Below are 114,058 nucleotides of genomic sequence, written 5' to 3'. Positions count from 1 at the left end.
GGTATGGCGGCGCCAGCCTGCGCTCGGCGCGGTGGGCCGGCGAGCACGGGATGAACTTCCTCACCAGCAGTGTGGTCAAGGCCGAGGACTCCGCCGGCTTCGCCGAGATCCAGCTCTCGCACATCCGCGCCTTCCGCGCCGCCCACCCTGACGGCGACCGCGCGCGGGTTTCGCAGGGGCTGGTGGTGATCCCCACCGACAGCGCCACCCCGGCCCAGCGCGCCAAGTACGAGGAGTACGTGGCGAAACGGACCCCGCGCACGGCCGAACCGCAGGGCCCGGCGCGGATGCTGTTCGCGAAGGACATCATCGGCACGTCCGCCGAGATAGCCGGACAGCTGTACGCGCACGCCGCGTTCCGTGAGATCGACGAGGTCGCGTTCGCGCTGCCGTTCACCTTCGAGCACGAGGATTACGTGCAGATCCTCACCGACATCGCGACGAAGCTCGCCCCGGCGCTGGGCTGGAAAGGGTAGCTTCCGGCCCAGCGTGATCGGACTCCGGCCGGACGACCACCCGCTCGGCCTGCGTGGCCACGAGGGCCTGCCCGGAACCGGCCGGCGGCGCCGGTCGTTGGGTGAGGCATGGTGGTGACGGTTCTCGAATGGAGCATCCCGGGCGGGATGATCCTGGTGGTGCTCGCCGGCCTCTTCGAACTGGGCCGGCACAAACGGCGCAAGCGCAGGGGGACGCCGATCACGGCCACCTACCTCAACGAAGTCACCGCGATGTTCTACGGCACGAAGCGAATGGAGCTCGACCACCGCGACGCGGTCGAGATGCTGCGCGAAGAGGACGCACAGGGCGCCCCACCGCACTCCCGCGTCGACCTGGACAAGGGAGTCGCCGTCCTGCGCGCGCGGCCGCTCACGGAGTGACGATCACGTGCAGCGTCCGGGGGCCGTGGACGCCCTCGACGCGATCCAGTTCGATGTCGCTGGTGGCGCTGGGGCCGCTGATCCACGTCTGCGGGCGGGCCGGGTCCAGCCGGGCGATCGCCTGTGGCACACCGGACACGATCTGATCTTCCGACAGCACGCACACATGCCTGTCCGGCACCAGGGTCAGCGCGCGGCGGCCCTGGCCGGGCCCGTGGTCGAGCACGATCGTGCCGGTGGTGGCGATACCGAGCGCGGCGGTGGTGACCACGGCGTCGCAGGAGCCGAGATCCGCCGCGTCGGGCACGCCCTCGACCGGCACCGGAAAGCCTTCCGGCACAAGCACTTTCCGCGCCGGGCCGAGCGCTTCGCGGATTACCGCGGGCAACTCCTCGCGGCTGCACCGGGTCAGCCCGGCGCGGTAGTCGACGACCCGCCGCGCGAACAAATCGATCACGTCACCGGCCGCCACCACCGAGCGATATCCGCGTGGCACCGGTGTTTCCGCCTTGTCCGCGCCGTGCAGCGCACCGCGGACGGCGGCCAGGATCTCGTCACGAGCGCTCACGGCCGGCCTCCCTTGCGCCACCACGACCGGAACGACTCCGGCGGCGGCGCCGGCACGTCACGGGCGCTGGTCCACAGCGAACCCGGCCACGGCAGCCTGCCCAGCGCCCGCCGCCCGCCCGGCAGCACGCGGCGCCCGAACCGCGTGAGCATCTTGTTCGCCACGCCCAGCCCGCGCTCGGCCAACCCCAGCCGGCGCGCGTCCGCCAGTAGCCAGGACGCGGATTTCATCGCCACCGCTTCGGGTTTCGGCGCCCCCGCACGGTGCGCGTCCACCACCTTCGAACGCAGGTGCACCAGCACTTCGGGGATGTCGATACGCACCGGGCAGGCGTCGAAACACGCGCCGCACAGGCTTGAGGCGTAGGGCAGCGAATCGGTCTGCTCATCCACGCCGACGCCCTTGAGCAACGGGTTCAGGATCGCGCCGATCGGCCCGGGATAGACCGAACCGTAGGCGTGCCCGCCGGTGCGCTCGTACACCGGGCAGACGTTCAGGCAGGCCGAACAGCGGATGCAGCGCAGTGCCTGGCGGCCCACTTCGTCGGCGAGTGCCCGGGTGCGGCCGTTGTCCAGCAGCACCACGTGTGTCTCTTGTGGACCGTCACCGGGCGTGCTGCCTGCCCAGGCCGAGGTGTACGGGTTCATCCGCTCGCCGGTGCTCGACCGCGGCAGCAGCTGCAGGAACACGTCGAGATCGGACCACGTCGGCACGAGCTTTTCGATGCCCACCACCGAAACCAGCACCTCGGGCAGGGTCAGGCACATCCGCCCGTTGCCCTCGGACTCGACCACCACCAGTGTGCCGCTCTCGGCGACCGCGAAGTTCGCCCCGGACACGGCCATCCTGGCGCGCAGGAACTTCTCGCGCAGGTGCAGCCGGGCGGCCCCGGCGAGCTCGGCCGGTTCGTCGGACAGGTTCTCCGGCGCCGGGCGCCCCGCCGCGGCCATCCGGTGCCGGAAGATCTCCCGGATCTCCGCGCGGTTGCGGTGGATCGCGGGTACCAGGATGTGGCTGGGCAGGTCGTCGCCCAGCTGGACGATCAGCTCGGCCAGATCCGTCTCCCACGCCGTCACGCCGTGCTCGGCGAGCGCCTCGTTGAGCCCGATCTCCTGGGTGGCCATGGATTTGACCTTGACCACCTCGTCGACCCGGTGGTCCTTGGCGATCTTCGCGACGATCTCGCACGCCTCGCGCGCGTCCCGCGCCCAGTGCACGGTCGCGCCACGTCCGGTCAAGGCCGCTTCGAGGGTGAGCAGGTGTTCGTCGAGGTGGCGGAGCACGTTGTCCTTGATCGCGGCGCCCGCCAGGCGCAGCTCGTCCCACTCGTCCACCTCGCCGACGACCGTGGCCCGCTTCGCGCGGATGGTGCCGGTGGCGTGCGCGAGGTTGCGGCGCAGCTGCGTGTTCGCCAGCGCGTCCCGCGCCGCCTCCGGAAAGGCAGGCATACCCACGAAAGTGGCGGTCATGCTGTCTCCTGTGCCTCGCGGGACACCCGCACCCGATCGGTCCTCCTGAACGCGCGCTCCTGCGTCGCGCCCGCATCGTCCGGTGCCTCCTCCGTCGTCGCCAGCACGTCCGCCAGGTGCATTACCCGCACCCCGGCGCGCTGCCGCGAAAGCAGCCCGCCGATGTGCAGCAGGCAGGAGTTGTCACCCGCGATCACCACCTCGGCCCCGGTGTCACGGACATGGCGAGCCTTGTCCGAGCCCATCGCCGTGGAGGTTTCCGCGTTCTTCACCGCGAAGGTGCCGCCGAAACCGCAGCACTCCTGGGCCGCGGGCAGCTCGCGCAGATCCAGCCCGCGCACCGCTTTCAGCAGCCGCAACGGCTTGTCCCCGACACGCAGCATCCGCAGCGAGTGGCAGGTCGGGTGATAGGTGACGCGATGCGGGAAGTACGCGCCCACGTCGGTCACGCCGAGCACGTCCACCAGGAACTCGCTCAGCTCGTACACCTTCGGCGCGGCCTCGGCAAGGCGCTCGTCCCCGGCGCGGCGCGCGATCAGGGAATGCTGGTGGCGCACCGAACCCGCGCACGAACCGGACGGGGTGACGATCGCGTCGTAGCCCGCGAAGGCATCGACGAAGGGGCGCACCACCGGCACGGCTTCGTCGAGGTAGCCGGTGTTCACCATCGGCTGCGCGCAGCACGTCTGCGCCTGCGGGAAATCCGCGTCCACACCGAGCCTGGACAGCAGCCGGAACACGGATTTTCCGGTTTCCGGGAACATCGAGTCGTTGATACAGGTCACCAGTACCGCGACTTTCACGCCACCCACCCCGCCGTCAACCGGCCCTCCGCGGCCGCCCAATCCGTCTGCGGCCCCGAAGGCTCGAACCGCCGGAGCGCATGGGTCTTCCGGATCAGGGCCCGCATGGCGGCGAGATCGGGAAGATCCGCGCCCAGAGTACGCGCTTGCACCAGGACGTTGCCGAGCGCGGCCGCCTCCACCGGGCCGGCGAGTACCGGTACCCCGCAGGCGTCCGCGGTCAGCTGGCACAACAACTCGTTGCGTGCGCCACCGCCGACGACGTGCACCACGTCGACCGGGCGTCCGGCCAGTTCCGCGGCCTGACGCACGGTGCGCCGGTACGCCAGGGCCAGGCTGTCGATGATGCAGCGGACCATCGTGGCAGGCCCCTCCGGCGGCCGTTGCCCGGTCTCGCGGCAGGCCGCCACGATCCGCGCGGGCATATCCCCCGGCGGGAGGAAGGCGGGCGCATCTATGTCGACCACGGCCGCCAAGGGCGGCGCCTGCGCGGCCCCGGCCAGCGCGTCGGCCACGTCGATGCGCTCGCCGCGCGCGGCCCACACCCGCAAGGTTTCGCTGAGCACCCACAGGCCCATGACGTTGCGCAGGAAGCGAATCCTGCCGTCGACCCCGCCTTCGTTGGTGAAGTTCGCGGCCAGTGCGGCGTCGCCCAGCTCCGGCTCGTCGAGCTCCAGGCCGACCAGCGACCAGGTGCCCGACGAGATGTACGCGAAGTTCGTGCCGGGTTCGGCGGGCACCGCGACGACCGCCGACGCGGTGTCGTGGGAGCCGACCGCGATCACCGGCAGCTCGGGCAGCGCCAGCTCGGCGGCCAGCTCCGGCACCAGGGTGCCGATCCGCTCCCCCGGCTCCCGCAGCGCGGGCAGCAGCCGGGCCGGGATGCCGGCCCGTCCGGCCAGTCCGGCCGACCAGCGGCGGGCCCGCACGTCGTAGAGTTGCGTGGTGGAGGCGTTGGTGTGCTCGGCGCCGATCTCGCCGGTGAGCCAGTACGCCAGCAGATCGGGAATCAGCAGCATCCGCCCGGCCTGCTCCAGTCTGTCCTTTTCGGACAACAGCTGGTAGAGCGTGTTGAACGGCAGCCGCTGCAGGCCGGTGATGGCGAACAGTTCCCGCTCCGGCACCGACTTCACGAACCGTTCGAGCACGCCGTCGGTGCGCGAATCGCGGTAGTGCACCGGGTTGCCCAGCAGGCGGCCCGCGTGGTCGAGCAGCCCGTAGTCCACCGCCCACGAGTCGATGCCGACGCCGTCCAGCTCGCCCGCGTCCCGCAGCCCGGCCAGGAGTTCGCGGTGGATGCCCAGCACGTCCCAGTACAGCGTGGAACCGGCGCGGACCCCGCCGTTGGGAAACCGCCGGACCTCCTCGACTTCGAGGGTGCCCGGCCCGACCGTCCCGGCCATCACCCGGCCGCTGGAGGCGCCGAGATCGACCGCCGCCAGCCGCATCACATCCGCACCACGGTGAGTCCGAGGCCGAGCAGATCCGCGACCGCGCCCAGCTCGGCGGCCCGGTGGCCGGTGCCCAGCGCCCAGTGGTGATCGACCCCGGTGGCCGACCAGGCGTCGGTCCACTCGCCCGGGTCACCGCCGAAGTCCACCCGCGAGGTGGTGTTGCCGATCTTGAGCAGCGGCCCCGGCACGACCTCGCCCTCGGACGCGACGAGCCTGAATGTGCCGTCCCGCAGCTGGCCGAGCCCGAGCAGGGTGACCGGGCCGTGTTTGACGTCGAACTCGACGGAGACGCCCCAGCCGCGTTTGCCGTGGTACACGCCCAACCCGCGCAGCAACGGTTTCCGTGCGCTGATCGCGAGATGCGCGGGGCCGTCGTGGCCCATCTCGACGACGTTGTCGCGGAAGTTCAGCGCCTGCAGTTCGGTGAACGAACCGCCGGCGCCGAGCCGGTCCATGATCAGCATCGCCAGCGAGTTGCGCAGCTCGTACTCGCCCGCCGCCGGGACCCCCCGCGCGGTGAGCAGCGAGGCGCCCAGGATGAACCCGGCGCCGACCCGCTCGTGTGTCTCACCGTCCAGGCCACGGTGGTAGTACGCCAGCGAATCCAGCGAGAAGTCCTCGACCAGCCTGTCCAGCGCCACGGAAACCCTGGCGCCCCAGGCGAAATCCTCCTCCACCACGGAATCGTCCAAAGTGAACACTTCGCGCGCCAGCGCCATCCGGGCGCTCGTCTCGGCGTCGGTGACCTTCTCGACCCGCACCCGCAGGTCGTCGATCTCCAGGATTTCCACGTGCCCGCCCAGCTGCGCGGACACCAGGGCCGGATCGGTCGAGACGTCCAGCATGCCCGGGTAGAGGTGCCCGAGCAGGCCGTGCCTGCCGTGCCGCAGCGCGGCACGCACCCCGGCCGCCTTGATCCAGCGGCCGATCTTCACCCAGGCCCGCTCGTCCTCCAGAAAGCCCGACACAGAGCGGAAATCCACCCCGGCGCGACGGAACGCATTGGCCATCTCCGGCAGCGGGCACGCCCCGCAGTAGGCGAGCCACGCGCCCGTGTCGAACGTTTCGTGGTCCATCGCCTCGGTGGGCTGCAGGTTGATCAGCAGCACCGGGGCGCCGCTGCGCTGGGCGATCGGCACCAGCATGCTGGAGGTGAGGTAGGTGGTGAGGAAGCCGATGATCAGGTCGCAGTCGGCCACCCGGAGCTGTTCCGCGGCTTCGGCGCCTTCCTGCGGGTCGGAGACGAACCCGGCGTCCACCACCTCACAGTCCATTCCGGACAGTCGCTCGGCGACCCGGCGCGCCGAGGCCCGCAGCCGCGGCAGCAGGTCCGGGAACTGCGGCCAGTACGCGCCCAGCCCGCCCGCCACCAGGCCGATCCGGGTCCGGCGCGGGGTGATGCGGTCCATGGTTGTTCTCCCTTCCTCAGCGAAGGAACGCGGCCGCGACTCCTGCGTCGACAGGCACGTGCAGTCCGGTGGTGTGGGTCAGGTCGCCGGCCGTCAGCGCGAACACCGCGGCGGCCACGTGTTCGGGGAGCACCTCGCGCTTGAGGATGGTGCGCTTCGCGTAGAACGCGCCCAGTTCCTCTTCCGGCACACCGTAAACCGCGGCCCGCTGCGCTCCCCAGCCGCCGGCGAAGATGCCGGAGCCACGTACCACGCCGTCGGGGTTGACGCCGTTGACGCGGATCGCGTGCTCGCCGAGTTCGGCCGCGAGCAGCCGCACCTGGTGCGCCTGATCGGCCTTCGCCGCACCGTAGGCAACGTTGTCGGGGCCCGCGAACACCGAGTTCTTCGAGGAGATGTAGACGATGTCGCCGCCGATCCCCTGCGCGATCATCGCCTTCGCGGCGGCCCGCGAGACCAGGAAGGAGCCCTTGGCCATCACGTCGTGCTGCAGGTCCCAATCCTGCTCGGTGGTCTCCAGCAAGGGTTTCGAGATCGACAGTCCGGCGTTGTTGACCACGAGGTCGATCCCGCCGAACGCGAGCACGGTGGCGTCCACGGCGGCGGCGACGGCCTCGGCGTCGGTCACGTTCGCGGTGACCGCCACGGCCTTGTCCGCCGTGCCGATGCCGTGCGCGACCTCTTGCGCGGCCTCGGTGTCGAGGTCGGCGATGGCCACGCACGCACCCTCGGCGGCGAGCCGTTCGGCGATCGCCTTGCCGATACCCGAGCCGGCGCCGGTGACCAGGGCGATCCGGCCGGCCAGCGGTTTCGGCTTCGGCATCCGCCTGAGCTTCGCCTCTTCCAGCGCCCAGTACTCGATCCGGAACTTCTCGCTTTCCGGGATCGGGGCATAGCTCGACACCGCCTCGGCGCCGCGCATCACGTTGATCGCGTTGACGTAGAACTCGCCGGCGACGCGGGCGGTCTGCTTGTCCTTGCCGAACGAGAACATGCCGACCCCGGGCACGAGCACGATCGCCGGGTCCGCGCCGCGCATGGCCGGGCTGTCCGCGCTCGCGTGCCGCTCGTAGTAAGCGGCGTACTCGCTGCGGTACTCGGCATGCAGCTCCTTCAACCGCGCGACGACGTCCTCCAGTGGCGCCGTCGCGGGCAGGTCCACGACGAGCGGGCGGACCTTCGTGCGCAGGAAGTGATCCGGGCAGGACGTGCCCAGCGCCGCCAGCGGGGCGAGCTTCTCGCGCGACAGGAAATCCAGCACGACGTCGCTGCCGGTGTAATGCCCGACCTGGCGCTGGTCGGTGGACGCGAGCCCGCGCACGACCGGGGCGAGCGCGGCGGCGCGGGCGTGGCGCTCCGTTTCGGGCAACGGCTCGAAGCCCGGCACCACGGCGCCGAAGGGCTCGGCCTTGCCGCGGTCGGCGAGGAACCGCTGCGCGGTGTGGATGATCTCGAGCGAATTCCGCTGGCATTCCTCGGAAGTAGCGCCCCACGCGGTGATCCCGTGGCCACCCAGGAGCACGCCGATGGCCTGCGGGTTGGCCTTCTTCGTCGCCGCGATGTCCAGGCCGAGCTGGAAACCGGGACGGCGCCAGTCCACCCACACCACGCGGTCGCCGAAGCATTCCTTGGTCAGCGCGGGACCGTCGGCGGCGGTCGCCAGCGCGATCCCCGAGTCCGGGTGCAGGTGGTCGACGTGCGGAGCGTCGACGAGCCCGTGCATCGCGGTGTCGATCGAGGGGGCGGCACCGCCGCGGCCGTGCAGGCAGTAGTCGAACGCGGCGACCATCTCGTCCTCGCGCTCCACGCCCGGGTACACGCCGGCCAGCGCGCGCAGCCTGTCCAGCCGGAGCACGGCCAGCCCGGCCTCGGTCAGCGTGCCGAGATCGCCGCCGGAACCCTTGACCCACAACAGTTCCGTGGGTTTCGCGGTGACCGGGTCGACTACCTCGCCCTTGGCCGAGGTGTTGCCGCCGGCGTAGTTGGTGTTGCGCGGGTCGGCGCCCAGCGCGTTGCTGCGCGCTACGAGCTCTCCGGGCACGCTCATCCTCAAGCTCCCCATCCGGCCTGCCGCCCACCGGCACGTTCGGCCACGATCTTCTCCTGGTAACCGCTGCGGTGATAGGCCGCTATCGGGTCCGGATCCAGCCCGTCCTCCGCGCGCAGTTCGGCGAGGAGCGGCCGGACGTCGGTGTTGTAGGCGTCCATCAGGACCGCGTTGGCCTCCAGTACGTTCCCCGCCTGCTGCGCGGCGCGCAAGGCCGCGCGGTCGACCAGCAGGGCCTTCGCGGTGGCCTCCTGCACGTTGAGCACCGAACGGATGATCGCCGGGATCTTCGCCTCGATGTTGTGGCACTGGTCGAGCATGAAGTTGATCCCGTACGCCGGATCCAGCGCGTCGCCGCGGACGATCTCGTACATGATGCGGAACAGCTGGAACGGGTCCGCCGCCCCGGCCATCAGGTCGTCGTCGGCGTAGAAGCGGGAGTTGAAGTCGAACGCGCCCAGTTTCCCGGCCCGCAGCAGGAAAGCCACGATGAACTCGATGTTGGTGCCGGGCGCGTGATGCCCGGTGTCGATGCACACGGCCGCCTTCGGGCCGAGCTCGGCGCAGTGCGCGTAGGAGGTGCCCCAGTCCGGTACGTCGGTGGCGTAGAAGGCGGGCTCGAACAGCTTGTACTCCAGCAGCATCCGCTGGTCGTCCCCGAGCCGGTCGTACGCCTCGCGCAGCGCTTCGGCGAGGCGGTCCTGCCGGTCGCGCAGATCGTCCTGGCCCGGGTAGTTCAGCCCGTCGGAGAACCACAGCTTCAGATCGCGCGAACCGGTGGCATCCATGATCGAGATCGCTTCGAGCAGGTGATCGGTGGCCTTGCGGCGGATGCCCGGGTCCGGGTTGGTCACCGAGCCCAGCTTGTAGTCCTCGTCCTGGAAGACGTTGGTATTGATGGCGCCGATGGCGACACCGAGATCCTCGGCGTAGGCGCGCAGCGCGCGGAAGTCTTCGACCCGGTCCCACGGGATGTGCAGCGCGACGCTCGGGGCGGCGCCGGTGAACCGGTGCACGGTCGCCGCGTCGGCGATCTTCTCCTCGGGCGTGCGCGGGACCCCCGGCTGGGGGAACACCTTGAAGCGGGTACCGGAGTTGGCGAAGGCCCACGAGGGAGTCTCGATCCGCTGGGCCCGCAGGGCGGATTTCACGGCCGTAAGGTCGGACAAGTCGATCACGTCTTTCCTCGTCAGGCGCTTTCGCGCGCGTCTTCCAGGTCCGCGGCCCGAAGCGGGGTCGCCGCGCGACGGCGGGGCACGAGTGGCGACCGGGACCGGTCACCTCCTGGTGGTCCGGTGACGGCGCGGACCTCCGGCGACGGGAGCGTGCCCGGGTCCTGCCGCCTCATCGCGACCTCCGATTGAAAGGTTTCACAAGCCTGGCGCCGTGACGCTACTATGCAGTGGATCGTCAAGTCAATGACGGCGAAAATATCCAGTTCAGCGGCGGTATTTGGCCGCTGACGATACTGTTCGATCTGAGTATTACGTTTCAAGAACGAAGGGTGGGGCCGAATGGCGGCGCAGGACTGTCCGGAGGCCGGGTCCGGGGTCAGCGCCGCGGGCGTGAAGGAGGTCGCGGCGGCGGCCGGCGTCTCGCTGGGCACGGTGTCCAATGTGCTCAACCGGCCCGGCCGGGTCAGCGCCCGCACCCGCGCGCGTGTCGAGGCGGCGATGGCCGAGCTGAAGTTTCGTGCGCAACGAGTCCGCGCGGCAGCTGCGCGCCGGGCGCAGCCGGACACTGGCCTACGTGATGCTCGACGGCAGCAACCCGTTCTTCGCCGATGTCGCCGCCGGGATGGCGGACGCGGCCGAGGACGGTGACCTGTCGCTGTTCCTGTGCGACAGCGACAACCGCGCGGATCGGGAAAGCGCTTACCTGAGCAGCCTGGAACAGCAGCGGGTGCAGGGCATCTTCATCACCCCGATCGACCCCGGATCGTCCACTTTGGACGACGTGGTGACGCCGCTGGTGATCGTCGACCGCACCCGGGACGCCGCCACACACTGTTCGGTGGCGGTGGACGATGTGTACGGCGGGCACCTCGCCGCCCAGCACCTGTTGGAGGCGGGGCACGAGCGGATCGGCTTCATCGGCGGCCCCGTGAGCCTCGGCCAGGTCCGCGACCGCCGCGAGGGTGCCCTTCGCGCGCTGCGGGAGGCAGGCCGTGGTCAGCTCGTCGACCTGCCCACGACGAGCCTGACCGTGGCCGACGGGCGCAACGCGGGGCAGCGGCTGGCCGGGCTGCCGGAGGCCGCCCGGCCCACCGCCGCGTTCTGCGTGAACGATCTGCTGGCGCTGGGTTTGCTGCAGACGTGCGTGAGCCTCGGCCTGCGTGTGCCGGAGGACCTGGCGATCGTCGGCTACGACGATATCGAGTTCGCGGCCGCCGCGGCCGTGCCGCTCACCTCCGTGCGGCAGCCGCGGCGCCGGCTGGGCCGCACCGCCGCCGGGCTGCTGGCCCAGGAGACGACCGATCCCGCGCACGAACACCGGCAGGTCGTGTTCACCCCGGAAGTGGTCGTGCGGGCTTCGACGCACCACGCGGGGTGAGCGGACAGCGGCGGGCGGGCGCCACTGTCCGCGGTGGACGGATCAGTAACAGACGACCTGGGTGTCACCGGTGGCGCTGGGCCGGGCGAGGTAGCCGCGCTGCTGGAAGTCGCTGCGGCGGCCGCCGGTGATGCCGTACTCGCCGCTGACGGGATACCCGGGCCTGCTTCGTTTGGCCCACGTGTCGCGGATGGTGCCGCCGACGGAGTGCGCCCCGGTGGCGGCCCACTTCTTCCGGATCTCGCCCTGCACCTCGTGCGCTCCGGTCGCCGATGTCCAGTAGACCGAGGCGGCCGAGCGGATCACCGGCCCGGAGATCGCGGAGCTGCGTGAACTCGGGCGGCGCATGGCGGAAGTGGTGCGCGGTGGCGAGGTGATGGCCTGTTCACAGCTCAGCGGCGCGCTGCACGACCGGGTCCAGGACATCGGCGCGCGGCCGGTGGCGGGCGAAGTGCTGGTGAACCGGCGGGCGCGCAACGTCCGGCACGCCCTTCGCCCTGGGTGGCCGCAGGTTTCGCTGCCCGAGCCCCTGGCGATCGTCGACGGGCTGCACGCACGCAGCCCGTCGGGCGCCAGCGTGGTCGCCGCACTGCGGGAGACGTCGTAACCCGGTCCACGCGGCTACGCTGCACAGCATGTGCCGGAACATCACTGTGCTGCGCGGACTGGAGCCCTCGGCGACGACCGAGGAGATCGAGGCCGCCGCGCGGCAGTACGTACGCAAGGTGACCGGGGTGCAGACCCTCTCGGATGCCACGCGCGCACCCTTCGAGGTGGCGGTGGCGGAGATCGCGACGATCACCGCCCGGCTGCTCGGCGAACTGCCCGCGCGCAAGCAACCGCCGACGACGGTGCCCCCGCTGCGCCGCCCGGAAGTCCGTGCCCGGATGGCGAAACAACAGGGCTGACTGTCCACAGGCGAGGGTCAGCGCGCGGCGTAGGCCCAGAAGTCGCGCAGGATCTTGTCCGGGGTCGGGCTCGCCACGCCGACCTGGGTGAACAGGATGCTGACCGTGCCGGTGCCCGGCACGAGGTGCGCCGACGTGCCCGTGCCGCCCACCCAGCCGTAGCGCCCGACCACGTTGCCGGGCTCGGTTTCGGCGATGTCGACCGAGCCGCCGAAACCCCAGCCGTGGCCTTCCAGGAACAGCGCCGCGCCCTCGCGGTCAGCCGGTTCGAGCTGGTTGGTGAGCATCTGCCGCACCGACTCCGCCGACAGCAGCCGTCGTCCATCCACGGTGCCCTCCGCGAGCAGCATCCGCGCGAAGCGGTACCAGTCGTCCACGGTGCCTGCCAGTCCGCCTGCCCCGGAGAGGAACGCGGGCATGGTGCTCCACTGGCCGTCCGGCGTGTCGGCCAGCTCGAGTTCGCCGTCTTCGGCCCGGTAATAGCTGGTGAACCGGCCGCGCTGGGCCTCGGGGACGACGAAACCGCTGTCGGTCATGCCCAGCGGCTCGAAGATCCGTTCCGCCAGCAGATCCGCCAGCGACTTCCCGGAGGCGCGGGCGAGCAGTACGCCGAGTACGTCGTAGGAAGTGTTGTACAGCCACGCTTCGCCCGGCTGGTACAGCATCGGGATGCGGGCGAGCTTCGCCAGCCACTCGCCGGTGGGCGGGAAATGCTGTGGGTTGCGACCGTCGGCCTGCACCTCCTCGAACAGCGGCTGCACCGCGGGCAGGGAAAAGTCCGACGGGAAGCCCCAGCCCATCCGGGAGGTCAGGACGTCGAGCACGGTGATCGGCCGGTTCGCCGGGACGACGTCACCGACCGGGCTCCGCGGCGTGCGGACCACGTTCGGCGCGGCCAGCTCGGGAAGCCACCGCGCGATCGGGTCCGTCAGCGCGAAGGTGCCGTCCTCGACCAGCATCAGTGCCGCGGCGGACACGATCGGCTTGGTGATCGAGGCGAGGCGGAAGATCGAGTCCCTGGTCATCGGCGCCGTGCCCTCGACATCGACCGAGCCCACCGCCGCCACCTCGATGTCGTCGCCACGCGCCACCAGAGCCACCGCCCCTGGCACGGTTCCGTCGGCGACGTGGCTCTCCAGTAGCGCCCGCAGATCGGTCATGGTTCCCGCCCTTCGTATTCGGTCCGTCGCCAGGATGGACCACGGCCGCGCCGGAAACTCATCGAAGGCTCACGAAACGCCCGCGGGTAGGCTCACGCGGTGCGAAAACCGGCGATGGCCGCGACCATGACACTGCTCCTGGCGTCACTGGCCGCCTGCGGGCAGCACCTCGACCAGGGGCCGGTGCTGATCACCACAACGATGCCCGCGCCGTCCAGCCCCACCGATTCACCGGAACCGGACGCCTGCCCGGCGGACGGGCTGCGCTACACCGCCGGCGCGGTCGAAGCCGCGCTCGGGCACCGGGCGTTCGTGGTCACGCTGCTCAACTGCGGCACCGGCACGCGGCAGGTCGCCGGTTACCCGGACGTGCAGGTGCTCGACGCGACCGGCAGGCCGCTCGACGTGCGGATCGACCACAGCACGTCCTACATGGCGATCGACCCCGGCCCGGGCAGCTTCGCGCTCGCACCGGGCAAAACGTTGCTGACGGTGTTGTCGTGGTCCGCGACCGTGACCGACGGGGATGCGCAGACGGGGGCGGCGGTGACCATCGCCGCCGCGGGCGAAGAGCCGCGAAGACTGGCGGCGCGGACCGATCTCGGGACCACCGCGGAACTTTCGGTCACCGCGTGGAACCCCGGACTCGTTCAGTAGGAGTCCACAGTGGACAGCAACCGCAGCGCCCGCTGCGAACCCGGCCGGGCCGTGTAGAGCAACACCCGGTGCTCACCGCCCGGCACGGCGAGGATTTCGCAGTCCAGTTCCAGCTCGCCGGCCACCGGGTGCACGGTCCGCTTGGTCAGCGTCCGCCGCACCTCGATCTCGCGTTCCGCCCACATCGCGGCGAAGGCGGGGCGCCCGGCGAGCAGTTCGTCCACCAGCGCCAGCACGCCCGGATCGCCCGGGTAGCGCCCGCTCGCCCGCAGATCGGCGACACACTGGCGGGCGAGTTCGCCGTTCGCACCCGGATTGTCCGGATCGAACAGCCAGCGCAGCCGGTTTCGCCGCCGCGGCGGCATTTCCGCGGGATCGCCGATCAGCGCGACCAGCATCCGGTTCCACGCCACCATCTCGTAGCGGGCGTCGAGCACCATCGCCGGGACGTCGAGACGTTCCAGCAGCCGCAGCACGTTCTCCGGGACCGTGCGCACGGGCTCGGGGGACCCCTGGGCGCGAGCGAGCCGCAGCAGGTACTCGCGTTCGTCCTCGGACAGGCGCAGCGCGCGGGCGAGCGCGCGCAGCACCTGCTCGGAGGGGTGCGGTCCGCGGCCCTGCTCCAGCCGCACGTAGTAGTCCACCGAGATTCCGGCCAGCAGAGCGACTTCCTCGCGGCGCAGTCCCGGGGTCTGACGGCGGCCGCCGGGCTCCAGGCCCACGTCGGCGGGCGTCAGCCGCGCGCGCCGGTCCCGCAGGAAACCGCTCAGTTCCGCTCTGTCCACTCCTCCATGATGGCCCTCCGGCGGGGTGGGATCACCAGTCCTACCCCGCGCGTGTGGCGCGCGACGAGATTGGATGGCATGACGATTCTGGTTACCGGGGCGCGCGGAGGCGTCTCCCGGGCATTGGTCGGGCAGCTTCTCGACGCGGGACAGGAAGTACGGGCAGGGGGCCGCGCGCCCGACGCGGTGGATCTGCCTGATGTGGTGGAGCTGGACCTGGCGCGAGCCGAGACCTTCGACAAGGCGCTCGCAGGCGTCACCGCGGTGTTCCTCTACGCGGAATTGGGTGGCCTGGGCGCTTTCCTCGACGCCGCAACGAAAGCCGGGGTAGAGCACGTCGTGCTGCTGTCGGCGCGCGGCGCCGATCCGGCGGCGCCGGACGCGATCATGCGCGTGCACGGCGAAGCCGAGGCAGCAGTCCACGCCTCGGGTATCGCCTGGACTTTCCTTCGCCCGGGCGGGTTCGCGACGAACCGGCTGTGGTGGGCCGCTGCCGTGCGGGAGCAGGGCCCGGTGCGGGAACCGTTCCCGGACTCGGAGTCGGCGTTGATCCACGAGGCCGACCTCGCCGCCGTCGCCCGCCACGCGCTCACCGAGCCCGGACACGACGGCGCGGCCTACACGATCACCGGGCCGGAGTCGCTCACCGCGCGGCGCCACGCCGAGCTGATCGGCGAGGTGATCGGCCGGACGGTGACCGTCGAACGGCAGGACCTGGACGAGTACCGCGAAAGCCTGCGGCACCTGCCTGCCGAACTGCTGGAGACGAGGATCCGGCGCCTCGCCGCGCTCGTCGGCAAGCCCGACCCGACGACCACGACGGTCGAGGAGGTGACCGGAACGCCCGCGCGCACGTTCGCGCGGTGGGCGGCCGATCACGCCGCCGACTTCCGGTGACGCGGGCGGGAACGCGGTCTACCGGCGCAGGCTGGAGAACTCCCGGTGGAGCCGCTCGAATTCCGTGATGTACGCCGCCGCCGCGGTCCAGCCCCGCGCGGCGGCGACCCGGAGATTGTCCAGTCCCACGGTGAGCAGGCCACACGCCCGCGGCCGGTCCAGGCGCTTGAGCTCGGCCGTGATCGTCAACGCGGTCCGGTGTGCCTCGTCCTGCTCGCCCAGTCCGAGCAGGGCCGGTACCAGGTCGAACAGCGTGCCCGGCCGTAGTTCCGGGTCGTCCACGGCACGCTGCAGGCAGTCGACCGCCTCCCAGTGCCGTCCCAAGCGATACAGGCACCAGCCACGCAACGCGTTCGCATAGGAATCCCGCGGCGACGCGCCGCGAAGCAGGCTCAGCACACGCTCGTACTCCCGCTCGGCCTCATCGTCGGAGCGGAGTTCGTACAGCGCGTTCGCCAGTCCCTTGTGCACCCACGGATCTTCGTCGGCCAGCCCCGCCGCGTGGACGTAGATCTCCTTGGCCTGCGTGGGATTCTTCGACGGCCCATGCTGGAGAGCCCAGCCGAGCACGAGGTGCGCCGACGGATCGGAACCGTCCAGCCGGACGGCCTCGGTACCCGCGTCACGAGCATCCGCCCAGCGATCCACCTCCGCCAGCAGGTACGCGCGCATGGTATGCACCTCGACGGTTGCCTCGGCCGCGGCCAAAGTGCCGAGCGCGCCGTCGAAATCGCCGGCCCGCGCCTGCTCGTAGGCCAGCCGGACCGGCACCGACGAATCCTCCGGCGACAGTTCCCGCACCCGGGCGTAGGCCGAGACGGCTTCGCTGTGCCGTCCCGCCGCCGAAAGCGCCTCGGCCATCAGGCCCCAGCCGTCGGGCTCGTCCGGCGAACGCCACAACAGCTCGTCCAGCGCGCGCAACGCCTCCCGGTGATCCCCGGCCGCGAGCAGGACGCGGACGTACGCGGTCAGCAGCTCCACATCGGCGGGCGCTCGCCGGGTGACGGTGGCCAGCAAGTCCACCGCCTCCTCCCGGCGGCCCGAGTCGCTGAGCAACTGCCCCAGCAGGAGCGTCGCGCGCCGGTTGACCGGATCGTGGTCGAGCGCGGTCCGCAGATCGGATTCCGCCGCGGAGTGCTCATTTCGCTCCAGGTGCACCGCGCCGCGCACGGTCAGCGCGAGCACGTTCCCCGGCGAGCCGGCCAGCGCCTTCTCCGCGTCGGCGAGCGCTTCGCCCGGTCTGCCGCCGGCCCGTTCCGCCTCGGCCCGGAGCGCGAGCGCGTCCACCTGGTCCCCGGCGTCGCGCAGGTCGTCGACCGCCTCGGCCGGACGATTGAGCTGCAGCCTTGCCTTGGCACGCAACAGGTGGGTCTCGGGGCCGTCCGCTCGCTCCAGCGCGGCGACGGCCGCACGCGGATCGCCCGCCAGCAGGTACGCCTCGCCGAGCAGCCGCCAGGCCAGTGGGTCCACTGTGGACTGATCGGTGACCGGACGCAGACAGTCCAGCGCGTCGTCGAGCAGCGTGCGGTCACCGATCTCGTGATAGCGGTCCAGGTAGGCCCTGCCGAGCCGGAGCCGGAGCCAACCGACCTCGGGCGTGAGCCGCACGGCGCGCGCCAGCGCCGCGATCCCGTCCGCGCTCCGGCCCATCCCCAGCAGCACCTCTCCCCTGGCACCCTCGGCGTAGGCGTAGTCGGGCAGCAGCTCCAGCGCCCTTTCCAGGCAGGCCAAGGCCTCGGGCAGGTGCCCCTGACGGCGCAGGATCTCGCCCCGCATCGCGTTCGCGTCGGCCCGGTCCGGCTTGAGCTCCAGCGCGCGCCGGATCACCTGCTCCGCGCGCGGCAACGCGTCTTCGCCGTCGGAGTTCAACAGCACGTTCGCCAGACCGGTCAGCGCGGGCACGTTGTCCTCGTCCAGCCGCAGCGCCGCTTCGAACGACTCCCGCGCTTCCGACCGCCGCCCGCGCCTGGTGAGGTGATCGCCCCGGACCCGCCAGGCACGCCCGAGCGTCGGCGCCAGGTCGACCGCGCGATCCAGATGCCGCAAGGCTTCCTCTGCCCGCCCGGCCCGGCCGGCCAGTTCACCGGCGAGCCAGTGCGCCTCCCCCGAATCCGGATCCAGCCGCAGCGCCGCATGGGCGTCGGCCTCGGCGTCCGCTGTCCGGCCGAGCTGGAGCAGGGCCCGGCCACGTGCCAGCAGGGCCCACGTGTCGTCCGGGTTCGCGCGCAGCGACCGGTCCAGCAGCGGCACGGCCGACTGGACGTCCCCGGCCTGCGCCAGCGCGGCGCCGAGCTGCGCGAGCACGACGGGATGCCCGGGTTTCAGCTCGTCCGCGTGCCGGAACGCGGCGATGGCGGCCTCCGTGGCACCGGTGTTCAACGCGACGACTCCGCGCAGCAGGAAGGCGCGCGGATCCTCCGTGCCGCCCTCGGTGAGCCGTTCCACGATCGGCCGCGCCTCCCCGGCCCGGCCCTGGTTCACCAGTAGCTGCGCCAGCAGCATCAGTGCTTCGGGGTTGTCGGGATCGGCCGCACGGGCCGACTCCACCGCCTGCCCGGCTTCGTCGAGCGCGCCGAGTTCGGCGAGCATCTCGGCGGCCGACAGCAACTGGTTCCCGGTCCGTGCGGTGTCCTTCGCGGCGGTGAGCCGGGTGCGCGCCTCCTCGGTCCGGCCGCTGGAGATCAGGGCCGCCGACCAGGTCAGTTCCGCCTCCGGAGCCAGTTCCGGCGCCAGTTCCGGCACCCGCGCCGACGCGTCCGCGGCGGCTTCGGGCCGGTTCGCATGCAGCAGCGCTTTCGCCGCAGCCAGCCAGCTTTCCGCCTCGACGCCGGCATCACTGTCCATTTCGGACAGCAGCTCGGCCCGTTCCAGCTGCGCCCGCCAATCCTGCGGCGCACGTTCGACGGCGGTCGTGTACGCACGCAGCGCCGCCTCGGGTTCGCCGAGCGCACGCAGCACTCCGGCCAGCACCCGCCGGACATCCGGCGCGTCCTCACCGAGTTCGATCGCGGTCTCCAGGATCCGGCGCCCCGCTTCGAGTTCACCGGAGAGCGTGAGCGCGATGCCGTAGTCCCCGGCGAAATCCCCGCGCTGCCGCACGAAATCGCCGGCGCGGCCGAAGCTGCGCACCGCATCGGCGAGCCGCTCGTGCTCGTCGAGCGCCAACGCGAGGATCGTGCGCGCCGAGCCGTCGATCGCCGACCGGAGCGGGTAATCCGGCTGCTGTGGCACCAGATCGGTGTTCACATCGGCGATCAGCTCCCGGGCGGCGGCGACGGTGTCCCCGGTCCGGCCCGTCCGGTAGGAAGCACGCAACCGGTTCAACCGCTCCTGCAGTCCGGCCGTGCCCGCCGAGCGCAGCGGCGACCGGGACGGGCGGAACCTGCCCGCGCCCCAGCTGCCGGTGTAGGGCTCCGCGGCCGTGGGTTTACGGTCGACCACGGTTGCCTCCCTCCGGGGCGCGGGACATGGATTTCCAGACCGTCTTGACGTTCCTGGTCACGTCGAGCGCCCAGTCCTTCGAGCCCGGCCGTTCCAGCCTGGTGACCCACGCGGCGTTCAGCAGTGCCAGCGCGCCGAGGTCGTTCGGTGCCCGGTGCGGGCCGTCGCCCGCACCCAGCATTTCGGCCGTCCGCCGCACCGAAGCCCAGTCGTCCGGCCCGAACGCGTTGACCTCATAGGACCGCAGCCCCGCGCACACCGCGGCGGCGAACTCGTCCAGCTGACCGGTCACGGCCGCCGCGTTCTTCAGCTTGGACACCGCCTCCAGCCAGTACTCCTCGATCCGGTCCACGACCTCACCGATCTCCGGAGAGTCATCGGCGACGATACGCAGCACACGCAGGATCACCGCCGCGCGCTGGATGTCCGACGGCACCGCGTCGCCGGGTTCGTCGTGGTGTGGCTGGAATTTCAGCAACGTGGCCGCACAGCCGTAGGCCGGGCCGACGGTGTACGCCGCGTACGCCTCGGCGAACAGCGCACGCCGCACCGGCTGCGGCAGCTCGCAGGCGGCCTGGCCCAGCACCCAGTCACCGAGCGGTTTGAGCGCCTGCGCGGCCCCGATCTCCGAACCCACCAGCGGGATGTTCCAGATCGTCCAGCCGGGGAAGCCGAGCTTGACCAGTTCGTTGAAAGCGCTGCGCAAAGTGGGCCGCCGCGCGGGCAGCGTCAGCCGCTTGAGCTGGCCGGGTATCTCCCACAGCAGCTCGTCAGTGATCGCGCAGACCTCGTCGTCGAGCGCGTGATCGCGCAGCGTGAGCCCGCCGAGGAAGTCGACGTAGTCGGCGAACAGGTCCTGGCACTCGTTCTCCAGCTTGCGCTCGTAACAGGCCCACACCTCGCGCGGCGGCTCGCCCTCGCGCAGCTTCGCGAGCAGGCCCTCCACCTCGGCACCCAGTTTCTGGCAGCGCTCGGTGAGGCTGGTGGTCAGCGCGGTGTGCAGGTCGACGTCCACCATGTAGTTGTCCATATCGGACAGTTCGGTGCGCGCCTCGATGAGGTTGCCACGCGCCTTTTCCAGCCGTTGCTCCATATCCGCGGCGCGGTCGAGCAGATCGTGGGTGCGCAGCGCCTCTTTCAGCCGCGGATCCCCGTTCATCGCGTCGACGAGCATGCCGACGAGCGCCTTCGACTCGCGCAGCTGCACCCAGATCGAATCGCCGTCGAACCGGCAGATCAGCGCCTCCAGGTGATCGTGGCTCGCCCGGCGGCGCCGCGCGTCGTCGGCCACCTGTTTGACCTTGTCGATGTCCTGGCACAGCGCCACCAGCCGCATCTCCAGCAGCTCCTGCGGTTCGGCCACCTGCATCGGCTCACTCCTTGACCAGTGCGCACAGCAGCAGCGCGTGCCGGCTGACCCGGTCGGCCAGCCAGTTCTCGCGGTCGCGCCGCATCCGCCAGCGCCACGCCGCGTTGACCACGTCGACCACGGTGGTCGCCGGATCCGGCAGCTCCACCGGCTCCCGCGCGTCGACCGGGACGCCGCGCATCCGGCCCGGGATCCCGTACCGCGCCTGCGGAAGCGCGTGCTCGGCGAGCAACTGCACCATCGCGCGCGCCTGCATCGCGGCCAGTTCCCGGCCTTCGGGCGGAAGCGGGTCCGCCGCCTCGCCCGCGAGCTTGCGGATCTCCGCCACCAGCGCGCGGTACCCGGCCGCGGCGGTGTCGTGACCCTCGCCCAGCGCACAGAACGCGGCTTCGATCGTCCACACCCGGCGGCTCCACGACGGATGCGTCCGGCTCGGCGCGGCGACCCGGTCCGGCCGGGCGGCCAGCGTCATGAAGCAGTAGGGATACGCCGGGCCCATCACATAGGTGGCGTAGACGTCGGCGAACAGTTCGTGCAGGTAAGCCAGTTCCTCGTCGCGTGACTCGGCGACATCCGCTTCGTCGCGCAGGTAGTCCAGCACCGGCACCGTTTCCGCCCGCCATTGCGGATCGCTGTGCCGCAGCACCTGCGCGACGTGGTGGCCGAGCTCGTGCGCCAGCACCGGCAGGTTCCACACCCCGACGTCCGGGAACCGGCCACGGACCATCCCGACGGTGTGCGAGATGAACTGGCTTTCGGCAAGGGAGAACAACACTCCCCGGTCCAGCCCGGTCTGCCGCGCGAGGTGCTCCAGCAGCCGCTCCGCGACTTCGCCGATCCCGTCGTCCAGCCCGCTTTCGCGCAGCAATACCCCTTGGGTGAACGCAAGCGCCTCCCGCTCGATCTCCAAAGTGGACGGACGGAGCCGCTCCAGGGTGGCCCAGCCGTCCGCCGCGCCCTTGATCCGTTCGAGCTCCGCGTGCTGCCTGGAGATCAGCAGCGCGAACCGGTCCAGCACCGCGCGGCTGAGCCCGTGCGCGGTGACGACCGAGGACAACGTCTTCGAAACCTGCCGCAGATCGGCGAGTTCCTGGTCCACCTGTGCGGCGAGCAACCCGCCCTGTCCCGTCATGCCACCGCCCCTTCGACGATCGCGCCGGCATCGCCGGTGCAGTCCCGGCCGATCACCACGACCGCGGCGATCAGCAGCACCTGCCCGCCCAGCACGAACAGCGGCAGGTGCGGCACCGCCAGTGCGAACTTCCCGGCGAGTGCGATCGCGACGGCTATCCCGTCGCACAGTTCCATCGCGCGGCCGTGCCTGGTGGTCACCGCGCCGAGATCGAGCACGCACTTGCCGAGCCGGTCCTGGTCCAGATCTTCCTTGCGCAGCAGCGAATCCGATCGCCGCGCCGCTTCGTCCACGCCCAGTGCCGCGCCGGTCAGCGCGGTCGCCGGCGAACCACGGTCCACCGCCGCGATCAGCCGCTCCACCCGCTCCCGCAAGGACTCCGTCCGTTCGGCGGGGATCAGCCGGGACAGCAGCCGGAGCACGCCGAGCAGCGCGCGCAGGCCGAGTTTGACCAGCCTGCCCCCGATCTTGTCGAGTTCGAGTTTTTCCTTGGCCCACGACCAGGCGCCGCGGATCGCCTCCGGACCGCGATCCCGGATTCCGGAGATCGAGGTGGCGATCGTTTTCGCCGAACGGCTCGCGAAACCGGCGTAGGCCTCGGCCACCAGCTTGCGGAAATCGCCGGGAACCGGTGCGGGACCGGACTGAAAACCGCGTGCCGCCACGTTTTCCGTCGCGTCGATCAAGGGAACGACCGCGTCGAACTCGGCGAGTGTTCCGGCCAGCACCGCGCGGTCGGGGTCGCTGTCCTCGTCCAGCACGCGGCCGGCGGCGAAGACCGTGTTGACCACCTGGACCTGGCGCAACGCGGCGGCCAGGACCTCGTCGGTCTGGGCCGCGGGCAGCACGGCCGCCACGGCACCGGCACCGGCACCGGCACCGGCACCGGCGAACGCCTGCGTGACCGCATTGTCGAATTGCGCGATACTGCGTTCGGCCGCGACGACGAGCCTGGTGGCGGCCATTTCCCTGGCCACGTCGTCCGGCGCGTCGCGCAGTTGTTTCCCGGCGCGAAGCACCGACAGTGTGATCGAATGCGACGGATTACCCGGCATCGGCGCCTCCCCCTGGTGGGCTACCGATAAGTCGCATCCGGCCGCGACGCTATTTCACCCCTTTGTGACGAAGCGGCCGCGATCGGGCAACAACAGGGAAAAGATCAGATCGCGTCGCTGCCGCGCTCCCCGGTGCGCACCCGCACCACGGTGTCCACCGGCGTCACCCAGACCTTGCCGTCACCGATGCGGCCGGTGCGGCAGGCCTCGACGACCGCGTCGAGCGCGCGGTCCACCAGCGCATCGTCGAGCAGCACCTCGACGCGCACCTTCGACACGAAGTCCACCTGGTACTCCGCGCCACGGTAGACCTCGACGTGCCCCTTCTGCCGGCCGTAGCCCTGCGCCTCGGTGACCGTCATTCCGAGCACGGCGAGCCGCTCCATCGCTTCCCGGATGTCGTCCACGACGAACGGGCGTACGACTGCGGTCAGCAGCTTCACTGCCTGCCTCCTTCGGCGAAGCCGGGCGCCAGGCCGCGGCGGCTGGGATGTGTCGCGAGATCGTAAGCGCTTTCCGCGTGCTCGGATTCGTCGATCCCGTCGAGTTCGGCCTCCTTGTCCGCACGCAGGCCGAACAGCTTGTGGATCACGAGCGCGACGATGAAAGTGACCACCAGCGAATAACCCAGCGCGGCGAACGTGGCCGCCGCCTGGCGCCACAACTGGTCGAGCCCGCCGCCGTAGAACAGCCCGTCCGCGCCGGCCGGATTGGCCCCGGTGCTGGCGAACAGGCCGATCAGCAACATCCCGGTGAACCCGCCGATCCCGTGCACCGCCAGCACATCCAGCGAATCGTCCAGGCCCAGCCGGTACTTCAGGCCGATCGCGAGCGAGCAGATCACCCCGGCGAGCGCCCCGATCGCCGCCGCGCCGAGTGGTTCGACGTACCCGCACCCCGGCGTGATCCCGACGAGGCCCGCCACCGCGCCCGACGCGGCGCCGAGCGTGGTGGGCTTGCCGTCGCGGACCTGCTCGACCACCAGCCAGCCGACGACGGCCGTCGCCGCGGCGATCGTGGTGTTGACGAACGAGGTCGCCGCGACCCCGGAGGCGCCCAGCGCGGACCCGGCGTTGAACCCGAACCAGCCGAACCACAACAGCCCCGCGCCGAACATCACGAACGGGAGGTTGTGCGGCCGGGTCGCCTGCTTCGGCCAGCCGTGCCGGCGCCCGATCACCAGCGCCAGCGCGATCGCCGCGGCGCCGGAGTTGACCTCCACCGCGGTGCCGCCCGCGAAGTCCAGCGCGTGCAGCTTGTTCACCAGCCAGCCACCGGTGCTGCCGGGGCCGGCGAACCCGTCGAACGAGAAGACCCAGTGCGCCAGCGGCAGGTACACCACCGTCGTCCACACGACCACGAACAGCAGCCACGGCCAGAACCGGGCGCGTTCGGCGACCGCGCCGACCAGCAGCGCCACGGTGATCACCGCGAACATCAGCTGGAACCCGGCGAAGGCCAGCAACGGCACCTGATGCCCCGGCGGCCCGACGGTCACGCTGCCCAGCCCGTGCAGGCCCACGTACTGGAAATTGCCGATCAGCCCGGCGAAACCGTCGTTGCCGAAGGCCAGCGAGTAGCCGAACAGCAGCCATACGACGCCGACGGCGGCGAGGCACACGAAGGTCAGCATCATGACGTTCAGGACGCTCCTCGAGCGCACCATCCCGCCATAGAACAGGGCCAGCCCGGGCGTCATCAGCATCACCAGCGCCGCCGAGCCCAGCAACCAGGCCGTGTCCCCGGTGTCGATCACCAGCCACCTCCTCGTGTTACGGGCATGTTGCCCGACGAGGGGTGTTTATTACTCCCTGGTTGTGCCCTCGGTCACCGATCGGGCGACCGCGACAAGGATCACGGCCAGCAGCACCGCGAACCCGAGCAGCGCCACCCGCACCGGCACGAACTGGGTCGCGAACCCGAGCGCGAGCACCGGCACCGTGAGCCCGACGTACGCGGCGAGGAACAGCCCGGCCAGCGCTTCGCCCCGGCTTTCCGGCGCCGCGATGGACAACACGATGCTGATCCCGCCCTTGAACGCGGCGCCCGCGCCACCGCCCGCGAGCACTCCGCCGAGCAGGAACAGCCACAGGCTGGGCGCCCACACCGCGACCGTCACCACCACGATCCCGGTCAGCAGCAAGGCGAAACCGGCACGCAGCTGCGTCCGCAGCGGAACCCTGGCGAGCAGGATCTGCGCGAGTGCCGCCGAGCCGAACACCGCGAACGAGACGAACCCGGCCAGCGCGTGCGAACTCTGGTGCAGGGTGCCCGAGACGAACCCCGGCGCCAATGACGTGAAGAGCCCGAACACCGCGAACTCGGCGAGCGCGGCGGCCCCGGCGGCGAAGAACCGGCCCCGCGCCGCGCGTGGCACGGTCACTCGCTGCGGGCGGTAGCGCACCCGTTCGACCGGTTCGACGGTCTCGGGCACCAGGCTCACCGCGAGTGCGCCGAACAGCATCAGCGCCTGGAACACCAGGTAGGGCACGTGCAACGGGTCGCCGGCGTACTGCGCGAGCAGGCCCGCGATCAACGGGCCGAGCCCGATCCCGCCGAGGTTGGCGGCCGTGGCCACGAGGTCGGCCTTCGTCCGGGACGCGCCGGGCCGCGCGGCGAGGTGCAGTTCGGTCAGGTGCGCGGTGGCGGTCGCGGTGAGCATGCCGACGCTGATCCCGGACACGAACCGCGCCACCAGCAGCGCGGGCACCGAGGTCCAGGACAGGAACAGCACCGCGGCCAGCACGTTGACGAGCACCGCCGGGACCAGCACGCGGCGCCGCCCGGCCCAGTCGGAGATGTGGCCGGCGAGGAAAAGGCTGACCAGTACGCCGACCGCGTAAGCGGCGAAGACGAGCGTCACGGTGAACGGGCCGAAGCCCTCTTTCGCCTGGTACAGCACGTAAAGCGGGGCGGGCGCGGCGGAAAACGCCATCGTCACGGCGAAGGTGTAGGCCACGAGCCAGAAACCCACGCCGTGCCGCCTCGAAACCCTGGGCACAGTTGTCGTCACCCCTCTTACTGTGCGCTCGCGGGGCCATCTGGTCCAACGAATGTTTGTGCTCGCAGCCATCACCAGCTTAGATAGCCGGATGGAACTGCGGCAGCTCGGCTACTTCGTCGCGGTGGCCGAGGAACTCAGCTTCACGAAGGCGGCGCGACGGCTGCGGGTGGTGCAGTCGGGCGTGTCCACCGCGATCCGGGCGCTGGAACGGGAGGTCGGCTCGCCGCTGTTCGAACGGGACAGCAGGCACGTCCGGCTCACCGACGCCGGGCTGGCGATGCTCCCCGAGGCGCGGGCCACCCTCGCGGCCGCGAGAAGCGCGCACGACGCGGTGCGCGAAAGCCGCGGGGAGCTGCACGGATCGGTCGCGATGGGCACGCTGGTGTCCGCAGCCGGCATCGACGTCGCCCGGCTGCTCGGCCGGTTCCACCACGCGCATCCCAAGGTGCGGATCCGCCTCCTGCGTTCCACCACCGGTTCGGCCGGGCACATCACCTCGCTGCTGGCCGGGACGCTGGACCTCGCGCTGGTGGCGTTCCCGCGCCGCCCGCCCGCCGGGCTGATCAGCGAAGACCTCGGCGAGGACGCGCTGGCACTGGTCTGCGCGCAGGACCATCCGCTCGCCCGCGCGCGGGACGTCACGCCGGAGGAGCTGGCCACGACGGGTTTCGTGGAATTCCCCCGGGGCTGGGGCAGCCGCGAAATGGTGGACCTGGCCTTCGAGCGGGCCGGCCTGGACCGGGTGGTGCAGCTGGAAGTGCCGGACTACGACACGCTTTCCTGGCTGGTGCGGGAAAAACACGGCGTCGCGTTCATCCCGGAATCCGTCGCCCGCAGCCTGCCCGGGCTGACGATCGTGCCGGTCGCCATGGAACCGTTGCGCTGGAAGGTGTCCGTCGCGATCTCGGCCACCCGTCCGCTCTCACGCGCCGCGCATGCCCTGCTGGCGGCGATCCGGGCGGCCGCTCACTGAGTCCGCAGCGCGGGCCAGATTTCCTGCCATGGCTTGGTTTTTCCGGTGTAGAGCCACATCACCCCGTCCACCAGTGGAGTGGTCCCGGTGAAGTAGGGCCGCAGCGGGCCGGGATCGAAGCCGGCGAACAGCACGGTGTCCGCGGATTCCGGTGGCGGGCCGAAGTACCAGTACCCTCGGTGTCCACTGTAGACATAGAAACTCCCGTAGTATTCGGCCGCGGCGGCAAACGGGTAGATCTCCGCGTAGACGGCGGTGTGCGCCCGTTGCTCCGGAGGCAGTGCCGCGTAGGCGCCCGCGATCATCTCCCCCAGCTGCCGCACCTCCAGCTCACCCTTGCCGAAGGCGGAGCCGAGGGGCACGACGCCCCAGCTGCTCGGCATCTTGTCCACAATGGACGCCGGATACACCGGCAGCGCGGCAAGCGAGATGACGGCCGACAGCGCGAAGGCCGGCCAGACGAACTTCCAGCGGGCCCAGCGGAAGGCCGCCAGCTCCACGGACGCCGCGGCGAACGGCACCGCGAGCAGGCAGAGCAGGTAGTAGGAACGCCCGTGCAGCACCAGGAACGCGGCGATCACGACGAGCGTCGCCAGCCCGAGGAAGCGGTACGCCCGCAGCCGCGGCGAACGGAACAACACCCACAGTCCGAACAGGAACGCGAGCACGCCCACCCCGACACCGGCGCTGAGCGCGGAGTCCCGCAGGAACGGCCATACCCCGGGGAATTCGGCCGCGACGACGTCGTTCATGCGCAGGTACGCCCAGCCGTGCGCCGCCTGCCAGGCCAGCGCGGGAATCGTGACCACCGCGGCGATCAGGGCGCCGGCCCACAGGGCGGGCCGCCGCACCAGGCCACGCGGCCCCAGGATCAGGGCGCTCAGTATCAGCGCGGCCCACAGCGCGGGCACGAGGAACTTCACTTCGAGCGAGACCGCCGTGGCCACGCCCGCCCAGATCAACAGCCTGTCCCGCCGCGTGCGGACCCAGCGCACCACCAGCCAGAGGATCAGCGTCCACAGCACCGGATCGAGGGTGTAGGTGCCGAGCCAGTGGCTGATGGTGATCGCGCTCGACATCGCGTAGAACGCGGCCGCCATCGCCTGCGCGCCACGGCGCCCGCCGAACTCCCTGGCGATCAGCGCGGTCAGCACGATCCCGCCGACCGCCGCCAGCGTGACCGGCAGGCGCACCGCGATCAGCGAGCCCGGGAACAGCGAGCCCAGCCCGCCGGCCAGCAATGGCACCAGTGGTGGCTGGTCGAAATACCCCCAGTCCAGATGATCCCGACCAGCCACCAGGAAGTACAGCTCGTCGAAGCCGAGGCCGTACCGGCCGCTGGTCCACAGCAGCAGCACGCCCGCAACGGCCGCGATCAGCGGTACCGCCACCTTCGCGAACGCGGGCACCTCGCGCACCGGCGTGGTTTTCTCGTCCACAATGGTCATGTCCCGACCATCCCGGACCGGCCGGTGCCCGCGGCAGGGGTGTTCGTCGATGACCGGATCCACGAAGGTGGTGCCCGCCCGCAACTTTCGTCGATTTCCCGGCCGGGCCCCGCTGGCCTAGCGTGACGCGGGTGAGCTTGCGCGACAAGGTGATGCTGGGTGTGGTCGCGGTGCTGTTCGCCGCGCTCGATCTGGCCCTGTTCGCCGCCGGCCCGCACACCACCGGCTGGGCCGGCCCGTACGCCGGAATCACCCTGCTGCTGATCGGCGACTTCTCGCTCCTGCTGCTGCCGCGGCTGCCACGGGCGGTGACCTGGTACTTCATCGCGGTCTCGGGCGCGATCCTGGTGTCGGACAAGCTTTCGCCAGGATTGCTGTCCCCGGAACACCCGCTCACCCTGATGACCGTGCCGATCGCCAGCACGATCGTCTGCGGCAACCTCGTCCGGCTGCTGCCGCGGCGGGAAGCGCTCACGCTCGCCGGGATCCTCGCAGTGCTGGCGTCGCGACCGTGGGAGCCGCGCTGGGACACGCTGCCGTTCGGGCTGCTCGCCACTGTGACCCCGGTGGCGATCAGTCTCTACGTCCAGGCCCGCGCGCAGCTGGTGCAGTCCCTGCGAGACCGGGCCGAACGCGCAGAGCGGGAACGGGAGCTTCTCGCCGAGCGGGCACGCGCGGAGGAACGGCGGCGGCTCGCGGGTGAGATGCACGACGTGGTGACGCACCGGCTGAGCCTGATGGTGCTGCACGCCGGCGCGCTTGGTGTGTCCACAAAGGACTCCAAGGTGGCCGAGTCCGCCGAGGAGATCCGCACCGCGGGGCGGGAAGCGTTGCAGGAGCTACGAGATCTCGTCGGCGTGCTCCGGGGCGAAGGCGAACTGCCCGGACGCCGCGCCGAGGCCGACGCGCCCGATCCGGCGCGGCTGATCGCCGAGTCGCGGGCCGCCGGCATGCAGGTCGAGTACTTCGTGGACGGACCAGCGGACCGGATTTCCCCGACGGTCGGGCGGACCGCATACCGCGTGGTGCAGGAAGCGCTGACCAACATCCGCAAACACGCGCCGGGCGCGCGGGTGCGGATCGAGCTGCACTACGGCGAAGACGGGCTGCGGCTGCGCGTGCACAACGGCGCCCCCACCGCACGGCCGGACCCCGCGTTGGCGGGCACCGGTTCCGGCTCGGGGCTGCTCGGGTTGCGGCAACGGGTGGACCTGATCGGCGGTTCGCTGGCGGCGGGCCCGGAGGACGGCGGCGGCTACCGGGTTGATGCGATACTGCCCGCGTACGTTCCGACGGCAGAGGGTGCACGGCATGATTCCGGTGGTCGTCGTCGATGACGAGCCGATGGTCTGCGCCCACCTGCGCACGATTCTCGGCTCGGCGGAAGACATCGACGTGGTCGCGCAGGCGCAGGACGGCGCCGAAGCGGTGGAGGCCGTCGTGCGGCACCGGCCGCGCGTGGTGCTGATGGACCTGCGGATGCCCGGGGTGGACGGGCTCACCGCCACCGAGCGGATCATGCGGCTGCCCGGGCCGCCCGCCGTCGTCGCGCTGACCACCTTCGACGCGGACACCTACGTGATGCGGGCGTTGCGCGCGGGCGCGGCGGGATTCCTCGTCAAGTCGACCCCGCCGGAGGATCTGATCAACCTGGTGCGGGTCGCGGCCGACGGGCACACCGTGCTTTCGCCCGAGGCCGCGCGCCGCCTCGTCGCCGCGTCCGGTGGCGAACGCGCCGAGCAGGCGCGCGAACTGGTGGCCGGGCTGACCGAGCGGGAACGCCAGGTGCTCGGCTGCCTCGGCCAGGGCCGGTCGAACGCCGACATCGCCCGCCTGCTGCACCTGTCCGAGGCGACCGTGAAGAGCTACGTCTCGCGGATGCTGGTCAAACTGGACTGCACCAACCGGACCCAGGCCGGGCTGCTGGCGCACGAAGCCGGGCTGGCCTAACGCGGCACCGAGGTGTGCTTGAACTCGTTGAGCTCGGGCCAGCCGGTCAGCAGCTCGACCACGCGCTCGATAGCGCGCACCGACGTCGCCGGGTCCGCGCCTTCACCGGCCCGGTTCATCAGCCGCACGAAGACGGCCTGATCACCGGCGATGAAGGTCGGCACGCCCCAGACCTGATGTGAGGCCACGTACCGCTCGTGTTCCTCGCGGACCTTCGCCAGCGCCTCCCCGGAGTCGATGCGCTCGAACACCTCGCCCGCGGGCACCGAATGCTTGCTCAGCACGCCTTCGAGCACCGTACGGTCCTCCAGGTGCAGGCCCTCGTCGTGCCGGGCGCTGAACAGCGCGCGGTGCACGGCGGGGAACCGGGCCGGGAACGCGTCCCGCACCACGACCCCGGCCTGCAACGCCAGGATTCCCTTGTCGTCCCCGGGTTTCTCCCACACCGAGGGCTCTCCCTCGGCGACGTGCGCCTGTCCGAGGGAAAACGGCAGAAAGCGGACTTCCCAGTCGGCACCGGCGGCGAGCGCGGTGAGCACGTGCTCATGCGCGTTGCGCGCGAACGGGCAGCGGTAGTCCCAGGTGACAGCGAATTCGGTGGCCATGCCGGGAGAACGTAGCGGGAGCGGCGGGTGTTCCGCGGCGCAGGTACCCGGACCGGACCCGCACTCACGCCGCGTAGCGGGCACGCCGGCGTGTCAGCGCGATGACAGGCGCTGGCCCTACGGTCGCCGGGTATGACGTCCTTGGCCCATGCCCTGCACGTGGGCAGCCTGCTGCCGCCGGAGAAACTCGCCCGCGCCCGCGCCGAGCACGCCGCGGGGCGCCTGAAGGCCGACGAGTTGCGGTGGGTCCAGGAGGAGTCGGTCCTGCTGGCGCTTTCCCTGCAGTACGAATGCGGGCTGCGCGAGCACACCGACGGCGAGTACCTGCGCACGGGCGGCGAGCGCTCTTCCTTGCGGGAGGCGGGTTTTCTGCGTGACTACGCGCCGGGTGCCTTCAAGATCTGCCTGCCCGACGTCAGCGAGCGGGTGCTGGCGCGCTGGCAGGCGGGGGCCCGCCACAACCGCGTGGTGCCCGAAAGCACCGCGCTGGTCCAGGCCGAAGCCGACGCGCTGGCCGACGCGGGTGTCACCCGGATCCAGCTCGACGCGCCACGGCTGACCGACTTCGCCGATTCCCGGACACTGCTGCGCCGCTGTGTCTATGCCGACCTGCTGATCGCCGAACGCCTGCGCAAACGGGGTATCGGCGTGGCCATGCACCTGTGCGGCGGGCGATACGACGACATCGCCGCCGACGTGTTCGCCACCATGCCCGTCGACCACTGGCTGGTCGACTACGACCCGGCGCGCTCGGACGGTTTCGCCCCGCTCAAGCACGTGCCCGACGACGTGCGCGTGGTGCTGGGCCTGATCTCCGCGCAGACGCCGGCACTGGAATCGGTGGACTCGCTGGCGCGCCGGGTGGACGAGGCCGCGGATTTCGTGCCGATGGAGAACCTCGCGCTCAGCCCGCACTGCGGGTTCGCCCGCTCCCCGCTGACCTGGGACGGCCAGCGCCGCAAGCTCGGCCGCCTGGTGGAAGCGGCCGAGAAGATCTGGCGCTAGCCGAGGTTCTCCACGCAGACGGTCAACAGCGTCGCGAGCTTGCGCAGGTCCCGCGCGCCGATCCCGTCGACCATGCGCTCGTCGACGTCGAACACGACGCGATCGGCCTCGGCCAGCCTGGCCTGCCCCTCGGCGGTGAGCGCGACCGGCAGTGCCCGGCCACTGGTGGGACGTTCGGCGACCGTGGCCAGCCCCGCCTTCCGCAGTCCGTTCAGCACATCGCGCAGGGACTGGCGGGTGACGAACGTGCGGCGGGCCAGCTCGGCGGCCGGGGCTCCCGGCGCGTCGGCCAGCGCGCGCAGCACCGCGTACTGCGACATCGACAACCCCAGCGGGCGCAACCTTTCCTCGGCGGCCCGGTGGAACGCCTGCTGCGCCTGTTTGACCAGGTAACCGATCCGGCCGCGGACATCGGCTTGACTCATGACAGGAACCTTACACATAATGAGACGAGTAAGGAACCTGTCATTGGAGGATGTCATGCAGGACACGACGATCACCGCCGGCGACCCGGTCACCACCCTCATCAACGTGTTCACCGTCCGGCCCGAACACCAGCGCGGCCTGGTCGAGACGCTGACGCGGGCCACCGAAGAACGGATGCGCCACGTGCCCGGGTTCGTCTCCGCGAACATCCACGCCGCGGACGACGGCACCAAGGTGGTCAACTACGCGCAGTGGGAGTCGGCCGAGCACTACCGCGCAATGCTCGCCGACCCCGCCAATCACGGCCACATGCGCGAAGCGGCGGCGCTCGCGGAGAGCTTCGAGCCGCACCTCTACACGGTGGAATCGGTGCACCACAGCTGAATCAGCCGTCGAGGACAGCCAGGTCCAAGCGCGCCACACGCTCGGGGTCGCTGAGGATGTCGAGCGCCGCGATGCGGCCTCCGGTCACCGTGAAGGCGGCGACCGAAACCGGCCGTCCGTCCATGATGCCGACCGCCCCGGCGACCCCGTTGACGATCGCCGGCCTGGTGAGCTGCGCGGCCTGGATGAACAGCATCGCCCCCTCGGCCACGGCCTTCGGGCCGCGCAACAAGGTGCCCGGGCGGAGCGGGCCGCCGTCGGAACGGACAACCACGGCGGGGTCGAGCAGCGCCACCAGCGTTTCCAGGTCACCTCCGCGCGCGGCGGCCACGAAGGCGTCGATCACGCGACGCTGGTCCGCGAGGTCGGTGTCGGGCGCGGGCACCCCGCGCACTCGCCGCCGGGCGCGGCTGGCGAGCTGACGGGTCGCGGCGTCGCTGCGGCCCAGGATTCCGGCGATCTCGCCGAAGGGCACGCCGAACAGGTCGTGCAGCACGAAAGCCAGGCGTTCGGCGGGCTCCAGCGCTTCCAGTACGACGAGCACGGCGAGCCCGACCGAATCGGCGAGCATCACCTCTTGTTCGGGGTCCAGCGCCTCGGCATTGCTGACCAGGGGATCCGGCACGTGGACGTCGAACGGTTCCTCGCGGCGGCGGGTGCGGGCGCGCAGCATGTTGAGGCACACCCGCCCCACGACCGTGGTCAGCCAGGCGGCCAGGTTCTCGACGTCGCCGGTGCGGTCGAGCCGCAGCCACGTCTCCTGCACCGCGTCCTCCGCTTCCGCGAGGGAGCCGAGCATGCGATAGGCCACCGCGCGCAGGTGGGTGCGCTGCTCCTCGAAGCGGGCCGCCAGGAACTCTCGTTCGTCCATCGGTCACATTCTCCCGTTTGGTGGTGTCACCACACCGACCCCGGAGGACGCCCGGATGTGACAGTCACCCGGCGGCCCGCGCCACCAGGTCGCGGATCGCGCGGAGGATGGCATCCTCGCCGGCGAAGGCGATGCTCGCGTGCCCGACGCCGTCGACAAGCCGATGCTCGCCGCGCGGCAGCGACGCGGCGAAGTCCGCGTACAGCTGCTTCTTGGCTTCGATCTCCTTTTGCAGCAATGATTCCGACTCGCCGACGAGTACCGCGCGCTTGAAGTCGTCGATGCCGGTGGCGGTGAGCAGGATGACCGGCACGTCGGGCAGCGGCGGGGCCTGCCGGATCTCGCCGAGGTAGTCGTCGAGATATTTGACGGGGGCGAACCCGTCGCGGAGCCAGGTCATGCTGACGTGCCGCGTCACCAAGGGTTCGCGGATCTCCGCCGGCCAGCCGGCCATCATGCGCCCGAAGAGATCACGGTAGAACTGGAGTGCTTTCTCGGGCAGCTCGTCCGGCAGCGCTTGGTCCGGGTCGAACGCGCCGCGCAGCTCTTCCAGCTCCGCGGGCATCGCCGCGGCGTAGTCCTCGTGCGCCGTTTCGATCAGCAGCAGCCCGGCCACCTCGGCGGGGAAGCGGCTGGCGTAATGCCGGGCGAACAATCCGCCGAGCGAGTGCCCGACGAGTACGTACGGCGCCGGGATTTCCATGGCGCGCAACAGTTCCCGCAGTTCGTCCACCGTTTCGGCGGAGCTGAGCGGGCGCGCTTCCCTGCGACTCCAGCCGGTCCCGGTGCGGTCGTAGACGACGCTCGTGGTCAGCTCGGCCGCGCTCTGCTGCAGGTGCCAGTAATCCAGGCCGACGGCCCCGCCGCCGGGCAGGAACACCACGGACGGGACGCCCTCGCCGGACCGGTACGCCCACACCGGCCTTCCCCCGATTTCGTACTGCCGGCCCACCGGCGCTTCGATGCTCATCCCGCCTCCTGCTTTTCCAATTTTGGAAACGGTACCAGATGTGGGAACGTAACGGGGTGGACAAGCTTGATCTCCTCCTGCACCCGGTCCGGCTGCGCATCGTGCACGCGCTCTCCGGCGACCGCACCCGCACCACCGCGGACCTGTGCGCGAGCCTGCCGGGCGTGCCGAAAACCACCGTGTACCGGCACGTCGGGCTGCTCTCGCAGGCGGGCGTGCTGGAGGTGGCCGGGGAACAGCGGGTGCACGGGGCGGTGGAGCGGCACTACCGGCTGCGCCGCGAAGCGTCGCGGATCGGCCGGGACCTCGCGAAGACCATGACTGTCGAGGACAACCGGCGGGCCTTCGCCGCGGGCATGGCGGTGCTGCTCGCCGACTTCAACGCCTACCTGGACACGCCGGACGCCGACCCGTTCGCGGACTCCGCGGGCTACACGCAGTTCCCGCTCTGGCTCGATCCGGACGAACTGGCCGAACTGATCGAACAGGTGACGGCGGCGATCGCCGCGAAGCGGAACAACGCGGCCACTCCGGGGAGGCGGCCGTATCTGTTGAGTCCGATCATCTTTCCCGCGCCGGGGATGGCTCCGGACGAATGACCGGCTCGCCCGGAGCTAGCCCTCGTCCGGCCGGAAAGTCAGCGTGGTCCACGCGCCGAGGTGGACCTCGTCGCCCGCCGCGAGTGGGTGGGGTTCGTTGGCGGGCAACGGGGTGTGCGTCTGGTTGAGGTAGGTGCCGTTCGCCGAGCCCATGTCCACCACGGACCAGCCCGCCGGGCCCGCGACGAGCAGCGCGTGCAACCGGGACACGCCGACGTCCTCGGGCGGGCCGGTGAGGTCGATGTCCGGCAGGATGCCGCGGCTCTGGCTCCGCCTGCCGACCGTGACCTGCGCGCCGGACAACGGGAAATGCCGTTCCGGGCAGAACGGCGGGAACTCGATCGGCTCGGCGTCGGGACCGCCCTCGGCCTTGACCTTCTCGAAGTACGCGCGATCGGCCGACACGGTGACCGACCAGGTCCGCGCCGCCACCGGCCCGGCGGCCGCCACCGGAGCCGGAGCGGCCTCCGGGGAAACAGTGGCAGCGAGTGAATCCGCTCCGCAGTTCTCGCAGAACCGGGCTTCCAGGCTCGCCCCGCAGACCGGGCACGGCCGGGACTCGGGCGCCGGTTCCGGTTGCGCGGCAACGGGTTCCGCGACCGTCGCGTGTTCGAACGCCAGCCCGCAGACGTCGCAGAACTCGTCGTCGGCCGAATCGTGGCCCTGGGCGCAGACGGGCATCAGCCCTCCCCTTCCCCGGAGCCGGACCGGCCGACACGCTTGGTCACCTGCGAGCGGCTCTCCAGCGTCATCGCGTCCACCGCGCTCACCGACCGCTTCAGCCGCACCGTCCCGCGCACCGGGTCGACGACATCCACCACCTTCGCGAGCAGTTTCGCGGTGTCCTCGTGCCCGGACTCGTTGGCCAGCGCCACCGCCCGCCCGAGCTTCGCCGTAGCGGTCTCGATGTTGCCCTTCCGTTGTGCCTCAAGGCCTTCCTCGATCACCTCGGCCAGCTCGGCCTGCCCGGTGTAGTGCGCGACCTCCGGGCTGATCTTCGTCGAGAGCGCGGTGTCGTCGGTCCAGACCGCGAGCACCTGGCCCTTGCCCAGCACGTCACCGCCGGGCGCCACGAGGCTCACCCGCGCGGCCAGCATCTTGTCCCCGACGCCGGCGGCGGGCACCTGCACGCACACGTGATAATCGCGGCTTTCCGTGCCCCAGGCACCAGTCGGGTAATCGCCGCTGCGGGGCGCGTTCTCCGTGCGGCGGCCGGTCAGGTCCAGCAGCGAAGGCTCGACCTGCTTGACGAACTTCACCTGCGCACCCTGCGGGGTCCACACCCGCAACGCCACGTCGGCGACCTCCTTGCCCATCGCCCGGGTGGTCATGGCGCGGAAGTCCGCCTCCAGCCCGTCGGGATCGGCCACGATGTCCACCGAGCCGAGCAGGGTTTCGGAGATCCTGCGCACCTCCTTGACCTCCCAGTCGGTGCCGACCCCGCGGCAGTCGCACACGAAATGCCCGGACACCGACTCCAGGATCCGGTCCAGTTTGGACGCTTTCTCGTGCACGTTCTTCCCGTCGGTCAACAGGATCGCGTGCCGCAGCTGCCCTTTCTGGGTGGCGAACACCTGCTTGGCCAGCAACAGCCATTCCCCCATCGCCGTACCCCGGTCGGCCTGCAGCCGCTCCACCGCGCGCTTGGCTTCGGCCCGCGACGACGGGCTCGCCGCGGCCATGCCCAGTTTCCTGGGGTAGACCAGCTGCGCGATGTCCGTCCCGGCGATGACGGCGAAGGAAACCCCGTCGCGCAAGGTGTCGATGGCCGCCGCGGTGGCCTGTTTGGCGGCGATCAGCTTGGCTCTCGGGTGATCCATCGACCCCGAGCAGTCGACGATGATCACTTCCGCCGCCGGGGCGGCCGCCGCTGCCGGGGCGCCGCCACCGGACGACGTCACCGTCACGATCGCGTTGACCTCGGTCGCGTCCTGGGGCAGGTACTCGTTCTGGTAAACCTGGACTGCGAACTCACTCATCAGCGCTCCCCTGCTGGTCGAACGGGTGGGGCACCACGACGACCGTGATGTTGTCGCCGCCGCCGGCGGCGAGCGCGGTGGCGGTCAGTTCGGCCGCGACGGCCAAGGGCGGCGCGTCCGGCGTTTTCGCGGCGATACTCTCCGCCGTGGGCAGGTAGTTCCACAGCCCGTCGCTGCACAGCACCAGCGTGCCGGGCGTGTCGGCGGGCAGCGTGAGCACGTTGGGCAGCCGCTCCTGCGCGTCGGCGCCGACCCAGCGCACCAGCGCGTGCGCGTTCGGCTCCGCGGCCGCCTCCTCCTCGGGCACGTCCGCCGCGAGCAGTTGCGCGTACAAGGTGTCGTCGGTGGTCAGCTGCCGGGAAGTGCCGCCGGAGAGCCAATACGCGCGGCTGTCGCCGATCCAGCCGACCGTGACCTCCCCGGCCGTCACGACCGCCGAAACGAAAGTCGAAGACGGCGCCAGGTCCGGAGAATCGGACCGGGCCAGGCCGCGCACGGCGGCGAACGCCGCCGCCGCAGCGTCCACTGTGGACTCGTACGGATCCCGGCCGTCGCCGAGCGCGTCGAGGAAGGCCGCCAGGGCCGCGTCCACCGCGGCCTGGGAGGCTTCGTCGGCCCGCTCGGTGGAGCCGACTCCGTCGCACACCACGGCCACGATATGTTCCGGCGCGTTTTTCGGGCCGAGCGTGGCGAAGGCCATCGAGTCCTCGTTGCGCACCCGGCTGCGGCCACGATCGCTGACCCCGGCGACGAAACCGAGGTCGAACTCCATCCGGTCCCGGCCCGTCGGCTGCGCCCGGCCGCATTGTTCGCAGAACCCGTCGGCGGAAACGGTTTCCCCGCACGACACGCACCCCGGCGCCACCGGCCCGAGCGGACCGCCTTCGGGGGTGCGGCGTGAACGCAGCGCGGCCCCGCAGTTCTCGCAGAACCGGAAGCCCTCGCCGGCCGCCTCCCCGCAATCGGGGCAGTACCGGGACGCCACTAGAACCAGGTCCTCGGCCGGACCGTGTTCGCCTTGTCCACCAACGTGATCTTCTCCCGGCGATTGTCGGACTGATGGGCCAGCCGCAGGTACGAGTTCTCCAGCCCGCGGCGCAGATCGCTCTCCTCGATCCGGTAGCCCAGCACCTTCTCCGAGCCCGCGCCCTGCCCGGCCCGCACCCAGTCCAGAGCGGACTCCAGCAGATCGCGGGTCGCCTTGGCGCGCCGGAACTCGTCGAGGTCTAGCCGCGCCAGCCGGTCACCGGCCACCGAAAGGTCCTTTTCGGACAGTCCGTCGGCGCGGCTGATCCCGGTACGGGCCCGGATCGCGGCCAGCTGCGCCGTCAGATAATGGCTCGACGTCTCGGGCACCGACTCCAGCACGTCCACTCCCTCGGCCCGCCCGTTCCGGCCCAGCAGCGACCGGGCCAGGCCGAACGCGGCGCTGATGAACCCGCGGTCGGTGCGCCAGACGACACGGTAGTAGCGGTCGGCCTCCACGAGGTCGCCGGCCGCCTCCGCGCAGGCCGCGATGGCGAGCTTGACCACCACCTCACCGGGCACGAGGTCGAACACCGCCTCGAACGCCTGCCGCGCCTGGTCCGGCTTCCCCTCCGCCATCGACGCGAGCCCGCGATGCCATTCGGCCCGCCAGTCCCCCGGCCCCACGTTCGCCCTGCCGAGGGTTTTGCGCGCCTGGCCGAACTCGCCGAGCTCGATCTGCGCGCGGGCCAGCCGGAGCTGGATCTCGACGCTCTTCACCTGCGACGCGGCCAGGTCCTCGGCCAGCGCGGCCGGATCGGTCTCGGCCAGCCCGGCCAGCACCGCCGCGCCGGGGTCGGTCAGGTCCACCCGCGGCACCGGCAGCGAAGCCGCCACCTCGGCCCCGGACGGCGTCCCGCGCACCCCGAACGTGCGGCGCTCGGGCGTGAACTCGGTCGAGGGCCCCGGCCGCGGCTGGCCGTCCTCCGTCGCGGCCACCTCGCGGAAGACGCCTTCGAGCTGGTCCCGCATCTCCTCCGCGGAGGCGAAGCGCAGCTCCGGATCCCGGTGCGTGGCGCGGCGCAGCAGCCGGTAGAACGACTCGTGCTCGGCCAGCAGCGGCACTTCGTCCGGGGTGGGCAGCGAATCCCGGTACGCGGTGTGGAAGTCGAACGGGAACGTCATCACCGCCAGCGAGCGGCCGACGGTGTACACATCGGACACCGCGGAAGGCAGCTCCTTGCCGACTTCCGGGGCCTGGTAACCGGTCGTGCCGTAGATGGCGCTGTGCTGGTCGTCGGCGTGGCGCACCGCGCCGAGGTCGATCAGCTTGAGCTGGTCCTCGACCTGGATCGCGTTGTCGGGCTTGAAATCGCAGTACACCAGCCCGTTCGAGTGCAGGTAGCCCAGCGCGGGCAGCAGCTCCAGGGTGTAGGCGATGGCCTGGGTCAGCGGCAGGCAGGCCGTCGGGTCCAGCTGTTCCCGCCGCTGTTTGATCATGTCCTTGAGCGAGGTGCCGCCGACGTACTCCATCACGATGTAGCCGGTCTCGCGGTGCTCGACGAAGTTGTAGATCCGCACGATCGCCGCGTGCTCCATCTGCGCCAGGAACCGTTTTTCCGCGACCGCGGCGGCCATCGCGTCGGCGTCACCGGTGTCGAGCAGGCCCTTGAGCACCACCCAGCGGTCGGCCACCTGGTGGTCCACCGCGAGGTAGATCCAGCCGAGCCCGCCGTGCGCGAGGCAGCCGGCCACCTCGTACTGCTCGTGCACCATCTCGCCGGGCACGAGCTTCGGGGTGAAGGAGAACCCGTGCCCGCACTTGGGGCAGAAACCCTCGACACGGCCGGGTTTCCCGTCGCGGCCGCGGCCGACCTTGGAGTTGCAGACACTGCAGAACCGCTTGCTCTCCGGCACCTGCGGGTCCTTGAGCACGGCCTCGCGCGGGTCGCGCTTGGGCACGCCCGGCACCTCGATCACGCCGCGCCCGAGCAGGTTGCGGCTGGTGCCGCGGGTGGACCGGCGGGACGGCCGTGAGGAGGCGGACGTGGGCGTGCTCCAGGAAACCGAGGTCGGCCCTGTCCACGACGCGCCACGGCTCGACGGCGTGCTCCGGCTCGACGAGGAGCTCACGGCGCCGGCCGGCGAAGGCGCCTCCAGGCCACAGGTGTCGCAGAAGCCGTCCTCGTCGATCTCGCCGCCGCAGTTGCCGCGGGGACACGCGCTCATCGTTTCTCCTCCGTGCCGGCGCTCGCTTCGTGCAGTGCCTTCCGGTATTCGTTCACGGCCACCGTCGCCGCCTGGAGATCACAGGGGATCGTGTACAGCTGTTCGTGCGCCTTGCGATGCAGCCCGGACAGCGCCAGATCCTCACCGAAGCCGAGGCCACCCGCCTTGGCGCGGTAGGCGTCCAGCCGCCCGCGCAACTCCAGCCTGCGGTCGAGCAGCCCGGTGCGCTGGGCCAGCTCGTCACGCAGCCCGGCCAGGGCCGCCGCCACGTCACGGTCCAGCTCGTCCAGCGTGCCGGAAAGCGCTTTCCAGCGCCCCTCCCGCCACAGCTGCGGCAGCGCGGCGAGCCGGCCGCCGAGGCCACGCGCCGGATCCGGCAGCGGCCGCAGGCCCGGCGAAGCGATCTTCTCCAGCACCGTCTCGTGCACCGCCCGCGTCTCGGCCCGCAACGCCACCAGCTCGGCCACCCTGTCTTCCAGGCGCTGCCGCCGTTCCTCGTAATTTTCCCGCACCGCGGCGAGCTTTTCCAGGTCCGACCGGATGTCCGCGAGACGTACGGCGAGCCGTTCCGGCGGCCGTACCGCGGCGGCGAGCGGGTCGGTCAGCGCCTTGCGCCGGAACTCGGCCAGCTCCTCGGCGATCCGGGCCAGCTCCGGTTCGGCCACCTCGAGCGAACCCGCCAGCCGCCGGGCCTCGCGCAGGTCCGTGTCCAGCGGGTCGAGCCGGGCGACCGTGGTGTCCCAGGCCTTTTCCGCCGCCGCGAGCACCTCGGCCACCTGGGCGTAGGACTTCTTCATCCGCTCGACCAGCTCGCCGAGCGTGACCCGCTCGGCGACCACGGCCGGCCCGGTCAGGCTCCGCTGGTCGATCGGCAGCTGCTCCGCGCCCAGTTCCACCACCGGGCCGGTGAGCAGCCCCGTCAGCTCCCCCAGCTCGGCAGGCCCGGGTTTCTGCTTGCGCGCCCGGACTTCCGCGGCCTGATCCAGCAGCGCGCGATGGCGGGAGAACTGCTCCCAGAGCACGCTCATCGCCGCGCTCGCCTCCTCCCAGCGCCGCTGGGTCACCCCGGTCAGGGTGCCGGTCAGCAGGCGCTGGCCGGGGTGGGTGTCCATCGCCAGCAGCGCGTCGGCCATCCGGTCGCTTTCCGCGCCCAGCTCCGCCAGCACGCGGTCGGCCTCGTCGGTGTCGAGCACGCCGATCAGCTCCGGTAGCGCGGCACGGGCGGGGCCGGGGTCGCGCCGGGCAGCAGCCCGCCCAGCCACTTCTCGTACGACGCCGTCCACGTGCCGTTCGTGCGGACCCGGTCGAGCACGCCGTTCACGAACCGCACGAGATCGACGTTCTGCAGCGGGATCGCGATCCCGTACGGCTGCGGGCCGAGCGAGCCACCGACGACCTCGGTGTAGCGGTCCTGCGCGGCCATCCCGGCCAGGATGACGTCGTCGGTGGACACGGCGTCGACCTGCCCCTGCTGCAGCATCACGAGGCAGTCGGTCCAGTCGGCGACGGCCACGGTCGCCGGTTTCGACGGCAGCGCCTGTATCGGGGCCAGCGACGTGGATCCCTTGGTGGCACACACTTTCTTGCCGCCGAGCTGCTCACTGCCGGTGATCCCGGAGTTCTTGCGGACCAGGATGCGCTGCTGTGCCTCGTAGTAGACCGAGGAGAAGTTGACCTGCTTGATCCGGTCGCAGGTGATGGTCATGGTGCGCACCACCAGGTCCACGTCCCCGTGCTGCAGCGCCGGGATGCGCTGGTCGGAAGTGAGCGCGTGGAGCTGGATCGCGTCCGGATCGCCGAACAGCGCCTGGGCGATGGCGCGCGCCATGTCGATGTCGAAACCCTGGATCTGCCCGGTGAACGGGTCGCGGAAGCCCATGTTGAGGGTGTTCTGGTCGACCCCGACGATCAGCTTCCCGCGCTGCACGATCTTCGCCATCGTCGAGCCTGCCGGCATCTGGCCGGGGCCGGGCATCGGGTCCAGCGGCCGGTACGAAGCGAGCAGGTCACCACAGTTCTGCGCGGCGGGCGCGCCCGGGGCGGTGGCCGCCGCCGCGCCGCCCGGGGCGGGCACCTGCGCGGGCACGGTGGGAATCGTGGTGAGCGAAACCGTCGAGCAGCCGGTCAGTACCAGTGCGGCGAAGACCAGCGCGCCTGCGATGCGTTTCATCGGTAGTCCTTCAGCCGTCGCCAGATCCCGGCCGCGGCACCGGCGGCCACGACGATCGCGAGCACGCTGACGGCCGCGACGGCGCCCGCCAGCGCGTCGCTCGCGTCCGTCAGCTTCGCGCCGAAGGTGGCGCGCGTGCTGTCGATCGCGGCGCGCAGATCGGCGTCGAGCCGGTCGAACGCGCCCGCCGCACCGTTCTGCCCGGTGTCATTGGCTTTCTGCACGGCGGTGGTGTAGTCGCCGGAGTCGTCGGCCGCCCGGATTTCGACGTGCGCGTCCGCCCACGTCTTGCTGTCCGTGGCGGCCCGGTCGAGCGGAGTCCGCACAGCGTCGTCGGTGGCTCGCGCCCGCGCATCGGACAACAGGCTGTCCAGCTGGGCGCGCACCTTGACGTAGTCGTCCTGGTAGGCGCTTCCCGCGCCGCGCGCGACCAGGGTGAGGGTTTCGTCCGAGCGCGCGGCCAGTGTCGCGATCTGTGCTCTGGCAAGGACATCGACCTGCGCCGAGCCTGCCGAGCGGCTCTCGCTCACCGCCGACATGGCGCCGATCGAGGCGATCAGCACCCACAGCAGCGAGACGACCGAAGCGATGGTGGCGACCAGCAGGCCCGCGTTGAACACCCGGTTCGTCCGGCGCCGCAGGAAAACCTGCGCCACCACGAGCAGCGCCAGCACCACCAGGGCCAGCAGCACTTCCGCCCACGGGAACGCGCCCGCCTGGTTCTGGTCCGCGGTGAGCTGGTCGTTTTCCGAGCGGTACAAGGCTTCCGACGCGGGCAGGAGCTGGGTGCGCATAAGGTTGGAGGCCTCGCGCTGATAGGCCGCGCCCAGCGGAAGGCCCTGGCGGTTGTCGGCGCGCGCCGTTTCGACCAGCCCGGTGTAGACGGGCAGCTGCCCGGACAGGGCGGCGAGCGGGCTGCCCGGCGCTGTCACGTCCGCGGGATCCCGTGCGGCGATGGCGATCGCGAGCGCGTTGCCCGCCTGCGCGACATCGTTCTCGTAGCGCTGCCGGGACGCCGTGGATTCGAGCCCGCCTGCCAGGAAGGAACCGGTGGCCGTCGCGTCGGCGTCGGACAGCGAACGGTAGATCTCCTCCGCCGCCGCTGTGAGTGGCCCGCTGCGGGTGGCGAGGCTGTCCAGCGCCGCGTCACGCTGTTGCACCGACAACGCGGTGAACAGGCCGGCGAGCAGGCTGACGACAACGAGTACCAGCCCGAACGCGGTGAGTATTCCCGGCGTGGTGCGGGCCAGTGCCGACGCTTCCCGAACCGGCCTGCTGGCCAGGATCGCGGTCATATCCGGCCCCCCGGTGCTGTGATCGTGACCCCCAACGCCGCTCCGCCCTCTCGTGCCCTTGCCGGTCAGCATCGTCGGCTGAGCCGTTCGAGTTACGGGTTGACCTCGGATCGCCGCGAGATCGGTGCCGACATGTGATCACGTTGCCCGATCCGGGGGAACAAAGCCAGCGGGTGACGGCCACGGGAATCGATTCCCACGCGCACAGCGTGTTGTCGTGGTGGCGCCGGGTCGTCCCGGCAAGTTCGATCGTACGCACCCTGGCGGCCGATGCGGTGAGCAATGCTTCGGCCTCCAGCCGCGCCACATGCCGGCCGACGCGCTGGTGGATGCCCATCCCGAAGCCGACGTGCGCCGACGGGTCCGTGCGGAAGAACGTCGCCGTGGTCGGCGGCCCGGATCGCCGCGCCGAACCCGTCGCGACGCGCAGTTTCCGCAACGCACGCGGCCCGAGGATCCTGGACAGCACCGCGCGGCGCGTCATGCCAGGGCGGATCGGCCTCCAGCAACTGCCCTGGCCCACCCCGGCGGCGGACTGGAAATCCTGCCAGCCGGTGAGCGCGGCACGATCCAGGTGCACGACCGGGCCGGCGTCGCGCAGTTTCGAGGGCGCGTTCTGTTGCCTCGGCACGAAACGCTCCGTCCGCAGCAGGCCGGGCCGCCGTCCGGCGCGGCGTTCCTCCACCGCGGACGGCAATGGTTCCGGGCCACAGCAACAGACCTTCGTGCCCGGCGCGAGCGCGGTCAGCCAGGAATCCAGGTCCAGCAAGCCGTATTCGTCCCGCGGCCGCACGCAGACCCGATCGCCATGGGTTCGAGGTCGGCCAGGAAGGCCATCGATTGCCGGGCCCGGCCGCCGTGGAGCAACCGCCAGCGGACACCGAGCCGGGTCGCCTGGTGCAGTATCGGCAGCAGCGGCGTGGTCCGGCCGGTTCACGCAACACGCCCACCCGGTAACGGAAAGCGTCCCCGCGGTCGCCGCACAGCGAGTACTGATGCACGATCCTGCTGGCAGCACCGGATCCACGTGCGCGCCGGGGGCCCAGTCCGGTAACCGTCCTCCGCCGGAAGACGCCAGTGTGAGAGTCACAACCCCTTCGGCCACCACGGTTTTCTCCACGACCCGCAAGTCGACCGTCGTCGATGCTCCTCGGAAAAGCGGATGCACCGAGGACCGACGGGCGACGGCCGCCCGCCCTACGCGATTCTCATCTATCGAGCGAGCGGAAAATGCCCAACGCCGCCGCGCGCAACGCCGCGACCTGCATCCTGGCGTTGGCATCGTTGGGCACCACCACGCCCGGCGCCGCCACCACGTCTCGGCACGGAGCGTGCACGGCACGGCGATCCCGGTCGCACGCTCGTCGATATGGCCGGCACACAAGGCATAACCGGCACGGCGGATGGCGGCCAGCCGGGCGCGCAGTTCCTTCGGGTCGGTGGGCGTGCGAGAGGTGTATGCGCGCAGCGTGCCGCCGAGGGCCCGCTCCTGCTGGTCCGCCGGCGCGAACGCCAGCAGCACCTGCCCGGACGACGACGCGTGCAGCGGCGGCCGCCCGGCGATGCGGGTGAGGCTGATGACCGCGTCGCGGCCGGACAACCGTTCCAGGAACAGCACTTCGTCGCCCTCCAGCACCCCGAGCTGGGTGTGGAGGCCGACCACGGCGTGCAGATCCTCCATGAACGGCATCGCGCAGCGGCAGCGTCGGCGAAGCCCGGGCCGCCGGCTCCCACAACCGCACGCCGATCCGCACCTTGCGGTCGGCGTCGCGGTGCAGCCAGCCGTAGCCGGCGAGCCGGTCGACCATCCGCGAAGCCGTGGCGACGTGCAGGTCGGCCCGGCGGGCCAGTTCGGAGACGCGCTCAGCGCGGGCACGTCCGGGCCGAACACCTCGAACATGCGGACCACCCGGCCCAGCACCGATTCGCCGTTCGCAGTCTTCACCACCGCCCCATCCTCCCCCGCCGGGCGAGGGGTCAGCGGATGTCCACTTAGGATGATCGCGGGGCCGGGGACTTGTCAGCGGCGGCGGGCGGGGAGAAGGATCACCTGCATGGACGTCGTGGAGTTCCGGCCGCAGCGTGAGCAGTACGCCTGGACGTTCGGCGGCGTGGCTCCGGTCCGCCACGTCGCCCCCGGCACATGCCTGCGGTTGTGGACGGAGGACGCGTTCGGCGGCAGGCTGCGCAGCCCCGCCGACCGGCCCAGCGAGCGGCTGGACATGAGCGAGGTGAACCCGCAGACGGGGCCGTTCCACGTCGAAGGCGCGGAGCCGGGCGACACCCTGGCCCTGCACTTCGTCGAGCTGGAACCGGCCAGGGACTGGGCGGCGTCGGCCACGATCCCGTTCTTCGGCGGGCTGACCGGCACCGACCGTACCGCCCTGCTGCACGAGCCGCTGCCCGAGCTGACGTGGATCTACCAGCTGGACCGCGAACGCGAGGTCGTGGTGTTCGAGGCGTTGCGCGGAGGGCTCCGGCTGGACCTCCCGCTGGAGCCGATGCTGGGCACCGTCGGCGTCGCCCCGGCCGGCCGCGAAGTGCGCACTTCCTTGGTGCCGGACAAGTTCGGCGGCAACATGGACTCGCCGGAGATGCGCGCCGGAGCCACCTGCTACCTCGGCGTGAACGTGGCGGGCGCACTGTTCTCGGTGGGCGACGGGCATTACCGCCAGGGCGAGGGAGAAGCGTGCGGCACGGCGGTGGAGGGCGCGATGAACGTGACCCTGATCGTCGAGCTGATCAAGGGACACGCCCCGGTGTGGCCGCGGATCGAACAGGACGAGAACTACATCGTGGTCGGCTCGTCGCGGCCGCTGGAGGACGCGTGGCGGGCCGGCCAGGCCGGCATGATCGACTGGCTGCACGAGCTGTACGGCCTGCACCGGCTCGACGCCTACCAGCTGCTCACCCAGATCGGCAAGGCGCCGCTGGCGAACGTGGTGGACGCGAACTACAGCGCGGTCACCAAGATCCCGAAGAACCTGCTCCCGGCCGCGCAGGCGTACCAGGGTATGCATCAGTACCTCCGCGAGCAGGCCGCGAATCTTTAGGAGCACACGATGGATCTCCAGCTGACGGGTCTGCGCGCCGTGGTCACCGGCGGCACCAGGGGAATCGGCCGTGCGATCGTGGATTCCCTCGCCGCGGAGGGCGCCGCGATCGCCTTCTGCGCCCGCACGGAGGCCGATGTCGAAGCCGCCGTCGTGGAGCTCACCGACGCGGGCACGCAAGCCGTCGGCGGCGCGGTCGACGTGGCGGACGGGCCGTCACTGGCGGCGTGGGTCCGCGAATCGGCGGAGGCACTGGGCGGGCTGGATATCGTGGTCGCCAATGTGAGCGCGCTGGCGATCGGCCCGGACGAGCGGAAGTGGCAGGCGAGCTTCGAGGTCGACCTGATGCACACCGTGCACCTGATCGACGCCGCAATGCCGTTCCTCGAAAAGAGCGAAGCGGCGTCGATCGTGGTGGTTTCGAGCGTGTCCGGCCGCGAGGTCGATTTCGCCGCCCCGGCCTACGGTTCGCTGAAGGCGGCGCTGGTCCACCACACCCAGAGCCTGGCTTTCCAGCTGGCGGACAAGGGAATCCGGGCGAACAGCGTCTCCCCCGGCAAGGTCTTCTTCCCGGGCGGCATCTGGGAGCGCGCCAAGAACGGCAACCCGGAGCTGTACAACCAGGCACTGGCGCTGAACCCGACCGGCCGGATGGGCAGGCCCGGGGAAGTGGCCTGCGCCGTGACGATGCTCGCCAGCCCGCGGGCCTCGTTCATCACCGGCACGAACCTGGTCGTCGACGGCGCGCTCACCCGCGGGATCCAGCTCTAGGCGAGCGCCGGGTACAGCGCCGGAACCCCGCCGGCGAGCCCGGCCCGCACGGTGCGGCTCACGTCGTCGGCGAGGATCTCGTAGTCACCCGCCGCGAGGCCGTCGATTGCGAGCTTCGCCACGGCCGCCGGGTCGCTCTTGGGGGCCTCGACGCCCGCGGCCATGTCGGTGTCCATGTACCCGACGTGCAGCCCGCTCACCCGGATTCCCCGCTCCGCCAGTTCTTGGCGCAGCGTGTTCGTCAGCGACCACTCGGCGGCTTTCGCGGCCGAATACGCACCGGAGGCCGGGAAACTGATCCACGACAGCACCGACAGCACGTTGAGCACGGCGCCACCGCCGTTCGCGGCGAGCACCGGCGCGAAGGCCCGAATCATCGACAGAGTCCCGAAAAAGTGTGTGTCGATCTCCAGCCGCAGGTCCTCGAACGGCCCGTCCAGCAACCCCGCCCCGGTCCAGCTGCCCGCATTGTTGATCAGCAACGTGGCATCCGGCGCCGCCTCCGCCGCGGCGGCGACCGACGCGGGATCGGTGATGTCCAGCGCGATCGGCGTGACACCGGGCAGATCGATCGACCCCGGGTCACGCGCCCCCGCGTACACGGAGGCGCCCCGCGCCAGCAGCTCCTCCGCCAGTTTCCGGCCAAACCCCCGGTTGGCACCCGTCACCACCGCGACACTTCCCGCGATCTCCATCCGACCTCCTAGGTTCATCTACCGAACCTACCCAGTCAGTTGGAAAAGTCAACTCGATCGCCGGAGGTCACGGCACCGCGCCTCAGAGCATCGAGCGCAACCGCAGCAGCGCCTGGTGCTGCGCCAGCCGGACCTGGCCCGGGCTCAGCCCCAGCACGGTCGCGGTGTCCTCTGTGGACAGACCGGTGCCGACGCGCAGCATCACGATGTCGCGGTCCAGCGCGGGCAGCGCGGGCAGTAGTTCCATCAGCTCCGTCCCGGCAGGCGGCGCCGCCGGCCCCGGCGCGAGCTCGTCCACGGTCCGCACCGCGATCTCGTGCACCAGACGGAGAAACGGGCTGCCGTCGTAGCCCGGCACGGCCACGAGCACGGCGCGCCCCGCTTCGTGGGCGACCTCGTCGGCCTCCTGGTACGAGCCCTCGCGGCGCCCCATTCTGGCGCGGCAGTACCGCACCAGAATGGGGCTCACCGCGGCGACCAGCCGCGCGATCAGTTCCGGGTCACCACCGCCCGCATCACGTGCCAGCCGGTCGAGTTCGGACTGTCCCGACGAGGTCGCCACGGAATCGCCTGCCGCGTCGTTCAGCACGATCACGCACCGGGCATCGGGTTCGGCCGGATGACACTGAACGCGGCACCCTGCGGATCGGTCAGCACCGCGAACCGGCCCGGCGGGATGTCCGTCGCCGGTACGACGACCCCGCCGCCCAGCTCCGTCGCTCTGGCCACGGTCGCGTCGGCGTCGTCCACGATGAAGTACACCGACCAGTAGGACGGGACTTCGGCGGGCATGGCGGGATCCATCGCCATCATGCCGCCGATACTGGTGCCGCCGAGCTTCCACTCGGTGTAGCTCATCTCGCCCATCCGCTGTTCGGCCGGCTCCCAGCCGAACACCGCGTGGTAGAAGGTCCCCGCGGTGTCGGTCCGGCGGGTCGCCAGCTCGTTCCAGCCCAGCGTGCCCGTCTCGTTGACCAGGGCCGCGCCGGTGAACCCGCGCGGCTCCCAGACCCCGAACACCGCGCCGGCGGGATCGGCGAACACCGCCATCCGGCCGCGCCGCGGGATCTCCATCGGCTCGGCGAGAACCTGCCCGCCGGCCGCGGTGACCGCCTTCGTGGCGACATCGGCGTCCTGCACCGCGACGTAGGTCAGCCACGCGGGCGGCATCCCCGCCTGCGCGGCCCCGATCCCGGCGACCGGCTTGCCGCCGAGGTCACAGATCCGGTAGCCGCCGAATTCGGCCCCCTGGTCCACGACGTTCCACCCGAACAGCTCCCGGTAGAACCCGGCCGACGCCTCGACGTCGGTCGTCATCAGATCGACCCAGCACGGCGTGCCGGGTTCGTACTCCGCCTTATCCACGACTGACCACCTTCCGAGCGGACAAGCCCTCCCCGGTCGAGAGTGCCTGCCCGGCGGTCTTCCAGTTAGGGCCTAAATGCCTTTAGTTGCCGCTTGACACGCAGCGGGCCGGTTCGCATACTAAACCTTCCAGTTGAACAACTAGAAGGTTGAATAAGGATGGCCGACCAGCTCAGCACCACCTTCGCCGCACTCGCCGACCCGACGAGGCGCGCGATCCTCGCCCGGCTAACGGCGGGCGAGGCCACCGTGAACGAGCTGGCCGAGCCGTTCGAGATCAGCGTCCAGGCCGTCTCCAAGCACCTCAAGGTGCTGGAGAACGCGGGCCTGATCAGCCGCGGCCGGGACGCGCAGTCCCGCCCTTGCCGGCTGGAAGAAGCCGGCCTGGCCGTGGTCACCGAGTGGCTGGAGGGCCACCGGCGGATGTGGCAGGGCCGGTTCGACCGGCTCGACCGCAAGATCAAGGAAATCCAGCGAGAGGAATCGTCATGACCCAGACCGAACTGACCGCCGTCGCGGGCCAGCCCGTCATCACCGTGACCCGCGAGTTCGACGCGCCGGCCGAACTGGTCTACCGCACCTACACCGACCCCGCCCTGATCCCCGAATGGTGGGGGCCGGACGAATACACCACCGACGTCGAGGTGATGGAGGTCCGCCACGGTGGCCGCTGGCGCTTCGTGCAGACAGCCGAGGACGGTGGGCAGCACGCTTTCCACGGCGTCTACCACGACGCGGTGCCCGGTGAGCGGATCGTGCAGACCTTCGAATACGAGGGCGCCCCCGGCCACGTGCTCCTGGAAACCATGCGCTTCACCGATCTCGGCGGGCGCACGCGGGTCACGGGCACGTCGGTGTTCCAGTCACTGGAGGATCGCGACGGCATGATCGCGGCCGGTATGGAGGCCGGCGCGGTCCGCTCGTACGAACGGATGGCGGAACTGCTCGTGAAGGTGCCAGTGGACTGAGAACGTGCGCAAGCCGTGAGGCTCCACAGTGGACGGTGCCCGGGTTTTTCGCCCTTCCGGTGAATTGTCAGTCTCGCCGCGTGCCCCGTACCCTCTACCGAGGGTGATGGATATGACACGTCAGGTAGTGCACGACCCTTTGCCGGCCCTGCTGCGGCGCGCCGTCCGAGTGGTTCCCGCGGCGGAACACGAAGATTTCCCGCTTCCCGAGCATCCAGGGCTCGCGCGGCTCGCCGAAGGCGGCTTGCTGCACCGGCTGGCGCCCGGGTACTACGCGATAGTCCCGCACGACGCGATAGGCACGGCATGGCTGCCGGAGCTGGAGGCGGCGTGCTGGGGCATCGCGGCGGCCGATGACGGGCCGCGATCGGTTGCCCTGATGGGGCTCTCCGCGGCGCAGGCACATGGCGCATACGAGGATTCGCCGGGCGTCGGCGTGGTGGCCACCACCCGCAACCGGCCCACGCTGCGCTTCACCGACCGGGAGGCCACGGTCTCCTTCGTCCGCCGGGACCCGCGCCGGCTGAAGATCGAGCGGTACACCAGCTCGATGGGCAACGGCTGGGTGACCACGGTGGAGCAGACGCTGCTGGACCTGGCGGCGTATCCGCAACTGGGCGGCCGTCCGGACAGCGCGCAGGACGGCATCACGGCACTCATCGGCAAGGCCGACCCGCACGTGCTGTACAGCCTCGCCAGCGCGCAGCGCCGGCTCGGTGCGCTGGACCGGATCCTGCAACAGGTGTAAGCGCTTTCCGTCAAGCCCGGGCACGGTTACCGTGTCCGGGCTTCAGGCGCTCATCCCGCCGTCCACGACCAGCGTCGTGCCCGTGGTGAAACTGCTCAGGTCCGACGCGAGGTACAGCATCGATCGCGCGATCTCCGCCGCACTGGCGTGCCGGCCCAGCGGGATCGACTCGTCGAAGAAGGCCGTGGCGTCGCGGCCGAGCACCTTGCTCAGCCGTTCTTCCAGCCCTGTCTGGAAAGAGTTGCGCACCGGGCCGGGATGGATGGTGTTGACCCGGATCCCGCGCGGCGCGGCCTCCCTCGCCACCGAGCGCATCAAGCCGATCTGTGCGTGTTTCGCGGCTATGTAGGCGGAAACGCCGGGATCCCCGCGCAGCGCGGCGACGCTGGAAGCGATGATGATCGAACCGTTGTCGCGCATCGCGGGCAATCCGTGCTTGCACGCGAGGAACGCCCCTCGCACGTGCACGGCGTAGACCGCGTCGAACACGTCGGTGGGATATTCGGTCACCGGCGCGATTTCACCGGTGTTCCCGGCATTGCTGACCAGCACGTCGATCCCGCCCCAGCGCGAAACCGACGCCCGCACGTAACCCTCCACATCGGACTCCCGGGTGACGTCGGCGACCTGGTAGGCCGCGTTCGCCTCCCCCAGTTCGCCCACCGCGGCACGAAGTTCGTCCTCGTTCAGGTCGGCGAGCAGCACGCGCGCCCCGTGCCCGACGAACAGCGCGGCCGTCGCCAGCCCGATACTGCCCGCGCCGCCTGTGACAACGCAGACCTTGTCCCGCAACGACATTCCGTTCACCGGGCGAAGTTGCGCCGCACGCCGCGCCACACCGAGTCGTAGTCCGGCTGCAGATGCGCCGCTTCGCGCGCGGCCTCGGTGGTCACCACCGGCAAGCGGGTCTCGAACATGAACGCCAGCGTGTCGTCGACCTTCTGCGGCGCCAGCTCCGCGTTGCTGGCCTTCTCGAAGGTCTCCGCGTCCGGCCCGTGCGCCGACCACATGTTGTGCAAGCTCGCCCCGCCGGGCACGAAACCCTCGGCCTTCGCGTCGTAGACCCCCTTGACCAGCCCCATGAACTCGCTCATCACGTTGCGGTGGTAGTACGGCGGGCGGAAGGTGTCCTCGCCGACCAGCCAGCGCGGCGCGAAGACCACGAAGTCCGCGTTCGCCTGGCCGGGAGTGTCCGTCGGCGAGGTCAGCACGGTGTAGATGGACGGGTCCGGGTGGTCGTAGCTGACCGTGCCCAGCACGTTGAACCGCGCCGTGTCGTACTTGTAGGCGCCGTGGCTGCCGTGCCACGCGACGACGTCCAGCGGCGAGTGGTCGTAGTCGGCGGCCCACAGCCTGCCGCCGAACTTCTGCACCACCTGGACGGTTTCCTCGCGGTCCTCGAAAGCCGCGACGGGGTAAAGGAAATCGCGCGGGTTGGCCAGGCCGTTGGCGCCGATCGGGCCCAGCTCCGGCAGGGTGAACGGCCGCCCGTAGTTCTCGCAGACGTAGCCGCGCGCGTGCTCGTCCAGCAGCGCCACGGTGAACCGCACCCCGCGGCCGATCACCGCGATCTCCCCCGGGTCCACGCGCAGCCGCCCGTACTCGGTGTGTATCAGCAGGCCGCCGAGTTCGGGCACCAGCAGCAGTTCGCCGTCGGCATCCACGAAGTACCGGTCGGTCATCGACGTGTTCGCGACATACCAGTGGATGGCGATCCCACTGCGCTGCAACACATCTCCGTTGGCGCCGATGGTGTACAGCCCGTCGACGAAGTCCGTCGGCCGCCGCGGCAGCGGTGGGGCGTTCCAGCGCAACCGGTTCGGGTCCGCGACCCCGCCCGGCACCGGGGCGCTGAGCAGCGTCGGCGATTCGATCGGGCGGAACCGGGGATGCGCCGCCGACGGCCGGATGCGGTACACCCAGTTGCGCCGGTTGTGCGCGCGGGGCTCGGTGAACGCGGTGGCGCTGTGCTGCTCGGCGTAGAGCCCCAGCGGCGCCCGCTGTGGCGAATTCCGGCCGTCCGGCAGCGCCCCCGGCACCGCCTCGCTGTGGTGTTCGTTGCCGAACCCCGCCGAATACTCCAGTGCCGTCCAAAGCCGCGGTTCGGCCGTGCTCGTCATCTCCGTGCACCCCCACTTCGATGGATCCGCCGTGGCCAGCGTCGTCCCGAGCGACCATGCCGTCAACCGCGGGGCATTACAGTGGGTGGCGTGGTGACGATCAGTGGCGGGCAGCTTCGCGGTGAGACCGGCGAGGACGGGCTGACCGCCTATCGCGGCATCCCCTACGCGCGGGCGGCGCGGTTCGCCCCGCCCGAGCCCGCGCCGCCGTGGACCGGCGTCCGCGACGCGACCCGGCACGGCCCGATGAGCCCGCAGCCGCCGTTCCGCCCCGGCTCCGTCACCGGCGAACCACCGCCCGCACCACAGAGCGAGGACTGCCTGAACCTGACCGTGCTCACCTCCGGCACGGCGGGGCCGAAAAAACCGGTGCTGGTGTGGATCCACGGCGGCGCCTACGTCACGGGTTCGGCCGCGATGCAGTTCTACCAGGGCCGCCGGCTCGCCGCCGAGGGCGAGGTCGTGTTCGTCGGCATCAACTACCGGCTCGGCGCGCTGGGCTACCTGAAGCTCGACGGGGTCTCGCCCGGGAATCTCGGCCTGCTCGACCAGATCGCCGCGCTGCGGTGGGTCCGCGACAACATCGAGGCGTTCGGTGGGGATCCCGCGGCGGTCACCGTGGTCGGCCAGTCCGCCGGGGCGCATTCCATCGTCTGCCTGATGGCCGCGCCGGCCGCCAGGGGCCTGTTCCACCGCGCGATCGTGCAGAGCGCGCCGCTCGGGCTCGGCATCGCCGGGAAGCGCACCGCCGACCGCACCGCACGTTTTTTCACCGCCGCCCTGCGCGCCGATCCGCGCACCGCGACGGTGCCGGAAATCCTTGCCGCACAGGCGAAAGCGATCGCACGGGCGGCCGGCCCCGGCGGGTTGTACTCGGTCCCGCCGTTCTGCCCGGCCGCGGACACCGAACCCCTGCCCGGCTCCGCGCGCTGGCTCGGCGACGCGGCCGCCCGCGCCCACGACGTGGCCGTGCTGATCGGGACCACCAGGGACGAAATGAACGCGTTCCTCAACGGCAAACCGGAACTGGCCCCGCTGGAAGCGTTTTCCCCGGTCCGCAAGGGACTCGACGGCGCCAAGAAGGCCGTCACCAAGTTCGTCTTCGAGACACCGTCCCGTAAGTTCGCGGACAGGCTCGTCGCCGCGGGCGGGAAAGTGTTCAGCTACCGGTTCGACTGGTCCGCGCCGGGGTCGGGTTTCGGTGCCTGCCACTGCATCGACCTGCCGTTCCTGTTCGGCGACGCCGAATCCTGGGCAGCCGCGCCGATGCTGGCCGGCACCGAATGGGACGAGTTGTCCGATCTCGGGCACCGGCTGCGGCAGGCCTGGATTTCCTTCACCCGCACCGGTTTCCCGGGCTGGCGGGCACATTCCCCCGGTGCCGCGCCGGGTTTCCGCTGGCGGGCCAGTGGTCCGGACCATGAAGTTTCCCCGGCGGCCGCGCGGGGGTAGGGTGTCAGGCACTCCGCCGCCTATTCCCGGAGGATGTGCCAGATGGGCAGTCTCGGTCGCTGGGCACGGGTCGCCGTCGCCATCGCGCTGGGCGCGATGTTCGCGCTGACCGGCACGTCACACGCGGCGGCGTCCTTGACCCCGCGCCAGCTCGCCGGCCAGCGGGTGATCTATTCCTATCCCGGGCTGACACCGCCGCAGAGCCTGCTGGACCGTATCCGCACGGGCGAGGCGGCAGGGGTGATCTTCTTCGGCGAGAACATCTCCGGCACGCAGCAGATCGCTTCGGTGATCGCACAGCTCGACGCGGCGAACGCGGCCAGTCCGGTGAAACAGCCGCTGCTGCTGATGACCGACCAGGAGGGCGGGAAGGTGCGGCGGCTGCCGGGCGAGCCCACCCTGTCGGAGAAGCAGATCGGCGCGTCGGCGGATCCCGTCGCCGCCGCTACGCAGGCCGGCACCGGCGCGGCGCAGAACCTCAAGAGCGCCGGGATGAACGTCAACCTGGCCCCGGTTCTCGACGTCTACCGGACCGAGGGCGACTTCGACGACCAGTACGGCCGCTCCTACAGCAAGGACCCCGCCGTGGCGGGCAATCTGGGCAAGGCGTTCATCACCGCGCAGCAGCAGGGCGGGGTGGCGGCCGCCGCCAAGCACTTCCCCGGCCTCGGCTCCGCGACGGCCGACCAGAACACCGACGAGACGGCGGTGACCATGAACGTGCCGCTGCAGGAACTGCGGGATGTCGACGAAGCGCCCTATCCGGCGGCGCTGTCGGCCGGGGTCAAGCTGGTCATGGTGTCCTGGGCGACCTATCCGGCGCTGGACGCGGGCCACCCGGCCGGGCTCTCGGCCAAGGTCGTGCGGGACGAACTGCGCGGTCGGCTGGGCTTCGGCGGCGTGACGGTGACCGACGCGCTGGAGGCAGGTTCGCTGCGCGCCTACGGCGCCACCGGCCCGCGCGCGGTGGCCGCCGCGAGCGCCGGGATGGACCTCATCCTCGCCTCGGCCCGCGACGCCGCCCAAGGTGACGACGCGGCCGACGCCATGGTAAGCGCGCTGCAGTCCGGTCAGCTGAACGAGGCCGACTTCACCGCGGCCGCGGACCGGGTGGACGCGCTGCGCGGCAGCCTGGGCTGAGCCGGAGGCCTACTCGCCGCCCTGCTGTTCGGCGAGGAAACGTTCGAACTCCGCGCCCAGCTCCTCGGCCGTCGGCATCGAAGTCTCGTCCGCGAGCAGGTTCTTCCGGTCCATCGCCTCGACGAACGTGTCGTACTGCCGTTCCAGCGCGCGCACCACCTCGGCCACCTCGTCTGACTCCGCGACCTGGCGCTCGATCTCCTCGTCGGTGCGCCGGGCGGCCTCGGCCAGCCCCTCGTCCGGCACCGACAGCCCCGCGATCCGGGTCACCGAACCGAGCAGGGTCAGCGCCGCGGCCGGGTACTGGGACTGCGCGAGGTAGTGCGGCACATGCGCGGCGAAACCGGCGGCGTCGTGCCCCGACTCCCCCAGCCGTAGCTCGACCAGCGCCGCCGCGCTGCCCGGCACCTGCATCCGGTTGAGCACCGCCTGGTACTCGCCGATCAACTCCGCGCGGGTGGCGTGCGCCGTCACGCCGAGCGGCCGCGTGTGCGGGGCGCCCATCGGAATCCCGTGGTAGTGCACCACCATCCGCAGCTCCCAGCGCTCCACCAGGCTACGCACGGCGGACGCGTAACGCTCCCACTCGTGGTCCGGCTCCGGCCCGTCCAGCAACAGGAACGGGGTGCCCGCCTCGTCGTGGAACAGGCGGACGGCGAGCTCGGGCGCGGCGAAGGACGCCCAGTGATCGGCCGCGAAAGTCATGGTGGGGCGCCGTGCCCGGTAGTCGATGAGCCGGTCCACGTCGAACCGGGCCACCACCGTCGAGTCCAGCCGCGCGCGCAGGTGCTCACTGACCGATTTGCCCGCCATCCCGGCATCCATGAACCCGTCCAGCTGGTGCAGCAGCACCGCCCCGGTCAGTTCGGGAAGCTCGGAGTCCACCTCGTAAAGATCCTCCGGATCGAACACCACAGCCTCCTGCGTCTTCGTACGTGCATCCCTCTAAGGCATGAACATACGGGGGCGATCGTTTCATCCCGCGAGCACGTCACCGCAGGTCAGTCCACAAGGGACGGTCGGCTCAGCGCTTGCGCGCGAGACCGGCGTAGACCTGGGCGCGCTCGGGGTTGCGGTCACCGTCGGGCGCCACGTCCGGCCGCCACAGCGGGACTGGGACCAGGCCCGGTTCGACCAGGTCCAGCCCGGTGAAGAACTGGGCCAGCCGCTCCGGTGGGCGCATCGTGACCGAGGGCGGCGGGCCGAACATCTTGGTGTAGAGCGCCCACCAGTCGTCGACCTGATCGCTCGGCGTGAAATGGGAAAGGCCCAGGTAGCTGCCCGGCGCGAGCGGGCCCACGAAGCCCTCGAGCACCTCGTCCGGATCCTGCAGGTCCGGCAGGTACGCCAGGGTCTCGATCACCAGCACGGCGGTGGGCCGCGCCGGGTCCAGCAGGCGCTGGACCTCCGGGGACTGCCAGACGTCACCCGGATTGAGCAGATCGGCACACACGTACGCGGCGTTGTCGTTACCTGCCAGCAGCCGCACACCGTCCTGCCACAGGCCGGGGTCGCGGTCGACGTAGACCACCCGGCACGCCGGCTCGGCCTCCTGGGCCACCTCGTGCACGTGCCGGGCGGACGGGATGCCCGAACCCAGGTCGAGGAACTGGCGGACCCCCTGGCTCACCAGGTAGCGCACCATGCGGCCGAGCATCCGGCGTTCGGCGCGCACGAGGTAGGGCAGGTGCGGGGCGCAGACCACGAACCGTTCCCCGAGATCACGGTGGACCTGTTCGTTGTCGGTCCCGTCGAGCCAGTGATCCCGGATGCGCGCGAGCACGCCCGGATCGTCCACAGCCGGCAACTGGGCGATCTCGGTCGGCGATACCACTTTCGGTGCGCCTCCTCCAGCCGGATTTCACCGTCCGGTGACTGATCTTCAGCCGTGCAGGTCGAAAAGTCTACCGCGCCCGAGCGCACTGTGGTGCCCTGGTGAGCGCTGCTTCTGCCAACCGACTGATCAGGCGAAACAGACGAGAGGGGTTTGACGTTCAGTGACCGGCGACGGTCTCCATCGTGTGACGAAGCCGGGCGATGTCCGCCGGGCGGACACGGCAGCAGCCTCCGGCGAGGTCGGCCCCGGCCAGCAGCTCGGGCCGGAACCGCGAGCCGCCGGTCCACCGCCGCGCCGCCGCGTCCCACACCTCGCCGCTGTTCGGGTACGCGATCACGGGCTTGCCCGTCACCTGGCGCGCGATCTCCAGCGCGGGCCCGACGTCCTCAGGGGCGCAGCAGTTGACCCCGACCGCGACGATCCGCTCGTCGCCTGCCGCGACGGAGAACGCCTCCGCCAGCGGTTGCCCGGCGCGGGTGCGGTCGCCTTCGATCGTGTAGGACAGCCACGCCCGCACGCCGAGCCCGTCGATCGCGGCGAGCATCGCGACCGCCTCGTCGATGTCCGGCACCGTCTCCAGCGCGAACAGATCGGGCCCCGCCTCGGCCAGGATTTCCGCGCGGGCGCGGTGAAACCCGGTGAGCCATCCGACGCTGAGCCCATAGCGGCCGCGGTACTCCGACCCGTCGGCGAGGATGGCACCATACGGCCCGAGCGACGCCGCGACCCAGCGCGTGCCGCCGACGAGCTCCCGCGCCCGCCGCGCCAGCTCGACGCTGCGGCGCAACAACACCGCCGTCTGCTCTGGCTCGAATCCTTGCGCGGCAAAGCCCTCGAAGCTGGCCTGATAGCTCGCGGTGATGGCGACGTCCGCGCCGGCACGGAAAAAAGTCTCGTGCGCGGCGATGATCTCCTGCGGATCCTCGGCGAGCAGCCGGGCGGACCACAGCGCGCCGGACAGGTCGTGACCGCGGGCCTCGAGTTCGGTGGCGAGCCCGCCGTCGAGCAGGATCATGGCGGCCCTTCGCGCAGCAGCACCAATTCCCGGTACCAGAGGTCGGCGAGGATATCGAGGAGCATCTCGCGGTCGTGCTCGACCCCGCGTACGAGCCAGTGGTAGCAGAGCCGTTCGAGCTGCAGCACCAGCAGCGAAGCGCGGGTGAGCCCCACTTGGGCCTGCTCGCCCGTCCAGCGCAGCAGGTACGGCTCCAGTTCACGGGCGGCGTCGGTGATCCAGCGGTAGTGGCGCGCGGCCACCTCGGGGTCGGCGGCGATCGCGTGGTTGATCACGTCGATCTCGACCCGGTAGCGGCTCCAGAACTCCAGCACGTGCCCGTCCAGCCAGGACCGCACGCGTTCCCTTGTCAGCTCCGGGAAATCCGCCGTGCGCCGGTACATCGCCGCGCCGGGCGGGAGCGCACGTTCGAACAGGCAGGCCGCGATGTCGGCCTTGTCGCGGAAGTGCGCGTAGAAGGTGGCGCGGCTGCCGTTGGCCTCGGTGACGATGTCCGCGACCGTGGCCCCGCGATAGCCCAGCCGCTGGAAAACCGTTCGCGCGCAGACCAGGTAGCGCTCGTGTGCCTCCTTCCGCTGCTGCTCGCGGAAGGCGTTGCGCGGTGGGGCGGCCGCGGGGCTCGACGTCACGGGTCCCATGGTAATCGCAGAAAATCCCTGGCGCCGCACGGAAAGGGTTGCGGCTTGCGCCGGGGTGGGCCGCGTCAGCAGGCCGCCTCCCCTCCCAGCCGCCCTCTCAACTGGCGGCTGGGCTACGGATCCCCGTTCATCCTGGAGCCTGCCTGCCCGCGGGGGCGCTTTTTCTCTTGTGTCGCAAGGAGCGACGGTGGGTGGTGTCCAGTTCGGACTGCGACAGGGCCCGGCGGCAGCCGCCGACCTCGTCGAACCGCCCCGAAACTCCCCTGACATCCCCGGGAAACCACCCGGTTGCGACCTCGCACGGGCGAGCAGGAAAAATCTCCGCCCGGATGACCCAGCACCTGGCCAGACACCGACACAGCGCCTTCACACAGCTTTAACGCCGGCCGCATTGACGCCCCAGGAGGCCGGGACCTAATTTTTTCAGGACAGCACTTCGCATCGGCCAATGCGCGAACAAGACCCGGCTCAACGGCGAGCGGACAGCGGTTTCCCCCACCACTCCCCCGCGAGGTGCACCGATGTCGGAAGCAGTCGACACCCCCGCAACGACCGAGCAGGCGGCCGCCCCGCCATCCGCACGCAGGTACAACAAGTGGACCCGCAACAGCACGCTCGAAGACTACTCTTTGCGTTACGCGCCAAGGTCTTTCCGCACGTGGACGCCCTACGTCGTGGCCACCACGGCGCTCGGCGGCATAGCCTATCTCGCCGATTTCGCCATCGGCGGCTCGATCGCGATCACCCACGGTTTCGCCACCGCGGTCACCGCGATCCTGGTCGCCGCGGTCGTCATCTTCGTGACCGGAGTGCCGATTTCCTATTATTCGGCGAAATACGCGATCGACATGGACCTGCTGACCAGGGGCGCCGGCTTCGGGTACCTCGGTTCCACGCTCACGTCACTGATCTACGCGAGCTTCACGTTCATCTTCTTCGCGCTCGAAGGCTCGATCATGGCGCAGGCCTTCGATCTCGGGCTGCACATCCCGCTGGCCGTCGGCTACCTGATCGCCTCGCTGATCATCATCCCGCTGGTGGTCTTCGGGATGACCGCGCTGTCGAAACTGCAGGTGTGGACCCAGCCGGTGTGGCTGGTGCTGATGTTTGCGCCGTTCGTCTCCATCGCGATCATCGACCCCGGCAAGTACTCCGAATGGACCTCCTTCGCCGGCAACTCCACCACCGGTTCCTCGGTGAGTCTGCTCGGGGTCGGGCTCGGCGCCGGGGTGGCGCTTTCGCTGATCGCGCAGATCGGCGAGCAGGTCGACTACCTGCGTTTCATGCCGGACAAGACCGCGGCCAACAGCAAACGCTGGTGGGCCGCGGTGCTCGCGGCGGGCCCGGGCTGGGTGGTGCTCGGCGCGTTCAAACAGCTCGGCGGCGCGTTCCTGGCGTTCTACGTGGCCGACGAGGTCGGGCTGGTCAAGGCGGGCGAGCCGATCGAGCAGTTCCTGGCCGGGTTCAAGACCTTCATGCCACCCTGGCTCGCGCTGACCATCGCGACCTTTTTCGTGGTGCTCTCCCAGGTGAAGATCAACGTCACCAACGCCTACTCCGGTTCGCTGTCCTGGTCGAACTTCTTCTCCCGGTTGCTGCACCGCCACCCCGGCCGGGTGGTGTGGATCTTCCTCAACGTCGGGATCTCCTTGGCGCTGATGGAGTTCGGCGTGTTCGCGTTCCTGAACACGGTGCTGGGCTTCTATTCCAACGTGGCCATCGCGTGGATCGGCGCCGTGACCGCGGACCTCGTGGTGAACAAACCGCTCGGGCTCAGCCCGTCCTACATCGAGTTCAAGCGGGCGCACCTCTACAACTTCAACCCCGTCGGCTTCGGCTCGATGCTGGTCGCCTCAGTGGTCTCGATCCTGGCCTTCTTCGATGTGTTCGGCGAAACGGCGCAGGCCTTCTCCCCGTTCATCGCCATCGTGCTGGCGTTCGTGCTCTCGCCGCTCGTCGCGCTCGCGACCAAGGGGAAGTACTACATCGCGCGGCACGACGAGCAGCCCGAACCGCTGATGGCCGGCGGCGTGCTCTCCGGCGTCACGTCGGAGTGCGTGGTGTGCGAGGAAACGTTCGAACGGCCGGACATCGTGAGCTGCCCGTTCCACGCCGGCGCGGTGTGCTCGCTGTGCTGCAGCCTGGAGAGCAGCTGCCACGACATGTGCAAGAAACCGGTGGCACTCGGCCTGCCCACGATCGTCTGAGCGAAGGGAGATCCCGATGCGGCACGGAGACATCAGCTCCAGTGACTCGGCGGTCGGCGTGGCCGTGGTGAATTATCACATGCCCCGCCTGCACACCACGGAAGAGATCATCGCGAACTGCCAGGCGATCGCGGACATGGTGCGGGGCATCAAGAGCGGCCTGCCGGGGCTGGATCTGATCGTGTTCCCCGAGTACTCCACGCACGGAATCATGTACGACCGCGACGAGATGTTCGCCAACGCGGCCACGATCCCGGGCCCGGAAACCGAGATCTTCGCCGAAGCCTGCCGCGCCGCCGGCGTGTGGGGCGTGTTCTCGCTGACCGGCGAACGACACGAAGACCACCCGGCCAAGCATCCCTACAACACCCTGGTACTCATCGACGACCGGGGCGAGATCGTGCAGAAGTACCGCAAGATCCTGCCGTGGGCGCCGATCGAGGGCTGGTACCCGGGCGACCGCACCTATGTGTCCGAAGGCCCGAAAGGCATCAAGCTCAGCCTGATCGTCTGCGACGACGGCAACTACCCCGAGATCTGGCGCGACTGCACGATGGCCGGCGCCGAACTCGTGGTGCGCTGCCAGGGCTACATGTACCCGGCCAAGGAACAGCAGATCCTGGTGGCGAAGGCGATGGCGTGGATGAACAACACCTACGTCGCCGTCGCCAACGCCGCCGGGTTCGACGGGGTCTACTCCTACTTCGGGCATTCGGCGATCGTCGGCTTCGACGGGCGCACCCTCGGCGAATGCGGCACCGAGTCCAACGGCGTCCAGTACGCCGAGCTTTCCCTGCCGCTGATCCGGGACGCGCGGGCGAACTGGCAGTCGCAGAACCACCTGTTCAAACTCCTGCACCGCGGTTACACCGGCGTCCATCACTCCGGCGACGGCGACAAGGGCGTGGCGGAATGCCCGTTCGACTTCTACCGCACCTGGGTCGAGGACCCAGCGCGGGCACAGAAGCAAGTGGAGGAGCTGACGCGGAGCACGCTCGGCACGGCGGCGGCGCCGGTGCCCGGCATTCCGCACTGACCTACCGCGCTGACGTGGGAAAACGTGGAACGGCACCCGGCGCCGGGTGTCGGCCCGGGACAAAGGAGTCATCCCGGCGACGAGTGCCTTCCTCTAGGCTGAACGATCGAAATCGTCACGGAAACGAACGTGCGTTGCACTTTCGGTGTACTTGAACCGGCGCCTCCGGGTTAATCTCGAAGGGTGGCAGCCGGGGAGGGCACCGAGGTCGCCGCGACCGCCCACCATTGGAGTGGGCGCGAAGCGCGGCTGCTGCGCCATGCCCTTCGCCTGTCGGTCCGGGCATACGCAGCGTATCTGGGCGTGGCCGCGCGAACGGTGGCCAAGTGGGAGTCCGGCGGCACCGCCACCATCCCGAGGCCGGACACCCAGGCGATCCTCGACACGGCGCTGGCCAGGGCGGACGACAACGCACGCCGCAGGTTCGACCTCCTGCTGCGCCAGGCGAACGGCGAGCAGCCTGCCGCGCCGCACGGCGGGTACGACTTCGAAGCCTGGGCCGACGACCTCGACCGCACGATGGTTTCCCTCGGCCGCCAGGAATTCCCGTTGGCGCGCACGCTGATCGACCGCTGGCTGCGGCAGTATCAGCCCAACAGCAACGACACCCGCGGCATGGACCTCTACGGCCGCACCCTGCGGATGCTCGGCGAAGTGCTGCAGGACCAGGGCGTCATCCAGGGGCCGCTTTCGGCTCAGCAGAGCTACCGGCGCGCGCTGCGGGTCTTCAGCGAACTCGGGATGCCGCGGCGGGTGGCGCAGCTGGAACTGAAGCTCGTGGTGCTCGACGAAATGTCCGGCAGGCTCGATTCCGCCGCCCGGCAATACGAATCGCTGACGGCCGACGAGCGGCTCAGCGAACACGACCGCACCAAGGCGCGGCTGTGGGTCGGCACGGCCTTGAGCAAAAAAGGACTCAACGGCCAGGCCGTGAATCACATCGTGCCCGCCATCCGCGGTTTCGAGAAACTGGAAGAACCCTCGGACTGGTCGATCGCGCACCAGAAACTCGCGCTCGCCCACCGCGGCGACAACAATCTCACCGCGGCCACCGAAGCGATCGAAATAGCGTTGGCGCACAAGGTGAGCGACACCCCGCTGCAACGAGTCCGGCTGAACACCGCGTACGCGCACATCCTGCTTTCCGACCAGGCGAACACCGATGCCGGAATCCGGCTGCTGGACCAGTGCGCGCACGTTTCCCGGCAGTTCGGGCTGCGGCACCAGCTCACCAGTATCGACGGAATCCGGCTCGCTTTCGAGCGTCAGGCCTGAACGGGAATCGGTACCGGCACGAATGCGCGAGAATCTCATCAGCGGTGAATGGGCGGACGCCGAACTGATCTGGCGTTACCACCGGCTCGGCCACCGCCTGCGCGGGTGTTCGGCCGCGATCGCGCTCGGCTGCAACGATCTCGGTGTCGCCGCCTACGCCGCCGAGCTGTATCACCGCGGGCTGTTCCCGCTCCTGGTGTTCAGCGGCGCCAACAGCCGGGAAACGTTCACCACCTTCCCGCGCGGCGAGGGAGTCCATTACCGCGAGCACGCGCTGGAACTCGGCGTGCCGGACGACGCGATTCTCGTCGAACCATGCGCCACCAATACGGGTGAAAACATCACCCTTTCTCGCGATCTGCTCCAGTCACTCGGAAAACATGTCGATTCCCTGATGTTGATCTCCATGCCTTACATGGAACGGCGTGCTTTCGCCACCACCAGGAAAATCTGGCCCGACGTGGAGCTGGTCTGCACCTCGGTCCCGATGTCACTTTCGGAGTACCGGCGAACCCGGGCGCACGGCACCGAACTCATCGACATGATGATCGGCGATCTGCAGCGGATCATCGAATATCCCGGTCAGGGCTTCGCGATAGCCCAGGACGTTCCCCCGACCGTGTACGCGGCGTACGAAAGATTGGTGGCCGCCGGATATCGCAGCCGGATGCTGTGATCGAATACCGCGCGTGCCGCCGACCCCCGAGAGATCCTGCGCCGTCCACCAGCCCAATTTGTTTCCGCGACTGTCCACACTGGCCAAGCTGATGCGGGCCGACGTGTGGGTCGTGCTCGACGATGTCCAGTTCAACTCCCGCGACTACCAGCACCGGGCCCGCCTCGCCGCGCCGGACGACCCGATGACCCAGCAATGGCTTTCGCTGCCGGTGCACCGCCCGCACGGCCGTGCCAGCCTGATCGGCGAACTGCGCCTGGCCGACCCCGGCACCAGCCGCCGCCGGGTGGCGCAGCTGGTCCGGCAGTACTACGGCCGCGCCCGGTTCTGGGCGCAGGCTTCGGCGGCGGTGGACGAGGTGCTGGCCGCGCTGGCGCTGACCGACCGGCTGGCCGAAGTCGCCGAGGTGTCCACCCGCGCGCTGCTGGCCGGGCTCGGCTGGCGCGGCGAAGTCGTGCGCTCCAGCGAAATGCGGTCCAGCGACCAGCGCTCCGAGCGGCTCGCCGACCTGACCGCCGCCGTCGGCGCGGGCAGGTACCTGTGCGGCCGCGGCGGCGCGCGATACCTCGACGAGGGACCGTTCACGGCCCGCGGCATCAGCGTCGAGTACCCGGCCCCGCCGCCGTTGTGTGGCAAGGACGGCATGCGCACCGCCAGCGCGCTCTGGGCCTACGCCACCCACGGCCCGGCCGGCCTGCGCCGCGAGCTCGACCCGGTGCCGGTTCCCGCCTGATCCCCGTTCAGAGCGCGAAGCGTTCCAGCGCGCGGATTTTGTTGGTGGCGTCCAGAGCGGCGACCTTGTACGCCTCCGACAGGGTCGGGTAGTTGAAGACGGCGTCGACGAGGTAGTCGACGGTGCCACCGCAGCCCATGACGGCCTGGCCGATGTGCACCAGCTCGGTCGCGCCGCTGCCGAAGACGTGCACCCCGAGCAGTTTCCGGTCCGTGGTGGACACCAGCAGCTTCAGCATCCCGTACGAGTCCCCCGAGATCTGTCCGCGCGCGAGCTCCCGGTACCGCGCGGTGCCGACCTCGTAGGGCACCGACGACGACGTCAGTTCCGCCTCGGTCGCGCCGCAGTAGGAGATCTCCGGGATCGTGTAGATCCCGATCGGCTGCAGCGCGCCCAGTTCGTGCACCGGCTCGCCGAAGGCGTGGTACGCCGCCAGCCGCCCCTGATCCATCGACGTCGCGGCCAGCGCCGGGAAGCCGATCACGTCGCCGACCGCGTAGATGTGCTCGACCGGAGTCCGGTAGTGCTCGTCCACCGGCAGCCGGCCGCGGCCGTCCGCCTCCAGCCCCGCCGCGGGCAGGTCCAGCTCCTCGGTCATGCCCTGGCGGCCCGCCGAGTACATCACCGCGTCGGCCGGAATGCGCTTTCCGCTGACCAGCGTGGTCATCGTGGCGTGGTCGGAGACCGCGACGTTGGCGACCTTCTCCCCGAACCGGAAGGTGACCTGCAGGTCCCGCAGGTGGAACTTGAGCGATTCGACGATCTCCGGATCACAGAACTCCAGCATCCGCTCACGCTGCTCGACCACGGTGACCCGGCTGCCGAGCGCGGCGAACATCGACGCGTACTCGATCCCGATCACCCCGGCGCCCACGACGACCAGCGAGGACGGGATCTCCTCCAGATGCAGGATCTCGTCGGAATCCAGCACCCGCGCGGCATCGAAGTCGACCGCGGCCGGCCGCGCGGGAGTCGTGCCGGTGGCGATCACGATCTTTTCCCCGCTGATCGTGCTCCGGTCGCCGGGGTGAATGCCCTTCACCGCGATCGTGTGCGCGTCGAGGAACGAAGCTGTGCCGCCGAGCAGCTCGACGTGGTTGCGCAGCAACTGCGCGCGCACGACCTGTACCTCACGGCCGACGACGTGCTGGGTGCGCGAAAGCAGGTCCGCGATCGTGATGTCCTGCTTGACCCGGTAACTGGCGCCGTAGAGCTCGCGCTGGTTCATCCCGGTCAGGTACAGCACGGCCTCGCGCAGGGTTTTCGAGGGGATGGTGCCGGTGTTGACGCAGACGCCGCCGACCATGTCCTGGCGGTCGACGACGGCCACCCGCTTGCCCAGTTTCGCGGCCGCGATCGCCGCCTTCTGCCCGCCGGGGCCGGAGCCGATGACGATCAGGTCGTAGTCGTATTCGCTCACCCGCCAAGCCTGGTCACCGCCGCACCGGGGCGCAAGGTCCTTTACCCGGATATTGCGAAGCGCACCGATTGTTCAAGGGGAAACCGGGTAAAGGTAATGCGCGGTGGTCACAACGTCGCCCTTACGGAAAGGTGGCTATCTTCGGAGTCGTGCGTCTTTCCCGTGGCTTGCCCCGATTCCTTGGTTCGTGCGCGATCGCCGGTGTGCTGGTGGCCGGGGTGCTCGCCCCGGTCGCGATGGGCGCCGGCCTGCTGTCCAACCAGGTGAGCGATTCGGTGGACGGGATTTCGGCCAGTCTCGCCTCCAGCCAGCAGCCACTGGTGACCACGGTGACCGACCGCGACGGCAACCCGATCGCGACCCTGTTCGACCAGTACCGGCTGCCCGCCACCTACGACCAGATCTCCGCGGCGATGAAGGCCGCGATCGTCTCGGTGGAGGACAGGCGGTTCTTCTCCGAGGGCGGGGTGGACCCGAAGGGCATGCTGCGTGCCGCGCTGCACGACTCCTCCGGTGGCAGCACCCAGGGTGGGTCCACGATCACCCAGCAGTACGTGAAGAACTATCTGATCAACGTGGTGGACCGCAACGACAAGGCGGCGCAGTACTCCGACAAGGCCGACACGCTCGCCCGCAAGCTGCGCGAGGCCAAGATCGCCGTCCAGCTCGGCCAGAGCGAGTCCAAAGAGGACATTCTCACCGGTTACCTGAACGTGGTGGAGTTCTCCGGCAACATCTACGGGATCGGCGCCGCCGCGAAGGCGTATTTCGGGACCACGCCGGACAAACTGAACGTGCAGCAGTCCGCGCTGCTGGCCGGCATGGTGAACAACCCGAACCTGTACAACCCGTACACGCACCCGCAGCAGGCGCTGGAACGGCGCAACACGGTGATCGACGACATGGTCTCCAACCGCACGCTCGCCGAGCCGGACGCCGAGACCGCGAAGGCCGCGCCGCTGGGCGTGCTGGAGAACGGCCCGCAGATCCCGTCGAGCACCTGCATGGGCGCGGCGCCGGACGCCGGTTTCTTCTGCCAGTACGCCGAGCAGTACCTCATCCAGGCCGGGTTCACCGCCGACCAGCTGGCCACCGGCGGCTACACGATCAAGACCACGATGGACCCGGTGGTCAGCCAGACGGTGAAGAACGCGGTCGAGGCGAACGTGCCGACCACGCAGTACGGGGTGGCCAACACCTTCGCCGTGATCCGGCCCGGCGCGTCCGCGCACGAGGTGCTGGCGATGGTCGCCAACCGCAACTACGGCACCGATCCGGCACAGGGCGAGACCTCGTCCAACATCGTCGCCAACGCCAGCAACGTGTTCGGCGCGGGATCTTCGTTCAAGATCTTCACCTCCGCGGCGGCACTGGAATCGGGCAAGGCCGGGCTGAACACCCCGCTGCCGAACCAGGCGGGCCAATGCTTCACGCAGCCGGGCGCGAACAAGTACACCCCGCCGTACTGCGTGCAGAACGACGGTACGAACTACCCGGACCCGATCTCACTGCGCGACGGGCTCGCCACCTCGCCGAACGTCGCGTTCGTCGGGCTGGAGTCGCAGGTCGGGATGCCCGCCGTGCTGGACATGGCGCGGCGGCTCGGCCTGCGCAACACGCTGAACACCAACGACGCCGGCGCGACCCCGGACCCGTCGTCGCAGAACCCGCAGTACAGCGAGCCGCAGTCGCAGTACTTCGGGAACAAGCTGTCCTTCACCCTGGGCAACAGCCCGGTGAGCACGCTGGAAATGTCCAATGTGTCCGCGACCCTGATGAGCGGCGGGATGTGGTGCCCGCCGAACCCGATCATGTCGGTCACCGACCGCGATGGCGCGCCGGTGCCGGTGAAACAGCAGGCCTGCGAACAGGTCGTGGCGCCGGGGCTGGCGAACTCGCTGGAGGCCGGGCTGAGCCAGGACACGATCAGCGGCACCTCGGCGTCGGCGGCGCGCTCGGCCGGCTGGGCACACGCCGACATCGGCAAGACCGGTACGACCCAGCAGAGCGAGTCGGTCGCCTTCGTCGGCGGGGTCGACGACTACGCGGTGGCCTCGATGGTGTTCGCCGACGGCCCGAAGCCGGAGGAGGTCTGCCCCGGCACCCCGGTGCACCTTGGCAGCTGCGGGCACGGCGCGTTCGGTGGCACGGTGGCCGCGCCGCCGTACTTCCACGCGTTCAGCCAGTTGCTGGCCGGCCGCCCGGACACCCCGATCCCGGCGGCCGATCCGATGTACCTCAACGCGAGGAGCTAGCAGGCGTGCTCGCCGGCATCGTCTGCTGATCCCCGGAACAGCCCCAAAAACAGAACTCGTCCGGGGTGCCGTCCCGATAGATCACCATGCTCCGGCCGGTCCAGCGCTCACCCATCAGGTCGCCGAGCGGGCCTGCCGGCGCCGGCCGGTACACGTGATCGAATCCGGCGGCGGACGGCTGCCGGGTGCCGAACACCTGCTTGAGCTCCGCGGAGCCCAGCGGAGCTGCTCAGCGGGCGGATGAAACCGACGCCGTCTTCGTCCGCGGAGATGTGGTGTGTCGAAGGATCGTATGCGTCCCTGCCTCCCAGAACTCCGCTTCCTCCAGCGCGGACAATGACGCCGGTCTGGGCACCGCTTCGTCCACGTACTCGGGATCGATGTCCTCCCACCGCCAGCGGTAGTCACCACTGGCCAGGGTCTGTTCCTGTACCGCGGGAAGTGTCTGCTCGACACTGCCCGCATACGGTGCCCGATAGTCCCATCCCGACGCTCCCACAGAGCCTCCTTCTTCCCGCTGATCTTGATCGGCGAGGTGGAGGTTGCCGTATCGCGAGGCGACGCGCAATGGGCTGATGAGCTCAGCCCGCCGGTCCGTCTACTGTGGACCGTCGGCATCCCGGTATGCCGGGCGACGCGAGCAACCGCTCGGCATCTTCCCGAGGTCCTCGAGCACGGACGTGGTGATCCGGCCGCCCGCGTTGCGGATGACCGGCGCGTCCCCCGGCCGGAGCCCGAAGAGGGCGGCGGGGTCGATCCGGTGGTCCCCGCCGGCCTCGAACTCGCCCGGAGCGGCGGGCCGGACGCCGTGGTGCTGCGCGAGGCAACCCGAGTCGTGGGCGTGGTGCCCAACGCCGCCGACCGCCACCTCGCCGACCGCACGAACTTCTCGCGGCAGTGTGCGCGGCGGCGACAGGCGAGCTCGCCGACCGGATGGCCGAGGGCGTGGCGAAGGTGCCCGGCGACTACTGGTCGCCGCCGGCGTGCTCGATCCGCGGCGCCGCCCCGGGATCGAGCACCCCATCTGGTCCACCGTGCACGGGAAGGCCGTCCTGTCCGGCCAGGGGCCGCTGCGCGACCTGCCCGACGCCGACCGCCGTCAGCCGGAGGCGCGCACGCTGACGACGATCGGCGAAACCGTGCGCCACCAGGAACACGGCCAGTTCGTCCACTGTGGACTATTGGCGCCCCGGAACTCCGTCACACCCCGGTGACCTGCGCGATGAATCCGTCGATGTCGAGCAGCCCGCTCTCCGTACCGAACGGCACCGCCCGCGCGCTCGCGTCCACGAAGTCCTCGACCTCTTCGCGGCCCAGTTCGACGATCGCGTACCCGTCCGGCGACTCCAGCTCGATGATCAGGACATCGTCCGCGAAGGCCAGGTCCGGGCGCACCCGCACGTCACCGAGCCCGGCGGGTTCGCTCAGTCCCTCGGCCAGCAGATCCCGCGCGAACGACCACTCGATCCACCGCCCCTGCTCGGCGCGGAAGGCCAGCGTGACCACGTAGGGATCGCTGGGGGTGTAGCACCAGCGTGCGAACACGGGGGTGCGGCAACCGTTGAGGGTCACGAACTGGTGCTGTTCCACGACGTCGGTGTGCACGGCCGTCCTCCTGGCTCGCGAGGCTGTACGTGGAATAGACGCCACAAGGACGCGGGCGTTACGCGAATCGGGGGTGATTTTTCGGCCGCGAGGACGTCTGTGCACCATATTGCCCGTGCCCCGAGACGACATCGCCGACGCCGAGACCGGCCCGATCCGCCGGATCCCCGCCGAACGGCCGCGCCAACGGGCCCTGCAACGGAAACCAGCCCCCACGAGGGCCGAGGCGCCGGCCGGGCACGGGCATGGCCACGGACACGGCCCCGCCGCGCCCGCGTCGCGGAAAGTACGGCTGCTGCTGATCTGGCTGCTCGGCCCGATCGCGCTGGCCACGGTGGTCGCGGCCTTCGTGCTCTACCCGTGGGGCCAGGCGAAACCCGCCACCGCCTACCAGCAGGGCACGCCAGCGCACGGCACCATCACCACCGCCGCCAGCGGCCCCTGCCTGGCGCCCGGCCAGGTGCAGGTCGGCAACGGGCAGCCGTCGGACACCAAACCCTGCCTGACCGTCGACGTCACGCTCACCGACGGCGCGGCGAGCGGCTCGGCCATCCGGCTCGTGGTGCCGATCGAGCCCAGCACCCCGCGGTTCAGCGCACAGGACAAGGTGGTGCTCGCCTACAACGGCGGGGACGCGAAGGACTCGGCGTCGTACCAGATCGTCGACTTCCAGCGCGGGCTCCCGCTGGCGCTGCTGGCCGCGCTGTTCGCGGTCGCCGTGGTCGTGCTCGGCCGCTGGCAGGGGCTGGCCGCGCTCGGCGCGCTGGTGCTCAGTTTCGTCGTGCTCGTGCTGTTCGTGCTGCCCGCGATCCTGGCCGGGGAGAACCCGCTCGTCGTGGCGATCGTGGGCGCCGGGCTGATCATGTTCGTCGCGCTGTATCTGACACACGGCGTATCGGCACGGACCTCGGTGGCCGTACTCGGCACAATGGTCAGCCTCGCGCTGATCGGGATCCTGTCCGCGATCTTCGCCGCCGCCGCGTCCCTGACCGGGCTCGACGACAGCACCTCCACCCTCATCGGCTCGCTCGGGCACGGGATCGACGGCCGTGGCCTGCTGCTCGCCGGGATCGTCATCGGCGCGCTCGGGGTGCTCGACGACGTCACGGTCACGCAGACCAGCTCGGTGTGGGAACTGCGCCGCGCCAACCCGGACCTCAACTGGCGTGAGCTCTACCGCGCGGGCCTGCGGATCGGGCGCGATCACGTCGGGTCCGCGGTCAACACTCTCGTCATGGCCTACGCCGGCGCGGCCCTGCCGGTGATGCTGTATTCGTCGATCTCCGGTGTCGGTCTCGGCGCGATCCTCGGCTCGCAGGACGTGGCCGAGGAGATCGTGCGCACCCTCGCCGGCAGCGTCGGGATCGTGGCGGCCGTTCCGGTCACGACGGTGCTCGCCGCGCTCATCGCCAGCCGCGAACAAGTCCTCCCGAGCCCCAGTCGTCACAGGAGTAAGCAGCAGTAACAGGCGCGGGCCCCGGTGCTGGTCTTCGCTGTCCCGGTGGGGTACGAAGGCCCGGCAAAGCGAAGGAGGGCCGCATGGATCTCGCACTGCCTCGACGCCTGACCCGCGTCGCGCTGAACGCCGTCCGGACCGTGCCACGGCTGGGCACGGTGCTCACCGAGCTGCGCGACGCCGCCCGGCAGATCGAACGGCTCGCGACCTTCGCCGCGCAGGAACTGCCCGAGGTGGTCTATCAGCTGGAGCTGATCCGCGGCCAGCTGGCCGCGATCGAACGACGGTTCCCGCCCGCGCGCTCAGTCGAGGCGGGCGACGAAGCGGCTGACGGCATCCATCGTGAAGCGCTGCGCGAAGCGGCCCGAGGGCGCCGCTGACGCGAGCCGGTACAACGGCCTGTCCGCCGCGCCGTCCCCGCGCGCCTCGGACTTGAGCTGGGCGACCAGCAGCTCGGAGAAGACCATGCCGTTGGCTTCGATGTTGTTCATCAGAGCGTTCGCCAGCCGCCGCAGCGCCAGCACGCCCAGCTCCCGGCCGCCCGTTCCCGCGTAGACGGCGAGGTCGATCTTCGCCGTCCTGCCGCGCTGGCGGGCATTGAGCAGCAGGCTCACCTTGCGCATCCCGCGCACGTCGGTGACGAGCAGGTCGATCCGGCTCGCCTGCACGATGTCCACCCGGCGGGTGCGCCAGGTGCACACGAGCACCGTGGTGCCCTCCAGCCACAGCCTGCGGCGCCCGTTCCACAGCACCAGGTACAACAGCGGCAGCGCGACCACCGCCGCGACGATCAGGCCGGCGAGCTCGCCGCCGAGCAGCCCGCCGATCCCGCCGAACGCGGCCGCGAACAACACCACCCCGCACAGCCCGGACACCAGCCGGCGCCGCCGCAGCCGCGGATCGTCCTGGTGCAACGGCAAACGCTCGGTGCCGCCCGCGCGGGTGGGCTCCTTGTTCCCGGGCTCGGTCACCGGGTCACCGCCAGGAACGGGTTGGTCTTGCGTTCGCGCCCGATGGTGCTCGGCTGCCCGTGCCCCGGCAGCACCACTGTCTCGTCCGGCAACGGCAACAGCTTGTCCCGTAAGGATTCCGCGAGCAGACCCTGATCGCCGCGGCCGACCGAACCGGCGAACAACGTGTCCCCGGTGAGCGCCAGCCTGCCACCCTCGGGCGTGCCGAGGCGCAGCACCACCGAGCCCGGGGTGTGCCCCGGCACCGGGTCGACAGTCAGCTCCAGCCCGGCGAAGATCCTTTTCCCGGCGGTCAGTGGCTCGGCCGGGATGTCCAGCATTTCGGCGTCTCCAGGGTGAATCCACATCGGAATGTCGTGCTCTCGCGCGAGTTCTCCCGCCGAGGCCACGTGATCGGGATGACCGTGGGTGGCCATGATCACTTCCGGGGTCAGGTCGTGTTCGGCGAGCGCTCGCCCGACCTGCCGGCCGGCGCCCTCGCCCGGATCCACCACAACGCATCCGCGCCCGGCGCCGGTCGCGAGGAGATAACAATTCGCTTTGAACGCGCCGGTCGCGAATCCGACGACGAGCACGAAACCCACCTCCCGTCAGTGCGTCGACCCACCCTAACCGGCCCTGTACGGGGTTCTCACAGGCTGTGCCCATAGACTGCCGCCACCCGATCGGTGACGTCGAAGAAATTCTGGAGGGCAGGTGGCGACCAACCAGCAGCGCCGTGAGGCAGCGAAGCGCAAACTCGAACGGCAGCTCGTGCGCCGTGCCGAGAAGGCGCGCCGCCGCCGCATCATCGGCGTGGGTGCGACCGTCGGCGTGGTCGTGGTGGTCGCCGGCCTGGTCGTGTTCCTCGTGACGCGGAACAACGGTGACTCGGGCACGGCGGCCTCGGCCACCAGCTCGCCGGAGAGCAGCTCGGTGAACATCCCGACGCAGCGGGTCACCGAAGCGGCGCGGCCCACTCCCCTGCCGAACCCGACGACGTGTAGCTACCCGGCATCCACCGATCAGCAGGGGAACAAGAAGGCCACCGCGCCCAGCGGGAAGAACATCCCCTCCACCGGAACGGTCAACGTCACACTGAAGACCACCGTCGGCGACATCCCGCTGACGCTGGACCGCGCGCTCGCCCCGTGCACCGTGAACAGCTTCGTAAGCCTGATCAACCAGGGCTTCTACACCGACACCTCGTGCCACCGGCTGGGCACCGAGGGCCTGCAGATGCTGCAGTGCGGGGACCCGACGGGCACCGGCATGGGCGGCCCCGGCTACACCATTCCGGACGAGAACTTCGCGCAGCTGACCTACGGCCGTGGCGTGCTGGCGATGGCCAAGACCTCGCAGCCCAACAGCGGCGGCAGCCAGTTCTTCATGGTCTACGGCGACGCGCAGCTCGACCCGGACTACACCGTGTTCGGCTCGATCTCCGACGCCGGGCTGCAGGTGCTGGACAAGGTCGCCCGGGACGGCGTCGACCCGGCTTCGGCGGCGCAGAGTCAGGACGGCACCGGGGCGCCGAAGACGCCGGTGAAGTTCACCGGGGCGACGATCGACGCCTGAGGTTTCCGGTTTTTTGGGGCTGGGCCCGGGGTCGTGGACTCCGGGCCCAGCTCTTTTCTTGCGCTGCGACTGCAAAGGACGCGCGGCGGTCGGGTGGGCGGGCGCGGCGCTCCCGGGCTAGCGGACCACTCGCAGTGCCGCGGGGGCGAACCCGTTGGCGAAGTTTTCCTCTACCTGGGCGGCTTCCTGCGCATCGGGCACCGCGTTCGTGCAGGACGTGCCGGGTCCGTGGCCGGACATCAGTTCCGAGCACGGGCCGTCGTAGTCGTCGGGCAGGCCCAGGTTGTGGCCGAGTTCGTGCGCGGCGATGCGGGTGACGGCGAAACCTTCGGCAACCTGTTGCTGGTCAAGGTAAATCTGCCCGGTGCCGTGGCCATCGGTGTTCGTGTACGAGCCCTGGCCGTCGTCGGTCTCGTGGAAGACAATCGTCGCCGACGAGCCGGCCACGAGTTTCACGTCGCTGACCGCGTCGTTCCAGTTCGCCGCCGCCTGGTCGATTTGCGCGACATAGTCCGCCGCGCCCGACGAGCTGTAGTAGAGCGTGGTCACGGCGGCCGCGTCTGCGGTTCGCCCGACCAGGAGTTGCGCGGTGAGCGGCGCGAGTGCCACCAGGGCAGCCGCCAGTACCCGCTTGCGAGTCATGCCCGTCCCCGTCCTTGCGTTGGTTAATTACCCGCAAGGTAGGCGCCTTCGCCGCAACCCCACTACCCACGAAAGTACCGAGTCGACTCCGTATAGGACGTTATACACGTGGCGGCCACCGCCGCGTCAGCGACGGTGGCCTCCACTGGGACCCACTTGAGTTGGGTCAGACGGTGAAACCGAGGGCGCGCAACTGTTCGCGGCCGTCCTCGGTGATTTTTTCCGGGCCCCACGGCGGCATCCACACCCAGTTGATGCGGAAGTCCTTGACCACACCGGCATTCCCGACGAGCACCGAGGCGGTCTGGTCCTCGATCACGTCGGTCAGCGGGCAGGCCGCCGAAGTCAGGGTCATGTCGATCGTCGCCGTGTTGTCGCCCTCGACGCGGATGTCGTACACCAGCCCGAGATCGACCACGTTGATACCGAGCTCCGGGTCGACCACGTCACGCATGGCCTCTTCGATGTCCTCGATCTTGGCCACGTCACCGGACGCCGGCTGCGCCTGCTCGGGCAGGTCGGCGGCGGTGCGGCCTTCGCGAGTCTGGGTCTCCTCGGTCATGCCGTCGCTCCTTCGGTGCCGATGCGGGACACCCGCACCCGGCCGGTCCTCTGCCGACGCGCTCCCGCGTCGCACTTACTCATGCGATGCCTCGGATTTCACCAAAGCGTCCTTGAAAGCCATCCAGCCCAGCAAAGCACACTTGACCCGCGCCGGGTACTTCGCGACACCGGCGAAGGCGATGCCGTCCTCCAGCACGTCCTCGTCCGGCTCCACCTGGCCCCGGCCCTGCATCAGCTCGACGAACGCGTCCATCGTCTTGAGCGCCTCGCCCACGGAGTGCCCGACCACGAGATCGGTCAGCACCGACGTGGAGGCCTGGCTGATCGAGCAGCCCTGCCCCTCGTACGAGATGTCGGCCACCTTCTCGCCGTCGAGCTTCAGCCGCAGCGTGACCTCGTCGCCGCAGGTCGGGTTGACCTGGAAAGACTCCGCGTCGTACGGGTCACGCAGGCCGCGGCCGTGCGGGTTCTTGTAGTGGTCCAGGATGATGTCCTGGTACATCGATTCCAGGTTCATCACGCGACTCCGAAGAACTTCTGGGCCTCACGCACCCCGTGCACGAGTGCGTCCACTTCGGACAGATCGTTGTACAGGTAGAACGTGGCCCGCACGGTGGCGGGCACCTTGCACACCCGGTGCAGCGGCCACGCGCAGTGGTGCCCGACCCGCACCGCGATGCCGAGGCTGTCGAGTACCTGCCCGGCGTCGTGCGGATGCACCCCGTCGACGACGAACGCGATCGTCGCACCGCGGTCGGCCGTGCTCGACGGGCCGATCAGCCGCACACCGTCGATTTCGGACAGACCGGCCAGCGCGGCCTCCGCGAGCGTGTGCTCGTGCGCGGCCACCCGGTCCATGCCGATCACGCTCAGGTAGTCCACGGCCGCGCCGAGGCCGACCGCCTGCGAAGTCATCGGCACCCCGGCCTCGAACTTCTGCGGCGGCGCGGCGAACGTGGTGCGCTCCAGCGTGACCAGCTCGATCATCGACCCGCCGGTCAGGAACGGCGGCATCGCCTCGAGCAGTTCCCTGCGCCCGTAGAGCACCCCGATCCCGGACGGCGCCAGCATCTTGTGCCCGGAGAACACCGCGAAGTCCACGCCGAGCGCGTGCAGGTTCACCGGGAAATGCGGCACCGACTGGCAGGCGTCGAGCAGCGTGAGCGCCCCGACCTCCTTGGCCCGCTTGACGATCGGCTCGACCGGGTTGATCGTGCCCAGCACGTTCGACTGGTGCACGAACGCCACGATCTTCGTGCGCTCGTTCACCAGTTCGTCCAAATTGGACAGATCGAGCCGGAAGTCGCCGGTGACGTCGAACCAGCGCAGTGTCGCGCCGGTGCGCTGGCACAGCTGCTGCCAGGGCACCAGGTTCGCGTGGTGCTCCATCGCGGTGATCACGATCTCGTCACCGGGGCCCACCCTGAACCGCTCGGCCTCCGGGCCGGCGGTGGCGGCGTTGCTCATCGCGTACGCGACGAGGTTGATGCCCTCGGTGGCGTTCTTGGTGAACACCAGCTCGTCGGCGTCGGCGCCGGCGAACTCAGCGGTGCGCTTCCTGGCGTACTCGTAGGCGTCGGTGGCTTCCTCGGCGAGCTGGTGCGCCCCGCGGTGCACCGCCGCGTTGGAGGTCTCCAGGAACCGCCGCTCGGCGTCGAGCACCTGCCGCGGCCGTTGCGAAGTCGCCCCGGAATCGAGGTACACCAAGGGTTTCCCGTCGCGAACGGTGCGCGAGAGGATGGGGAAGTCGGCGCGTATCGCGGCGACATCCAGCGATCTCGCCGTCGTGTTGGCGTCTGCACTCGTGGTCATCGCGCCAACTCCTTCCTGGTGTCAGTTCGGGAGAGCTGTTCAGACGGCGGCTGGCTCGGACTTCCCGGCGTACTTGACGTAGCCGTGCTCTTCGAGCTCGTCCGCCAGCTCCTTGCCACCGGACTCCACGATCCGCCCGTCGGCGAACACGTGCACGAAGTCCGGGGTGATGTGCCGCAGGATCCGGGTGTAGTGCGTGATCAGCATGACGCCGACCTCGCTGGAGGACTTGTACTCGTTGACACCCTCGGAGACGATCCGCAGCGCGTCCACGTCCAGGCCGGAGTCGGTCTCGTCCAGGATCGCGATCTTCGGCTTGAGCAGCGCCAGCTGCAGGATCTCGTGCCGCTTCTTCTCACCGCCGGAGAAGCCCTCGTTCACGCTGCGCTCGGCGAACTCGGGAGAGATCTCCAGCTTGGACATCTCTTCCTTGACTTCCTTGACCCAGTGCCGGACCTTCGGCGCCTCGCCGCGCACGGCCGTGGCCGCGGTGCGCAGGAAGTTCGACATCGACACGCCCGGCACCTCGACCGGGTACTGCATCGCCAGGAACAGCCCGGCACGAGCCCGCTCGTCCACGGTCATGTCGAGCACGTTCTCGCCGTCGAGCAGCACCTCGCCGGAGGTCACCTCGTACTTCGGGTGCCCGGCGATGGCGTAGGAGAGGGTCGACTTGCCGGAGCCGTTGGGGCCCATGATCGCGTGCGTCTCGCCCGGCTTGATCGTCAGGTTCACGCCCTTGAGGATCTCCTTGGCGCCCTCGTCGGTGGTGACGCCGGCGTGCAGATCCTTGATTTCCAGTGTGGCCATGAGGTTTCTTTCGTCTTTCGTGGTGGAGGAGTCAGCTGCCGACGGCTTCGAGTTCGGTCTCGATCGCGGCCTGAAGGCGCTCGCGCACCTCGGGGATGTCGATCTTCATCAGGATCTCGTGGAAGAACCCGCGGACCACCAGCCGCCGCGCGGACTCCTCTTCGATCCCGCGCGACTGCAGATAGAACAACTGCTCGTCGTCGAACCTTCCCGTGGCGCTGGCGTGCCCGGCCCCGACGATCTCGCCGGTCTCGATCTCCAGGTTCGGCACGGAGTCCGCCCGCGCACCCTCGGTCAGCACGAGGTTGCGGTTGAGCTCGTAGGTGTCGGTGCCCTCGGCCTCGGCCCGGATCAGCACGTCGCCGATCCACACCGAATGCGCGCCCTCGCCCTGCAGCGCGCCCTTGTACATCACGTTCGACTTGCAGTTGGGCACCGCGTGGTCGACGAACAGCCGGTGCTCCTGGTGCTGCCCCGCGTCGGCGAAGTACAGCCCCAGCATCTCCACGTCCCCGCCCCTTTCGGCGAAGGTCGCCGTCGGCGAGACGCGCACCAGGTCACCGCCGAGGGTGACCACGATGTGCTTGAGCGCCGCGTCCTTGCCCAGCTTCAGGTGCTGCTCGGAGACGTGCACCGCGTCGTCGGCCCAGTCCTGCACGCTGACCACGGTCAGCTTCGCGCCCTCGCCGATGACGAACTCGACGTTGTCCGCGTAGGTGCCCGAACCGGCGTGGTCGAGCACCACGGCCGCTTCGGCGTACGCCTCGGCGCGCACCTGCACGTGCCCGTAGGCGGTGCGGCCCACACCGGGGCCGGTCAGCCGCAGCAGGGTCGGCTTCGACGCGCGCGTCTCCTTCGGCACCGTGACGACGGTGGCCGAGGTGAACGACGAGTACGCCTGCGCCGCGATGCGGTCACTGGGCTCGCCCGCCGTGCCGAGCCGCCCGTCCTCGCGGCCGACTGTCTCGACCTTGACCTCCGGCGCGGCGTCGGTGTCGATCTTGACCTCGCCGTCGGCGACCGCGGATCCGTCGTGCAGCCCGCGCAGCCGCTTCATCGGGGTGAACCGCCAGTTCTCCTCGCGGCCGCCTGGCACCTCGAATGCCTCGACGTCGTACCCGGTGAAACGCTCCGCGCGGGAAGTAGCCGGGACGGTGACCTCCGCGGCTTCGGAGATGTTGTTGCTTGCCACCGTCATGTCAGCCGACGGCTCCTTCCATCTGCAGTTCGATCAGGCGGTTGAGCTCCAGCGCGTACTCCATCGGCAGCTCGCGCGCGATCGGCTCGACGAACCCGCGGACCACCATCGCCATCGCCTCGTCCTCGGTGAGGCCGCGCGACATCAGGTAGAACAGCTGGTCGTCGCTCACCTTGGAGACCGTGGCCTCGTGGCCCATCGACACGTCGTCGTTGCGGATGTCGACGTACGGGTACGTGTCCGAGCGGGAGATGTTGTCCACCAGCAACGCGTCGCACTTCACCGTCGACGCCGAGTGGTGCGCCCGCTTCGCGACCCGGACCAGGCCGCGGTAGGAGGTGCGGCCACCGCCGCGCGCCACCGACTTCGACACGATCGTCGAGGAGGTGTGCGGCGCCAGGTGCTCCATCTTCGCGCCGGCGTCCTGGTGCTGGCCCTCGCCCGCGAACGCCACCGAGAGCACCTCGCCCTTGGCGTGCTCGCCCATCAGGAAGACCGACGGGTACTTCATCGTCACCTTGGAGCCGATGTTCCCGTCGATCCACTCCATCGTCGCGCCCTCTTCGCACTTGGCGCGCTTGGTGACGAGGTTGTAGACGTTGTTCGACCAGTTCTGGATGGTCGTGTAGCGGCAGCGGCCGCCCTTCTTGACGATGATCTCCACGACCGCCGAGTGCAGCGAGTCCGACTTGTAGATCGGCGCCGTGCATCCTTCGACGTAGTGCACGTAGGCGTTCTCGTCGACGATGATCAGGGTCCGCTCGAACTGGCCCATGTTCTCGGTGTTGATCCGGAAGTAGGCCTGCAGCGGGATGTCCACGTGCACGCCCGGCGGCACGTAGATGAAGGAGCCACCGGACCACACGGCGGTGTTCAGCGCGGAGAACTTGTTGTCCCCGGCCGGGATCACCGAGCCGAAGTGCTCCCGGAAGATCTCCGGGTGCTCCTTGAGCGCGGTGTCGGTGTCCAGGAACAGCACGCCCTGCGCCTCCAGGTCCTCACGGATCTGGTGGTAGACGACCTCCGACTCGTACTGCGCGGCGACACCGGCGATCAGGCGCTGCTTCTCCGCCTCCGGGATGCCGAGTTTGTCGTAGGTGTTCTTGATGTCCTCCGGCAGGTCGTCCCAGGTCTCCGCCTGCTTCTCGGTGGAGCGCACGAAGTACTTGATGTTGTCGAAGTCGATGCCGGACAGGTCGGCACCCCAGTTCGGCATCGGCTTGCGCTCGAAGAGCTTCAGGGCCTTCAGGCGCGCGTCGCGCATCCACTCGGGCTCGGACTTCTTCGAAGAGATGTCGGTGACGACCTCCTCGTTGAGCCCGCGCCTGGCGCTGGCACCCGCGGCGTCCGAGTCGGCCCAGCCGAAGGCGTAGTTGCCCAGGGAGTCGATCGTCTGCTCCTGGGTCAGGGGCGCGGTGGCGGGATTGCGCTGCTCGGCAGCGGCAGTCATGCGCTTCCTCCATCCGGAGTTCGTGCTCGTTGTCCCTGCGGGCTTTCCGCCGGGACGTGTGTCGTGCACACGGAGTCACCGCGTGCGATGGTGGCCAGGCGCTGCACGTGAGTCCCGAGCAGCCTGGCGAATGCCTCGGTCTCCGCCTCGCACAGCTGCGGGAACTCAGCTGCGACATGGGCGACCGGGCAGTGGTGCTGGCAGAGCTGTTCACCGCTGCCGACCTGGCGGGCCGACGCAGCGTAACCCTCCCTGGTCAGCGCCGTGGCGAGGGCCTCGGCGCGCCGGGCGGGATCGCCCGGCTCGGTGACCGCGGCCTCGTGCGGCTGGACCAGTGAGGCGACCCGGGCCTCGGCGAAGGCGCGGACCGCGTCCTCGCCCGCGTGCTCGGCGAGGAACCGGATCGCCGACACGGCCAGGTCGTCATAGGCGTGCCCGAACCTCGCCCGTCCCGCTTCGGTGAGCAGGAAGAGCTTGGCCGGACGGCCACGCCCGCGCGGGCCGCGCCGGGGCGCGTCCCTGGTCTCGGCCTCGCCGTCGGCCAGCAGCGCGTCGAGATGCCGCCGTACCGCCGTCGGGCTGATGCCCATCCGGTCCGCGACCACCACGGCGGTCATCGGGCCGTCCTCCAGCAGGAGACGGGCCACTTCGTGCCTGGTCCGTCCCTCCGGAGACAACGCCGTCGCCTGCGCGGGCACGGCGGAATCCCGGTTCGCGGGCTCGCCGTTCTTTTTCACAACATAAGTGTGTCGTATTTCCGGCCGGAGGGCAAAGACAGATCAATCCGCAGTGACCGGAGTCACGCGACCAGCACTCGATCGGTCCCATCGCCTCCCTTAACAGAGCCTCTTCCCGGCGCCGATAGGGCCGGCCACTTCCCCGCCACCACCCTCAACGGAGCCGCTTTGCGGCGCCGATACTCTTTATGCGTGGTAGTCAGCGACCCCGACACCGGGCAGGGTGTGTCCGCCTCCCCGGTGCGGCCTCCGGACGCCGGCCCACTCGAACCCGGGGAACTGCGCGCGCTCGACATCGTGCGCAGGCTCGGCACAATCGGCGCGCTGTTCCTGGCGCTGGGCTCGCTCGGCGCGGGCGCCGCCCCGGTGCTCAACCCGGTGCAGAACATCCCCGTGCTGCGGCTGTTCGCCCGCATTCCGACGGTCTCGCTGGCGATGGCGTTCACCGGCATGGGGCTGCTCGTCATCAGCTGGCTGATGCTCGGGCGCTTCGCCCGGCCAGGGCGCGCGCGCCTGCTCAGCCGCGCGCAGCTGACCCGCACGCTCGTGATGTGGCTGACGCCGCTGATGTTCATCCCGCCGCTGTTCTCCCGCGACGTCTACAGCTACCTCGCGCAGAGCGAGATCGTGCACCGCGGGATGGACCCGTACGCGCTGGGCCCGGCGCAGGCCCTCGGCGTCGGCGACCCGCTGACCAGCGGCGTGTCGAACATGTGGCGCGAGACCCCGGCGCCGTACGGGCCGCTGTTCCTCAAGCTCGGCAGCTGGATCTCCGGCATCGTCGGGGACAACATCGTGGCCGGGGTGCTGCTGCAGCGCGCGCTGGCGCTCGTCGGTGTGGTGCTGATCATCTGGGCACTGCCCCGGCTGGCCCGCCGCTTCGGCGTCGAGCCCGCCACCGCCTTGTGGCTCGGCGCGGCGAACCCGCTGGTGCTGTTCCACCTCGTCGCCGGTGCGCACAACGAAGCGCTCGGCATCGGGCTCATGGTCGCCGGGCTCGAAATCGGCATCCGGCGGCTGCCGGTGCGGGTGGCCGGGGATTCGCCGCCGCCACTGGCACGCGGCGAGATCCTGTTCATCGTGCTCGGCGCGGTGGTCATCACCCTGGGCGCCGCGGTGAAGATCAACGCGATGATCGCGCTGGGTTTCTTCGGTGTGATGATCGCCCGCCGCTGGCACGGCCGGATCTCCGACCTGCTCAAGGCGGCCGCGCTGATGGCGGCCGTGTTCGGCGTGGTCATCGTGGCGCTGTGTTACGGCACCGGGCTCGGCTTCGGCTGGGTCGGCGCGCTGGGCACGCCGGGGATGGTGCGCAGCTGGATCTCTCCCACGGCGGAGCTGGCCAACCTCGGCGGTGTGCTGGGCATCGCGCTCGGGCTGGGCAACCACACCGACGCACTGGTGTCGATCGTGCAAACAGCGGGGACCGTGGTGGCCGGGCTCATCACCGCCAAGTTCCTCTGGGACAGCTTCCGCTGGCGGTACCGGCCGATCATCGGGCTGGGCGTCTCGCTGGGCGCGTTCATGATGCTGCACGTGGCGATGCAGCCGTGGTGGCTGCTGTGGGCCGTGATCCCGCTCGCCGCGGCCGCGGGCACCTCGCGCTTCCGCGTCGCGGCAACGATCGTGAGCGCCGTCGTGGCCTTCCTCGTCGCCCCGCCGGGCAGCAGCTTCGACGGCCGCGCCTACGTTCCCCTGCAGGCGTATCTGGCCGCTTTCGTGGTCGTCGCGATCGCCCTGCTCGTGGTCCGGCGCGCGGCGCCGATGCTGCTGAAGCGGGAGGCCAAGAGTGCGGTCTGACGCGGGGTCGTAGGCTTGACAGTCGTGAGCACACCTGCCGTCGAGATCACCGGGCTGGTGAAACGGTACGGCCCGAAGACCGCCGTCGACGGCCTCGAGCTGAAAATGCACCGCGGCCGCCTGCTCGCCCTGCTCGGCCCCAACGGCGCCGGCAAGACCACCACGGTCGAGATCTGCGAAGGCTTCCTGCGCCCGGATTCGGGTTCGGTGCGCGTCCTCGGGCTGGACCCGGCGCGCGAAGGCGCGAAGCTGCGGCCCCGCATCGGCGTGATGCCCCAGGGCGGCGGCGCGTACCCGGGCGTGCGGGCCGGCGAAATGCTCGGCCTCGTCGCGTCCTGCGCCGCCGAGCCGCTGGATCCCGCGTGGCTACTGGAAATCCTGGGCCTCGCCGCCGTGCACCGCACCCCGTTCAAGCGGCTCTCCGGCGGCCAGCAGCAGCGCCTTTCCCTGGCCTGCGCCCTGGTCGGCCGCCCCGAGCTGGTGTTTTTGGACGAGCCGACGGCGGGCATGGACCCGCAGGCCCGGCGCCTGGTCTGGGACCTGCTGGGCGCGCTGCGCGCGGACGGGGTGAGCGTGCTGCTGACCACACACCTGATGGAAGAAGCCGAGGCGCTGGCCGACGACGTGGTGATCGTCGACCACGGCCAGGTCATCGCCGAAGGCACGCCGAGCGCGCTGACGGCCGAAGACGGTGACGCGGCGCAGCTGCGGTTCAAGGCGCGCGCGGGCCTGGACACCGTGCTGCTGGCCGCCGCGCTGCCCGAGGGTTACCACGTGCAGGAGGCCTCGCCGGGCAGCTACCGGGTGCTGGGCCACGTCGACCCGCAGGTGGTTTCCACCGTCACGTCGTGGTGCGCGCAGCAGGGCGTGCTGGCCGAGGAGCTGCATGTGGGGAAGCGGGATCTGGAAGAGGTCTTCCTGGAGCTGACCGGACGGGAGCTGCGGTCGTGACGACGTTCGCCCCCGGGACCTTCACTCCGAAGCCCGCCGCCGGCCGCCGTGGCCGGATGTTGCTGACGCACGCCAAGGTCGAGACGAGCCTCACGCTGCGCCACGGCGAGCAGATCCTGCTCACCCTGCTCATCCCGCTGGCGCTGCTGATCGGGCTGACCCTGCTGGACATCGTACCCACCGGCGACCTCGGCCCGGTGTCCAAAGTGGACTGGGTGACCCCGCGGATCTTCGCGCTGGCGGTGATGTCCTCGGCCTTCACCGGGCAGGCCATCGCGCTCGGCTTCGACCGGCGCTACGGGGTGCTGAAACGGCTTTCGGCCACCGCGCTGCCGCGCTGGCTGCTGGTGGCGGGCCGGATCGTGGCCGCGCTGGTGGTGGTGCTGCTGCAGGTGGTGGTACTCGGCATCGTGGCGGCGATCCTCGGCTGGTCGCCTTCGCCCGCCGGAGTCGCCGAGGCGGTACTGCTGCTGGTGCTCGGCACGCTGAGCTTCGGCGCGCTCGGCGTGCTGCTCGGTGGCTCACTGCGCGCGGAAGCCGTGCTCGCGCTGGCGAACATCGTGTGGTTCGTGCTGCTGCTCGCGGGCGGGATTCTGCTTGCCCCGTCGGCACTTCCGTCGGCCGCCGCGACGATCGTGGAGCTGCTGCCCTCGGGCGCGCTGGCCGAAGGGCTGCGGCAGGCACTGGTCGACGGCACGCTGGCGTGGGAGCCGGTGGTGGTCCTGATCGGCTGGGGTGTGGTGGCCGGCGCCATCGCCACCCGCACCACCCGGCTGACCTGACTTCACGGCAATCCGGCAGCGAACGCCCCTGCAACCCGTGCCCCCGCCCTTCGCACCCGGCCGACCGCTCCGAGAACCGGCGGGAATATCCTGGCAGCCGTGTTCCTGAACTCGCTCGTCGCCCGGTTGCCCCTCCCGTCCCGCGCGGTGCGGAAGGGCGTCGGCATCGCGGCAGTGGTGGCGCAGGCCGGCATCGGCGTGACCGGTTCGATCGTGCGCGTCACCGGCTCCGGGCTCGGCTGCCAGACCTGGCCCGAATGCCAGCCCGGCAGCATGGTGCCCGTCCAGCATTCCGAGTACCACCAGTTCACCCAGTGGATCGAGTTCAGCAACCGGATGCTGACCGGCCTGGTCATCGCGGTCGCGGCGATCGCGGTCATCACCGCCTGGCGGGTCAAGCTGGACCAGCCGCAGCGGCGACGGCTGCTCGCGCTGGCCTGGACGATGCCCGGCGGGGTCGTGCTGCAGGCCGTGGTCGGCGGGATGACCGTGCTGGCGAAGCTCGAATGGTGGACGGTCGCGATCCACTTCCTCGTCTCCACTCCCCTGGTCTGGTTCGCCGTGCTGCTCCTGCACGCGTTCTTCGAAGGCGACGAGCCGGTGCGCTGGCTGGTCCCGCCGGTGGCGCGCAAACTGCTCGTCGTGCTGGTGGTGGCGATGTGGGCGGTCCTGATCGCGGGCACCACCGTCACCGGAGCGGGCCCGCACGGCGGTGACCCGGAAACCCACCGGCTGGACGCGCCGATCCAGGTACTCGCCACGATCCACGGCGGGCTCCTCGTCTGCTACCTGCTCGTTCTCGCGATGTTCGGGCTGGCGTTGTTGCGCGGGAGCGCGACGAAGCGCCTCTGGCAGCGCTACACCGTCGTCTGGGTGGTAACGCTCGCGCAGGGCGTGCTCGGCTCCGTGCAGTACGCCCTCGGCGTGCCGGAGGCGCTGGTTTCCTTGCACGTGCTGGGTTCCGCGCTAGTCATCATCGCGACGGCCGCGCTGTGGTGCGCGGCGCGGGACAGGGGCGTGCCCGCGCGGCCGGGCGTGGCAGAGCGTGAGCTCACCGCCGCTTGAGCAGACCCTGCGGTTCGCGAGCGGTCATACTGCGCGTAACGCGGTGTCGGCGTGCGCGCCAGACCGGGGCATTACGCTACTGCCAGGCCAGGGCGGAAATGTCCGTTTCCCGATTGCGAGCCGGAGTGAGGTACAACCCGCATGAGCAGCACCGACGTCCGCACCGGCGCCAAACCACTGGTGTCCCACAGCCGGTCGACCGGTCAGATGATCGTCCTGAAAGCATTCCTGCTGATCCCGTTCGCGGCGCTGGTCCTCGCGCTGCCACTGGCCTGGGGCTGGGGCCTGAACTGGCTCGACCTCGTGCTGGCGGCGGTGTTCTACGTGGTGGCCACGCTCGGCGTGACGGTGGGCTACCACCGCTACTTCACGCACGGCTCGTTCAAGACGGGCCGGGTACTGCGGGTGGCGCTGGCCATCGCGGGCAGCATGGCCGTCCAGGGTTCGGTGATCTTCTGGGTCGCCAGCCACCGCAGGCATCACGCGTTCGCCGACCGCGACGGCGACCCGCACTCCCCCTGGCTGTTCGGCAGCTCGCCGATGGCGCTGGCGCGCGGGTTCTGGCACGCGCACATGGGCTGGATGTTCCAGCGTGAGGTGACCAACTACGACCGGTTCGCCCCGGACCTGGTGGCCGACGGCGACCTGCGCGTGGTGAACCGCTTCTTCTGGCTGTGGATCACCCTCAGCCTCGGGCTGCCCGCGCTGCTCGGCGGGCTGCTGAGCTGGTCGTGGTGGGGCGCGGTGACCGCGTTCTTCTGGGCCGGGCTGGTGCGCATCGCGTTCCTGCACCACGTGACGTGGTCGGTGAACTCGATCTGCCACATGGTCGGCGACCGCCCGTTCGCCAGCCGGGACAAGGCCTCGAACTTCTGGCCGCTGGCGATCCTGTCGATGGGCGAGTCCTGGCACAACTCGCACCACGCCGACCCCACCTGTGCGCGGCACGGCGTGCTGCGCGGGCAGCTGGACGTCTCGGCGCGGGTGATCTGGCTGTTCGAGAAGTTCCGCTGGGCCCGCGACGTGCGGTGGCCGCGGGCCGAGCGGCTGGCCGCCAAGCGGATCAGGCAACCCGCCTGAGCCTCAGCGCCGTCCGCGCGGGCCCGCCATCCGGTGCCGGTGCGCGGCGCCGATCTTGGTGGCGCCGACGGTCTCGGCGTCCCACTCGGCAGGCTCGAGGTCCTCGGTCGCCTCGACCAGGGCTTCGCCGGTCGCGGGTGCGGGCACAATCACGTCGCCGAGCGCGCCGTCCGCCCCGATGAGCACCACGCGGGCGCCGATCCGGCCGATGTTCTCCACGACCGCTTTCGACGGTTTGCCGTGCTCGGCAACGAACCTGCGGGCGGCGCCGAGCTGCTTGGCGGTCGGCGCTTCGGTCTTTTCGGTCTCTTCAGCCACCTCTGCATCCTACTGTGCCGATGGTTACCGACTCCGACCTCAGTCACGGCGGAATCGGCCGCACACCAGGCGGCCGCCGGTTCGTGTCCGCCTACTTCAGGGTCGGATCGGTAACAGGCGTCCCGCGCGGCGCAGTGTGAGACTGGGAACGGTCGAGAACGTCCGAGAACAAGGAGGAACCATGTCCACGGCTGTGCAGATCCGCCGTACCGGAGGCCCCGAGGTGCTGGAGGTCGGCGAGGTCGAGCCCGGCGATCCGGGGCCGGGGGAGCTCCTGGTCGACGTGGCCGCGGCCGGGGTGAACTACATCGACACCTATCACCGCAGCGGGCTGTACAAACTGGACCTCCCGGTCACCCTCGGCATGGAGGGCGCGGGCACGGTGGCCGCGGCCGGTTCCGGCGTGACGGGCTTCAAGGTCGGTGACCGGGTGGCGTGGCAGGGGCAGCTCGGCGCGTACGCGCAGCAGGCGAAGATCAACGCCAAGATCGCGGTGCACGTACCCGAAGGCGTATCGGACGAGACCGCCGCGGCGACCATGCTGCAGGGCGTCACCGCGCATTACCTGGTGCGGTCCACTTACGAGGTGCAGGAAGGCGATTCGATCCTGGTGCACGCCGCGGCCGGCGGCGTAGGCCTGCTCCTGGTGCAGCTGGCGAAGGCCCGCGGCGCGCGGGTGATCGGCACCGTTTCCACCGAGGAGAAGGAAAAACTGGCCCGCGAGGCAGGCGCGGACGAGGTGATCCGCTACGACAAGGTGGATTTCGCCGAGGAGACGAGGAAACTGACCGGCGGCGAGGGTGTCGCCGCGGTTTACGACGGGGTCGGCAAGACCACTTTCGACGGCAGCCTCGCGAGCCTGCGGGTGCGCGGGGTGCTGGCCCTGTTCGGCGCCGCCAGCGGCCCGGTCCCGCCGGTCGACCCGCAGCGCCTCAACGCCGGCGGATCCCTTTACCTGACGCGGCCCACGAGCGCCCACTACGTCCGTACCCGTGAGGAGCTGGAGTGGCGCGCGGAGGAACTGTTCCAGGCTGTCACCTCGGGTTCCCTCAACGTGCGGATCGGCCACCGTTATCCCCTCGCCGAAGCACGCCAGGCGCATGAGGACCTCGAAGGCCGCCGCACGACGGGAAAGCTGATCCTGCAGCCCTGATCCCATTCGCCGCATGAAATTGAGCACGTGGGCAGGCGTGAGCGGGCGGTGGACGTCGGATTCGCCGACGCGGTGTTGCGGCCGCGCGGGTTCGAGGAGATCGACCGGCGGGCGCGGCGCGGCCACGAACGTTTCAAACGCCCGACCGGCTGGGCGAGGTCGTGAAGTTCGGCTGGTACCTGCTCAGGGAAGACGGCGAGGCGGTGTCGTGCGGACTGGAGGTCCTGGTGCTCGGCGGGCACGGCCGGATCGCCGCCGACCACGAGTTCTTCGGGAACCGAAAAGGGACAGCCGGCCCAGGCGGGCCGACTGTCCCTTTCGGACACTCAGACGCTGATGGCGGCCCGGATGGTCTCCTTCAGTGAGCCGGTCGTGGCGATCACCGCGGTGGGCTCGTAACCGCAGTGGGCCATGCAGTTCGCGCAGCGGGGGTCCTTGCCGCGGCCGAACTTGTCCCAGTCGGTCTCCTCGATCAGCTCGCGCCAGGTCTTGGCGTAGCCGTCGTCGAGCAGGTAGCACGGCCGCTGCCAGCCCAGCAGCGAGTACGACGGGATGCCCCACGGCGTGCATTCCAGATCCCGCTTGCCCTCGATGAAGTCGAGGAACACCGGCGAGTGGTTCAGCCGCCACTTCTTCCGGCGCCCGTCGGCGAACGCCTTCGAGAACAGCTCACGGCTCTGCTGCACACCGAGGAAGTTCTCCTGGTCCGGCGCCTTTTCGTAGGCGTAGCCCGGCGAAAGCTGCATGTTGTCCACGCCCACCTCGTCGTTGAGGTAGTCGAGCACGTCGATCACGTCCTGCGGGCTGTCGGTGTTGAAGAACGTGGTGTTCGTCATCACCTTGAAACCCTTGGACTGCGCCAGCCGGATCGCGTCGACGGCGGCCTGGAAACCGCCCTCCTTGCGGACCGAGGCGTCGTGCTTCTCCTCCAGCCCGTCGATGTGCACCATCCACGTGAAGTTCGGGTGCGGCTTGAACTTGTGGATGTGCTTGGGCAGCAGCAGCGCGTTCGTGCACAGGAACACGATCTTGTTGCGCTCGAGCAGGATCCGGGTGATCTCGTCGATCTGCGGGTGCATCAGCGGCTCACCGCCGGCGATGGACACCATCGGGGCGCCGCTCTCCTCGACCGCGCCGACCGCCTGCTGCACCGGCATCCGCTGCTTCAGCAGATGCGCCGGCTGCTGGATCTTGCCGCAGCCACCGCATTTGAGGTTGCACGCGAACAATGGCTCCAGCTCCACCAGTATCGCGTACTTCTCCTTGCGTAACAGCTTCTGCTTGGCCAGGAACATCCCCAGCCGGATGGACTGCCGTAACGGCATACCCATGTCTACCCCACCTCTCGAGGTAACGTGAAACGGATGTCTTCGTCGGCCACCTGGCTGTCCCGCACCGAATTCCGGCCGAGCCCGCCCAGGCAACGGGTCAGTTCCTCCACCAGATGCGGCGGAGCGGACGCACCGGCGGTGATCCCGATCTTCGCCGCACCGGCCAGCCACCGCAGGTCCACTTCGGACACGTCGTCCACCAGATGCGCGGCCGCGCCCTGGCGCCGCGCGACCTCGACCAGCCGTTGGGAGTTCGACGAGTTCGCCGAACCCACCACGAGCACCACGTCGGCGCTGTCGGCGACCGCGCGCACCGCACGCTGGCGATTCGTGGTGGCGTAACAGATGTCGTCCCGCCGCGGGGCGGCCATCGCGGGGAAACGCTTGCGCAGCACCGAAGCGATCTCCTCGGCCTCGTCCACCGCGAGCGTGGTCTGCATGGCGTACGCGACCTTCTCCGGGTCGGCCGCCCGGACCTGCGCCGCGGCGGACGCGTCTTCCACCACGACCACCTGCCCCGGCGCCTCCCCGACGGTGCCCTCCACCTCCTCGTGCTCGGCATGCCCGATCAGGAACACCGTGTCCCCGCGTGCGCTGTAGCGCCGGACTTCGTTGTGCACCTTGGTCACCAGCGGGCAGGTCGCGTCGATCACCCGGAGGTCCCGGACCTCGGCGGCCGCCCGGACGGTGGGCGCCACCCCGTGCGCGGCCAGCACCGTGGTGGCACCCTCGGGCACCTCCTCGACCTCCTGCACGAAAACCGCGCCCAGGTCCTCCAGCCGCCGCACCACATGCGCGTTGTGCACGATCTGGCGCCGCACGTAAACCGGTGCGCCGTACCGTTCCAGCGCTCGTTCGACGATCTCGATCGCCCGGTCCACGCCCGCGCAGAACGACCGTGGACTGGCCAGCAGCAGCTCACCGGAGCCGGCCGCCGCGCACCAGTCGCGCAGCGCCGGAGCCGCGAGGCGCAACGAGCGCAGCCCCGAAATGCCCCGGATGAACGTGCCCGGCCGCAGCAGCGGCGAGCCCGGAGTGTCCACAATGGTCCGGACGACCGCCATCGGCGCCGGAACATCGGCGAACTGCGCGGATTCCATGTCCACCGCGAGCGCGCCACGCTCGGCGAAGCGCGCCCGTTCGGCCCCGTCCACCACCGTGTCCGAAGACGCTATCGGTCCCAAGTGGACAGTCAGGCCCAGGCGCCGCAGCGCCCCGGCGAGCAGTGGCGCCGAACGCAGCGGCACCGGCCCGTCCGGGCCGTCGACCTCGGTCGCCACCACGACGTCACCGGGCGCCACCTGGTCCGTCACCGCCCCGGCGACCCCGGCCACCAGTATCGGCGTGGCGCCGCTGAACCGGCGTGCGGACTCGGCCGCCCGCCGGGGCCCCATGCCCGTGTGCAGCACTCGCACGCCGGGCACCCGCAGGGCCGCGGCCTCCAGGTGCATCGGCGCGCACACCACACCCGTCATGGCGTCTCCAGGTAACGGCCCAGCGCGGAAACCGGGAACACCAGCCGGTACAGGTGGTAGTTGATGTAGAAGTCGCCGGGGAACCCGGTGCCGGTGTACTGCGGCTCGTCCCAGGTCCCGTCCTCGCGCTGGGTCCGCGTCAGCCACGCGACCCCACGCTCCACAGTGGACGATTCCCGCTCCCCCGCCGCCAGCAGCGCAAGGAGCGCCCACGCCGTCTGCGAAGCCGTGGAGTCGCCGCGGCCGATCCATTCCGGATCCCGGTAGGAGCGCAGATCCTCGCCCCAGCCGCCATCCGCGTTCTGGTGCTCGGTCAGCCACGCCACGGCCCGGCGGATCGCCGGCTTCCGCGGTGAGACACCCGCCGCGACGAGCGCCGGCACCACCGCCCCCGTGCCGTAGAGGTGGTTGGCGCCCCAGCGCCCGAACCAGGAGCCGTCCTTCTCCTGGGCGCGCAGCAGCCAGTCCACCCCGCGACGGCATTCCTTCGTCCCGGAAAGCCCTTCCGCCGCAAGCATTTCCACGACGTGCGCGGTGACGTCGGCCGAAGGCGGGTCGATCACCGCGCCGAAGTCGCAGAACGGCAGCTGGGTGGCGAGCGTGCGGGTGTTGTCGGCGTCGAACGCGCCCCAGCCGCCGTCGGCGGACTGCATCCCGTTCAGCCAGGTGACCGCCCGTTCGATGGCATCCTTGAGCCGCGGCCGGTCGGGATGCGCCACCCGCCGCAGCGCCAGCACGATCTCCGCCGTGTCATCGGTGTCGGGGTAGACGTCGTTGGCGAACTCGAACGCCCAGCCCCCGGGCGGAGTGTCCGGCCGCTTCACCGCCCAGTCGCCCTTCACGGTGACTTCCTCGCCCAGCAACCAATCCGAGGCCTTGAGCACGGCCGGATCATCCGCCGGAACGTCGGCGTCCCGCAGCGCCGTCAACGCCAGTGCGGTGTCCCACACCGGGGACTGACAGGCCTCCAGCCTGCGCACCCAGCCGTCCGGTGTCTCCTCGCGGATGACGAACCCGTCCAGCCCCTTCAGTCCGGCCTTGAGCGCGGGATGGTCGAACGAGTAGCCGAGCAGGTGCAGCGCCAGCAGCGAATACACCCACGGCGGCTGGATCCCGCCCCAGGAGCCGTCGGCCTCCTGCCGCGCCAGGATCCACTCCGCCGCCTGCCGCATCGCCATGCCCCGCAACGGTTTCACCGGCAGCTTGGCGTAGGTCTTCAACGCCTTGTCCAGCACGTCGAAGGCGCCGGACCAGGTCCACGGCTTGGGCAGCGAACGACGGCGTTTCCCGGTGCGCAGTTCGTCCACACCGAACGGCAGCGGCCGCACCGGGCGCAGCGTGCCGACGACGGTCAGCGGCACCACCGTCTGTCTCGCCCAGCAGCCCCAGTCGTAGACGTTGAGCGGGAACCAGGACGGCAGGAAGATCAGCTCCGGCGGCATGTTCGGCAGGTCGTCCCACGACCACAGGCCGAACAGCGCCAGCCAGATCCGGGTGAACACCCGGCTGGCCTCCAGCCCGCCGCCGGCGAGCACGAACTCCTGGGCCGCCCGCATATGCGGCTCGTCCGGCGAGTCACCGGCGAGCCGCAGCGCCACCCACGCCTCGACCGTGGTGGACAGGTCACCGGGGCCGCCGTAGAACGTGGCCCAGGTGCCGTCCTCCCTTTGCTGCGAACGGATCCAGCGCGCGGCCTCTTCGGTCTCACGCGCGGTGCGGATGCCGAGGAACTCCCGCAGCAACAGGTCCTCGGCGTCCATGGTGACGTTGGTTTCCAGCTCGCCCTTCCACCAGCCGCCGGATTCCTGCCTGCCCTTGAGGTGCGCGACCGCGCGCTCCAGGGTCTCGGCCGGGGTCCGCACAACGGGCTGGGTGGTCAGAGTCATCAAGCCTCCCTCGTGACGATGAACTGGGCCAGCGAAAGCAGTTCCTCCCGCGCACGGCCGGGGATCTCGGCTTCTTCGAGCTTGCGCCGCCCCGCGGCCATCCGGCGGTACGCCTCGTCCAGGGCCCATTTGCGCCCGCCGGCCTGTTCGATCTTCTCCGCCACGCCGCGGACCGAATCCTCGCCCGGGGTTTCCGGCCGGGCAAGCCATTCCGACAGCTCGCGCCCGAGCGCGCCGCCGTGGGTGATCGAGTACGTGACCGGCAGGCTCTTCTTGCGCGCGCGCAGATCCGAGTAGACCGGCTTGCCGGTGACCGAGGACTCGCCCCAGATCCCCAGCACGTCGTCGACCAGCTGGAACGCCAGGCCGAGGTCGGCGCCGAACCCGGCCAGCGCGTCGACCGTCCTCGGTGGAGCGCCCGCGAGCACCGCGCCGATCGCGGTGCTCGCCGACAGCAGCGCGCCGGTCTTGCCCGCCGCCATGTCGAGGCATTCGTCGAGGCCGACGTCGTTGCGCCGCTCGAACTCCACGTCGAGCACCTGGCCGCGGATCAGCTCGTTGGTCGCCTCGGACAGCAACCGCGCGGCGGCGACGCCGCACGGGCCGTCCACGTCGAGCAGCACTTCCTGCGCCAGCGAAAGCATCGCGTCGCCGGTCAGGATCGCCGCGGCGGCGCCCTTGACCGCCCACACCGTCGGCCGGTGCCTGCGCTCGGTGTCGCCGTCCATCAGATCGTCGTGCAGCAGCGAGAAGTTGTGCACCAGTTCGACCGCGACCGCGCCGGGCAGCCCGGCGGACGGCGGCGCCCCGGCCGCTTCCGCCGAGAGCAGGGCCAGCGCGGGGCGGACCGCTTTTCCGCCGCCGGAGGCAGGCTTGCCGTCCAGGTCGGTCCAGCCGAGGTGGTAGTGCGCGATCGACCGGCTGGTCGGGTCCAGCCGGTCCAGTGCCGCGCGCATCGCGGGCATCACCGCCTGCTTGCCTTGCGCGAGTGAGTCGAGTACGGCCGTCATACGGATAACCCCTCCTGTACAGCCTTTCCGAGTAGCGCACGGGCGGCCGCGTCCCCGCTGCGCACGGCGCCCTCCATCGTCGCGGGCCATCCCGTGGCCGTCCACGCGCCGGCCAGCACGACACCGTCGGCCGTGGTCACGGCCGGCGGGCGCAGCGCCGCGCAGCCCGGCGCCGGGCGGAACGTGGCGTGCCTTTCCCTGGTGACAAAGAAATCCCGGACTCCGGCCCGGTCCGCCGACGGCAGCACCTGCCGCAGCAGCGGCAGGAGCCACTCCCGGATCTCCCGTACCGGAAGGTCGATGAGTTCGTCGGCCGCGGACAGCGAGACCGCGAGGTACTGTCCGCTGTCCAAACCGGACTGTGCGGTGCGGTCGAACACCCACTGCACGGGAGAGTCGACCGCGGCGAAGAACGGCTCGTCCAGCACGTGCCGGTCGAACACCACATGGGCGTTGACGATAGGCGAGCTGCCGAGCCCGCGGTCCCATTCCGGCGGCAGGTCCACACTCCCGGGTGGCAGCAGTTTCGCCGCGACGGGTGGCGGTACGGCGAGCACGACCCGGTCGGCGGTCAGCTCCCGGTCCGCCGTCGCGAGCCGCCAGCCGCCGCCCTCCGGCGACAGCGCGGTCACCTTGGTGTTGAGCAGAACCTCGGCGTCCACCTCGGCCAGCCGCGCCTGTGCCGCGTCACCGTGCAGCTCGCGCAACGGCACCTTCGACCAGCCGATATCCGCGGCCGAGGCCTCGGTCAGCAGGCCGAGCTGGAACACCGTGGCGGCCAGGCCGAGCGACGCCCCCGTCGCGGGAGCGTTCAGCGTCGCGATCCCGACCAGGTCCCACAGATTCGCGATCGCCCGGTCGCTCTGGCCGTGCGCGGAAAGCCAGTCCCCGAAGGACTGCGCGTCGGCCTCCTTCGACGCCGGATCCACGCCACGCAGGGCGAGCGCCGCGCCGGCGAACCGCATCCGGTCGGCGATCCCGAGCGCGCGGTACTTCAGCACGGAGTCCGCGAGATGCAACGGCGCGGGCAATCCGTTGCGGCGCAACCAGACCGGCGCACGCAGCCGCGGTGAGCGCACCTGGATCTCCAGCTTCGGCTGGAGGAACACCTTGCCCATCACGCGCAGCCGGCGCAGCAGCTCCAGATACGAGGTACAGCACCGCAGGAACACGTGCTGCCCGTTGTCGACGTCCAGCTCGCCGCGACGGAAGGAATGCGTCAGCCCGCCGAGATGCCCGCGCGCTTCGACGAGAGTGACATCCTGCCCCGCGTCGGCACAACGGAGTGCCGCGGTGATCCCCGCGAGACCGCCGCCGACGACCAGTACCTTCCCGCTCACGATGTGCGCCCGGACAGCGCCCGGGCCGCCACCCCCAGCTTTTCCCTGCCGGACAACGACATCCGGCGGTCGAACACCAGCGACGGCTGCTCGGCGATCCGCTCCAGCAGCCTGCGGTAGATCCCCGCCATGGCGAGACAGGACGCCGAACTCCGCCTGTCCAGCAAGGGCGCCAGCCGCAGCCCGTCGGCGTACCACTCGCGGGCCCGCGCGGCGCTCTGCCGGATCAGCGCGGAGAGCCCGCCGTTCGCGTCGATCAGCCTGCCGTCGTCGTCCAGCGCCAGCTCGACCCCGAACGCGTCCAGGTCCTCCTGCGGCAGGTACACCCGGCCGTTGATCAGGTCCTCGCGGATGTCGCGAAGAATGTTCGTCTGCTGCAACGCGATCCCGAGCGCGTCGGCGTACTGGGCGGCGTCGGGGTGCGGCTTGCTGCCGAACACGCCGAGGCACAGCCGCCCGATGGAACCGGCGACGCACCGGCAGTACTGCGTCAGGTCGTCGAAGGTGCCGTAGTGGCGGCCCTCGATGTCCATCCACACGCCGTCGAGCAGTTCTTCGAACGCCCCCAACGGAATCGGGTACCGCTTCGCCGCATCGGCCACGGCGATGAGCACCGGGTCGGTGGTGGTGTCCAGTTCCGCCAGGGATTTGCGGACGTCCTGCAGCTGCGTCGACTTCTCCTCGATCGGCAGGTCACCGTCGCCGATGTCGTCGACCCGGCGGGCCAGCGCGTAGACCGCGCACAGCGCCGAGCGGCGCTGCCGGGTGAGCAGGCGGATACCGTAGTAGAAGTTCCGGGCCTCGGTCTTGGTGATTTGCTCACATTCCCGGTAAGCGGTTGCCACGTCCGTCATCGGCGCCCCTTGGTCAGTAGCGATCCCAGATGAACCAGTACGTCCTGTTTCCGTGGCCGCGGCGTCACGGCCAGCACGTCCCAGCGCGCGCGCCGCAACGCGTCCGCCGTGGCCAGCCCGCCCGCGATGTACCCGGCGATGGCCAGCCGCGCCCAGCCGCGCAGGTGCCCGACGAGCGGGGCGCCCCCGGCCAGCAGATCGAGAGCTTTCCGGGTCTGTAGTTCCACCGCGTGCCGCAGCGGGAGTGGCGTGCTCGCCGCCGCGAAGTCGGCTTCGGTGGCACCAAAGGCTTCCAGGTCGTCCTGTGGCAGGTAGACGCGGCCGGCGCGGTGATCCTCGGCCACGTCCTGGCAATGTTCCAGCAACTGCAGGGCCGTGCAGACCAGATCCGAAAGACGCTCGGCTTCCGCCGAGCGCACCCCGAAGATCCGCAACACGATCCGGCCGACCGGATCTGCCGAAAGCACGCAGTAGTCCCGCAGTTCCGCCTGGTTCGCGTACCGGGCGACCTCCTGGTCCTGCAGGTTCGCCCGCACCAGCCGGTCGAACGGCTCCCGTTCCAGGCCACGGGCCCGGATCGTGGGCACCAGTTCGCGCAGCACCGGCTGGTCCGGGCTGCCGTGCCAAGCCCGCACCAGATCCTCGCGGAAGTCCAGCAGCGCGGCCCGTCGGTCGCCTTCGGCCTCGTCACCAAGGTCGTCGATCACCCTGGCCACGTTGTAGACCGCGCCGAGATCACGCCGGAGCGCGGCCGGAAGTATCCGCAGTGCGACGGGAAAGTTTTCCGCGTGTTTCTTTTCTTCGAGCGCGGCACGCTCCGGCGCCACCCGGGAGGGGAGAAACCGGCGCACCATGGGAAGGCCCACCGTGTCGTGACCTGTCGGTGCCGGGCTCATCGGCCCATAATCCAACCAGAGGGGGCCAGGATTCTTCGCGCGGGAAACAAATTCGGGGAGACCCGGGTTATCACGAGCGGACAGTATTGACCCGAACGAAGGACGGATTGCGTCATACGGGTGGAGGTAGCCGGGAGCAGTGGGCAGAAAAGCGGATCCGAGCGACACGAAACTGGAACAACTGGCCGAGGCGACGGCGCAACGGCTCCCCCGGATGCTGGACGACGTCACGCGGCTGCTGAACAACCACTGGCCGGACTACGCCGATTTCATCATCACCGAGCGGGACGAGGTGCTGGCTTCGGCGAACATGTTCCTGCACCGGCTGATGCGGATGGCGAAGTGGGACATCACGGAACTGTCCGACGCCGCCGAACAGCCCAGTGAACAGCTCGGCGAGCAGTCCCTGTTCGAGGAGATCGGGCGCGCCCAGTGGCAACAGGGCCGCGAGCTGACGAGCCTGCTGTCGGCGTACCAGATCGGCGCGCGGGTGGCGTGGCACCACGTCGCCGAGGTCGCGCTGGAGGTCGGGGTCCCCTCCGACGTGTTCGCTTCGCTCGCCGAAGCGGTGTTCATCTTCGTCGACCAGCTCTCCTCGGCATCGGCGCGTGGTTACGTGCTCGAGCAGTCCGAAGCCGCCGCCGCGCGCGAACGGCTGCGCGACGAGCTGGGCAACATGCTCCTGTCCGACCGTTCGGACACCACCGCGATCCGCGCCGCCGCCGCACGCATCGACTGGCCGCTGCCACGCGAGGCGGCGGTCATTCTCGTGGAGCCCGACAATCCCGTGGGCAGTGCGCTGCTGGCCCGCCTGGACCACTCGTGCCTGCACGTCCGGCGGCAGCGGATGGTGTGCGCGATCATCCCCGACCCGGACGGCCCCACACGCAGGCAGCGGCTGGCCACCGCGCTGCGCGGCGCCGGGGCTGTGGTCGGGCACGCGGTGCCGCTGGAGAACCTGCCGGCGAGCATGCGCGTGGCCGAGGTGGCCGCGCAGCTACGCCGGGACGAGGTGCTGCGGGACGACCCCGTGTTCGTCGACGAGCACCTGGACTCGATCATCGTGCACCGCGATCCGCGGCTGCTGGAGGCCTTCCGGCAGCAGGCGCTGGCACCACTCGACGAGCTGGGGCCGGTGACCCGCGAGCGGCTGTGCGAGACGCTCGCGTCGTGGCTGCGGCACCTCGGCGACAGGCGGGCCGTCGCCGAGGAACTGCACATCCACCCGCAGACCGTCCGGTACCGGCTGTCCCAGCTGCGTGAACTGTTCGGCGAAAGCCTCGACAACCCGGACAACCGGCGCCGTCTCACGCTCGCCTTGGCCTGGGGCGTACCGGAAAAACACCGGAACTAGCCGAACTCGGCGAGCGCCTTCCGGAACTCGGCGATGAACGCCGCCGTGTCGGGGATGAACGCGGGGTCGGTGGCCACGCTCATCGAGAAGTCGCGGTACCAGCCCAGGACGCCGATCACGAACGGCGTGCCCGGCGCCAGCGGGATGATCGGGTACGCCGTCTGCAGCGGGTAGTCGCCGAAGTCCACCTGCCAGGCCGCGCCCGGCATGTTCGACACGATGCCGTTGAAAATCCGGCTCCCGTAGAAGAACCGCGAGAACCACCCGTGGAACACCGGTGGCATCAGGTTCGCCACCGAATGCATCACGAACCGCGACGCGATCGCCCTCGTCCCGCCGCGCAGCCGCGCGCTCGCCTTGCTGATCACCCGCAGGCGCTCGGTTTCGGGCATGTCCCCGGTCGGGACCTCGATCATCACCGCGGCGGTGACGTTGCCCGCCATCCCCGGCCGTGGCACGGCCGCCATCAACGGCACCGACACGAGCATCCGCGACGGCAACGGCCCCTTCGCGACCCGTCGCATCGCCGCCACCGAGGCGGCAAGGAGCAGGTCGGTGACCCGGACGCCCCGTGCCCGCGCCAGCTCCCGCATCCACTCCAGCTCGAGGCGCACCGTGCCGAACGAACGGTCGGCGGTGCCGCTGACCGGGAGCTGTGCTTCCGGCCTGTGGTCGGTGGCCAGCTGCGCGAGACCGACGACACCACCGGCGATCTTCTTGGCCCGCCCGGGAAATTCGACCTCGCCGATCGCCGCGGTCATGTCCGGCGAGTCGAACAGCCGCAGCATCATGTTGATCGTGCCGATCCCGTCGGCCACCGAATGGTGCACCAGTGAGACGGCCGCGGCCAGCCCCTCCTCGACTCCGGTGACCACGCAGAACCGCCACAGCGGCCGGTCCCGCGGCAACGGCGTGCCTGCCAGCTGCCCGACCAGCCGGTGCAGCGCCGCCATTCCGCCCGGGCTGCCGTCGGGCAGGCTCAGGTCGAAGACCGGCACGTGCCAGGCCCAGTCGATTTCGGGATGATCGGTCCAGCGCAGCGGCCGCCATTTCGTCGGCGGCACCAGGCGCTGCCGGAAACCGGGCAGGTCGTGGAGCCGGGCGGCGATCGCGTCGCGCGCGAATTCGAAGGTGGGCGGCCCGGCCGCGCGGGTGGTGTCGAGCATGATGAGCCCGCCGACGTGCTGCGGTGCCTCAGGGGTTTCGACGTGCAGGAAGAAAGCGTCCGATGCCGGGATCCGGGTTGCTGGTCGTCTCGCCACATCCGCGATCATGACAGCAGTCGCGACGACGACGACGGCCACCGCCGCGTCGAGCCAGTAATGATTCCCGGTCGCCAGGATGACCAGCAGCGTGACCAGCACGTGGACCGCGCTCACCACCTGCACCGCCCGGCCGCGCGCGAGCCGCGCCAGCACCACCGAAACCCACAGTGCCCACCCCACGTGCAGCGAGGGCATCGCCGCGAGCTGGTTGGCGTTCTCCACCATCGGCGAGCCCCAGGAACCCCAGGTGTGACCGAGCCGCACGGTGTCCACGAACCCGGCGCCCGGCAGCATCCGCGGCGGGGCCACCGGCAGCAGCCAGAAACAGGCCAGCGCGAGCAGATTGACCAGTACGAACGAGTTGCGCACCCGCCGGTAGTCGGCGGGATGCCAGACGTAGACCCAGAACAGCAGCAGCAACGCGCTGGCGATGTAGGTGATCGCGTACTCGTAGTTGGCGAAGGTACGCAGCCAGCCCTGCCCGGCCAGCCACACGTTCATCCCGTGTTCGAAGCCCAGATGCAGGCCGCGCTCGAAGTCCAGGATCCACTGGCCGTAGCCCATCGCGCGGGCTTCCCGCGACGGCAGGGGGCGCGACTCGATCAGCAGGTAGACGCCGAACAGCGCCAGTCCCCCGAGCAGTTCGGCCCACCACCGAGGCCGCTTCGGCGTCCCGATCCGGTCGGCCACCGTTAACGGCGTGTTGGTTGACGATCCAACAGTGAGCACACACCGTCATATAGCACGAAAACGGGGAGTGACGCTCGCCCAGCTCAGGTCGCGGCGGCCGAGCGCCAGCCCATCCGCAGCGTCAGCCCGGGCACCCTGCGCAGCTTGCGCCAGCCGTGACCAGCGCAGACCGCGATGGTCAGCGCCGTCAGCAGCCCGCTGAGCACGCCGCGCGAGAACAGCCCGGCTTCCACACCCCAATGCAGGAAACCGATGGTCATCCCGGCGTCGATCAGCCGCGAACCGCCCCACAGCAGCGCGACCTCGACGAACACCCGCTTCACGGTGTGGTGCGCGAACAGCTCCGCCGGCAACCGGACGAAGTCCCGCGCCAGCCGCGCGGTGATCGGCCTGCCGAGCGCGGCGCTGCCGACGAAGATCAGGAACATCACCACCGAACCCAGCGCGGGCTGCAGCACGTACACCACCGCGCTGGACGTGACCAGCGCGAAGCACGCCCGGCTGACCAGCAGCCCGGTGCACAGCAGCAGGGTGCGCGGCAGGTCCCGGCGGAACAGCCGGCGCGCCCCGATCACCAGCGCGGACCAGCCCAGCACGGCGCACAGCGCGGGCACCAGCCCGGCGAAATGCAGCAGCAGCGCGAGCAGCACACTGGGGACGATCACGGTTTCCAGGAGCAGCACCAGCGCTCGCGCCAGGGTTCCGCGCAGGTGCGGGATCTCGATGACCATGTGGCGCGGCGTGTGGACGTTCTCGGCTGTTTGCACGGGCTCTGAATCACTCCTGAGAACAAGTCTCCGGGGGATGGGCGGGGGTCGCAACTTTGCCCGGCAAGCTATCAGTGTGGGGGTAAACGCCATGTGTTGCCGTGCGGGTCGTCTCCCGCTGGACCGTCGGCGAGTGCGCGAGCCCGAAAATACCCGCCGTGAGCAGGACAGCCGCACCGGCCGTCGCCGCGAGCGGGCCCGGCGAGGTGGACAGCGTGGCGTGGAAGGCCAGCAGGCCGAGTGCGTAACTGACCGCGGGGTTCACGATGGACATCACCGCTATCGCCGCCGACAGCGAGCCCGAACCGTAGGCCTGCTGGCCCAGCAGCAGACCGGTCAGCGTGGACAGCGCGAGCAGATACCCGGGCCAGTCGAGCGCGGTGGCCAGCACACCCCTGTTCAGCAGGTCGTCCGTGGTGAGTTTCATCAGCGCGGCGCTCATCGCGTAGCAGACGCCGGCGGCGCTGGCGATGAACGCCGAGTGCAGCAGCGGCCCGCGCCCCTGCGCGACCTGAACCAGGGTGACCACCGTGGCGGCGGCGACCACGACCGCGATCAGCAATCTCCCCCGGTCGGGTGACCCCCCGAGCGGTGCGGCGCCTTCGACGGCGAGGAACACCACGACGCCGCCGACGATCGCGAGCGCCGCGAGCCAGTCGCGCAGCGCCGGCCACTGCCGGATCACGGCCGAGGCCATCGGCAACGCGAACAGCAGCTGGGTGACCAGCAGCGGCTGGACCAGCGCGATGGAGCCGAAATGCAGGGCGATGGCCTGGCTGAGGAAACCCAGGAGGTTCGTCGCCCACCCGGCCAGCCAGACGCGTTTGCGGATCAGGCGGCGGATCAGCCAGAGCACGGGCACGCGGTGCCTGCTGGCCCGGTGCTCCACATCGGCGTCGGCCACCTCGAGTACCGCGCTGCGTTGCAGCGCGGCGGAGGCCGCGAAGAGAAAGGCGGCGGCGAAGCCGAGTACGACCGGAATCAACACATCAAGTCGCAGCGCTCCCCATCGCTAGAACATTCCGGTGGATCAGCCCGAACCACCGAATCGGGACGCCAACGCACGGTACACCGATGGCAGGGCGCCGCGCACCGTGACCGGCAGCTTCAGCCAGCCCGGAACGTAGCGATCCGCCTGGTCACGACGAATTCCGGCGACAATCGCGGCCGCCACCCGATCAGGCGGAACCGGTTTCGGTGACCGGCGTTCGTACGGGCGGCCACGGCGAGTGAAGAACTCGGTGTCCACCACGCCGGGCACGACCACGCCCACGTGCAAGCCGCTGCCCGCGACTTCGAACCGCAGGCTCTCGGCGAACGTGTCCAGCCCCGCCTTCACCGCCGAGTAGACCGACTCGCCCGCCACCGCCGTACGGCCCGCGATGGACGTGACGAAGACCAGCGACGCGCGCGGGCGGGCGAGCAGCCCGGGCAGCAGGGCGCGCGTCAGCTCGACCGGCGCGGTCAGGTTCACCTGCACCAGCCGCCGCACGTCCTCGGCGGTCATCTCCGCGACCGGGCCGGCCCAGCCGATCCCGGCGTTGTTGACGAGCACGTCCACCTCGCCGATGCGGCCGATCTCCCCGGCCGCGGCGGTGACCGCGGCCGGGTCGGCGAAGTCCGCGGTCACCACTGTCCCGCCGGTGCGCTCGGCCAGCGCGGCGAGCCGGCCGGCGTCCCGGCCGTGCAGGATCAGCCGCGCGCCCGCCTCATGCAGCCGTAACGCGGTGGCGGCGCCGATACCCGACGACGCCCCCGTGACCACCGCGAGCGTGCCACGGAGCTCCACTCAGCCGGTGACCTTCACCGCGTCGACCACGAAGACCAGCGTCTCGTTCGGTTTGACGCTGCCCTGGCCGGCGGCGCCGTAGGCGAGGTCCGGCGGAACGACGAGCAGCCTGCGGCCGCCCTGTTTGATGCCGACCAGGCCCTGGTCCCAGCCCGGGATCGCCTGTCCGGCGCCCAGCGTCAGCGAGAACGGCTGCGAGCCGAACGAGTTTTCCTTGTCCTGCTTGTCCGACCACGTGCTCAGGTCGTAGTTCATCTGCAGCGAGCTGCCGTCCTTCGCCGCGGCGCCGGTGCCCGGCTGGAGGTCCTTGGTGACGAGCTGGGTCGGCGCGGTGCAGGTGTCCGGGATGGTGATCGTCGGCTTCGCGCCGAAATCACCGGTGACCTTGATGTCGTCGGCGGTGCACTCGTGCTGCCCGGAGGCGGGCTCGGCGGCGGAGGCACTCGAGGACGCACCGGCCGGCGCGGGCGCCGGGTAGGTCGGGCCGTCGCCCGGGGGGTAGGACGACGGCTCCTGGCCGTTCGAGCAGGCGGCGAGGCACAGCGCGGCGGCCACCACGGTCATGATCTTGCCAGCGTTACGCATGGCGCTCACCTTAACCGGGCGCTGACCAGTCGTTATCCGGTACCCACAAGAGCTTCCAGCTCGTGCGCGGTGTACACGACCCCGAGCCTCCTGGTGGCACGGGTGAGCGCGACGTAGAGGTCGTTCCAGCCGCGCGGGGACGACGCCACGATCTCCTCCGGCGCCACCACGACCACCCCGTCGAACTCCAGGCCCTTGGCCTCGCCGACCGACAGCAGGGACAGGCGTTCGTGCTCGGGCAGCCGCGCGCGGATCGCGCCCAGCCGGGCCGCCGGGCACAGCACCGCGACCGTGCCACCGTCCGCGCCGGCCAGCTCTTCGTCCACAATGGACGGAAGGTCCGTGCCCGCTTCCGGCCGCTGCCACGGGCGGACGCCGCTCTCGCGCACCGAATCAGGGGCACGGAGCTCCGGATCGACGTGTGCGAGCGCCGCCGCGGCCAGCGCCATGATCTCCGCCGGGGTGCGGTAGTTCACCGTCAGCTCGCGCAGCCGCCACCGGTCCGCCACGTACGGGCTGAGCACGTCGCCCCACGCCGAGGCTCCGGCCGGTGCGCCTGTCTGCGCGACGTCGCCGACCAGGGTCATCGAACGGCTCGGGCAGCGGCGCATCAGCAGCCGCCAGTCCATCGGCGACAGCTCCTGCGCTTCGTCGACGATGACGTGCCCGAACGTCCACCGGCGATCCCGCGCCGCACGCTCGGCGGCGGTCAGCTCGCTACGGCGCTGCTGACGCTCGGCGAACAGCTCGGAGTCGAGAATGTCGCTCACCCGCAGGATTTCCTCGTCGATGATCTCCTCGTCCTGTTCGAGGATGTCCAGCACGCCTTCGGCGTAGGCGCGGTCTTCACGCTCCCGGCGTTCACGGGCCGCGCGCTCTTCCGTGTCGTCCTCGCCCAGCAGCTCGGCGAGCTCGTCGAGCAACGGCACGTCCGCGGGCGTCCAGCGGGACTTCTCCGGGCGTACGAGCTGCGCTCGCTCGGCTTGCGCCAGCCGCTCCCCCGCCGCCGAATCCAGCCGCTCCGGCGAAGCGAACAGCTCACGCAACAACCGCTGCGGAGTCAGCTTGGGCCACAACGAATCCAGCGCCGCGAGCACTGTCTTCGACTCGGCCAGCTCGGCCCGGATCTCGGCCCTGTCGCGGGCGTCGAGCACCTCGGCGTCGGCGCTTTCGCCGTCCTGCAACGGAATTTCGGGCACGCCTTCGAACAGATCCACTTCGAGATGCCCGGCCGCGCACTCGGCGAGGGCGTCGAGCATTTGCTCGACGAAGACCCGGCGGGCGACGTTGTGCGGGCGGAGCGTGCCACGGGCCTTGGCACGCGCTTGTTCGCAAACGGCCCTGCCGACTTCCAGCACGTCGTCCTCGAAGTCCACCCGGAGGGCGTCTTCAGGCACCTGCTGCCGGTCGGCCACCGCGTCGGCGAGCACGTCCGCCAGCACCGCACGGCCCTTGATCTCGGCCGCTTCGCGGGTGTCCTCCCCCTTCGCGCGCACGCCGGGGAACAGCTGCCCGACAGTCGACAGGAGCACGCCGGTCTCACCGAGCGACGGCAGCACCTGCCCGATGTAGCGCAGGAACGTGCTGTTCGGGCCCACCACCAGCACGCCTCGCGTGGCCAGCTGCTGCCGGTAGGTGTAGAGCAGGTACGCGGCGCGATGCAGCGCCACGGCCGTCTTTCCGGTGCCGGGGCCGCCCTGGACGACGAGCACCCCGCCCAGTTCGTCCCGGATGATGCGGTCCTGCTCGCCCTGGATGGTGGCGACGATGTCGCTCATCTCACCGGTGCGGCGGCGTTCCAGCGCCGCCAGCAGCGCGGCCTCGCCGGCCAGGCCGAGGTCGTGCCCCTGGTCGGCGGCTCGCAGGTCGAGGATCTCGTCGTCGAGCCCGACGACCTTGCGCGACAGCGTCCGGATGTGCCGCCGCCGGCGAACGCCTTCCGGCGAAGCCGCTGTCGCGAGGTAGAAGGGGCGCGCGGCAGGCGCCCGCCAGTCGATCAGCAGCGGCTCGTAGTCGCCTTCCTCGTCGAACAGGCCGAGCCTGCCGACATACGAGGTCTCCCCGTCGTGGAAGTCGAGCCTGCCGAAGCACAGGCCCTGCTCCACGGAGGTCAGCTGTGTCAGGCGCTCGGAGTACGTGGTGGTGGCGACGTCTCGTTCGGTGCGGGCCTGCGGGGTGCCGCCGGTCTGGGCGAGCGCCCCGGTCAGCCGCCGCTGCGCGGTTTCCCGTTCGGTGTCGAGTTTGCGGTAGAGCTGCGACACGTAGTCCTGCTCCGCCGCGAGATCTGGGTTGTCGTCGGCTGCCAGATCCGGGGACACGGACAAGAAGAACCCACTTTCGCTTCAGGATTGATGGTCGGCAGGTGAGCCAACGATCCTACCTGCCGGAGAATTCCCCGGCAGGCGAGCGAAAACTGCCTAGAAGGGCAGGCCGAGCGCCGGGAGGCCGATCGCGGAGTCGACGGCGAGCGCGACGAACACGATCATCAGATAGGTGTTGGAGCGGTGGAACAGCGACATCGGCTTGGTCTCCACCCCGCGCCGGACCTGCCGCTGCAGCGAGTGCGCGTAGAACAGGAACCAGGCGCCGGCCAGCACCGCGAACGTGGCGTACAGCCAGCTGGTCACCGGGAGCAGCAGCAGCGTCCACCCGACCATCACCCACGAGTAGATGACGATCTGCCGCGCCACGTGCTCGGCGGTGGCCACCACCGGGAGCATCGGCACCCCGGCGCGCTTGTAGTCCTCGCGGTACTTCATGCCCAGCGCCCAGGTGTGCGGCGGGGTCCAGAAGAAGATCACGCCGAACATCACGAACGCGGGCCACTGCACGGTGCCGGTCACCGCGGCCCAGCCGATCACCACCGGCATACAGCCGGCCGCTCCGCCCCACACGACGTTCTGCGCGGTGCGGCGCTTGAGGCCGAGGGTGTACACGAAGATGTAGAACAGGATCGTCGCGATCGCGAGCACCGCGGCCAGCAGGTTGACCGTGAAGTACAGCATCACGAACGAACCCGCGCCGAGCACGAGCCCGAACACCAGCGCGTTGCGCCGCGGCACGGAGTCGCGAACCAGCGGACGGCGCTTGGTGCGGTTCATCACCTTGTCGATATCGGCGTCGATCACGCAGTTGAGCGCGTTGGCGCTGCCCGCGGCCATCGTCCCGCCGGCCAGGGTGGCCAGGATCAGCCACGGGGACGGGATGGTGCGCGCCGCGAGGAACATCGCGGGGATGGTGGTCACCAGCAGCAGCTCGATGACCTGAGGCTTGGTCAGCGCCACATAGGCGCCTGCACGCTGGCGGACGCGCCGAAGGCCACCGGCGGACGGTGCACTGGAGTCCGCGGCGCTGGTGCTGTCACTGCGTTCGTGCGCAGCGTCCACCAACGACATTTCGCTCCCTGGGTCAGTTTCGGGTGGCGTCAGCGCGGGGCTCGACACCGCAACTGATCGTAACCACGGGTTCCCCGATCGACCTCGCCGGGGTTGGCGCGGCATCCGCGCAGCGGATCCGGTCAGGGGTGGTGGCCGGGCAGGCGGGTGGGAGTGTCGGGCTTCTGCCCGTCGGGTACCCGACCTACTAGGCTGCCCCTGCAAAGCCCGGTTGTGAACGCGCGCGATGCCCTCAACCAGGAATATCGTGTCTTCGGGATCGATTGAGATAAGTGGGCTCGCGCGCGCGAACACGCAAACCGACGAAACAGCACAAACGACAAGCACGGGGAGTTCGAGTTCAGTGTCCGAAACCGCCTCTATCAGCGAGAACAATCCTCTGCTCCGGCGGAACGTGCCCGCCGACTGGACCGACCTCGACACCCGCGCCGTGGACACCATCCGGGTGCTCGCCGCGGACGCCGTCGAGGAGTGTGGCAGTGGTCACCCGGGTACGGCGATGAGCCTCGCCCCGCTGGCCTACACGCTGTTCCAGCGCGAGATGCGGCACGACCCGGCGGACCCGGAGTGGCCGGCGCGTGACCGGTTCGTCCTGTCCGCGGGGCACAGCAGCCTGACCCTCTACATCCAGCTGTTCCTGGCCGGCTACGGCCTGGAGCTGGAAGACCTCAAGCAGCTGCGCAAGTGGGGCTCGAAGACCCCCGGTCACCCGGAGTACCGGCACACCCCCGGCGTCGAGACCACCACCGGCCCGCTGGGCCAGGGCCTGGCCAACGGCGTCGGCATGGCGATGGCGGCCCGCCGCGAGCGCGGCCTGCTCGACCCGGACGCGGCCCCCGGCGAAAGCATTTTCGACCACCACATCTACGTGATCGCCTCCGACGGTGACATCGAGGAAGGCGTCACCTCCGAGGCCTCCTCGATCGCGGGCCGCCAAGAGCTGGGCAACCTGATCGTCTTCTACGACGACAACAAGATCTCCATCGAGGACGACACCAACATCGCCCTCTCCGAGGACACCGCCAAGCGGTACGAGGCCTACGGCTGGCACGTGCAGGTCGTCGAAGGCGGCGAGGACGTCGTCGCGATCCAGGAGGCCATCAAGGCGGCGAAGGCCGACCCGCGGCCGTCGTTCATCCTGCTGCGCACGATCATCGGCTATCCGGCCCCGAAGAAGATGAACACCGGCAAGGCGCACGGCGCCGCCCTCGGTGCCGAAGAGGTCGCCGCGGTCAAGGAGATCCTGGGCTTCGACCCGGCCAAGAACTTCCAGGTCGACGACGAGGTGCTGGCCAACACCCGCAAGGCGCTCGACCGCGGCAAGCAGGCGCGCGCCCAGTGGCAGGAGAAGTTCGACTCCTGGGCCGCGGCCAACCCGGAGCGCAAGGCGCTGGCCGACCGGCTCGCCACCCGCAGCCTGCCCGAGGGCTGGGCGGAAAAGCTGCCCAGCTGGGAGCCCGACGAGAAGGGCGTCGCCACCCGCAAGGCCTCCGGCGAGGTGCTCTCCGCGATCGCCGACGTGCTGCCGGAGCTGTGGGGCGGCTCGGCCGACCTGGCCGAGAGCAACAACACCACCATGAAGGGCGCGGACTCGTTCGGCCCGGAGAAGGCCTCCACCAGCATGTGGAGCGCCAACCCTTACGGCCGCACGCTGCACTTCGGTGTCCGCGAGCACGCGATGGGCTCGATCCTCAACGGCATCGCGCTGCACGGCGGAACCCGGCCCTACGGCGCGACGTTCCTGATCTTCAGCGACTACATGCGCCCGCCGGTGCGTCTCGCCGCGCTGATGAAGGCGCCGGTCCTCTACGTCTGGACGCACGACTCGATCGGCCTCGGCGAGGACGGTCCCACCCACCAGCCGATCGAACAGCTCGCCTCGCTGCGCGCGATCCCGGGCCTGAACGTCGTGCGCCCGGCCGACGCGAACGAGACGGCCGCCGCCTGGAAGGCCGCGCTGGAGGACATCCACCACCCGTCCGGCTTCGCGCTGACCCGGCAGAACGTGCCGGTGCTGGAAGGCACCTCGGCCGAAGGCGTCGCCAAGGGCGGTTACGTGCTTGGCGACTACGGCAAGGCCGAGGACGAGCACGTCGTGCTGATCGCGACCGGTTCCGAGGTGCAGCTGGCCGTGGAGGCCGCGAAGACCCTGGCCACCGAGGGGATCGCGGCCCGCGTGGTCTCGATGCCGTGTGTCGAGTGGTTCGACGCGCAGGACCAGGCCTACCGCGATTCGGTGATCCCGCCGTCGGTCAAGGCCCGGGTGGCGGTCGAGGCCGGGATCGCGCAGCCTTGGTACCGCTTCGTCGGCGACGCCGGTGAGATCGTGTCGATCGAGCACTTCGGTGCCTCGGCCGACTTCAAGACCCTGTTCCGCGAGTTCGGGTTCACCGCCGGCGCCGTGGCCGACGCCGCGCGCAGCTCGCTCGCCAAGACCAAGAACTCCTGAATCCACGAGAAGGGGATGAACGTCATGAGCGACCGACTCGCCCAGCTGTCCGAAGCAGGCGTGTCCATCTGGCTCGACGACCTGTCGCGCGAACGGCTGGACTCCGGCAACCTCGCCGGGCTGATCCGCGACAAGCACGTCGTAGGGGTGACCACCAACCCGACGATCTTCGCGAACGCGCTGTCCAAGGGCGACGCCTACGACAAGCAGGTGCGTGAGCTTGCCGCCCGCGGCGCCGATCTCTCGGCCACCGTCCGCGAGCTGACCACCACCGACGTGCGCAACGCCGCCGACCTGTTCCGCGACGTCTACACCGCCACGAACGGCACCGACGGCCGGGTGTCCATCGAAGTGGACCCGCGGCTGGCGAAGGACACGGCGAAGACCGTGGCCGAGGCGCAGGACCTGTGGAAGACGGTGGACCGGCCCAACGTCTTCATCAAGATCCCGGCCACCGAGGAGGGCCTGCCCGCGATCACCGCGACACTGGCCGAGGGCATCAGCGTCAACGTCACGCTGATCTTCTCCGTCGAGCGCTACCGCAAGGTGATCGAGGCCTTCTTCGCCGGGCTGGAGCAGGCCAAGGCCAACGGCCACGACCTGCGCTCGATCGAGTCCGTGGCGTCGTTCTTCGTGTCCAGGGTGGACACCGAGGTCGACAAGCGTCTTGCCGCGATCGGCACCGACGAGGCCAAGGCGCTGCGCGGTGAAGCCGCGATCGCCAACGCCCGGCTGGCCTACGCGGCGTACGAAGAGCTGTTCGCGAGTGAGCGCTGGGCCGCGCTGAAGGCCGAAGGCGCCAACCCGCAGCGCCCGCTCTGGGCCTCCACAGGCGTGAAGGACCCGTCGTACTCCGACACCCGCTACGTCGACCAGCTCGTGGCTCCCGGCACCGTGAACACGATGCCGGAGAAGACGATCGAGGCGGTCGCCGACCACGCCGAGATCGACGGGGACAAGGTCACCGGCACCGGCAGCCAGGCCCAAGCGGTGTTCGACCAGCTCGAGGGCGTCGGGATCGACGTGCGCGACGTGTTCCTCACGCTGGAGAACGAGGGCGTGGACAAGTTCGAGAAGTCCTGGCAGGAGCTGCTCGACACCGTCGAGGGTCAGCTCGGGAAGGCGAAGGACTGACGCATGGCGGAAGACAACGGGCCGGTGACGGTCACCGTCTCCGACGAACCACTGGCGGCCACGGCCGCGCCGCTGATCGACAAGCTCGTCGCCGATCAGGCCGCCTCCAAGCTCGCGGCGCAGGACCCCACGCTGTGGGGCCCCGACGCCGAGCCGGAGGCGTCCATCCGGTTGTCCTGGACCACCCTGCACAAGAGCTCGCGCCCGCTGATCGGGGAGATCGAGGCGCTGCGCGAGGAACTGCAGAGCGAAGGCGTGGACAGGGTCGTGCTCGCCGGGATGGGCGGCTCCTCGCTGGCGCCCGAGGTGATCACCGCGTCCGAAGGCGCGCCGCTGACGGTGCTGGACACCACCGATCCCGGCCAGGTGGCCGACGCGCTGGCGGGTGACCTGCAGCGCACCGTGATCGTGGTGTCGTCGAAGTCGGGTGGCACGGTGGAGACCGACAGCCACCGGCGCATCTTCGCGAAAGCCTTCGCCGAGGCCGGGATCGACGCGGCCGCCCGCATCGTGGTGGTCACCGATCCCGGTTCGCCGCTGGCGAAGCTGGCCGAGGACGAGGGCTACCGCAAGGTTTTCCTTGCCGACCCGCACGTGGGCGGCCGCTACTCCGCGCTGACGGCCTTCGGGCTCGTGCCGGCCGGCCTGGCCGGCGCGGACGTGGCGCGCCTGCTGGACCAGGCCGCCGCCGCGGCCCAGGTGCTCGGTGCCGACGACGTGCAGAACCCGGCCCTGCGGCTGGCGGCCGCGTGGAGCGCGGCGCACGCCGACGGCGCCGAGAAGGTCGTGCTGGCCGACACCGGCTCCGGGATCAAGGGCTTCCCCGACTGGGCCGAGCAGCTGATCGCGGAGTCCACCGGCAAGCAGGGCACCGGCCTGCTGCCGGTGGCGGTCGAAGGGCCCGAGGCCCCCGGCTTCGGCGACGCGGGCCAGGACGCGACAGCAGTGGCCATCGGCCCGGTGGTGGAGACCGCGAAGATCGCCACAGCCGGCCCGCTCGGCGCGCAGTTCCTGCTCTGGGAGTTCGCGACCGCGCTGGCCGGGAAGCTGCTGGGGATCAACCCGTTCGACCAGCCGGACGTGGAAGCGGCGAAGAAGGCCGCGCGTGAGCTGCTGGACAACCCGGCCGCGCTCGAAGGCGGCGAGACTCCGTCCACTGTGGACGGTGCGGTGCAGGTCTTCGCCCCCGCCGGCGTTTCCGGCGACGGCACCCTGACCGACGTGCTCAAGGAGTTCCTCGCAACCGCGCCCGAGCACGGCTACCTCGCCGTGCAGGCGTACCTGGACCGGCTCGACGACGCGTCCGCGGCGCTGCTGCGGCCGGAGCTGGCCAGGCGCAGCGGGCTGCAGACCACCTTCGGGTGGGGGCCGCGGTTCCTGCACTCCACCGGGCAGTACCACAAGGGCGGCCACCAGAACGGCGTCTTCCTGCAGATCACCGGCACGCCGGAGCAGGACCTCGAGGTGCCGGACCGGCCGTACACCCTCGGCAAGCTCCAGCACGCGCAGGCGCTGGGCGACGGCAAGGTGCTCACCGGACACGGCCGTCCAGTGCTGCGCCTGCACCTGACCGACCGGGCCGCGGGCCTGGCGCAACTCGTTCGCGCGATTCAGGAGGCCGGCGGATGAAACAGTGGGAGAACCCGCTGAGGGATCCCCGCGACAAACGGCTGCCGAGGATCGCCGGGCCGTCCAGCCTGGTGATCTTCGGGGTGACCGGCGACCTGTCCCGCAAGAAGCTCATGCCGGCGATCTACGACCTCGCCAACCGCGGGCTGCTGCCCGCCGGTTTCTCCCTCGTCGGGTTCGCCCGGCGCGACTGGGAGGACGAGGACTTCGGCCAGCTCGTGCACGACGCGGTCGCCGAGCACGCCCGTACCCCGTTCCGTGAGTCGGTCTGGCACCGGCTCGCCGAGGGAATCCGCTTCGTGCAGGGCAGTTTCGACGACGACGACGCGTTCGACCGGCTCGCCGACACCGTGCGTGAGCTCGACGAGGAGCGTGGCACCGGCGGCAACGTCGCGTTCTACCTGTCGATCCCGCCGAGCGCGTTCCCGGTGGTGACCAAGCAGCTGGCGCGCTCCGGGCTCGCGCAGGCGGACGAGCAGTCGTGGCGCCGCGTGGTGATCGAGAAGCCGTTCGGCCACGACCTGGCCAGCGCCAAGGAGCTCAACGGGATCGTCAACGACGTCTTCCCCGAGGAGTCGGTGTTCCGCATCGACCACTACCTCGGCAAGGAAACCGTTCAGAACATCTTGGCGTTGCGGTTCGCGAACACGCTCTTCGAGCCGCTGTGGAACAGGTCATACGTCGACCACGTGCAGATCACGATGGCCGAAGACATCGGCATCGGCGGGCGCGCCGGTTACTACGACGGCATTGGCGCCGCGCGCGACGTGATCCAGAACCACCTGCTGCAACTGCTCGCGCTGACCGCCATGGAAGAGCCGGTGTCGTTCGAGGCCGACTCGCTGCGGCAGGAGAAGGAGAAGGCGCTGTCGGCCGTCCGGCTGCCCGCCGACCTGGCCGAGGGACCGCCCGCGGCCAGTACGCGGCCGGCTGGCAGGGCGGCCGCCGGGTGCTCGGCTTCCTGGAGGAGGACGGCATCCCGGCCGACTCGCGGACCGAGACCTACGCCGCCGTCCGCTTGTCGGTGGACACCAGGCGGTGGGCGGGGGTCCCGTTCTACCTGCGCACCGGCAAGCGGCTCAGCCGCCGGGTGACCGAGGTGGCGATGGTGTTCCAGCAGGCGCCGCACCTGCCGTTCTCGCACACCGACACCGAGGAGCTCGGGCAGAACGCGCTGGTGATCCGGGTGCAGCCGGACGAGGGCGTGACGATGCGGTTCGGCGCGAAGGTGCCGGGCACCACGATGGAGGTCCGCGACGTGAACATGGACTTCGCCTACGGCGAGTCGTTCACCGAGTCCTCGCCGGAAGCCTACGAGCGCCTGATCCTCGACGTGCTGATCGGCGACCCGCCGCTCTTCCCCCGGCAGGAGGAGGTCGAGCTCTCCTGGCGCAT

The 114,058-nt window shown here is 70.3% G+C and carries 108 protein-coding genes and 2 pseudogenes (1 of these 110 cut by a window edge); 41 read left to right on the top strand and 69 right to left on the bottom strand.

The window, feature by feature from the left end; genetic code table 11:
• Positions 1-476 carry the 3' end of an LLM class flavin-dependent oxidoreductase gene (locus VHD82_RS29795; RefSeq protein ID WP_325711477.1) on the top strand. It extends 538 nt beyond the left edge of the window, so the window shows 476 of its 1,014 coding nt (coding positions 539-1,014); its start codon lies off the left edge, out of view; it ends in the stop codon at positions 474-476.
• A 108-nt stretch (positions 477-584) separates the two neighbouring features.
• On the top strand, positions 585-878 hold the full coding sequence (locus tag VHD82_RS29790) for a DUF6191 domain-containing protein (protein ID WP_325711474.1): 294 nt from the start codon (positions 585-587) through the stop codon (positions 876-878).
• Here the strand turns inward: VHD82_RS29790 and VHD82_RS29785 are convergent.
• From VHD82_RS29785 to rhaI, 7 genes are read right to left on the bottom strand one after another with little or no spacing between them, the layout of a single operon-like run.
• Positions 868-1,446, bottom strand: a complete 579-nt coding sequence (locus tag VHD82_RS29785; protein ID WP_325711471.1) for a LutC/YkgG family protein — start codon at positions 1,444-1,446, stop codon at positions 868-870. The genes VHD82_RS29790 and VHD82_RS29785 overlap by 11 nt on opposite strands.
• Positions 1,443-2,915, bottom strand: coding sequence for a lactate utilization protein B (locus VHD82_RS29780; protein ID WP_325711468.1), 1,473 nt, complete (start codon positions 2,913-2,915; stop codon positions 1,443-1,445). Before VHD82_RS29780 ends, VHD82_RS29785 begins: the two co-directional genes overlap by 4 nt.
• On the bottom strand, positions 2,912-3,718 hold the full coding sequence (locus tag VHD82_RS29775; protein ID WP_325711465.1) for a (Fe-S)-binding protein: 807 nt from the start codon (positions 3,716-3,718) through the stop codon (positions 2,912-2,914). Before VHD82_RS29775 ends, VHD82_RS29780 begins: the two co-directional genes overlap by 4 nt.
• Positions 3,715-5,166 (bottom strand): rhamnulokinase family protein, encoded by a 1,452-nt coding sequence (locus VHD82_RS29770; RefSeq protein ID WP_325711462.1) that lies wholly within the window; start codon positions 5,164-5,166, stop codon positions 3,715-3,717. The genes VHD82_RS29775 and VHD82_RS29770 overlap by 4 nt, the downstream gene beginning before the upstream one ends.
• On the bottom strand, positions 5,166-6,581 hold the full coding sequence (locus VHD82_RS29765; RefSeq protein ID WP_325711459.1) for an L-fucose/L-arabinose isomerase family protein: 1,416 nt from the start codon (positions 6,579-6,581) through the stop codon (positions 5,166-5,168). Before VHD82_RS29765 ends, VHD82_RS29770 begins: the two co-directional genes overlap by 1 nt.
• 16 nt (positions 6,582-6,597) lie before the next feature.
• The gene (locus VHD82_RS29760) at positions 6,598-8,628 is read right to left on the bottom strand and encodes a bifunctional aldolase/short-chain dehydrogenase (protein WP_325711457.1); all 2,031 of its coding nucleotides are present in this window, start codon (positions 8,626-8,628) and stop codon (positions 6,598-6,600) included.
• Positions 8,629-8,630: 2 nt separating this feature from the next.
• On the bottom strand, positions 8,631-9,806 hold the full coding sequence (gene rhaI / locus VHD82_RS29755) for an L-rhamnose isomerase (RefSeq protein ID WP_325711455.1): 1,176 nt from the start codon (positions 9,804-9,806) through the stop codon (positions 8,631-8,633).
• A 336-nt stretch (positions 9,807-10,142) separates the two neighbouring features.
• Between rhaI and VHD82_RS29750 the strand changes: the two are divergent.
• A pseudogene (locus tag VHD82_RS29750) lies at positions 10,143-11,181 on the top strand (LacI family DNA-binding transcriptional regulator).
• A gap of 42 nt (positions 11,182-11,223) precedes the next feature.
• Here the strand turns inward: VHD82_RS29750 and VHD82_RS29745 are convergent.
• Positions 11,224-11,529 carry a hypothetical protein gene (locus VHD82_RS29745; RefSeq protein ID WP_325711452.1) on the bottom strand — a complete coding sequence of 102 codons (306 nt, stop codon included), beginning with the start codon at positions 11,527-11,529 and terminating at the stop codon, positions 11,224-11,226.
• Here VHD82_RS29745 and VHD82_RS29740 point away from each other — a divergent pair.
• Positions 11,528-11,788 carry a hypothetical protein gene (locus VHD82_RS29740; protein WP_325711450.1) on the top strand — a complete coding sequence of 87 codons (261 nt, stop codon included), beginning with the start codon at positions 11,528-11,530 and terminating at the stop codon, positions 11,786-11,788. The genes VHD82_RS29745 and VHD82_RS29740 overlap by 2 nt on opposite strands.
• Before the next feature lie 28 nt (positions 11,789-11,816).
• On the top strand, positions 11,817-12,089 hold the full coding sequence (locus tag VHD82_RS29735; protein WP_325711447.1) for a DUF2277 domain-containing protein: 273 nt from the start codon (positions 11,817-11,819) through the stop codon (positions 12,087-12,089).
• A gap of 17 nt (positions 12,090-12,106) precedes the next feature.
• Here the strand turns inward: VHD82_RS29735 and VHD82_RS29730 are convergent, their stop codons facing one another.
• Positions 12,107-13,249, bottom strand: coding sequence for a serine hydrolase domain-containing protein (locus tag VHD82_RS29730; protein WP_325711444.1), 1,143 nt, complete (start codon positions 13,247-13,249; stop codon positions 12,107-12,109).
• Positions 13,250-13,348: 99 nt separating this feature from the next.
• Here VHD82_RS29730 and VHD82_RS29725 point away from each other — a divergent pair, with 99 nt between their 5' ends.
• The gene (locus tag VHD82_RS29725; RefSeq protein WP_325711441.1) at positions 13,349-13,906 is read left to right on the top strand and encodes a DUF4232 domain-containing protein; all 558 of its coding nucleotides are present in this window, start codon (positions 13,349-13,351) and stop codon (positions 13,904-13,906) included.
• Here the strand turns inward: VHD82_RS29725 and VHD82_RS29720 are convergent.
• Complete coding sequence (locus VHD82_RS29720; protein WP_325711438.1) at positions 13,900-14,691, bottom strand: helix-turn-helix transcriptional regulator; 792 nt, start codon at positions 14,689-14,691, stop codon at positions 13,900-13,902. The genes VHD82_RS29725 and VHD82_RS29720 overlap by 7 nt on opposite strands.
• Before the next feature lie 78 nt (positions 14,692-14,769).
• Here VHD82_RS29720 and VHD82_RS29715 point away from each other — a divergent pair, with 78 nt between their 5' ends.
• Positions 14,770-15,588: an SDR family oxidoreductase gene (locus tag VHD82_RS29715; RefSeq protein WP_325711435.1), complete on the top strand. Its 819-nt coding sequence runs from the start codon at positions 14,770-14,772 to the stop codon at positions 15,586-15,588.
• 18 nt (positions 15,589-15,606) lie between these two features.
• Here the strand turns inward: VHD82_RS29715 and VHD82_RS29710 are convergent, their stop codons facing one another.
• The 7 genes from VHD82_RS29710 to VHD82_RS29680 form a co-directional block, all read right to left on the bottom strand.
• Positions 15,607-19,029 carry a tetratricopeptide repeat protein gene (locus VHD82_RS29710; protein WP_325711432.1) on the bottom strand — a complete coding sequence of 1,141 codons (3,423 nt, stop codon included), beginning with the start codon at positions 19,027-19,029 and terminating at the stop codon, positions 15,607-15,609.
• Positions 19,016-20,398, bottom strand: a complete 1,383-nt coding sequence (locus VHD82_RS29705) for a hypothetical protein (RefSeq protein WP_325711430.1) — start codon at positions 20,396-20,398, stop codon at positions 19,016-19,018. The genes VHD82_RS29710 and VHD82_RS29705 overlap by 14 nt, the downstream gene beginning before the upstream one ends.
• Positions 20,399-20,402: 4 nt before the next feature.
• Positions 20,403-21,530, bottom strand: a complete 1,128-nt coding sequence (locus VHD82_RS29700) for a hypothetical protein (RefSeq protein ID WP_325711427.1) — start codon at positions 21,528-21,530, stop codon at positions 20,403-20,405.
• Positions 21,527-22,585, bottom strand: a complete 1,059-nt coding sequence (locus tag VHD82_RS29695; RefSeq protein ID WP_325711424.1) for a hypothetical protein — start codon at positions 22,583-22,585, stop codon at positions 21,527-21,529. Before VHD82_RS29695 ends, VHD82_RS29700 begins: the two co-directional genes overlap by 4 nt.
• A gap of 104 nt (positions 22,586-22,689) precedes the next feature.
• Positions 22,690-23,028, bottom strand: coding sequence for a P-II family nitrogen regulator (locus VHD82_RS29690; RefSeq protein WP_325711421.1), 339 nt, complete (start codon positions 23,026-23,028; stop codon positions 22,690-22,692).
• Positions 23,025-24,341 (bottom strand): ammonium transporter, encoded by a 1,317-nt coding sequence (locus tag VHD82_RS29685; RefSeq protein WP_325711418.1) that lies wholly within the window; start codon positions 24,339-24,341, stop codon positions 23,025-23,027. The genes VHD82_RS29690 and VHD82_RS29685 overlap by 4 nt, the downstream gene beginning before the upstream one ends.
• A gap of 48 nt (positions 24,342-24,389) precedes the next feature.
• Positions 24,390-25,598 (bottom strand): MFS transporter, encoded by a 1,209-nt coding sequence (locus VHD82_RS29680; RefSeq protein WP_325711415.1) that lies wholly within the window; start codon positions 25,596-25,598, stop codon positions 24,390-24,392.
• Positions 25,599-25,677: 79 nt separating this feature from the next.
• On the opposite strand from VHD82_RS29680, the gene VHD82_RS29675 reads away from it, so the two are divergent.
• The gene (locus tag VHD82_RS29675) at positions 25,678-26,562 is read left to right on the top strand and encodes a LysR family transcriptional regulator (protein ID WP_325711412.1); all 885 of its coding nucleotides are present in this window, start codon (positions 25,678-25,680) and stop codon (positions 26,560-26,562) included.
• Here the strand turns inward: VHD82_RS29675 and VHD82_RS29670 are convergent.
• Positions 26,556-28,010, bottom strand: a complete 1,455-nt coding sequence (locus tag VHD82_RS29670) for a glycosyltransferase family 39 protein (protein ID WP_325711409.1) — start codon at positions 28,008-28,010, stop codon at positions 26,556-26,558. The two genes, VHD82_RS29675 and VHD82_RS29670, sit on opposite strands and share 7 nt — an antisense overlap.
• A gap of 152 nt (positions 28,011-28,162) precedes the next feature.
• Between VHD82_RS29670 and VHD82_RS29665 the strand changes: the two genes are divergently transcribed.
• Both VHD82_RS29665 and VHD82_RS29660 read left to right on the top strand, forming a co-directional pair.
• Positions 28,163-29,347: a sensor histidine kinase gene (locus VHD82_RS29665; protein WP_414637594.1), complete on the top strand. Its 1,185-nt coding sequence runs from the start codon at positions 28,163-28,165 to the stop codon at positions 29,345-29,347.
• Positions 29,322-29,960, top strand: coding sequence for a response regulator transcription factor (locus tag VHD82_RS29660; RefSeq protein ID WP_325711403.1), 639 nt, complete (start codon positions 29,322-29,324; stop codon positions 29,958-29,960). The genes VHD82_RS29665 and VHD82_RS29660 overlap by 26 nt, the downstream gene beginning before the upstream one ends.
• Here the strand turns inward: VHD82_RS29660 and VHD82_RS29655 are convergent.
• Entirely contained in the window at positions 29,957-30,565 is a 609-nt protein-coding gene (locus tag VHD82_RS29655) for a DsbA family oxidoreductase (protein WP_325711400.1), read from the bottom strand. The two genes, VHD82_RS29660 and VHD82_RS29655, sit on opposite strands and share 4 nt — an antisense overlap.
• Positions 30,566-30,697: 132 nt before the next feature.
• On the opposite strand from VHD82_RS29655, the gene VHD82_RS29650 reads away from it, so the two are divergent.
• Positions 30,698-31,570, top strand: coding sequence for a hypothetical protein (locus VHD82_RS29650; protein WP_325711398.1), 873 nt, complete (start codon positions 30,698-30,700; stop codon positions 31,568-31,570).
• Here the strand turns inward: VHD82_RS29650 and VHD82_RS29645 are convergent.
• Positions 31,567-31,995 carry a MarR family winged helix-turn-helix transcriptional regulator gene (locus VHD82_RS29645; RefSeq protein WP_325711395.1) on the bottom strand — a complete coding sequence of 143 codons (429 nt, stop codon included), beginning with the start codon at positions 31,993-31,995 and terminating at the stop codon, positions 31,567-31,569. The genes VHD82_RS29650 and VHD82_RS29645 overlap by 4 nt on opposite strands.
• 55 nt (positions 31,996-32,050) lie before the next feature.
• On the opposite strand from VHD82_RS29645, the gene VHD82_RS29640 reads away from it, so the two are divergent.
• A complete protein-coding gene (locus VHD82_RS29640; protein WP_325711392.1) occupies positions 32,051-32,380 on the top strand; it encodes an antibiotic biosynthesis monooxygenase family protein in 330 nt (109 codons plus the stop codon).
• Position 32,381: 1 nt separating this feature from the next.
• Here the strand turns inward: VHD82_RS29640 and VHD82_RS29635 are convergent, their stop codons facing one another.
• Positions 32,382-33,251 carry a sigma-70 family RNA polymerase sigma factor gene (locus VHD82_RS29635; protein WP_325711389.1) on the bottom strand — a complete coding sequence of 290 codons (870 nt, stop codon included), beginning with the start codon at positions 33,249-33,251 and terminating at the stop codon, positions 32,382-32,384.
• Between the two features lie 64 nt (positions 33,252-33,315).
• Positions 33,316-34,221, bottom strand: coding sequence for an alpha/beta hydrolase (locus tag VHD82_RS29630; RefSeq protein ID WP_325711386.1), 906 nt, complete (start codon positions 34,219-34,221; stop codon positions 33,316-33,318).
• A gap of 38 nt (positions 34,222-34,259) precedes the next feature.
• On the opposite strand from VHD82_RS29630, the gene VHD82_RS29625 reads away from it, so the two are divergent.
• Positions 34,260-34,820 (top strand): helix-turn-helix domain-containing protein, encoded by a 561-nt coding sequence (locus VHD82_RS29625; RefSeq protein WP_325711383.1) that lies wholly within the window; start codon positions 34,260-34,262, stop codon positions 34,818-34,820.
• Between the two features lie 15 nt (positions 34,821-34,835).
• Here the strand turns inward: VHD82_RS29625 and VHD82_RS29620 are convergent, their stop codons facing one another.
• The 7 genes from VHD82_RS29620 to VHD82_RS29585 form a co-directional block, all read right to left on the bottom strand.
• Positions 34,836-35,501, bottom strand: coding sequence for an FHA domain-containing protein (locus VHD82_RS29620; protein WP_325711380.1), 666 nt, complete (start codon positions 35,499-35,501; stop codon positions 34,836-34,838).
• The gene (locus VHD82_RS29615) at positions 35,501-36,799 is read right to left on the bottom strand and encodes a VWA domain-containing protein (RefSeq protein WP_325711377.1); all 1,299 of its coding nucleotides are present in this window, start codon (positions 36,797-36,799) and stop codon (positions 35,501-35,503) included. Before VHD82_RS29615 ends, VHD82_RS29620 begins: the two co-directional genes overlap by 1 nt.
• Entirely contained in the window at positions 36,792-37,784 is a 993-nt protein-coding gene (locus VHD82_RS29610; RefSeq protein ID WP_325711374.1) for a PP2C family serine/threonine-protein phosphatase, read from the bottom strand. Before VHD82_RS29610 ends, VHD82_RS29615 begins: the two co-directional genes overlap by 8 nt.
• Positions 37,784-39,994, bottom strand: a complete 2,211-nt coding sequence (locus tag VHD82_RS29605) for a serine/threonine-protein kinase (protein WP_325711371.1) — start codon at positions 39,992-39,994, stop codon at positions 37,784-37,786. Before VHD82_RS29605 ends, VHD82_RS29610 begins: the two co-directional genes overlap by 1 nt.
• Positions 39,991-41,277, bottom strand: a complete 1,287-nt coding sequence (locus tag VHD82_RS29600; RefSeq protein ID WP_325711368.1) for a hypothetical protein — start codon at positions 41,275-41,277, stop codon at positions 39,991-39,993. The genes VHD82_RS29605 and VHD82_RS29600 overlap by 4 nt, the downstream gene beginning before the upstream one ends.
• Positions 41,193-42,164 (bottom strand): glutamate ABC transporter substrate-binding protein, encoded by a 972-nt coding sequence (locus VHD82_RS29595; protein WP_325711366.1) that lies wholly within the window; start codon positions 42,162-42,164, stop codon positions 41,193-41,195. Before VHD82_RS29595 ends, VHD82_RS29600 begins: the two co-directional genes overlap by 85 nt.
• 1,146 nt (positions 42,165-43,310) lie before the next feature.
• Positions 43,311-45,407, bottom strand: a complete 2,097-nt coding sequence (locus VHD82_RS29585; RefSeq protein ID WP_414637592.1) for an IclR family transcriptional regulator domain-containing protein — start codon at positions 45,405-45,407, stop codon at positions 43,311-43,313.
• Positions 45,408-45,513: 106 nt separating this feature from the next.
• On the opposite strand from VHD82_RS29585, the gene VHD82_RS29575 reads away from it, so the two are divergent.
• A complete protein-coding gene (locus VHD82_RS29575) occupies positions 45,514-46,512 on the top strand; it encodes an acetamidase/formamidase family protein (protein WP_325711364.1) in 999 nt (332 codons plus the stop codon).
• Between the two features lie 9 nt (positions 46,513-46,521).
• Positions 46,522-47,283, top strand: coding sequence for an SDR family NAD(P)-dependent oxidoreductase (locus VHD82_RS29570; protein ID WP_325711360.1), 762 nt, complete (start codon positions 46,522-46,524; stop codon positions 47,281-47,283).
• Here VHD82_RS29570 and VHD82_RS29565 read toward each other — a convergent pair.
• The 3 genes from VHD82_RS29565 to VHD82_RS29555 form a co-directional block, all read right to left on the bottom strand.
• On the bottom strand, positions 47,280-47,978 hold the full coding sequence (locus VHD82_RS29565; protein ID WP_325711357.1) for an SDR family oxidoreductase: 699 nt from the start codon (positions 47,976-47,978) through the stop codon (positions 47,280-47,282). The two genes, VHD82_RS29570 and VHD82_RS29565, sit on opposite strands and share 4 nt — an antisense overlap.
• An 82-nt stretch (positions 47,979-48,060) precedes the next feature.
• Positions 48,061-48,573 (bottom strand): sigma factor-like helix-turn-helix DNA-binding protein, encoded by a 513-nt coding sequence (locus VHD82_RS29560; protein ID WP_325711354.1) that lies wholly within the window; start codon positions 48,571-48,573, stop codon positions 48,061-48,063.
• A complete protein-coding gene (locus VHD82_RS29555; protein WP_325711351.1) occupies positions 48,570-49,343 on the bottom strand; it encodes a VOC family protein in 774 nt (257 codons plus the stop codon). Before VHD82_RS29555 ends, VHD82_RS29560 begins: the two co-directional genes overlap by 4 nt.
• A gap of 159 nt (positions 49,344-49,502) precedes the next feature.
• Here VHD82_RS29555 and VHD82_RS29550 point away from each other — a divergent pair, with 159 nt between their 5' ends.
• From VHD82_RS29550 to VHD82_RS29540, 3 genes are all read left to right on the top strand, one after another.
• On the top strand, positions 49,503-49,835 hold the full coding sequence (locus VHD82_RS29550; protein ID WP_325711348.1) for a metalloregulator ArsR/SmtB family transcription factor: 333 nt from the start codon (positions 49,503-49,505) through the stop codon (positions 49,833-49,835).
• Positions 49,832-50,311: an SRPBCC family protein gene (locus tag VHD82_RS29545; protein ID WP_325711345.1), complete on the top strand. Its 480-nt coding sequence runs from the start codon at positions 49,832-49,834 to the stop codon at positions 50,309-50,311. Before VHD82_RS29550 ends, VHD82_RS29545 begins: the two co-directional genes overlap by 4 nt.
• Before the next feature lie 112 nt (positions 50,312-50,423).
• On the top strand, positions 50,424-51,059 hold the full coding sequence (locus tag VHD82_RS29540; protein ID WP_325711342.1) for a type IV toxin-antitoxin system AbiEi family antitoxin domain-containing protein: 636 nt from the start codon (positions 50,424-50,426) through the stop codon (positions 51,057-51,059).
• Between the two features lie 42 nt (positions 51,060-51,101).
• Here VHD82_RS29540 and VHD82_RS29535 read toward each other — a convergent pair whose 3' ends face one another.
• Together VHD82_RS29535 and hmgA are read right to left on the bottom strand one after the other, a co-directional pair.
• A complete protein-coding gene (locus VHD82_RS29535) occupies positions 51,102-51,857 on the bottom strand; it encodes an SDR family oxidoreductase (RefSeq protein WP_325711527.1) in 756 nt (251 codons plus the stop codon).
• 5 nt (positions 51,858-51,862) lie between these two features.
• The gene (gene hmgA, locus VHD82_RS29530; protein WP_325711339.1) at positions 51,863-53,179 is read right to left on the bottom strand and encodes a homogentisate 1,2-dioxygenase; all 1,317 of its coding nucleotides are present in this window, start codon (positions 53,177-53,179) and stop codon (positions 51,863-51,865) included.
• Between the two features lie 90 nt (positions 53,180-53,269).
• Here hmgA and VHD82_RS29525 point away from each other — a divergent pair, with 90 nt between their 5' ends.
• Both VHD82_RS29525 and VHD82_RS29520 read left to right on the top strand, forming a co-directional pair.
• Positions 53,270-54,631, top strand: coding sequence for a carboxylesterase/lipase family protein (locus VHD82_RS29525; protein ID WP_325711336.1), 1,362 nt, complete (start codon positions 53,270-53,272; stop codon positions 54,629-54,631).
• Between the two features lie 42 nt (positions 54,632-54,673).
• The gene (locus tag VHD82_RS29520; protein ID WP_325711333.1) at positions 54,674-55,771 is read left to right on the top strand and encodes a glycoside hydrolase family 3 N-terminal domain-containing protein; all 1,098 of its coding nucleotides are present in this window, start codon (positions 54,674-54,676) and stop codon (positions 55,769-55,771) included.
• A 9-nt stretch (positions 55,772-55,780) separates the two neighbouring features.
• On the opposite strand, the gene VHD82_RS29515 is transcribed toward VHD82_RS29520, so the two are convergent.
• The 4 genes from VHD82_RS29515 to VHD82_RS29500 form a co-directional block, all read right to left on the bottom strand.
• Complete coding sequence (locus VHD82_RS29515; protein WP_325711330.1) at positions 55,781-56,686, bottom strand: PAC2 family protein; 906 nt, start codon at positions 56,684-56,686, stop codon at positions 55,781-55,783.
• A gap of 109 nt (positions 56,687-56,795) precedes the next feature.
• On the bottom strand, positions 56,796-57,605 hold the full coding sequence (locus VHD82_RS29510) for an SAM-dependent methyltransferase (RefSeq protein ID WP_325711323.1): 810 nt from the start codon (positions 57,603-57,605) through the stop codon (positions 56,796-56,798).
• A gap of 160 nt (positions 57,606-57,765) precedes the next feature.
• On the bottom strand, positions 57,766-58,623 hold the full coding sequence (gene mmuM / locus VHD82_RS29505; protein WP_325711320.1) for a homocysteine S-methyltransferase: 858 nt from the start codon (positions 58,621-58,623) through the stop codon (positions 57,766-57,768).
• Entirely contained in the window at positions 58,620-59,252 is a 633-nt protein-coding gene (locus VHD82_RS29500; RefSeq protein ID WP_325711317.1) for a TetR/AcrR family transcriptional regulator, read from the bottom strand. The genes mmuM and VHD82_RS29500 overlap by 4 nt, the downstream gene beginning before the upstream one ends.
• 530 nt (positions 59,253-59,782) lie before the next feature.
• Here VHD82_RS29500 and VHD82_RS29495 point away from each other — a divergent pair.
• From VHD82_RS29495 to VHD82_RS29475, 5 genes are all read left to right on the top strand, one after another.
• A complete protein-coding gene (locus VHD82_RS29495) occupies positions 59,783-61,468 on the top strand; it encodes a hypothetical protein (RefSeq protein WP_325711314.1) in 1,686 nt (561 codons plus the stop codon).
• Positions 61,469-61,484: 16 nt separating this feature from the next.
• Positions 61,485-62,504 (top strand): aliphatic amidase, encoded by a 1,020-nt coding sequence (locus VHD82_RS29490; RefSeq protein ID WP_325711311.1) that lies wholly within the window; start codon positions 61,485-61,487, stop codon positions 62,502-62,504.
• A 183-nt stretch (positions 62,505-62,687) separates the two neighbouring features.
• A complete protein-coding gene (locus VHD82_RS29485) occupies positions 62,688-63,779 on the top strand; it encodes a hypothetical protein (RefSeq protein ID WP_325711308.1) in 1,092 nt (363 codons plus the stop codon).
• Between the two features lie 22 nt (positions 63,780-63,801).
• Complete coding sequence (locus tag VHD82_RS29480) at positions 63,802-64,455, top strand: YdcF family protein (protein ID WP_325711305.1); 654 nt, start codon at positions 63,802-63,804, stop codon at positions 64,453-64,455.
• Between the two features lie 58 nt (positions 64,456-64,513).
• Positions 64,514-65,188 (top strand): WbqC family protein, encoded by a 675-nt coding sequence (locus VHD82_RS29475; RefSeq protein WP_325711302.1) that lies wholly within the window; start codon positions 64,514-64,516, stop codon positions 65,186-65,188.
• A gap of 7 nt (positions 65,189-65,195) precedes the next feature.
• Here the strand turns inward: VHD82_RS29475 and sthA are convergent, their stop codons facing one another.
• The gene (gene sthA / locus VHD82_RS29470; RefSeq protein ID WP_325711299.1) at positions 65,196-66,608 is read right to left on the bottom strand and encodes a Si-specific NAD(P)(+) transhydrogenase; all 1,413 of its coding nucleotides are present in this window, start codon (positions 66,606-66,608) and stop codon (positions 65,196-65,198) included.
• A gap of 149 nt (positions 66,609-66,757) precedes the next feature.
• On the opposite strand from sthA, the gene VHD82_RS29465 reads away from it, so the two are divergent.
• Positions 66,758-68,863: a transglycosylase domain-containing protein gene (locus VHD82_RS29465; protein WP_325711296.1), complete on the top strand. Its 2,106-nt coding sequence runs from the start codon at positions 66,758-66,760 to the stop codon at positions 68,861-68,863.
• Here VHD82_RS29465 and VHD82_RS29460 read toward each other — a convergent pair.
• From VHD82_RS29460 to VHD82_RS29440, 5 genes are all read right to left on the bottom strand, one after another.
• Positions 68,847-69,059 carry a hypothetical protein gene (locus VHD82_RS29460; protein WP_325711293.1) on the bottom strand — a complete coding sequence of 71 codons (213 nt, stop codon included), beginning with the start codon at positions 69,057-69,059 and terminating at the stop codon, positions 68,847-68,849. The two genes, VHD82_RS29465 and VHD82_RS29460, sit on opposite strands and share 17 nt — an antisense overlap.
• 33 nt (positions 69,060-69,092) lie before the next feature.
• The gene (locus VHD82_RS29455; protein ID WP_325711290.1) at positions 69,093-69,362 is read right to left on the bottom strand and encodes a hypothetical protein; all 270 of its coding nucleotides are present in this window, start codon (positions 69,360-69,362) and stop codon (positions 69,093-69,095) included.
• A 99-nt stretch (positions 69,363-69,461) separates the two neighbouring features.
• Entirely contained in the window at positions 69,462-69,731 is a 270-nt protein-coding gene (locus VHD82_RS29450) for a hypothetical protein (RefSeq protein ID WP_325711287.1), read from the bottom strand.
• Positions 69,732-69,828: 97 nt separating this feature from the next.
• Positions 69,829-70,035 (bottom strand): hypothetical protein, encoded by a 207-nt coding sequence (locus VHD82_RS29445; RefSeq protein WP_325711284.1) that lies wholly within the window; start codon positions 70,033-70,035, stop codon positions 69,829-69,831.
• Between the two features lie 28 nt (positions 70,036-70,063).
• Positions 70,064-70,468, bottom strand: coding sequence for an SsgA family sporulation/cell division regulator (locus tag VHD82_RS29440; protein ID WP_325711281.1), 405 nt, complete (start codon positions 70,466-70,468; stop codon positions 70,064-70,066).
• A gap of 115 nt (positions 70,469-70,583) precedes the next feature.
• Between VHD82_RS29440 and VHD82_RS29435 the strand changes: the two genes are divergently transcribed.
• Both VHD82_RS29435 and VHD82_RS29430 read left to right on the top strand, forming a co-directional pair.
• Positions 70,584-71,933, top strand: a complete 1,350-nt coding sequence (locus VHD82_RS29435; protein WP_325711278.1) for a YibE/F family protein — start codon at positions 70,584-70,586, stop codon at positions 71,931-71,933.
• Positions 71,934-72,007: 74 nt separating this feature from the next.
• Entirely contained in the window at positions 72,008-72,304 is a 297-nt protein-coding gene (locus VHD82_RS29430) for a hypothetical protein (RefSeq protein WP_325711275.1), read from the top strand.
• Here the strand turns inward: VHD82_RS29430 and VHD82_RS29425 are convergent.
• Positions 72,227-72,895 (bottom strand): hypothetical protein, encoded by a 669-nt coding sequence (locus tag VHD82_RS29425; protein ID WP_325711273.1) that lies wholly within the window; start codon positions 72,893-72,895, stop codon positions 72,227-72,229. The genes VHD82_RS29430 and VHD82_RS29425 overlap by 78 nt on opposite strands.
• On the bottom strand, positions 72,892-73,470 hold the full coding sequence (locus VHD82_RS29420) for an MBL fold metallo-hydrolase (protein WP_325711271.1): 579 nt from the start codon (positions 73,468-73,470) through the stop codon (positions 72,892-72,894). The genes VHD82_RS29425 and VHD82_RS29420 overlap by 4 nt, the downstream gene beginning before the upstream one ends.
• Positions 73,471-73,591: 121 nt before the next feature.
• On the opposite strand from VHD82_RS29420, the gene VHD82_RS29415 reads away from it, so the two are divergent.
• Positions 73,592-74,452 (top strand): peptidylprolyl isomerase, encoded by an 861-nt coding sequence (locus tag VHD82_RS29415; RefSeq protein ID WP_325711268.1) that lies wholly within the window; start codon positions 73,592-73,594, stop codon positions 74,450-74,452.
• Between the two features lie 117 nt (positions 74,453-74,569).
• On the opposite strand, the gene VHD82_RS29410 is transcribed toward VHD82_RS29415, so the two are convergent.
• The 8 genes from VHD82_RS29410 to VHD82_RS29375 all read right to left on the bottom strand — a co-directional run bounded on the left by VHD82_RS29410 (position 74,570) and on the right by VHD82_RS29375 (position 81,665).
• Positions 74,570-75,094, bottom strand: coding sequence for a snapalysin family zinc-dependent metalloprotease (locus VHD82_RS29410; protein ID WP_325711265.1), 525 nt, complete (start codon positions 75,092-75,094; stop codon positions 74,570-74,572).
• Between the two features lie 166 nt (positions 75,095-75,260).
• Complete coding sequence (locus VHD82_RS29405) at positions 75,261-75,656, bottom strand: metal-sulfur cluster assembly factor (RefSeq protein ID WP_325711262.1); 396 nt, start codon at positions 75,654-75,656, stop codon at positions 75,261-75,263.
• A gap of 75 nt (positions 75,657-75,731) precedes the next feature.
• Entirely contained in the window at positions 75,732-76,175 is a 444-nt protein-coding gene (gene sufU, locus VHD82_RS29400; RefSeq protein WP_325711259.1) for a Fe-S cluster assembly sulfur transfer protein SufU, read from the bottom strand.
• Positions 76,175-77,470 (bottom strand): cysteine desulfurase, encoded by a 1,296-nt coding sequence (locus VHD82_RS29395; protein ID WP_325711256.1) that lies wholly within the window; start codon positions 77,468-77,470, stop codon positions 76,175-76,177. Before VHD82_RS29395 ends, sufU begins: the two co-directional genes overlap by 1 nt.
• A gap of 39 nt (positions 77,471-77,509) precedes the next feature.
• Positions 77,510-78,280 (bottom strand): Fe-S cluster assembly ATPase SufC, encoded by a 771-nt coding sequence (gene sufC / locus VHD82_RS29390; protein ID WP_325711253.1) that lies wholly within the window; start codon positions 78,278-78,280, stop codon positions 77,510-77,512.
• Between the two features lie 31 nt (positions 78,281-78,311).
• Positions 78,312-79,478: a Fe-S cluster assembly protein SufD gene (sufD, locus tag VHD82_RS29385; protein WP_325711250.1), complete on the bottom strand. Its 1,167-nt coding sequence runs from the start codon at positions 79,476-79,478 to the stop codon at positions 78,312-78,314.
• Between the two features lies 1 nt (position 79,479).
• Positions 79,480-80,928, bottom strand: coding sequence for a Fe-S cluster assembly protein SufB (gene sufB, locus VHD82_RS29380; protein WP_325711247.1), 1,449 nt, complete (start codon positions 80,926-80,928; stop codon positions 79,480-79,482).
• Positions 80,925-81,665, bottom strand: a complete 741-nt coding sequence (locus tag VHD82_RS29375) for a metalloregulator ArsR/SmtB family transcription factor (RefSeq protein WP_325711244.1) — start codon at positions 81,663-81,665, stop codon at positions 80,925-80,927. The genes sufB and VHD82_RS29375 overlap by 4 nt, the downstream gene beginning before the upstream one ends.
• A 192-nt stretch (positions 81,666-81,857) precedes the next feature.
• On the opposite strand from VHD82_RS29375, the gene mptB reads away from it, so the two are divergent.
• The 5 genes from mptB to VHD82_RS29350 all read left to right on the top strand — a co-directional run bounded on the left by mptB (position 81,858) and on the right by VHD82_RS29350 (position 87,343).
• The gene (gene mptB, locus VHD82_RS29370) at positions 81,858-83,465 is read left to right on the top strand and encodes a polyprenol phosphomannose-dependent alpha 1,6 mannosyltransferase MptB (protein WP_325711241.1); all 1,608 of its coding nucleotides are present in this window, start codon (positions 81,858-81,860) and stop codon (positions 83,463-83,465) included.
• A 24-nt stretch (positions 83,466-83,489) separates the two neighbouring features.
• The gene (locus VHD82_RS29365) at positions 83,490-84,416 is read left to right on the top strand and encodes an ABC transporter ATP-binding protein (RefSeq protein WP_325711238.1); all 927 of its coding nucleotides are present in this window, start codon (positions 83,490-83,492) and stop codon (positions 84,414-84,416) included.
• A 56-nt stretch (positions 84,417-84,472) separates the two neighbouring features.
• A complete protein-coding gene (locus VHD82_RS29360; RefSeq protein ID WP_325711524.1) occupies positions 84,473-85,198 on the top strand; it encodes an ABC transporter permease in 726 nt (241 codons plus the stop codon).
• 99 nt (positions 85,199-85,297) lie between these two features.
• Entirely contained in the window at positions 85,298-86,263 is a 966-nt protein-coding gene (locus VHD82_RS29355; protein WP_325711235.1) for a COX15/CtaA family protein, read from the top strand.
• A gap of 141 nt (positions 86,264-86,404) precedes the next feature.
• The gene (locus VHD82_RS29350; RefSeq protein WP_325711232.1) at positions 86,405-87,343 is read left to right on the top strand and encodes an acyl-CoA desaturase; all 939 of its coding nucleotides are present in this window, start codon (positions 86,405-86,407) and stop codon (positions 87,341-87,343) included.
• Between the two features lie 3 nt (positions 87,344-87,346).
• Here the strand turns inward: VHD82_RS29350 and VHD82_RS29345 are convergent, their stop codons facing one another.
• Positions 87,347-87,661 carry a hypothetical protein gene (locus VHD82_RS29345; RefSeq protein ID WP_325711228.1) on the bottom strand — a complete coding sequence of 105 codons (315 nt, stop codon included), beginning with the start codon at positions 87,659-87,661 and terminating at the stop codon, positions 87,347-87,349.
• Between the two features lie 181 nt (positions 87,662-87,842).
• Between VHD82_RS29345 and VHD82_RS29340 the strand changes: the two genes are divergently transcribed.
• A complete protein-coding gene (locus tag VHD82_RS29340) occupies positions 87,843-88,814 on the top strand; it encodes a quinone oxidoreductase (protein ID WP_325711224.1) in 972 nt (323 codons plus the stop codon).
• 27 nt (positions 88,815-88,841) lie between these two features.
• Positions 88,842-88,979, top strand: coding sequence for a hypothetical protein (locus VHD82_RS29335; RefSeq protein WP_325711221.1), 138 nt, complete (start codon positions 88,842-88,844; stop codon positions 88,977-88,979).
• A gap of 161 nt (positions 88,980-89,140) precedes the next feature.
• On the opposite strand, the gene hpnH is transcribed toward VHD82_RS29335, so the two are convergent.
• From hpnH to hpnC, 7 genes are read right to left on the bottom strand one after another with little or no spacing between them, the layout of a single operon-like run.
• On the bottom strand, positions 89,141-90,145 hold the full coding sequence (gene hpnH, locus VHD82_RS29330; RefSeq protein WP_325711218.1) for an adenosyl-hopene transferase HpnH: 1,005 nt from the start codon (positions 90,143-90,145) through the stop codon (positions 89,141-89,143).
• Positions 90,146-90,147: 2 nt separating this feature from the next.
• Positions 90,148-91,620, bottom strand: coding sequence for a 4-hydroxy-3-methylbut-2-enyl diphosphate reductase (gene ispH / locus VHD82_RS29325; protein WP_325711215.1), 1,473 nt, complete (start codon positions 91,618-91,620; stop codon positions 90,148-90,150).
• On the bottom strand, positions 91,617-93,506 hold the full coding sequence (shc, locus tag VHD82_RS29320) for a squalene--hopene cyclase (RefSeq protein WP_325711212.1): 1,890 nt from the start codon (positions 93,504-93,506) through the stop codon (positions 91,617-91,619). Before shc ends, ispH begins: the two co-directional genes overlap by 4 nt.
• Positions 93,506-94,516 carry a polyprenyl synthetase family protein gene (locus VHD82_RS29315; protein ID WP_325711209.1) on the bottom strand — a complete coding sequence of 337 codons (1,011 nt, stop codon included), beginning with the start codon at positions 94,514-94,516 and terminating at the stop codon, positions 93,506-93,508. The genes shc and VHD82_RS29315 overlap by 1 nt, the downstream gene beginning before the upstream one ends.
• Entirely contained in the window at positions 94,513-95,856 is a 1,344-nt protein-coding gene (hpnE, locus tag VHD82_RS29310; protein WP_325711206.1) for a hydroxysqualene dehydroxylase HpnE, read from the bottom strand. Before hpnE ends, VHD82_RS29315 begins: the two co-directional genes overlap by 4 nt.
• Positions 95,853-96,710, bottom strand: a complete 858-nt coding sequence (hpnD, locus tag VHD82_RS29305) for a presqualene diphosphate synthase HpnD (RefSeq protein WP_325711203.1) — start codon at positions 96,708-96,710, stop codon at positions 95,853-95,855. The genes hpnE and hpnD overlap by 4 nt, the downstream gene beginning before the upstream one ends.
• Positions 96,707-97,606 carry a squalene synthase HpnC gene (hpnC, locus tag VHD82_RS29300; protein ID WP_325711201.1) on the bottom strand — a complete coding sequence of 300 codons (900 nt, stop codon included), beginning with the start codon at positions 97,604-97,606 and terminating at the stop codon, positions 96,707-96,709. The genes hpnD and hpnC overlap by 4 nt, the downstream gene beginning before the upstream one ends.
• Positions 97,607-97,745: 139 nt before the next feature.
• Here hpnC and VHD82_RS29295 point away from each other — a divergent pair, with 139 nt between their 5' ends.
• A complete protein-coding gene (locus VHD82_RS29295) occupies positions 97,746-98,960 on the top strand; it encodes a helix-turn-helix domain-containing protein (protein ID WP_325711198.1) in 1,215 nt (404 codons plus the stop codon).
• Here VHD82_RS29295 and VHD82_RS29290 read toward each other — a convergent pair.
• From VHD82_RS29290 to VHD82_RS29260, 7 genes are all read right to left on the bottom strand, one after another.
• The gene (locus VHD82_RS29290) at positions 98,957-100,915 is read right to left on the bottom strand and encodes a bifunctional phosphatase PAP2/O-acyltransferase family protein (protein WP_325711195.1); all 1,959 of its coding nucleotides are present in this window, start codon (positions 100,913-100,915) and stop codon (positions 98,957-98,959) included. The genes VHD82_RS29295 and VHD82_RS29290 overlap by 4 nt on opposite strands.
• Positions 100,916-100,998: 83 nt before the next feature.
• The gene (locus VHD82_RS29285; protein ID WP_325711521.1) at positions 100,999-101,646 is read right to left on the bottom strand and encodes a hypothetical protein; all 648 of its coding nucleotides are present in this window, start codon (positions 101,644-101,646) and stop codon (positions 100,999-101,001) included.
• 46 nt (positions 101,647-101,692) lie between these two features.
• Positions 101,693-102,670 carry a DMT family transporter gene (locus VHD82_RS29280; RefSeq protein WP_325711192.1) on the bottom strand — a complete coding sequence of 326 codons (978 nt, stop codon included), beginning with the start codon at positions 102,668-102,670 and terminating at the stop codon, positions 101,693-101,695.
• A gap of 42 nt (positions 102,671-102,712) precedes the next feature.
• Complete coding sequence (locus VHD82_RS29275; protein WP_325711189.1) at positions 102,713-103,471, bottom strand: SDR family NAD(P)-dependent oxidoreductase; 759 nt, start codon at positions 103,469-103,471, stop codon at positions 102,713-102,715.
• Positions 103,472-104,056: an FKBP-type peptidyl-prolyl cis-trans isomerase gene (locus tag VHD82_RS29270; RefSeq protein WP_325711186.1), complete on the bottom strand. Its 585-nt coding sequence runs from the start codon at positions 104,054-104,056 to the stop codon at positions 103,472-103,474.
• Positions 104,057-104,088: 32 nt separating this feature from the next.
• Entirely contained in the window at positions 104,089-106,380 is a 2,292-nt protein-coding gene (locus VHD82_RS29265) for an ATP-binding domain-containing protein (protein ID WP_325711183.1), read from the bottom strand.
• A 93-nt stretch (positions 106,381-106,473) separates the two neighbouring features.
• Positions 106,474-107,451, bottom strand: coding sequence for a heme o synthase (locus VHD82_RS29260; protein WP_325711180.1), 978 nt, complete (start codon positions 107,449-107,451; stop codon positions 106,474-106,476).
• A gap of 343 nt (positions 107,452-107,794) precedes the next feature.
• Between VHD82_RS29260 and tkt the strand changes: the two genes are divergently transcribed.
• The 4 genes and pseudogenes from tkt to zwf form a co-directional block, all read left to right on the top strand.
• Complete coding sequence (gene tkt, locus VHD82_RS29255) at positions 107,795-109,900, top strand: transketolase (RefSeq protein WP_325711177.1); 2,106 nt, start codon at positions 107,795-107,797, stop codon at positions 109,898-109,900.
• A gap of 24 nt (positions 109,901-109,924) precedes the next feature.
• Positions 109,925-111,034 (top strand): transaldolase, encoded by a 1,110-nt coding sequence (tal, locus tag VHD82_RS29250; RefSeq protein WP_325711175.1) that lies wholly within the window; start codon positions 109,925-109,927, stop codon positions 111,032-111,034.
• A 3-nt stretch (positions 111,035-111,037) separates the two neighbouring features.
• On the top strand, positions 111,038-112,663 hold the full coding sequence (locus VHD82_RS29245) for a glucose-6-phosphate isomerase (protein WP_325711173.1): 1,626 nt from the start codon (positions 111,038-111,040) through the stop codon (positions 112,661-112,663).
• Positions 112,660-114,058: pseudogene (zwf, locus tag VHD82_RS29240) on the top strand (glucose-6-phosphate dehydrogenase); the annotation flags it as partial. The gene VHD82_RS29245 and the pseudogene zwf, both read left to right, overlap by 4 nt.

Origin of the sequence: Amycolatopsis sp. (assembly GCF_035546795.1) — a bacterium.
Taxonomy (GTDB): domain Bacteria; phylum Actinomycetota; class Actinomycetes; order Mycobacteriales; family Pseudonocardiaceae; genus Amycolatopsis_E.
The sequence above is the reverse complement of the archived record's forward strand: the minus strand, read 5'-3'. Positions and strand labels throughout refer to the sequence as shown.

Bases quoted from the DNA above. Each gene is read 5' to 3' on its own strand.
- VHD82_RS29570 (WP_325711360.1), top strand. From the start codon at position 46,522: ATGGATCTCCAGCTGACGGGTCTGCGCGCCGTGGTCACCGGCGGCACC.
- VHD82_RS29410 (WP_325711265.1), bottom strand. From the start codon at position 75,094: ATGACTCGCAAGCGGGTACTGGCGGCTGCCCTGGTGGCACTCGCGCCG.
- VHD82_RS29640 (WP_325711392.1), top strand. From the start codon at position 32,051: ATGCAGGACACGACGATCACCGCCGGCGACCCGGTCACCACCCTCATC.
- VHD82_RS29630 (WP_325711386.1), bottom strand. From the start codon at position 34,221: ATGAGCATCGAAGCGCCGGTGGGCCGGCAGTACGAAATCGGGGGAAGG.
- VHD82_RS29675 (WP_325711412.1), top strand. From the start codon at position 25,678: ATGGAACTGCGGCAGCTCGGCTACTTCGTCGCGGTGGCCGAGGAACTC.
- VHD82_RS29350 (WP_325711232.1), top strand. From the start codon at position 86,405: ATGAGCAGCACCGACGTCCGCACCGGCGCCAAACCACTGGTGTCCCAC.
- VHD82_RS29595 (WP_325711366.1), bottom strand. From the start codon at position 42,164: ATGAAACGCATCGCAGGCGCGCTGGTCTTCGCCGCACTGGTACTGACC.
- sufU (WP_325711259.1), bottom strand. From the start codon at position 76,175: ATGAACCTGGAATCGATGTACCAGGACATCATCCTGGACCACTACAAG.
- VHD82_RS29635 (WP_325711389.1), bottom strand. From the start codon at position 33,251: ATGGACGAACGAGAGTTCCTGGCGGCCCGCTTCGAGGAGCAGCGCACC.
- VHD82_RS29615 (WP_325711377.1), bottom strand. From the start codon at position 36,799: ATGAGTGAGTTCGCAGTCCAGGTTTACCAGAACGAGTACCTGCCCCAG.
- VHD82_RS29625 (WP_325711383.1), top strand. From the start codon at position 34,260: ATGTGGGAACGTAACGGGGTGGACAAGCTTGATCTCCTCCTGCACCCG.
- VHD82_RS29695 (WP_325711424.1), bottom strand. From the start codon at position 22,585: ATGCCGGGTAATCCGTCGCATTCGATCACACTGTCGGTGCTTCGCGCC.
- VHD82_RS29430 (WP_325711275.1), top strand. From the start codon at position 72,008: ATGGATCTCGCACTGCCTCGACGCCTGACCCGCGTCGCGCTGAACGCC.
- VHD82_RS29660 (WP_325711403.1), top strand. From the start codon at position 29,322: ATGATTCCGGTGGTCGTCGTCGATGACGAGCCGATGGTCTGCGCCCAC.
- VHD82_RS29565 (WP_325711357.1), bottom strand. From the start codon at position 47,978: ATGGAGATCGCGGGAAGTGTCGCGGTGGTGACGGGTGCCAACCGGGGG.
- ispH (WP_325711215.1), bottom strand. From the start codon at position 91,620: ATGACGGGTGTGGTGTGCGCGCCGATGCACCTGGAGGCCGCGGCCCTG.
- VHD82_RS29790 (WP_325711474.1), top strand. From the start codon at position 585: ATGGTGGTGACGGTTCTCGAATGGAGCATCCCGGGCGGGATGATCCTG.
- tal (WP_325711175.1), top strand. From the start codon at position 109,925: ATGAGCGACCGACTCGCCCAGCTGTCCGAAGCAGGCGTGTCCATCTGG.
- VHD82_RS29575 (WP_325711364.1), top strand. From the start codon at position 45,514: ATGGACGTCGTGGAGTTCCGGCCGCAGCGTGAGCAGTACGCCTGGACG.
- mmuM (WP_325711320.1), bottom strand. From the start codon at position 58,623: ATGATCCTGCTCGACGGCGGGCTCGCCACCGAACTCGAGGCCCGCGGT.
- sufD (WP_325711250.1), bottom strand. From the start codon at position 79,478: ATGACGGTGGCAAGCAACAACATCTCCGAAGCCGCGGAGGTCACCGTC.
- VHD82_RS29745 (WP_325711452.1), bottom strand. From the start codon at position 11,529: ATGCGCCGCCCGAGTTCACGCAGCTCCGCGATCTCCGGGCCGGTGATC.
- VHD82_RS29620 (WP_325711380.1), bottom strand. From the start codon at position 35,501: ATGCCCGTCTGCGCCCAGGGCCACGATTCGGCCGACGACGAGTTCTGC.
- VHD82_RS29545 (WP_325711345.1), top strand. From the start codon at position 49,832: ATGACCCAGACCGAACTGACCGCCGTCGCGGGCCAGCCCGTCATCACC.
- VHD82_RS29735 (WP_325711447.1), top strand. From the start codon at position 11,817: ATGTGCCGGAACATCACTGTGCTGCGCGGACTGGAGCCCTCGGCGACG.
- VHD82_RS29340 (WP_325711224.1), top strand. From the start codon at position 87,843: ATGTCCACGGCTGTGCAGATCCGCCGTACCGGAGGCCCCGAGGTGCTG.
- VHD82_RS29655 (WP_325711400.1), bottom strand. From the start codon at position 30,565: ATGGCCACCGAATTCGCTGTCACCTGGGACTACCGCTGCCCGTTCGCG.
- VHD82_RS29705 (WP_325711430.1), bottom strand. From the start codon at position 20,398: ATGCAGGTGGCCGAACCGCAGGAGCTGCTGGAGATGCGGCTGGTGGCG.
- VHD82_RS29650 (WP_325711398.1), top strand. From the start codon at position 30,698: ATGACGTCCTTGGCCCATGCCCTGCACGTGGGCAGCCTGCTGCCGCCG.
- VHD82_RS29360 (WP_325711524.1), top strand. From the start codon at position 84,473: ATGTTGCTGACGCACGCCAAGGTCGAGACGAGCCTCACGCTGCGCCAC.
- VHD82_RS29760 (WP_325711457.1), bottom strand. From the start codon at position 8,628: ATGAGCGTGCCCGGAGAGCTCGTAGCGCGCAGCAACGCGCTGGGCGCC.
- VHD82_RS29405 (WP_325711262.1), bottom strand. From the start codon at position 75,656: ATGACCGAGGAGACCCAGACTCGCGAAGGCCGCACCGCCGCCGACCTG.
- VHD82_RS29315 (WP_325711209.1), bottom strand. From the start codon at position 94,516: ATGACGGCCGTACTCGACTCACTCGCGCAAGGCAAGCAGGCGGTGATG.
- VHD82_RS29490 (WP_325711311.1), top strand. From the start codon at position 61,485: ATGCGGCACGGAGACATCAGCTCCAGTGACTCGGCGGTCGGCGTGGCC.
- hpnD (WP_325711203.1), bottom strand. From the start codon at position 96,710: ATGACGGACGTGGCAACCGCTTACCGGGAATGTGAGCAAATCACCAAG.
- VHD82_RS29645 (WP_325711395.1), bottom strand. From the start codon at position 31,995: ATGAGTCAAGCCGATGTCCGCGGCCGGATCGGTTACCTGGTCAAACAG.
- VHD82_RS29700 (WP_325711427.1), bottom strand. From the start codon at position 21,530: ATGACGGGACAGGGCGGGTTGCTCGCCGCACAGGTGGACCAGGAACTC.
- VHD82_RS29520 (WP_325711333.1), top strand. From the start codon at position 54,674: ATGGGCAGTCTCGGTCGCTGGGCACGGGTCGCCGTCGCCATCGCGCTG.
- VHD82_RS29245 (WP_325711173.1), top strand. From the start codon at position 111,038: ATGGCGGAAGACAACGGGCCGGTGACGGTCACCGTCTCCGACGAACCA.
- VHD82_RS29395 (WP_325711256.1), bottom strand. From the start codon at position 77,470: ATGACCACGAGTGCAGACGCCAACACGACGGCGAGATCGCTGGATGTC.
- VHD82_RS29740 (WP_325711450.1), top strand. From the start codon at position 11,528: ATGGCGGAAGTGGTGCGCGGTGGCGAGGTGATGGCCTGTTCACAGCTC.
- VHD82_RS29270 (WP_325711186.1), bottom strand. From the start codon at position 104,056: ATGCGTAACGCTGGCAAGATCATGACCGTGGTGGCCGCCGCGCTGTGC.
- hpnH (WP_325711218.1), bottom strand. From the start codon at position 90,145: ATGGGTATGCCGTTACGGCAGTCCATCCGGCTGGGGATGTTCCTGGCC.
- shc (WP_325711212.1), bottom strand. From the start codon at position 93,506: ATGACTCTGACCACCCAGCCCGTTGTGCGGACCCCGGCCGAGACCCTG.
- VHD82_RS29285 (WP_325711521.1), bottom strand. From the start codon at position 101,646: ATGGTCATCGAGATCCCGCACCTGCGCGGAACCCTGGCGCGAGCGCTG.
- VHD82_RS29765 (WP_325711459.1), bottom strand. From the start codon at position 6,581: ATGGACCGCATCACCCCGCGCCGGACCCGGATCGGCCTGGTGGCGGGC.
- VHD82_RS29665 (WP_414637594.1), top strand. From the start codon at position 28,163: ATGCTGGGTGTGGTCGCGGTGCTGTTCGCCGCGCTCGATCTGGCCCTG.
- VHD82_RS29605 (WP_325711371.1), bottom strand. From the start codon at position 39,994: ATGAGCGCGTGTCCCCGCGGCAACTGCGGCGGCGAGATCGACGAGGAC.
- VHD82_RS29540 (WP_325711342.1), top strand. From the start codon at position 50,424: ATGACACGTCAGGTAGTGCACGACCCTTTGCCGGCCCTGCTGCGGCGC.
- VHD82_RS29730 (WP_325711444.1), bottom strand. From the start codon at position 13,249: ATGACCGATCTGCGGGCGCTACTGGAGAGCCACGTCGCCGACGGAACC.
- sufC (WP_325711253.1), bottom strand. From the start codon at position 78,280: ATGGCCACACTGGAAATCAAGGATCTGCACGCCGGCGTCACCACCGAC.
- VHD82_RS29780 (WP_325711468.1), bottom strand. From the start codon at position 2,915: ATGACCGCCACTTTCGTGGGTATGCCTGCCTTTCCGGAGGCGGCGCGG.
- VHD82_RS29260 (WP_325711180.1), bottom strand. From the start codon at position 107,451: ATGTCGTTGGTGGACGCTGCGCACGAACGCAGTGACAGCACCAGCGCC.
- VHD82_RS29715 (WP_325711435.1), top strand. From the start codon at position 14,770: ATGACGATTCTGGTTACCGGGGCGCGCGGAGGCGTCTCCCGGGCATTG.
- hmgA (WP_325711339.1), bottom strand. From the start codon at position 53,179: ATGACGAGCACGGCCGAACCGCGGCTTTGGACGGCACTGGAGTATTCG.
- VHD82_RS29770 (WP_325711462.1), bottom strand. From the start codon at position 5,166: ATGCGGCTGGCGGCGGTCGATCTCGGCGCCTCCAGCGGCCGGGTGATG.
- VHD82_RS29535 (WP_325711527.1), bottom strand. From the start codon at position 51,857: ATGTCGTTGCGGGACAAGGTCTGCGTTGTCACAGGCGGCGCGGGCAGT.
- sufB (WP_325711247.1), bottom strand. From the start codon at position 80,928: ATGACTGCCGCTGCCGAGCAGCGCAATCCCGCCACCGCGCCCCTGACC.
- VHD82_RS29480 (WP_325711305.1), top strand. From the start codon at position 63,802: ATGCGCGAGAATCTCATCAGCGGTGAATGGGCGGACGCCGAACTGATC.
- hpnC (WP_325711201.1), bottom strand. From the start codon at position 97,606: ATGAGCCCGGCACCGACAGGTCACGACACGGTGGGCCTTCCCATGGTG.
- VHD82_RS29670 (WP_325711409.1), bottom strand. From the start codon at position 28,010: ATGACCATTGTGGACGAGAAAACCACGCCGGTGCGCGAGGTGCCCGCG.
- VHD82_RS29550 (WP_325711348.1), top strand. From the start codon at position 49,503: ATGGCCGACCAGCTCAGCACCACCTTCGCCGCACTCGCCGACCCGACG.
- VHD82_RS29495 (WP_325711314.1), top strand. From the start codon at position 59,783: ATGTCGGAAGCAGTCGACACCCCCGCAACGACCGAGCAGGCGGCCGCC.